We start from the raw sequence: 113,495 nt of genomic DNA, 5'->3' as shown, positions 1-113,495 counted from the left end.
AGGACTTTCAGCCAGGGCCGAAAAAATAGCGCGCGACTCTAGCACAGCCTTCATGGGCTTCTAGCCAGGGCGGTCGATCTCGGCGACGGAGTGCAAGGCGGTGTCGCATCTCGATAAGCTTGCACTGCTTGAAATATTGAACATGCGATGCGTATTTTGTACGTCTCGCCGCCCCTCGGGCGGTATTCGCGTCATTCAAGGACAATAAAGATGAGCACTGCCAACTGCCGCCCACTGGAAACCCTTCTGCAGGGGATCGATGAGATCGACTGCGTCACCCCCGACCTCAACGGGGTACCGCGCGGCAAGGTGATGACCGTCAGTGGCTTCCTCGAAGGCCGTCGCCTGCAGCTCGCTCGCGGCGTGTTGCTGCAGTGCATCATGGGCGGCTACCCGGCGGCGCGCTTCTACGGCAGCGATGACGGCGACCTGCTGCTCAATGCCGAGCCGAGCCAGATCCACCGCCTGCCCTGGAGCGAGCCGCCGCGCGCGTTGGCGATCTGCGACGCGGACGAGCTGGACGGGCGCAGTTCCGGGCTGTCCACCCGTGGCCTGCTCAAGCGCGTGCTGGCGCGCTATGCCGAGCAGGGCTGGCAACCCGTCGTGGCCACCGAACTGGAGTTCTTCGTCTTCGCTGGCAACCCCGATCCGCAGCAGCCATTCCAGCCGCCGCTGGGGCTCGATGGCCGCCGTGAGGATGGTGGCGCGGCGTTCAGCGTCAGTTCCAGCAATGGCCTGCGGCCGTTCTTCGCCGATGTCTACCGCTGCATGGAGGCGCTCGGCCTGCCGCGCGATACCTTCATGCACGAGATGGGCGTGAGCCAGTTCGAGATCAACCTGCTGCACGGCGATGCGCTGCAGCTGGCCGACCAGACCTTCCTGTTCAAGCATCTGCTCAAGGAGGTCGGCTTCAAGCACGGCTTGTCCGTGGTGTGCATGGCCAAGCCCCTGGCGCACACCCCCGGCAGCTCCATGCACATCCACCAGAGCGTGGTGGAGCAGGGCAGTGACCGCAACATCTTCAGCGCCGACAATGGCGAGGCGACAGCGGCCTTCTATCACTTCATCGCTGGCCAGCAGGCCGCGTTGGCGGATTTCACCCTGCTGTTCGCGCCGCATGTGAACTCCTATCAGCGCCTGTGCCACCCCTATGCCTCACCGAACAATGCCTGCTGGTCGGCGGACAACCGCGCGGCGGGGCTGCGCATTCCCGCCAGTGCGCCGGTGGCGCGACGGGTGGAGAATCGCCTGCCTGGCGCCGATGCCAACCCTTATCTGGCCCTCGCTGCCAGCCTTGCCGCCGGCTTGCATGGCCTGGAGCGCGAGCTGCAGCCGAGCCCGGCGATTCAGGGGGAGTTCGAGGTGTCAGAAGAATTGACGCTACCCTGTACCATGCATGCCGCCATCGAGCGTCTGAAACGAAGCGAGCTGGCAATCGAACTGTTCGGTGCGGAATTCATCGAAGGCTACATCGCCAGCAAGACCATGGAGCTGACCAGCTTCTACGATGAAATAACGCCCTGGGAGCGTCGTGTTCTGGCTGGCCAGGCCTGACGCTGTTTTTGCCTACCCGCGTACAAGGAGCTTTATCCGTCAATGCGACTGATCTGGAAGTCATTCCGTTCGCTGTACTTCGCCACGCTGCTGATGCTGCTGGGTTCCGGTCTGCTCAGTACCTACCTGGCCCTGCGCCTGGCCGACACGGTGGATGGTCTGTGGGTCGGGGCGTTGATGGCGGCCAACTATTTCGGCCTGGTGCTGGGGGGCAAGCTCGGCCACCGACTGATCGGCCGGGTCGGGCACATTCGGGCCTACGTGGCCTGCGCCGGGGTGGTCACCGCGGCGGTGCTGGGGCATGGCCTGGTGGAGTGGCTGCCGTTCTGGCTGTTCCTGCGCATGCTGGTGGGCCTGGGCATGATGTGCCAGTACATGGTGATCGAGAGCTGGCTGAACGAGCAGGCCGATGCCAAGCAGCGCGGCCTGGTGTTCAGCGGCTACATGGCGGCCTCCTACATGGGGCTGATTCTCGGGCAGCTGACGCTGGTGGTGCATCCGACGCTGGGGCTGGAGCTGCTTATGCTGGTCGCTCTCTGCTTCGCTCTGTGCCTGGTGCCGGTTGCGCTGACCCGGCGCCTGCACCCGGCGCCGCTGCATCCGGCACCGCTGGAGCTGCGCTTCTTCCTGGACCGGGTGCCGTTGTCGCTGACGACCATTTCGGTGGCCGGGCTGCTGATCGGCTCCTTCTATGGCCTCGCGCCGCTGTATGCCACGCGCATGGGGCTCTCCACCGAGCAGGTGGGTCTGTTCATGGGCAGCTGCATTCTGGCCGGGCTGCTGGTGCAGTGGCCGCTGGGCTGGTTGTCCGACCGGCGTGACCGGGTGCGCCTGATTCGAGGCTGTGCGGTGTTTCTGCTGCTGGCCGCGCTGCCACTGGCGGCGTTGCCGCAGGTGTTCCTCGGCTTGCTGATCGGCGTTGGTTTTCTGGTCAGCCTGATGCAGTTCAGCCTGTATCCGTTGGCGGTGGCGCTGGCCAACGACCACGTGGAACCGGAGCGCCGGGTCTCGCTGACCGCGATGCTGCTGGTCACCTTCGGCGTCGGCGCCTGCATCGGACCACTGCTGGCGGGCGTGCTGATGCGTTTCTACGGGGCCAACATGCTCTACGTGTTCGTCTGCTTCTGCGCGCTGATCCTGATCTGGCGCATTCGTCCCGAGGTGGTCACCCATCTGCACCAGGTCGACGATGCGCCGCTGCAGCACATGGCCATGCCGGGCAACGTCACCAGCTCACCGCTGGTTGCCGCGCTCGATCCGCGCGTCGACGAGCAGACGGTGCAGGAACAGATGCAGCAGGAGCCGGCTCCTGAGGCGCCAGGCGAGAACGAGGAGAAAGGCGAGCGTGCCGGGCAGTAGCCTGCGTCCCGGCAGCGGCTCTCGCGGGATTCAGAAGGGGCCGTCGCCTTCGGTGCGACGCGCCTCGCGCTGCAACTGATAGACGAAGCGCTCGACCTGACGTTGCTCCAGGCCGCTCATGCGGTAGAAGCGCGTGCCGACGAAAGTCATGTCGAGCTTTTCGTCGTACTGCACATGGCGCAATTCCACTGCGCAGGTCATCGAGCCGAACGGCAGCTGCGCGGTCAGGCGCTCATGCACCTGGCCATTACTCAGTTGCTCGCTCAGGTTACCTGCGAAACGCAGCTTGCAGCCTGTAGCGGAGATGTCCAGCAGGTGGCCGGGCAACGCATCGCGCAGCTTGTCGCCGGTCAGCACGATCTTGACCTGGTCGCTCTGCTTCAGCTGGGCGCGGAAAGCGCTGCGGCGCTGGTGATAGATGACTTCCAGCGGCAGCGGCGCCCAGTAGCACGGCGCACCTTCGAGTTCGCCCAGCTGCACGTCATGCTCGCAGCTCCAGGCTACGCGCACGCCATCGCGAAAGGCTTCGACGTTGAAGGATTCGCCCTGCTTGAGGAAGCGCTCGCCGTCGGTCGGGATGATTTCGTCCAGGGCCACGCGCGCGCGGTCGCGGTCGACCTCGACGAGATAGCTCTGGAAACGCTGGCCACGTCCTTTGAACTGGATGACCAGAGGATCATGGTTCTGCTGCAATTGACGTAAGGTGGCAATGATCTCTGCGGATGTCTTGAGCACCTTGGGCGGCTGGGGGCCGCTCTCGTCGTGGAACGCGCTGGACACAGTTCGGAACTCTCCGAGTCATGGACTACAACGGCACTAGCATACTGGCGAAGTGCCTGCATGTCCCTGTGCTTTTATTGTTGGCGTGATTCGCTCAAGCCTGGCTGAGCGGTCTCTGCTGCGCGATTTTAGCGGCACTGCCTCGGCTGTCATAGAGCCCGGGCGTTTCCCCGCCACGCAGAATGCCGAGGATGTTGCCGACCGACGCCTGGTTGGCGCGGATCAGTCGGCCGTTGCGCGTGTTGCCATCCTGGCAGCGTTGCAGCAGCTTGGACAGCTCTTCGCTGCGCGCCAGCAACTGATCACCAACGGCGGACTGGGCGGCCAGCGTGGCGAGCCCCTGGCGGTCCGCGCTCAGGTTGGCGCTCAGCAGCAGGCGACTGCGCTCGTTGCCGTGCTGCTGGAGGAGTGCGAGAAGCGGTTGCTTGTCACCGAGCAGGTGGTCGAGGCGGGTGAGATCGCGGTCGGTCAGGGCCTGGAATTCGTTATCGATCAGCTCAAGCAACTGCTCGGCCGTGCCGATATCGTGGGAGAACAGGTCTAGCAGGGCGGTGTCTTGCATGGCGGGCTCTTGGGGGTCGGGCGTCCAACACCCCCAGCGCAGCCCTGGGACTAGCGCTGGGATTCGAAGTCGAGCAGTTTCTGGGCGACGCGTTTGCTGTCGACCTGATAGCTGCCGTCAGCGATGGCCTGTTTCAGCTGGGCCACGCGCTCCTTGTTGACGATGGGCTGATCGCGCAGCTTCTCGCCGATTGCTTGCAGCTGCTGAGCCTCGCGACTCAGTTGCACGGGTTCGCCGCTCTTGGCGTCGGTTTGTCCATCGCTACCGGTGACAGGCGCTTTGCTCGGCTGTGCCGATTCACTGCGATTGCCAGCCTGAGTCGCGCCGGTACGTCCCGTGGTAGCGGACGTATTGGCATTATTCAGCCGGTTGAAATCGATGACCATGATGCAGAACCTCGGACGATATGGTGGACGCTTGCCATGCTTTTCGGCCACTGCCGAGAAAACTTTAGGACTAATTTCATCGCGTCGTCGAACAGTGTAGGGAATCGCCTGACCTTTACGCTACAAGAAACGTGCCTACATGGCGACCTCGACCTGGCCCGGACCCACGACCCGGGCCCGGATGACCCGCTGCGAGCGCAGGTTGCGGATGTTGATCTGTTCGCCAGGAGCCCCGTCCGTCAGGGCCTCGCCGGGCATGCGCACGCTGAAATTGGCGCCGACGGCGTTGATCACGACCTGGTCGCCGCGACGAATCACTTCCGCCGCCTCCAGGTGGCTGGGCGCAATGACCTGATTGGCATTGAGCTGGCGCGTCAATTTCTTGCCGACGACCTGTGCCGGGTCCGTCAGGTAGCCCTGCGAAAGCTGGCCGATATCGCGCTCGGCCATGCTCAGGTCGGAAGCCTTGACTATGCTTAGGCGCTTGAGGGGGCGGGTGAGTACGGCGACATGGCGGTACAGACGCACTTCGGCGGGAACGAATACGGTCCAGGGAGCGCTGCCGTCGCAGCGCACACGGGTGGTGACCCGGCCCAGAGGCTGTGCCGGGCTCTCGAGCGTGGTCGTCAGCGGGACGTCGCACAGTGCCAGGCGCAGGCGAGGATCGAGGCGATTCACACGAATCTCATGGCGGCCGTGGATTTCGCTACGCTGTAGATAATTGGTGACCGCTTCCTCAAGAAAGGTCTCGGTGGCGCCGATAAGTTGTTCAGCACTGGTAAAGCTGGCCGCCGCCGTAGCGCTATAGCCGAGCATCGGCAAAGCGAGTACAACAGGCAAAAGAGTAAGGCACTTTGCCAGTAGCTGACGGAATGATGACGTTGTCTGCTTCATGAGCAATGCAAAGCAAGCCCCGTGCCGCCTGCTAGGCTCAACGGGGAGAGCGTTACTAGACGAGAAGGAGTCCGGGCATGGCCGGGTTGATGGATTCGGTTAACCAGCGAACTCAGTTGGTGGGACAGAACCGCTTGGAGTTGTTGCTTTTTCGCCTGGAAGGCCCGCAGCTATACGGTATCAACGTATTCAAGGTGAAAGAGGTCCTGCAGTGTCCGAACCTCACCATCATGCCCAAGTCCAGCCCGGTGGTGCGCGGGGTGGCCAACATTCGTGGCGGCACCATCCCGATTCTCGATCTGTCGATCGCCACCGGCCGGGCGCCGCTGAGTGATCTGAAAACCAGTTTCGTGATCATCACCGAGTACAACACCAAGGTTCAGGGCTTTCTGGTGCGTTCGGTCGAGCGCATCGTCAACATGAACTGGGAAGAGATCCATCCACCACCCAAGGGCACTGGCCGCGACCATTACCTGACGGCGGTCACGCGGATGGATCAGCAGTTGGTGGAAATCATCGACGTCGAGAAGATCCTCGCCGAGGTCGCGCCCACGTCGGAAGCGATTTCCGCGGGCGTCATCGACGAACAGGTGCAGAGCCAGGCGGTGACCAAGCACGTCCTGATCGTCGATGACTCCTCCGTGGCGCGCAAGCAGGTTTCCCGCTGCCTGCAGACCGTGGGTGTCGAGGTCACTGCGCTGAACGATGGCCGTGAGGCACTCGACTACCTCAAGAAAATGGTGGACGAAGGCCGCAATCCCGATAAGGAACTGCTGATGCTGATTTCCGATATCGAGATGCCGGAAATGGACGGCTATACACTGACCACGGAGATTCGCAGCGACCCGCGCATGCAGAAGTTGCATATCCTCCTGCATACTTCGCTCTCGGGCGTGTTCAATCAGGCAATGGTGAAGAAGGTCGGCGCTGACGATTTCCTCGCCAAGTTCAAGCCGGATGATCTGGCGGCGCGCGTGGTCGATCGCATTCGTGTGTCGGATGAGGGCTAAGAGAACGTCTCTTGGCAAACATTATGGTTGGTGAGGCTGCATTAGTGTCTTCGGGTAATTTGGATTTCGAGCAGTTCCGGACTTTCCTGGAAAAGGCCTGCGGTATCCTGCTTGGCAGCAACAAGCAGTACCTGGTCTCCAGCCGTCTGAACAAGCTGATGGAACAGAACGGCATCAAGACCCTGGGTGAACTGGTGCAGCGCATGCAGAGCCAGCCCCGGGGCGGATTGCGTGAGCAGGTGGTCGATGCCATGACCACCAACGAAACCCTGTGGTTTCGTGACACCTATCCGTTCGAGGTGCTCAAGAGCCGGGTACTGCCTGAGCTGATCAAGGCCTACCCGTCGCAGCGGCTGCGCATCTGGTCGGCGGCCTGTTCGTCCGGCCAGGAGCCGTATTCGCTGTCGATGTCCATCGACGAGTTCGAGCGGACCAACCTGGGGCAACTCAAGGCCGGTGTGCAGATCGTGGCCACGGACCTGTCCCCGTCGATGCTGAGCAACTGCAAGTCCGGCGAGTACGACAGTCTGGCCATGGGCCGAGGGTTGTCGCAGGAACGCCTGCAGCGCTTCTTCGACCCCAGGGGGCCTGGACGCTGGCAGGTCAAGGCGCCGATCAAGAACCGGGTCGAGTTCCGTCCGCTCAACCTGCTGGACAGCTACGCCGCGCTGGGCAAGTTCGACATCGTGTTCTGCCGCAACGTGCTGATCTACTTCTCGGCGGAGGTGAAGAAGGACATCCTCACGCGCATCCATGCGACCCTGAAGCCCGGTGGCTACCTGTTCCTCGGGGCGTCCGAGGCGCTCAACGGCCTGCCGGACAAGTACCAGATGGTGCAGTGCAGCCCGGGGATCATCTACAAGGCCAAGTAGCCGCGACGCCGGTCGGGTATGTCAGCAACGGGAGGCCATGTGCCTCCCGTTGGCGTTTTCGGCACCCGCGCAGCGGCAATGTGCAGCGGCAACGCATGCCCGCATGGCATTGCCGCCTGGTTGCCCGTAGGCGGTAAAGCTTTGCCGCTTTGCCGCTTTCCTTTCCCTGATATTTGAATAACTCATTGATTTACAAGGGTTAAGCAAGTTGGCACAAGCTTTGCTGAATAGCTCGCAACGGTAACCAGATCGCCCCAGTGGCAAAGGTTCAGAGCATGAGCATCAATTTCGGCAAGGCACTCGGTATCCACGAACAGGCGCTCGCGTTCCGCGCTCAGCGCGCCGAGGTGCTGTCCAACAACATCGCCAACGCCGACACGCCGAACTACAAGGCGCGCGACCTGGACTTCGCCAGCGTGCTCGCCGAGCAGAATGCCAAGCAGCAGCGCGGCAATGTCAGCCTGGCGCGCACCGATGGCCGTCATATCGCGGCTGACGGCGTGGCCACCGGCGAGGCCGAGCCGCCTTACCGCACGCCGTTCCATGCCTCTCTGGACCAGAACACCGTCGACCTGCAGATCGAGCAATCGAACTACGCGGAAAACTCGGTGCAGTTTCAGGCCAGCTTCACCTTCCTCAACAGCAAGTTCAAAGGGCTGACCGCGGCCCTGCGCGGCGAATAAGGAGCGCGACCATGTCTCTTGCCAGTGTCTTCAATATCGCCGGAACCGGTATGAGCGCCCAGAGCACTCGCCTGAACACCATTTCCAGCAACATCGCCAACGCCGAGACCGTCTCCTCGAGCATCGATCAGACCTATCGGGCCCGCCATCCGGTATTCGCCACGGTGTTCCAGCAGGCGCAGGACGGGGATCGCGGCTCGCTGTTCGCCGAACAGGACGACGCTGGCCGTGGTGTTCAGGTGCTCGGTGTGATCGAGGACCAGAGCAGCCTGATGCCGCGTTACGAGCCGGACCATCCGATGGCCAATGCCGATGGTTACGTCTACTACCCGAACGTCAATGTGGTCGAGGAGATGGCTGACATGATTTCCGCCAGTCGCGCCTTCCAGACCAACGTGGAAATGATGAATACCGCCAAGCAGATGCTGCAGCGTGTGCTGACCCTCGGTCAGTAACGTATTTGAAGGGGACTAGGGATGAGCACAGTAAGCGGCACGAGTTCGGTACTCGACCAGTATCAGATCAAGCAGGACACCACGCAGAACAAGGAGCTCGGCAAGAACGAGTTCCTCAACCTGCTGGTGGCCCAGTTGAACAACCAGAACCCGCTGGAGCCGCAGGGCAACGGCGAGTTCATCGCCCAGCTGGCGCAGTTCAGCCAGGTGGAAGGTATCGAGAAGCTCAACACCAGCATGGAGTCGCTGCTCTCCGGCTACCAGTCGTCGCAGGCGCTGCAGGCCTCCTCGCTGGTCGGGCGCAAGGTGATCGTCCCCAGCGAGAAGGCGGTCGTCGATACCAGCGAGAGCTTCAAGGCGACCACCGTTCTGCCGGTCAGCAGCAGCAACGTCTACGTCAACGTCTACGACAACGCCGGTTCACTGGTGTCACGCGTCAACCTCGGCGAGCAGGCTGCCGGCAACGTCAGCTTTATCTGGGATGGGAAGAATGCCGACGGCGAAACGATGCCGCCAGGTACCTACAAGTTCGAGGCTCAGGCTACTTATGGCGACGAGACCAAAGGGCTTTACACCATGCTGCCGGCCAACGTTGACAGCGTCACCTTGGGCGGTGGCGAGCTGATGTTGAATCTGGCCGGTCTGGGCAGCGTTCCGCTTTCGCAAGTGCAGGTCATCGGCCAGTAATTATTGCCGCCGGCAGTTCCGGCAAAGGAGTCTTCCATGTCTTTCAATATCGGTCTCAGCGGTCTGCGGGCGGCAACCAGCGACCTCAACGTCACGGGCAACAACATCGCCAACGCCGGCACCGCGGGTTTCAAGCAGTCTCGCGCGGAGTTCGCCGATCTCTACGCCTCGTCGGTGCTCGGCACCGGCAAGAACCCGCAGGGCAGCGGTGTGCTGCTGGCCGACGTGGCGCAGTTGTTCAACCAGGGCAACATCAACTACACGCAGAACGCGCTGGACATGGCCATCAGCGGTAACGGCTTCTTCGTCACCAGCAACAACGGCGACATCAGCTATACCCGTGCGGGATACTTCGGTACGGACCGTGACGGCTACATCGTCAACAACTTCGGTTACCGCCTGCAGGGCTATGGCGCGGACGAGAACGGCAACATCCTGCCGGTGCGCACCGACCTGCGCGTCAACGCCGGGCAGCAGGAGCCGAAGGCGACCACCTCGGTCACCCAGACGATCAACCTGAACTCCAACGCCGTGCGTCCGGTCAACGCCGGGACCATGGCGGCGCCGACCTTCGACCCGAGCGATTCGCAGTCCTTCAACTGGTCGACCTCCACCAACATCTACGACGCCCAGGGCAACGCCCACGTCATGAGCCAGTACTTCGTCAAGAACGAGGCGCCGGCCAACAATGGCTGGGTCATGCACGTGCTGATCGACGGTGTGAACCCGCGCGACCCGAGCAGCACCCAGCCCTTCAGCTATGCGGTGAACTACGATGCCGCCGGGCAGCTGATGACCCCGGCATTGACACCGCTGGCCGGCACACCGGCGAATCCGGCCCTGGATGCGCCGGCGATTCCGGCGGGCACGCCGAACGGCATCTTCGCCCTGGCCGATACCGACTGGACGCCGGCGGAAGAGGACCCGGCCAACCCGGGCACGATGGTCGCCAACGGGGCCGACAGCGAGGCGTTTACCTTCGACATGCGTGGTTCGACCCAGTACGCCGCGTCGTTCGGGGTCAATGCCGTCAGCCAGGATGGCTATACCACGGGTCAGCTCGCCGGGCTCGAAGTCGACGATACCGGCGTGATCTTCGCCCGCTACACCAACGGTCAGTCGAAGGTGCAGGGGCAGGTGCTGCTGGCCAACTTCGCCAACGTCCAGGGGCTGACGCCGGTGGGCAAGACGGCCTGGGTGCAGTCCTTCGAGTCGGGCGAGCCGGTGATCGGTACTCCGCGCAGCAGTACCCTCGGGGCTCTGGAGGCGGGGGCGCTGGAGGATTCCAACGTCGAGCTGTCGGACCAGCTGGTGAACCTCATCGTGGCGCAGCGCAACTACCAGGCGAACGCCAAGACCATCGAGACCGAGAGCGCCATCACCCAGACCATCATCAACCTGCGTTGATGGCGCTGACCTGAGATGAAGCGGCAAGCCTGGCTTGCCGCTTTGCCGTTCTGGAACCGGCAAAACCTCGCCGCCGCATGTCTTTCGGCGCTCTCTTCTTCTAGATAAATCCTTTTAAATCAGTATCTTGTAGTTGATTTATTCGTTTGGCACGGCGCTTGCTGTAAAGCATGCAAAGAGCCAAGGGCACGTCGCCCACTCGGAGAATCACCATGGACAAGATGCTGTACGTCTCCATGACCGGAGCGCAGAACAACACCCTGGGTCTGCGCGCCCATGCCAACAACCTGGCCAACGTGTCCACCTCGGGTTTCCGTCGTGATTTCGAGCAGGCGCGTTCGATGCCGCTGTTCGGCGACACCTATCCGGCGCGCGTGTTCGCGATGAGCGAGCGCCCGGCGACCGATTTCCGCCCGGGTTCGCTGCAGGAGACCGGGCGCGACCTCGATGTCGCCATCGGTGGCAAGGGTTGGGTCGCCGTGCAGGCCCCGGATGGCAGCGAGGCCTACGTCCGTACCGCCAGTCTGAATATCGATGCCCTCGGTGTGCTGCGCACCGGCAACGGCTTGCCGGTGATGGGCAATGCCGGGCCGATTGCCGTGCCGCCGGAGCAGAAGGTGGAGATCGGCCAGGACGGCACCATCAGCATTCGTGCCCTTGGCGAAAACCCCAACGTGCTGGCCGAGGTCGACCGCATCAAGCTGGTCAATCCCGATCCGAAGAGCCTGGAGAAGGGCACCGACGGTCTGATCCGCGTCAAGGGCCAGCCCGAAGTAGAGGCCGATGCCACGGTGCAGCTCACCTCCGGCTTCCTCGAGGCGAGCAACGTCAATGCCGTCGAAGAAATGACGGCGATCCTGTCCCTGTCCCGTCAGTTCGAGCTGTCGGTGAAGATGATGCGTACCGCCGAAGACAATGCCTCGGCCATGGCGCGGGTTTTGCAGATTAGCTAATTACCAGTACGCGGCGCCGTAAAACCGGCGTCCGAGGAGAAACGATATGCTTCCGGCACTTTGGGTCAGCAAGACCGGTCTGTCCGCCCAGGACATGAACCTGACCACCATTTCCAACAACCTGGCCAACGTCGCGACCACTGGCTTCAAGCGCGATCGGGCCGAGTTCGAGGATCTGCTGTATCAGATTCGTCGTCAGCCGGGTGGCCAGTCCAGCCAGGACAGCGAACTGCCGTCCGGCCTGCAGCTCGGCACTGGTGTGCGGGTGGTCGGTACGCAGAAGATCTTCACCGCCGGTAGCCTGCAGACCACCGAGCAGCCGCTGGACCTGGCCGTGAATGGCCGTGGTTTCTTCCAGATCCTGCAGCCCGATGGCACTGTCTCCTACACCCGCGATGGCAGCTTTCACCTGAACTCCGATGGCCAGATCGTCACTTCTCAGGGCTTTGCCCTGGAGCCGGCCATCGTGCTGCCCAACGAAGTGCGCACCTTCACCGTCGGCGAGGATGGCACCGTGTCGGTCACCACGGCCGGCAATGCGCAGCAGCAGATCATCGGCAACATCCAGTTGGCTGACTTCGTCAACCCGGCGGGTCTCGAAGCCATCGGCAACAACCTGTTCCTGGAGACCGGTTCCAGCGGCGCGCCGCAGGTCGGCAACCCTGGCCTGAACGGTCTGGGCACCACCCTGCAGAACACCCTGGAAAACTCCAACGTCAGCGTGGTGGAAGAGCTGGTGAACATGATCACCACCCAGCGCGCCTACGAAATGAACTCCAAGGTGATTTCCACCGCCGATCAGATGCTGTCCTTCGTGACGCAGAACCTCTGATCAATCCTGATTCTGTTGTGAACGCCGCGAGGTAGTGGTTATGAACCGGCAAATACTCTGTTTCCCCCTGTTGGCTGGCCTGCTGCTCGGCAGCGGCTGCGTGGCGCCGACAGCCAAGCCGGATGATCCCTACTACGCGCCGGTACTGCCGCGCACGCCGTTGCCGGCGGCACAGAACAACGGTTCGATCTACCAGGCAGGATTCGAGAACGGCCTGTATGACGACCGCAAGGCGTTCCGCGTCGGCGACATCATCACCATCACCCTCAACGAGCGGACGCAGGCCAGCAAGAATGCCAACAGCTCGCTGCAGAAGGACAGCAGCGGCACCCTGGGCGTGCCCAATCTGTTCGGCATGGCGGTAGCGCCGAAGAATCCGCTGAGCGGCCTCAGCGCCCTCGGCATGACCAACGACAAGCTGAGCCTGGATTCGAGCTGGGATTCGCAGCGCGCCAACACCGGCTCCGGCCAGGCAGGGCAGAGCAACAGCCTGTCCGGCTCGATCACCGTGACCGTCGCCGAAGTGCTGCCCAACGGCATCCTCGCCGTACGCGGCGAGAAGTGGATGACCCTCAATACCGGTGATGAACTGGTGCGCATCTCCGGTCTGGTTCGCGCCGATGACATCGCCACCGACAACACCGTCGCCTCGACGCGGGTGGCGGATGCGCGCATCACCTATTCCGGCACCGGGGCCTTCGCCGACGCCAGTCAGCCTGGCTGGTTGAGCCGTTTCTTCATGAGCCCGCTGTGGCCGTTCTGACCCTGAGGGCGCGCAAATGAAAACCTGGTTGCCTCATCCTTCGTTCCTGGCGCTGAGCCGCCTGGCCCACTGGTATGCGCGATTCAGCGCTAGCGGTTCTGCGCGCAAGGCCTTCGCGGTCGACGCAGCGCGCAAGCCGGGCGGGCGCGTCCAGCCCAGCAGGGCCTCCAGCCGGCACGAGGCCGTCGCGGGCGGAGCCTGCCGCCGTCAGTTCGCCGTGGCCCATCGCGGCTACCGTCATCGCGGTGCCAACGACTGGCTGCTTCTGGCCACTCTGCTCGGCTGCATGCTGCTGAGCCTGCCGACCCAGGCCGAACGCCTGAAGGACCTGGCCTCGATCCAGGGCGTGCGCAGCAACCAGCTGATCGGCTACGGCCTGGTGGTGGGGCTCAACGGCAGTGGTGACCAGACCACCCAGACCCCGTTCACCGTGCAGACCTTCAACAACATGCTGGCGCAGTTCGGCATCAAGGTGCCGGCCGGCGGCAACGTGCAGCTGAAGAACGTCGCTGCCGTGTCGGTGCATGCCGACCTGCCGCCGTTCGCCAAGCCGGGCCAGGTCATCGACATCACCATCTCGTCGATCGGCAACGCCAAGAGCCTGCGCGGCGGCAGCCTGCTGATGACCCCGCTCAAGGGCATCGACGGCAACGTCTATGCCATCGCTCAGGGCAACCTGGTGGTCGGCGGTTTCGATGCCAGCGGCGCCGATGGCTCGCGCATCACCGTCAACGTGCCGTCCGCCGGCCGCATCCCTGGCGGCGCCACCGTGGAACGCCCGGTGCCGAGCGGTTTCGATCAGGGCAACTACCTGACCCTGAACCTCAATCGCCCCGACTTCACCACGGCGAAGAACATCGTCGACCATGTCAACAACCTGCTGGGCCCGGGAGTGGCACAGGCCATCGACGGCGGCTCGATCCGGGTCAGCGCGCCGCTCGACCCCAATCAGCGCGTCGACTACCTGTCGATTCTGGAGAATCTCGAGGTGGAGGCCGGGCAGGCCATCGCCAAGGTCATCATCAATTCGCGTACCGGCACCATCGTCATTGGTCAGAACGTCAAGGTTCAGCCGGCGGCCGTCACCCACGGCAGCCTGACGGTGACCATCACCGAAGACCCGATCGTCAGTCAGCCGGACGCGCTCTCGGGCGGCCAGACGGCGGTGGTGCCACGCTCGCGCGTGGGCGCCCAAGAGGAGGCCAAGCCGATGTTCAAGTTCGGTCCGGGTACCAGCCTCGACGAGATCGTGCGTGCGGTTAACCAGGTGGGCGCTGCGCCCTCCGATCTGATGGCCATCCTGGAGGCGCTCAAGCAAGCCGGCGCTCTGCAGGCCGACCTGATCGTGATCTGAGGAGGACTGCCGATATGGATTCTCGACTCTCGGCCGGCCTGCTCGGCAACGGCAAAAGCCCGATCGACAGCGGTGCCTTCACCGACCTGAACCGCCTGAACCAGTTCAAGGTCGGTGGCGACAGCGAGCAGAACATCCGCAAGGTCGCGCAGGAATTCGAGTCGCTGTTCATGAACGAAATGCTCAAGGCCATGCGTTCGGCCAACGCCGTGTTCGGCGAGGGCAACTTCATGAACAGCAACGAGAGCAAGACCTATCAGGACATGTACGACCAGCAGCTGGCGGTGACGCTCTCCAAGGAAGGGCGTGGTATCGGCCTGGCCGACGTGCTGGTACGGCAGATGTCGAAGATCAAGCAGCCGTCGAGCCGCCCCAATCCGTTCGCCCAGGTCGAACAGCCGGTGGCGGCGACGACTGACAAAGCGGCAGACAAGGTGGCCAGCGCCGAAGGTTTCCGTGATGACGTGGCGCTGCTCAATCGCCGTCGCCTGGCCGTGCCCGGAAAACTGGCGGACCGCCTGCTGGCAGGCATCGTGCCGTCTGCCGCGGAGGGGGAGGGCAAGACCCTGTCCGGCAACGACTGGATTCCGGCGCAGAGCAGCGCCGCGCCCCGGGACAAGGCCCTGAGCCTGGGCAACAGCGACGCCCTGACCGGCCGCCGTATTGCCCAGCCCCCGCTGGCGCCGGGCAAGGCGGCATTCAGTTCGCCGCAGGAGTTCGTCGCCACCATGCTGCCGATGGCCGAGGCCGCCGCCGAGAAGATCGGCGTGGACCCGCGCTACCTGGTGGCGCAGGCCGCGCTGGAAACCGGCTGGGGCAAATCCATCATTCGTACCGGCGATGGTCAGAGCAGCCACAACCTGTTCGGCATCAAGACCCACAACAGCTGGGATGGCGAGTCGGCGCGCGTGCTGACCACCGAGTATCAGGGCGGCAAGGCCGTGCATGAAACCGCCAACTTCCGTGCCTACGACTCCTATGCGCAGAGCTTCGACGACTACGTCAGCTTCCTGCAGAACAACGGGCGCTACGAGAAGGCCCTGAGCAGCACCGACAACCCGGAGCGCTTCGTCAAGGAACTGCAGCAGGCCGGTTATGCCACGGATCCGCAGTACGCCCGCAAGATCTCCCAGATCGCGCGCAAGATGCAGACCTATCAGGCAATCGCCGCTGCCGACAGCGCCACCACAAGGACCTGAGGTTGACTCATGGCTGACCTACTCAACATAGGCCTGTCCGGGCTGGCAGCGAACAAGACGTCGCTGTCGGTGACGGGGCACAACATCGTCAACGTCAACACGCCCGGTTTCTCCCGCCAGGAAACCGTGCAGGCCACCCGCACGCCGCAGTTCAGCGGGGCGGGGTACATCGGCTCGGGCACTACGCTGGTCGATGTGCGGCGCATCTACAACGAGTTCCTCAATACGCAGGTGCGCAGCAGCACGGCGTTGAACAGCGACACCCAGGCGTACCTGAGTCAGATCAACCAGCTCGACTCGTTGCTCGCAGGTAGCACCACCGGTGTCACGCCGGGCCTGCAGAAGCTGTTCGCCGCGTTGCAGACGGCCGCCGAGGACCCTGCCAACATTCCGGCGCGGCAGCTGGTGCTGTCCGAAGCCGAAGGCCTGGCCAAGCGCTTCAACACGATCTATGACCGGCTGAACGAGCAGAACGCCTTCATCAACAAACAGCTGTCCGCCGTGACCGATCAGGTCAATCAGCTGGCGACCTCGATCGCCGGTTACAACGACGCCATCGCCGTGGCGGCGTCCAACGGGCAGGCCCCGAATGACCTGCTCGACGCTCGTGAAGAAGCGGTGCGCAAGCTCTCCGAGTTCGTCGGCGTGACGGTGGTGCCGCAGGACGACAACACCTACAACCTGTTCATCGGCTCCGGCCAGCCGCTGGTGGTGGGCAGCAATGCCGCACGCCTGGAGGTGACGCCGGGGCAGAGCGACCCGTTGCGCAGTGAAATCCAGTTCGTCAGCGGCAACTCGCGGCAGAACGTCACCTCGCTGATCACCGGTGGCGAGATGGGCGGCCTGCTGCGCTATCGCCAGGATGTGCTGGACACCTCGCTGAACGCGGTCGGCCGCCTGGCGCTGTCGGTCACCGACCAGATCAACCGCCAGCTGGGCCAGGGCCTGGACCTCAACGGCGAGTTTGGCAACGAGCTGTTCAGGCCGCTCAACGATCCGCTGCTGCTGGCCCAGCGCAGCCTGGCCCGCGTCGGCAACAGCGACCCGACGGCCAATCTCAACGTCACCATCACCGATACCACGCAGCTGACCACCAGTGACTACGAGGTGCAGTTCACCAGCGCGACCGAGTACGTGGTGCGGCGTGTCTCCGATGGCACCCTGTTCCCGCCGACGCCGGCGACGTTCGATATCACCACCGTCCCGGCCCCGGAGGTCGATGGCTTCTCGCTCGGCGTGGCGGCGGGCACCTTCGCCGCGGGGGATCGCTTCTCCATCATGCCGACCCGCAATGCCGGCAGCCACATGCGTGCCGACATGAAGAACGCCGAAGAGCTGGCGTTCGCCTCGCCGCTCAAGGCCGAGACCAGCCCGGCCAACATCGGCACCGGCAAGATCACCCAGCCGAGCCTGCTCACCGAGATCGACATCTACGATCCGGTCGCACAGGCCGACCTGGAGACCAGTCTGCGCAATGCGCCGCCCCTGCGCATCGTGATGGGGGCGGGCGGTGGTGCGACCCAGAGCTACGATGTGGTCGACATCAACGGCAACGTGATCGACACCGGCAGCATCGTGCCGGGACAGAACAACACGGTCACCATCACCGTACCGGCCAACCCGCCGAACGTGCCCAGCACCTTCGATTACGAAGTCACCATCAGTGGCCGTCCCGAGGGCGGCGACAACTTCTCGGTGTCGTTCAACACCAATGGCGTGTCCGACAACCGCAACGCCCTGAAACTGACCGACCTGCAGAACAAGGCGGTGATCGGCATCAACCCGGCGGCGCCCGGCACGACCGGTGCAAGTTTCACCGACTCCTACGGTGACCTCGTCGAGCGTGTCGGTACCCTGACCAGCCAGGCGCGGGTCGACGGAGAGGCGACCGGTGCGATCCTCAAGCAGGCCACCGACAACCGCGATTCGGTCTCCGGGGTGAACCTCGACGAGGAGGCCGCCAAGCTGATCCAGTTCGAGCAGTACTACCAGGCGTCGGCGCAGATCATTCAAGTTGCGCGTAGCCTGTTCGATACCCTGATCAATACATTCTGATAGTCACCCTCCCGGCATCGAGAGGGTGTAGCCTGTTCAACTGACAGGCGTTGCAAGAGGCAAGCCCCATGGTCATGCGCATTTCATCCATCCAGGCGTTCAACAACGGCGTTTCCGGTCTGGGGCGCAACTATTCCAATGTGATCCGGACCCAGGAACAGATCAGCAGCGGCAACCGCATCCTCACGCCAGCGGACGATCCGGTGGCCTCGGTGCGCCTGCTGCAGCTGGAGCAGCAGCAGGCCGTGCTCAAGCAGTACAACGACAACCTGACGGCAGCGGAAAACAGCCTGGTGCAGGAAGAGACCACGCTCAACTCGGTCAACACCGTCATGCAGCGGGTGCGCGAACTGGCCGTGCGTGCCGGCGGCGGAAGCCTGTCGGCAGAGGATCGCCAGTCGATCGCCAAGGAGCTGGAGGAGCGCGAGGCCGAGTTGCTCAACCTGATGAACAGCCGCAACGCCCGTGGCGAATACCTGTTCAGCGGCAACCTGGGCAAGACCGAGCCGTTCGTCCGCAACCCGGACGGCACCTACTCCTACTTCGGTGACGAAGGCCAGCGCAGCCTGCAGGTCGCCAGCTCGACCAACGTGGCGATCAACGACAACGGCAAGCGTCTGTTCGAGAGCGTCACCAATGCCAACCGGGTGGCCAACACCGACGGTGTCAACAACCCGGCATTGCCGACGCCGCCGCTGCCGGCCACCAGCATTCCGGCGGTCCCCGCCGACGAGCAGCGCGTGTTCATCTCGCCGGGCCTGGTCGAGGACGACCGCGCTTTCAACTCCACCTTCCGCAGTGGCGAGCCCTATTCGCTGGCGTTCGTCAGCGGCAACGAATTCCGCATCTACGACGCTTCCGGGGCCGATGTCACGTCCGAGATTCCGGGCGGCGGCAAGATCGACCCGCTGGCCAACAGTGGCAACACGATCAACTTCCGTGGCATGCGCTTTCAGCTCGACGTGGTGCTGAAGGACGGCGACAACTCCATGGACCTGGACAACCTGCTGGCGGACATTCAGCCGCCGGCAACGGCGGGTACGCCGGGCATCGGTACCCACAGCTTCACCCTGCAGTCGGCCGAGACCGAGTTCGCCGTGACCCGTTCCTCGACCAACGCCTCGGGTGCGGTGGTCTCGGGCGGCACCATCGTCAATCAGGCGACCTTCGACGCGCAGTTTCCCACGGCCGGGGTGGTGGTGCGCTTCACCGATGCGACCAACTACGAGGTCTACGCCCAGCCGCTCGGGCCTGGCAGCCCGGTGCTGAGCACGGGTACCGCAGCGGGCCCCTATCCGTCGACCTTCAACGTCTATGGGGTCGACTTCAGCATTTCCGCCCCGGCCAACGCGGCGGGCGGCGATGAGTTCGGCGTGCAGCCGCAGTTCCAGGAGCAGCGCAGCATCCTCGACACCATTGCGCGCCTGCGCCAGACCCTGGAGTCCTCGCCGACCTCGCCGGCCGGCAACCTGGCGATCCGTGACGAGGTGGCCATTGCCCTGAAGAACCTCGACAACGGCATGGGCAACGTCGATGAGGTCCGCACCGAGATCGGTGCCCGGCGCAACCTGATCGAGACCACGCAGATCGACAACGAGGATGTCACCCTGGTGAACAAGTCCGTGCAGGCCGACCTGCGAGAGCTGGATTACGCCGAGGCGCTGTCGCGCCTGTCATTCCAGACCATCGTGCTCGAAGCCGCGCAGCAGAGCTACGTGAAGATTGCCGGTCTGAACCTGTTCAATCAGTTGCGTTAACTAGCCGCCTCCTCCCCAGTGCTGCTACGCTCCCGCCCCCTTTGGGCGGGACGGCCGTGGCGGTTCGCTTCACGTTTCCCCGTCATGTCTTGCTCTCCCCGTATCCTTCTGCAGTGCGGCATGCATTTTGCTCGAATGGTTCGTGGGAGTGGGGTAAGGTCAATGAATTGTCGGTCTGAGCGGACGACCTGGGCGAGTCTATGAAAACAGTCATTCTGGCCGGTGGGCTGGGCACGCGTATCAGCGAAGAGTCTCACCTGCGGCCCAAGCCGATGATCGAGATAGGCGGCAAGCCGATCATCTGGCACATCATGAAGATCTACTCCCACTACGGCATCAACGATTTCGTGATCTGTCTGGGCTACAAGGGTTACGTCATCAAGGAGTATTTCGCCAACTACTTCCTGCACATGTCGGACGTGACCTTCGACATGGCAGAGAACCAGATGCACATCCACAACCGGCATGCCGAGCCGTGGCGTGTGACCCTGGTCGACACCGGCGAGAGCACCGCCACGGGCGGTCGCCTGAAGCGTGTGCGTGACTACCTGGGCGATGAGACCTTCTGCCTGACCTACGGCGATGGCGTCGCCAACATCGACATTCCGCAACTGATCGATTTTCACCGTGGCCACGGCAAGCTCGCCACGGTGACGGCCGTACAGCCACCTGGCCGTTATGGTGCTCTGGATGTCCAGGGACAGCAGGTGCGGGGCTTCCAGGAAAAGCCTCAGGGCGATGGCGGCTGGATCAATGGTGGCTTCTTCGTACTCGAGCCGGGCGTGTTCGATTACATCGACGGCGACGACACCACTTGGGAGTACGAGCCGATGCGTCAGCTGTCCGAACAGGGGCAGTTGATGAGCCATCTGCATCGCGGCTTCTGGCAGCCGATGGATACGCTGCGCGATCGTGTGCTGCTCGAAGAGCGCTGGAAGAGCGGCCAGGCGGAGTGGCGTCTATGGTCGTGAATACGGCGTTCTGGGCAGGCCGCCGGGTCCTGTTGACCGGGCACACCGGTTTCAAGGGCGGCTGGTTGGCGCTGTGGCTGCGGGAGCTGGGGGCAGAGGTCTGCGGTTATGCATTGCCGGCTCCCGACGGGCCTTCTCTGTGGCAGGTTGCGCAACTGCACGAGCAGGTGCCGGGGACCCTGGCCGACATCCGTGATACCCAGCGCGTGAGCGAGGCCGTAGCGACGTTTCGCCCGGAAATCGTCCTGCACCTGGCGGCTCAGCCGCTGGTGCGTGAATCCTACCGTGCGCCTGTCGAGACCTACGCGACCAATGTCATGGGTACGGTCAACCTGCTGGAGGCGGTGCGCCATTGCGACAGTGTGCGTGCGATGTTGGTGGTGACCAGCGACAAGTGCTACGAGAACCGTGAATGGCTCTGGCCGTACCGCGAGAGTGATGGCCTCGGTGGACATGACCCTTACAGCAGCAGCAAGGCCTGCGTGGAGTTGTTGTGCGCGTCCTGGCGCGAGTCGTTCCTGCGCGAGTCCGGTATTGCGCTCGCCACGGCGCGGGCCGGCAATGTGATCGGCGGTGGCGATTGGTCGGCTGACCGTCTGCTGCCCGATATCCTGCGTGCCTGGCAGGCCGGGCAGTCACTGACGCTGCGCTACCCGCAGGCCGTGCGCCCCTGGCAGCACGTGCTCGAACCGCTGCACGGCTATCTGCGCCTGGCGCAGGCGCTGGTCGAGCAGGGCGAGGCCGTGGCGGAGGCCTGGAACTTCGGCCCCGACAACGAGGGGCTGGTCAGCGTCGGCGAACTGGTCGAGCGGCTGGCCCGGCGCTGGCCTGATGAGGCGCGCTGGTCGGTCGAGGCGAGTGAGCAGCCGCACGAGGCTGGCCTGCTCGCGCTGGACTCCAGCCAGGCGCGTACCCGACTGGATTGGCGCCCGCGCTGGACCTTGCAGCAGTCCATCGAACGAACCCTCGACTGGCACCAGGCCTGGCAGGCCGGCGAGGACATGCAGACATTCAGCCGTGCGCAGATCGCGGCCTATCAAGGCGAAACCCATGAGTGAACAGACGGCGCAGGCGCTGCGGCAGCAGATTGCCGAGCTGGTGGAGCGCTATGCCGAACTGCAATTGGCTCCTGCTGCCTTCGAAGCCGGCCGCGATGCCGTGCCGCCGTCCGGCAAGGTGATCGGCGCGGGCGAGTTGAAAAACATGACCGAGGCCGTGCTGGATGGCTGGTTGACCACCGGGCGCTTCAACCAGGCCTTCGAGAAGCGCCTGGCCCGTTATCTGGGGCGGCGTGGTGTGCTGACCACCAACTCCGGCTCTTCGGCCAATTTGCTGGCGTTCTCCGCGTTGACCTCGCCACGTCTGGGCGACCGAGCGATCCGCAAGGGCGACGAAGTGATTGGCGTGGCCGCCGGTTTTCCCACCACGGTCAATCCCATCCTGCAGTTTGGTGCGGTGCCGGTATTCGTCGATATCGAACTGGGCACCTACAACATCGATCCGGCTTTGATCGAAGCCGCCATCGGGCCACGTACCAAGGCCATCATGCTTGCCCATACGCTGGGCAACCCGTTCAACCTCAAAGTCGTCCGCGAATTGTGCGACCGTTATGGCCTGTGGTTGATCGAAGATTGCTGCGATGCCCTCGGCGCAACCTACGAAGGGCGTCAGGTAGGCAGCTTCGGCGACCTGGGCACGCTGAGTTTCTATCCGGCCCACCACATCACCATGGGCGAGGGCGGGGCAGTGTTCACCGACTCGCCGCTGCTCAAGCGCATCGTCGAGTCGTTCCGCGACTGGGGACGTGACTGCTATTGCGCGCCAGGCGAGGACAACACCTGTGGCAAACGCTTCTGCTGGCAGCTGGGCGATTTGCCGGAAGGTTACGACCACAAGTACACCTACTCGCACCTGGGCTACAACCTGAAGATCACCGACATGCAGGCCGCCTGTGCCCTGGCGCAGATGGATCGCCTCGATGATTTCATTGCCGCACGCAAGCGCAACTTCGCCTGGCTCAGCGAGCGTCTGGCCGGCTGTGCCGAGCAACTGATCCTGCCGCACGCGACGCCAGGCAGCGAACCGTCATGGTTCGGCTTCCCGCTGACCCTGCGCGATGGTTGCGGCATCGAGCGGGTCGGGCTGCTGCGCCATCTGGATGAGCAACGTGTAGGCACGCGGCTGCTGTTCGCTGGCAACCTGACGCGCCAGCCCTACATGCAAGGCCAGCAATACCGTGTGAGCGGTGAGCTGACAGTGACCGACAAGGTGATGCGTGACACCTTCTGGATCGGTCTCTGGCCGGGGCTCACCGAGGATCATCTGGAGCATGCCGCGTGCAGCCTGGAAACCTACGTGCGGAGGCTGCGCTGATGCGTGCCTATGTGCTCTGCGGTGGTTTCGGCACGCGCCTGCGCAGCGTGACCGATGCGCAGAAAGCGCTGGTGCCGGTACACGGCGAACCGTTCCTGGCACGCGTGCTGCGTCAGCTGGCGCGCGCCGGTATCAGCGAGGCGGTGCTCTGCGCCCATTATCGAGCCGAGCAGGTGGCCGAGCAGCTCGCTGGCCTGGCACGTGACGCAGGGCTGCCACTGACGCTGGTGGTCGAGTCCAGCCCGATGGGCACGGGGGGCGCGCTGCTCAACGCGTTGCGTGAGCAGCCTGCGCAGGGCCGCTACCTGGTGCTCAACGCCGATACCTTCGTCGATGTCGATGGCTACAGGCTGATGATGCAGGGGCCCGGCAATGCGCTGCTGGGAGCACGTGTGGACGATCGCAGTCGTTACGGCAGCCTAGAAATCGACGCCGCTGGCCAGCTGCAGGCGTTGCTGGAGAAAGGTCGCGGAGGAGCGGGCCTGATCAACGCGGGCGTCTACGCTTTCACCTGCGATACCTTCGTCAGCGCTGCCGTGCGTGCGTGCTCGATGGAGCAGGAACTGCTGCCCGAGTTGCTGGCCCGAGAGGCCGTGAGTGTCATCGAGTACAGCGGTCGCTTCATCGATATCGGCACGCCGGAGTCGCTCGATCGCTACGCCAATGACTTTCGGATGGAGTCCTGATCATGAGCCTGCTCGCGCAAACCCTCAGCATCCGCGAACGGCAGAGCATTCTCGACGCCATCGAATGCATCGAGGCTGGCGCTCTGCAGATATCCTTCGTGGTCGCTGATGACATGCGCTTGCTCGGCGTGGTGACCAACGGTGACGTACGCCGCCACCTGCTGCAAGGGGGCAGAACGGACGAGCAGGTGACCGCCTGCATGAACGAGGAATTCCGCTCGGTGCAGATTGGCGTGCCGCGGGAGGACCTGCTCAAGGCCTTCGACCTGGGTCACAACGCGCTGCCGGGGCTGGATGAGCATGGTCGCCTGGTGGAGGTGTATACCCGGCAGATGGCCGCCAGCGCCGAGGTGCCCGTGCTGGCGCGTGCTCGCGCGCCCGTGCGCATGAGCTTCTGTGGCGGCGGCGCGGACCTCACCTATTTCTTCATCGACCACTCGGCGGCGGTGCTCAGTTGCACCGTGGGGTTGTACGCCCATGCCACGCTGATCCCGCGCGACGATGGCCGGATCAGCATCTTCGCTGAAGACCTGAAGCGCGAAGAACACTACAGCTCCCTGGCCGAACTGCTGGCCGCAGGGGAGAAGAGCCTGCTGGCCACCATCATCGCAGTGATCAAACCCAAGTACGGATTCGACCTGTACCTGCGTTCGGATTTTCCAGTGGGGTCGGGGCTTGGCGGCTCTTCAGCGGCCACCACGGCAACCATCGCGGTGTTCAACGAGCTGCGCCAGGACCGCTGGAACACCTACGAGATTGCCGAGCTGGCGTTCCAGGCCGAGCGCCTGTGCTTTGGCATCGCCGGTGGCTGGCAGGATCAGTACGCCTCCGCCTTTGGTGGGTTCAACCTGATCGAGTTCGAGAATCAGCGCAACCTCGTCCATCCCATTCGGCTGGAGGACGCCATCCGCAACGAGCTGGAGTCCTGCCTGGTGCTGTGCGATACCGGCATCTCCCATGACTCCGGGCGCCTGCATCAGCTGCAGCGTGAGGAGATCGAAGCCGAGCTGTCGCAAACCGAGCTGCTCAGTGCCAGCGTCACCCTGTGTCGGCGCATGCACCACTTTCTCATTCGCGGCGAGCTCAGGGCGTTCGGCACCTGCCTGGACGAAGCCTGGCAGTTGAAAAAGCGTTTCTCCTCGGCCATCAGCGATGGCCGGCTCGATGATATCTACGCAGCCGCTCTGGCCGCAGGGGCCTGTGGCGGCAAGCTGCTGGGTGCCGGCGGTGGCGGCTTCTTCCTGTTCTATGTGCAGCCCCAGCACCGCCAGCGCGTGGTCGACGCGGTAGGCGCGTTGGGCTGTCAGACCCAGAACTTCCGCTTCGAATCGAGCGGTGTGACCTCATGGCGAACGAAAATCCAATGACCTCATTTCTGATCGACGGCTTCCCGCTGGGGGGCGATCGCGTCTACGTCATCGCCGAAGTCGGCAACAATCACAACGGCTCTTTGGAGCTGGCGCGGCGCCTCGTCGATGCCGCCATCGAGGCCGGTGCCGACTGCGTCAAGTTCCAGCTGCGCAACCGCGACGCCTTGTACCGCCGCAAGGCCGATGGTTCGCGCGCCGAGGACCTGGGCGTCGAGTACATCCAGGACCTGCTGGACAAGGTGGAGCTCAGCCTCGATGAACACCGCGAGGTGCGCGCCTATTGCGCGCAGAAGGGCATTACCTACCTGTGCACGCCCTGGGACGAGCCCAGTGTCGACGCGCTGGCGGGTTTCGACGTGGCGGCGCTGAAGATCGCTTCGGCAGATCTGTGCAATCCCTACCTGATTGCCAAGGCCGCCAGCCTGGGCAAACCCTTGATCCTGTCCACGGGCATGTCCTTCGAGCATGAGATCGTGCGGGCCATCGAGCAGCTCAAGGCGCTCGGTACGCCGTTCGCCTTGTTGCATTGCAACAGCGCCTATCCGGCTCCGGAGGCCGATATCCAGCTTGGCTATCTGCGGCGCCTGCAGGAATTGCACGGCCTGATTGGCTATTCCGGTCATGAGCGCGGCATTGCCATCACCCTGGGCGCAGTGGCGCTGGGCGCCAAGCTGGTGGAACGGCACATCACCCTGGATCGGGGCATGGAAGGCCCGGACCATCTGGCCAGCCTGGAGCCGGGAGAATTCCGCCAGCTTGTCGACGGCATTCGTCAACTGGAGCTGGCATTGCCCTGGCAGGGCCCGGGGCGCCATGCCAGTCAGGGGGAACTGCTGAACCGCGAGAATCTCGGCAAGAGTGTGATCGCGGCACGCGACATTACCCGTGGCACCGTCATGGACGCTTCGATGCTGCGTATTGCCAGCCCTGGCCAGGGCTTGCCGCCGTATCGTTTACCGGAACTGCTGGGCAAACCGGCCGGGCGTGATATCGCCCAGGGCGATTTCCTCTTCGACAGTGACCTGAGCGAGCAGGCCCAGGAGCAACGCCTGGCGTTCGACCTGCCGATCCGCTGGGGCGTGCCGGTGCGCTACCACGACTTCCTCGACTACCGGCGGCGAATCAGTCCGGACCTGTTCGAATTCCACCTGTCCTACCGCGACCTCAGCCTCAAGCCGCAGCCGTTTCTCGCCGCAGTGGAGTGCTCACGGCTGGTGGTGCATGCCCCGGAACTGTTCGAGAACAGCGAGTTGCTGGACCTGGCTGCGGACGATCCGGCCTATCGCCAGCGCTCCATCGACAATTTGCAGCGGGTGGTGGATGCGACCCTGGAGATCGGCGAGTTCTTCCCTGAAGCCGATGCGCGCCTGATCGTCGCCAATATCGGTGGTTTCTCCGCCGATGAGCCGCGTCCGCTGGCGATGCGTGCCGAGCTCTATGACCGTTTCCATGAGGCCTGCCGTCAGGTCGACTTCGCCGGTACCGAGCTGATCCCGCAGAACATGGCGCCTTTCCCCTGGCATTTCGGTGGCCAGCGTCACCAGAACATCTTCATGATGCCTGAAGAGCTGACCGCGCAGGCTCGCGAGCATGACCTGCGCCTGTGCCTGGACCTGTCGCACCTGCAGATGACCTGCTTCCACTTCGGCCTCGACTTCCAGCAGGCGCTGGCGTTGCTGCTGCCGCACTCGGCGCATCTGCACGTGGCCGATGCCAAGGGCATCAACGGCGAAGGCGTACTGATGGGCACCGGCGACATCGACTGGCCGGCCGCCTGGGCGCAGATCAAACGCCATCCCCATGTCAGCTTCATCCCCGAAGTCTGGCAGGGACACAAGGACCATGGCGCCGGCTTCTGGTCGGCCCTGCAATTTCTGACCCGGCTCGCTTGAGCGCCGGACTCGAGAGGTATCGAACGTGACTCAGACTGTCCGTGTAGCGGATTACATCATGGAGCGCCTGGCGCGCTTGAAGGTGGGGCAGGTCTACTTCTTGCCGGGTGGTGGTGCCATGCACCTCAACGATGCCCTGGGGCGTCATCCTGAGCTGGAACCCGTGCTTTGCCTACATGAGCAGGCAGCCGCCATCTCCGCCGAGGCGGCGGGCAAGCTTACCGGTGGTCCCGCTGCCTGCATGACGACCTGCGGCCCTGGGGCGACCAATACCGTGACCGCGGTACTTGGAGCCTGGCTGGATTCCACACCGGTGTTCTTCGTGTCCGGTCAGGTCAAGAGCGCCGATCTCAAAGCAGGCACCGGGCTGCGGATGCTGGGTGTGCAGGAGGCCGATATCGTTTCGATCGTCGAGCCGATCACCAAGGCGGCCGTCACGCTGACCGACCCTGAAGCGGTAGCCGAGGTATTCGACCAACTCGAGCACGCTGCGCTCAGCGGGCGCCGTGGCCCGGTGTGGCTGGACGTACCGCTGGATGTGCAGGCGGCGCAGGTCAACCCCTCCACCTTGCGCCGGGCGCAAGCACCTGTGGCGGTCGAGCAACCCGACATCAGCAGTGCTGTGGCGCAGACCGTGGCACTGCTGCGCGAGGCCAAGCGTCCGGGCATCATTGCCGGCAGCGGCATCCGTATGGCCGGGGCGGTCGAGGCGTTCAATCAACTGATCGACGCGGCGGGCGTACCGATCATGCCGACCTGGCTGGCCATGGATATCATCGAGGACGAGCACCCGTTGTACGGCGGCCGTCCCGGCTCAATCGCCCCGCGCTGGGCCAATTTCGCCCTGCAGAACTGCGACCTGCTCATCGTCCTCGGCTCGCGTCTGGACATGGCGCTGACTGCATACAACCACGCACATTTCGCCCCGTACGCGAAGAAGGTGGTGGTGGATATCGACGCGGCGGAAATTGCCAAGCTGCAGATGCCCATCGAGGTGGCGGTGGTCTCCGACGTCAAGCCCTTCATCGAGGCACTGACGGCCAAGGTTTCCCGTGATCGACTGCCGTCCTACGCTGACTGGTTGGCGCGCATCGCTGGGTGGCGCAAGCAATATCCGCTGCTGCAAGCCGAGCATGCCGACGACAGTCAGGGCGTGAGCATGTACTACTTCACCGATCAGTTGTCCTTGCTGCTCAACGAAGGGGACGTGATCGCTCCGGGCAGTTCAGGCTTCGCGTCGGAGTTGTTCCTGCTCAACCTGCGCCTGAAGAAGGGCCAGCGCTGCTTCCATAACCGTGGTACCGGGTCGATGGGCTTTGGTATCCCGTCGGCGATTGGCGCCTGCCTGGCCTCCGGTCGCCAGCCGACTGTGTGTGTCGAAGGTGACGGCGGCTTGCAACTGAACGTTCAGGAGCTGGCGACCCTTGCCGCGCAGAAACTGCCGATCAAGTGCTTCGTCATCAATAACCAGGGCTATGCCTCGATTCGCACGTCGCAGAACATGCATTTCAAACTGCTGGTCGGCGCCGACTCCAGCAGTGGCCTGCAGTTGCCGGACCTGGCGCAACTGGCCAGCGCCTATGGTGTGGGTTATGCACGCATCGAGTCGCATGCTGATCTGCAGACCCACCTGCAGGCCGTGCTGGATCGCGATGGTCCGGTGATCTGCGAGGTGCTGGTGCAGGTCGAGGAGCCGCGTGTGCCTCGGGTGATGACGCGCATCGACGAGAATGGCAAGCCGGTATCGGGCGCCCTGGAGGACCTGTATCCCTTCCTTGGCCGCGAGGAACTGGCGCAACAGATGGCTGTATCGCTGGAACCTCCTGCATGAAGGCGTGGCTCAAGCGTCGTCTGACTGGCCTGTGCTATGGCTACCTGCGTGGCCAGCCTGACTGGGCTCATGAAAAATCACCAGAAGTGCGCCATGCGCGTGTTCTGCCCATGGCCAGCCACGCGCCATGGGTCAATGACGCCGCGTTTCGCGAGGTGTACGAGGCCGTGCGCGATCACACCCTGGTCGACATGATGCGCTTGTATGAATTGTGGACGCTGGTTCGCCAGCTAGGCGGTGTCGACGGTGATTTCCTGGAAGTCGGCGTGTGGCGCGGTGGCTCGGGATGTTTGATGGCGATGGCCGATCCGCGCGAGGGACGCAGGGTGTTCCTGGCTGACACCTTCAGTGGTGTGGTCAAGGCCGGCTCGCATGACACCAGTTACCATGGCGGTGAGCATGCTGACACCGGGGTCGATCTGGTCGTCGGGTTGGCTGAGCGTTGCCAGGTGGCGGAGCGGGTTCGCGTACTGGTCGGCATGTTTCCGGAACACAACGCGGAACTGGTCAGCGACAGGCTGGCACTGGTGCATATCGATGTGGATGTCTTCGACTCCGCTCGCGATGTATTGCTCTGGGCGGCGCCCCGGCTCGTGAAAGGCGGCGTGGTCGTTTTCGACGATTACGGGTTCTATGGCTGCGAAGGGGTCACGCGCATGGTCAATGAGTTCGCGATGCAGCACCAGGGCTATCGCTTCATGCATAACCTCAATGGACACGCAGTTCTGATCAAGGTGGCGGACCATGGCGAATGAGTTCGGCCTGGATCATTTGTTGATATACGGAGCAAGGCTTGCGGGAAGGCGGGTACGTGATTATCTGACGGCTCGCGGTCAGTCCGTGGACGCTTTTCTTGATCGGGATGAAAGCCTGAAAGAAGTCGATGGCCTGCCTGTCTATAGCGCCCAGCGTTGGGCGGCCAGTCAGGATCCGAGCACAGCCTGTGTGTTGATCGGCGTGTTCAACGCCCATGTGGATACCCAGGTCATTTTCGACGACCTCGAGGCCCTGGGTTACGCCCGCATTGTCAGCATGGTGGAGTTCGTTCGCCTCTACCCCGAGGACCAGCCGTTTCGTTATTGGCTGGTCGAGCCGCAGTTCTACGAGCGGCACGCCTCTCGTGTCGATTCGCTGCGCGCAGCGCTGGCCGATGAAGCCAGCAAGACGCTGCTGGACGCGATCGTGGGGTATCGCACCCAGGGTGACCCTCGCTGCCTGCCTCCGATTTCTGCTCAGCAATACTTTCCCAGCGACCTGCCTCGCCTGCCCGAACCGCTGCGTTTCATCGACTGTGGCGCCTACACCGGAGATACCGTCCAGGCGTTTCTGGGCGCGGGCGTTCGTTTCGCCAGCCTGGCGACGTTCGAGCCGGATCTGGATAACTATCGATACCTGACAGCGCAGCTCGGCTCGGTTCCCGGAGCGATCCATTTCCCCTGTGGCGTGTCGGACAGCAACCGAGTGAGTGGTTATGATCCCGCGTTGGGGGCGGGCGGTCACCTCATCGAGTCGGGCGGCAATCCCGTGTGCTGCGTTCGTCTGGATGACGCGTTGCCGGGTTTTGCTCCCAACTTCATCAAGATGGATGTCGAGGGGGAAGAACCTGCAGCGCTACGCGGTGCGGAGAATCTTTTGCGCACACATCGCCCCCGTCTGGCCATCAGTATCTATCACCGCGCCGAGCATCTCTGGGAGATAGCTGAGCAACTGCAGGATTACGACCTGGGTTATCGACTTTACCTGCGCTGTCATTCGCCAAGTACCTTCGATGTGGTGCTTTACGCTGTACCAGGACGCTCATGATCCGCATGGCTTCCCGGAAACCCTGGCAGTCAAACAGGCGCCGGTCGCTTTACAAGGAAATTTCAGGTGCGATCAATGAACGAACTTTCTTCGATGGCTGAGTCTGTCGTCGTTTACGGCGGCGGTCAGATAGGCGTCGGGTTCTGTCGGCGTTTGCTGCAGCACGGCGTGAGTGTGCGCGCCATCATCGATCGCAAGCCGGAAGGTGTCGCGGATTCGCCAGTGCCGGTAATGAGCGTCGAGGCATGCCTGCAGCAGCACGGTAACGTGCCGGTCTTCGTGGCGATAGGTAATGGCCTCGCTCATCCCGAGATCGCGCGTGTTCTGCGTGGTGTTGGCTATACGACGATTCTTCACCTGCCGGTTTATCTCCGCGGAGAGAAGGCCGCTGCCATGACGCGTGCGTGGAATGCCTTCTATTCCGGAGATTACGCTACGCCCTGCGCAAGCTTTGACGATCTGTATACCGTTCGAGCCACAGACTACATTCTGAGTACGTTGTCAGACTATGTGACATCCATTGTGCACAAGGACTACGTGTATACCGTGCGGCGCTCTTACGATGGCATCGATCACGACTACGCCGACTACTTCAAGTGGCAAGGCCAGTCGCAGGACCTCATCGACAAGGCGACGAACGTGCGTCTGGATGATCCGGTCGTCAAAACACTGCTTCCGTTCGATGAGCTCTTTACCCGGGAACAGGCTGAGTTCTACCGCTCCAAGACCTTCTTCGACTTGAGCGACTACTACCGCGAGGCTGCGTCCGTCGCCGTGTTCGACGAGGCGTTGCATCGTTTCAATATCCTCGATGGCTCCCATCGCGCGTTCTATCTTGAACGTCAGGGTTTCGATGGCATTCCGCTCAAGATGAAGAAGGATGAGTGGGAGGCGTATTTCCGCGAGCGGCAGGCGCAGGCTCTGATGGATCATTGCCGCACTCTGCACACGTTGCCTGTCGTCGTGAAGCATCCTGCGTTCATGTCGTTTCCGGTTCGTGAGCGTGAGCCGGACGCCGAGTTCATGCGCCTGCTCAAGGACCTTTGCCCGCTATGATGTGGACAGTGCACACGCCAGTCATTCTCTACGGTGCGGCCCATCGCGGCACCATGGTTTCGCGCTACCTGCGCAGTGGCTGCAACATCACCGGCTTCATCGATAAGCGTGCGGCCGAGATAGGCGTTCACGAGGGCATACCGGTCACGAGCTCTGCCGCAGCTGACAGGCAGGCTCTGGTGATTGTCTGCGTGAACAACATCTTCGAGCATGAAAGCATTGCGTTGAGCCTGGCTGCAGAAGGGTTCGGACATGTCATCTTCTGCCCCGTGGACGGCTCCAACATGTCGTGGCGGTCTGACCAGGATCGCGCCGTGATGGCAAGGATCTACAACGACATCATTGGCGAGCGATTGAGCCTGCCCACTGTGGTTCCCGAGTTGGACGGCCTGTTTCGCCCTGCCTACAAGGACGATGCGCTCATCGAAGTCGCGGCGGATGAGGTGCTGGCGTGGGTACCGGCATTGCTTGCGTTTGCACGCCGCGACGGCAACGGACTGTTCAAGGACAGTCCGGTGCTCACGCTGTTTCCCTACCTTGAACTGTTCAAGTGGTTCGATGGTGAGGCCGATGCGACTCCGGATCACTATATCGATCTGTATTGCCGTAACGCCGCCGAACAATTTGGCATCGCACAGACGGCTGCATGGATAGACAACGTGTTGAAAAGTCGCAGGCAGGTGTATGAACGCATGCGGCAGACCGAGTCCGTCGATCCTCTGTTTTTCCTGAATCATGCGGTCAACGCTGACTGGAATGCGGATGAGGGCCACTTCAACATGGACAGCGGCAAGCATCGCGCCGCTTTCCTGATCCATCGCAAGCGCTCGCTGGTTCCACTTCGGCTGTCGGCCCGCGACTATGAGACCTACCTCAATCGACCGGCTTTGCTGTCGCTGATCGAGCACATGATGCAAACGAATATCACCGAACTGCCCTATCCGGTGATGCATCCGTACTTTCTCAAGACGCCGTACCAGGCGGAAAGTGCCTATTACGAAACACTGCTGAAATTGTGCCGCTCGTTCGTGCTGGCGAACTTCAGCAATACTGGCCGGGTCAGTCTCAACGGCGTAATCCTGCGGGTCGAGCGCGCTGATCTAGAGCCACTGGCACAGGCGTTTGCGCTGCTGGGTTGTTCGATCTGCTACGCGTATCAGGAGAGCGAGCTCGATCGACGAGTCAGGTGTCTTTATCGGATTACCGATCGTTTTACCCGGCAGGACAGTGCGCCGGAGAAGTATGATTTCCTGTTGGATGGGCAGGGGGCTCAGTGATGCGCGTACAGCTGATCGACAGGTGCGCGAATCCTGATCTGCAGGAGCAGGTCGACGCTGCCATCGAGCAGATGGAGAAGCACTGTTCAGTACGCATACTGGGCTACGCGCCCATGGGCTCAATTCCGCTCGGAATGGGTAATGCGTCGTCTGATCATGATTTGCTGGCGCTCTACGAGCCGCACGGCACGCTCTCGCTCGAGCAGTATGACGTGCTCAACAACAAGACGCCGCTGTCGGGGGCCTTGCACATTGCCGGGCAGGTGAATCTACTGCTGGCAGACATCGAACTGTGCTCGCGCAGGTTCGCCGACATGCCCGAGGCGGCGTTTTTTCGGTCCTGCCCCCATCACCTCAACTCGCTGACCGTGCATGATCCTGCATTCGATATCGGTGTGATCCCCGGTGACAACTCACCCAAGGTAGCTTCGCTTTTTTCCGACATGTTCTATTACGGAGAGGGGGTTGTTACCGATCGCTTTGGCAGCATTCATGCCCGTTTTTCAGAGATGAAGGAACTGCTGCGCATCTATGACTTCTGCAAGCGCCGCTTCGTGACGACCTGGGGGCGACTTCAGCATTACCTGACAGAACCGGGCAATGTCAGGTTGCGCACCTACCTGCAGAGCCTCAACGACATACTGGCCATCGAATATGCACTCGACCATCTAGAGGTGCCGCCGGCGGACGTGTCGATCATGCTCAGCCATCTCGATGACGTTGAGGTGCTGGAGATCGCAAGGCGTTATGTCGAAATCAACAGCGAGGCCACACGCGCGAAGGAAAAACTGCTGATAGACCCGAACGAAGTGTTGAATCGATGGATCTCGAATCGCCTGGCGAGTATCAGGGCGCGCCTGCTGGCGCTGTATTCGCAGAACAGGGACTTGTCGTTTGATGTCGCTCTGGATTGAAGGCAGCTCCCCCGGGGGAGGACGGCCTCGTCGGGTTCATATATTGCTGGGCGCTGCTTGTTTGTCGCGGCCCTCGTCGCTAAGGCGTTAGACATGAAAACTACCCGTTTGCCCGAGTTCTATCCTGCTGCTGATGAGATGCAGGCGGGCCGCATCTACTCGCTTGCGCTTGCTGATGGCAAGGTTGTGCCGGTGAGCAGGTCCGAGGCGTTCCTGTGCGATGTTCATGATCACATACAGCTCAGGCACCCAGCGAAGTTGGCGGTTCTATCCCGTTTGCAGGACTACCCGAACATCAGTGCTCTGCTGGATGCCAGTGCCGTACTTGCGGAACTGGCAGGGCGCAGGCAGCGAATCAGGGAGTGGCTCGGAGAGGGCTTTCATATCTTTGGCGCCTTCAAGGTCGGTTTGCGGCTGGCTCGCCATGCGCGGGCTCTGGGGCTCGACGTCAAAGGTTTTCTGGATAACGACCCTGCCAAGCAGGGCCAGTTGCTGGAAGGGCTTGCGATTGATCTTCCCACCAGCACCATGCTGGAAAACTCGGTCGTCGTGGTCGCCAGCGGCCGGCACGGCAATGCGATTTCCAGGCAGCTGCGGCAGGTGGCAGGTATTCGCCTGGTCAACATGCATGAGTTCCTGTACGCGTTGGATGGCCCGGGCCCTGGCTTGGGGAACGAGAAGTTTTCGTCGTTCGTGGAGGCGCCGTTGTTGGAACCCTGGCGTTTCATCTCCGCGTTTCTGCGCCTGGATGATGAGGCATCGCGCAAGGTTTACGATGCGCTGATCGGTATGAGAACGCGTCTTTCCATCACCTCTGCGCAGCAGGTCATGTCGCCCTGGAGCGAAGAGTACTTCGACAGGGCATTCGTGCAGCCTGGGCACGCTGCACGTTTTGTCGATGCAGGCGCGGCATCCGGCGATACCCTGCACCGGCTGGAAGCGAATTTTGGCCCGGTCGAGCAGGCGTGGCTGTTCGAACCGGAACTACCGGCCTATTACGAGGCCCTCAGGAGTGTCTCTGACAGGCCCAACGTCTGGGTGTTCAACATGGGACTGGACGAAGCGCCGAGTCGGACGACCTATCAGCCCGAGCTGTCTTATGACATTGCGGGCGAGTTGAGCAGCCATGTCCCCGCAAGCATCACTTCCTACATCCAGGGGGTGCCTCTGGATGCCGTGGTGCAAGGCAAGGTCGGTCTTTTCAAGCTCGACATCGAGGGTATGGAGGCAGCGGCCCTGCGCGGTGCGCGCGCTGTCATCAGTCGTGACAGACCCACTCTGGCGGTCTGTGCCTATCATCGCTCGGACGATTTTTGGCGGTTGATGGACGAAGTATCGGCTATCCGCTCCGACTACAGAATCGGCATTCGCTTGTATGCGGATATTCTGGAAGACATTACCTTGTACTTTTATTGAAGTGAGAACGTGGATGCCCTCTTCGTCGATGCTCTGTCAGGGCCTTAACACTGATGCCTGATTTCTCCCCACATTCGCCGATCATCCAGCGAGCGTTGCAAGGTATCCCCGTTACGTTGGGGCTGCCTGACGAGTTGGCCGGGCAACATGTACTGCTGACTGGTGGTACGGGCTTCTTTGGACAGTGGCTGCTGGCGCTGCTCTATCAGTTGAACCTGCAAGGGGCAGGGGTGGAGGTCAGCGTGCTGTCTCGCACGCCGGCGCGCTTTCTCGACTCGCAACCACGCTACCGCGATTGCTCCTGGTTGCACTGGCTGAGCGGTGACGTTCGCGATCTCCGCGTGTTACCGGGACGTCCGGTGACGTTGATCCTCCATGCGGCTGCCGATACTTCCGCAGCTGCTCACGGCAGGCCTCTGGAACTCTTCGACACCATTGTCATGGGGGCGCGCCGAGTGCTTGAGTTGGCTGTGCAGCATGGTGCGCGCGTGCTGTTGACGGGATCCGGTGCGCAATACGGTGCTTTACCGGGCGCTTCTGACGAGGATGCTGGTGTCGTTGAAACATTTGCGGGCGCATGCCTCAGCACCAGTGCGAACAGTGCTTACGGCGAAGCGAAGCGAGCACAGGAAACGCTTGCCGCCATTTATGCGCAACAGCATGGTCTGCCTGTTGTGATGACGCGCTGTTTCGCTTTTTCCGGGCCTGGGTTGCCACTTGATGCGCATTTTGCGATCGGTAACTTCGTGCGCGATGCGCTGTGCGCGGATGAGATCGTGCTCCATTCCAGCGGGCAGGCGGTGCGCAGCTACCTGCATGGTGCCGATCTGGCAGGCTGGTTGCTGACGTTGCTGGCCAGGGGGCAGCCCGGCGAGGTCTACAACATAGGCTCCGACGAGGCTATCAGCGTGGCTGCGCTTGCGCAGCGGGTGATGGAGCGTGTTTCTCCAGGGAAACCCTTGCGGATGCTGGGTCAGCCTGATGACTCCAGCCGATCCTTCTACGTGCCTGACATCTCCAGAGCGCGCCATCTGGGGTTGGATGTATGGACGGCACTGGATCAGTCGATCGAGAGCATGGCTGCCTGGGCCAGACTCCAGGGCTACGGCAATTGAAATTCAACAAGGCAGCGTGCGAGCGAGGCCGTGACAGGGGGTAACGTGATGGATTGGGCCTCGATTGCAGGCGGTCGTTGTCAGGGTAAGCCCTGGCGGGTTGGGATCGCTGGAATTCATCCGGGAGTGGAGGGTGAGGCTTTCCTCTTGAGTGACGAGCAGTGGACACGGCTGCTGTCGTTGCTTCCGCTGGAGCCTTTGCAGGTCTATGGCGAGGCCAACGGTCTGCGTTTCGAGCGTTTGACCGCATCGACCATGCAAGATAGCCACGACGCTGTTCTTTTTGTAGAACAGGACCTCCCGGGGCAGGGGGCGTTAACTGTCCCTGCCGACGTGCGCCGCTACCTGATGCGGTTGGAGCATGTGGATGGGTCGCAAGGCACGTACGACCTTTTTGATCGGGTGTTTCTGCCTGCTCGCGAGGCTTTTCAAGGGCAGCACCTGATTCGGTTGAATCAACCGCTGGATGTGCCGCTCGCGGATTTGCCGCCGCGTCTGCCTTTCAACAACAGAGCCCACTTGTTCGGACGTGACGGGGTGAAACTCGAGCACGCTCATTTTGTCGTGTGCGATGCACATGCCGAGCTGGCGGGTTGGTTGTCGCCCCAGTGGCAGGAGTGCCTGCTTTGCGGTGCAGTACCAGTGCACAACGCCGTCACGCCCGTTCCCGAGTGGTTTCCGGCCGATTGCTATGTGGATGGTACGGCGTTTGGTGGTGACGCCGAACTGCATGCCTTTCTCGATGCCATGGCCTGGAACGACTATCAGGCCCTGGCGGCGCGCCTGCGCTCGTTCCTCATGCAGGGCAGTGCGCGTCCGGACGAGCGAATCTATCCCTATACCATCGACTTCTGGATCAACGCACTGACGTCCGGTATTGCGCTCGATGCCTCGCAGGTGCGCGGTGACGAGCTGTTGCTCAGTGTGGTGATTCCAGCCTTCAACTATGCCCGCTACCTGGAACAGGCGGTACGTTCTCTGCTCAGCCAGGGTGTCGACTCCATAGAGGTTCTCGTCCTGGATAATGCCTCGACGGATGATACCCAAGGTGTGATGGCGGGCTTTGCAGCGGATCCCCGGGTGCGCTATATGCGCAATCGGAGAAACTTCGGTGCTGGTAACAACAGTCACAACGGTTTCTGGGCAGCCAAGGGCAAGTACCTGATTCTGTTCATGGCGGATGATTTCATGAATCCAGGGCATGTCTCCCGGATTCTCCCCGCAATGGAGCTCGATGCCCGGATTGCCGTTGGCTATAGCCCGATCAGTTGGGTCAACGAGCAGGGCAAGCCCCTCGTCGGGCCTCGCCATCCCGGCCACCGCGAGGCCGACTACATCGGTGGGCGCAATGAGGTCGCGGATCTGCTGGTGTACGACAACTACATCACGCCCTCTGCGGCGATCATACGGCGGGAGGCATTCTTCGAAGCCTGGCAGCGTGACACCCGAATTCGTGGAGCTGGTGACTGGCATCTGATGGTTCAGCTCGGTGAGCGTTATCCCGACTTCGTCTTCACCACCTCACCGGGCGTGAGCTACCGTGTTCACGGTGCGCAGCATTCCAATGAGTACTACGGCACGTCCTCACCGTTGCAAGGACACCTGTGCATCCTCGAAGGTGTTTTCGAGCGTGGCAGAGAGGCGCTTCTCAGAGGCCGTGCGCGGGAGGTGGCCGAGCACCTGCGGCGGCGCCTGGAGCAACATCCGAGTGAGCTTGAGAGCGAGCTGGGCGTACGGGCCAGGAACCTTTGTGAACGTCTGGACAGTCTTGCTCGAGAGGACGAGCGCGCGCTGTTCTCCATCATCCTCACCACCTATAACCGCGCCGATCTGCTCAAGGATGCCCTGGCCAGCGTCGGCAGCCAGACGCTGCGCGATTTCGAAGTCATCCTGGTCAACGACAACGGCGAGCCGGTCGAGCAGCTGCTGGCGGCCTGCGACTTTCCCGTCACCTATATCCGCCAGGGGCGCAACCAGGGGCTGTCGGCGGCACGCAACGCGGGGCTTGCGCTGGCGCGCGGGCGTTACATCGTCTATCTCGACGACGACGACATCTACCTGCCCAACCACCTGGCCGTGCTGGCCGAGGCCTTCGAGCAGCATCCGGGGAGCGTCATCTATACCGGGGTCGAGTACGTCAACGAGAAGCTGGAGGACGGGCAGCGCATCGAGCTGGAGCGCGGCCAGCCGTTCAAGCACGAGACGTTCGACCGCGACCGGCTGTTCGTGCAGAACTACATTCCGGTGAACACCTGGGCGCATCCGCGCGAGATGCTCGCCACGGTCGGTGAGTTCGACACCGATCTCGCCGCATTCGAAGACTGGGACATGCTGCTGCGCCTGGCCACGCGCTACCCGTTCGTGCATGTCCCCACCGTTACCAGTGAAGTGCATACACGGGCGCCTGGCGCCGGTGGCGACCATATGCTGGGACGTGAGCGCAAGAACTTCCCGGCACTCTACCGAGAGCTCTATGGACGTTATGTCGGCTCCTGCAGTGACGGCTTGCAGCGTGATCGCGAGAAGATGCTGCGCAGCCTCGGCGAACCGGTCAGGAGCGACCTGGCGCAGTGGCTGGCCGAACGCCTGCCGACGGTCAGCGAGAACCGCCAGATCGGCGAGTACCTGCAGCATCATCAGGGCGGGCCGCTGATCGGCGTGGTGGTGGTCGATGCGCAGGGGCAGTCCGAAGCGTTGATGGTGACGCTCAAGAGCCTGATCGGCGAGCACTGCCTGTATGCGACGTTGCGCATTCTGGTGATCACCCCTGCGGACGTGCCGGCCACCTCGGCGACGGACAAGCTGCATTTCCTGCGCATGACCGACGAGCCCCTGGCTGCGCAGGTCAATCGCGCGGTCGAGGCGAGTGACTGCCAGTGGTTCATGCTGGCGAGCGCGGGCGACGAGTTCACCCAGAGCGGGTTGATGGTGGCGGGGCTGGAACTGGCCCGCAATACGGACTGCCGTGCGGTTTACGGCGACCAGTTGCAGCGCCTGCCGGACGGCAGCCTGGGTGGGGCTTTCCTGCCGGGGTTCAATCTCGATCTGCTGCTCAGCTTCCCCATGGTGATGGCGCGCCACTGGTTGTATCGCCGCGATCTGTTCCTGGCCTGTGGCGGCTTCGACGCGGCGTTCCCCGAGGCCTTCGAGTTCGAGTTGCTGACCCGGTTCATCGAGCAGGAGGGCCTGGCCGGGCTGGGCCATATCGATGAGCCCTTGCTGATCACTCATGCCCCGGCGTTGCGTGACAACCCGGACGAGCGCAGGGTGATCGAGCGCCATCTGGGCAATCGCGGATATGAGGCCAAGGTACTGCCGGGTCTGCCGGGCCGCTATCGGGTTCACTACGGCCATGCGGCCACGCCGCTGGTGTCTATCATCCTCGGCACGGACGTGCCGCTGGCCGCCCTGCAGCGTTGTATCGAGAGCCTGCTGGAGAAGACCGCATACGCCCGCTATGAAGTGCTGCTGGCCGATGCCGGCAGTCACCCGGATGTCAGTGCCTGGCTGAGTGAAGTGGCGGCGCTTGGCGATGACAAGGTCCGGGTGATCGCAGGAGGCAGCGGGTTGGCGCAGAATCGGGCGGCGGAGCAGGCGAGGGGAGAGTACCTGCTGCTGCTTTGCGGTGACGCCGCCATCGTCAACGCCGATTGGCTCGACGAATTGCTCAACCATGCCCAGCGTCCCGAAGTCGGGGTGGTGGGCGGCAAGCTGCTGACGCCTGGCGGGCGTATCGCCCAGGCCGGCCTGCTGCTCGGGCTCAATGGTCCGGCAACGCCTGCCTTCGCGGGCGAGTCCATGGAGGCTGCGGGGTACCTGCATCGTCTCCAGGTCGATCAGAACTACAGCGCCGTTGGCGAAGCCTGCCTGATGGTTCGCGCGGAGCTCTTCCAGCAACTGGGTGGCCTCGATGCACAGCTAGCCGCCTTCCGCGATGTGGACCTGTGCCTGCGGGTTCGTGCGGCAGGCTACCTGACGGTGTGGGCCGCGAATGCGATCGTGCTGCATGAGGCCGAGCAGGTGCGAGTAGGTGCCGCTGCGGAGGATCAGCTGTACGAGCGTTACCTGCCGCAGCTGGCCAACGATCCGGCCTACAACCGCAACCTGGCGTTGAGCGGGCGTGGTTTCGATCTGGAGAGCGACGTGTCGCTCACCTGGCGCCCCTTGAGCTGGCGGCCCTCGCCCGTGGTGCTGGCGCATCCGGCCGATCCCTGGGGGTGTGGCCACTACCGGGTGATCCAGCCGTTGGCGGCGCTCAAGGCGCAAGGTCTGGCCGATGGCACCCTGTCCATGGGGCTGCTCTCGGTGACCGACTTCGAGCGCTACGACCCCGACGTCGTGGTGCTGCAGCGGCAGATCGGCGACGAGCGCCTGGAGGCCATGCGTCGCATCCAGCGGTTCTCGCGTGCATTCAAGATCTACGAGCTGGACGACTACCTGCCTAACCTGCCACTCAAGAGCGTGCACCGCGCGCACATGCCGCGTGACATCCTCAAGTCGCTGCGTCGCGGGCTGGAGTTCGTCGATCGCTTCGTGGTCTCCACGGCGCCGTTGGCCGAGGCATTCGCCGGGCTGCATGGCGATATCCGGGTGATCGAGAATCGTCTGCCGGTGAAATGGTGGAAGGGCTTGGAGAGCCAGCGCCGGCGTGGACGCAAGCCGCGTGTCGGCTGGGCGGGCGGGGTCAGCCATACCGGTGACCTGGACCTGATCGTCGATGTCGTGCGCGAACTGGCGGGCGAGGTCGAGTGGGTGTTCATGGGCATGTGCCCGGACGTGATCCGGCCGTTCGTTAATGAAATCCATGCGGGTGTCGATATCGAGTCTTACCCGGCTGCTCTGGCTGGTCTGGATCTGGACCTGGCCCTGGCGCCCGTGGAGCAGAACCTGTTCAACGAGTGCAAGAGCAATCTGCGTCTCCTCGAATATGGCGCCTGCGGTTTCCCGGTGGTGTGCAGCGACCTGGTGTGCTACCGCGGCGACCTGCCGGTGACCCGGGTGAAGAATCGCTTCCGTGACTGGGTCGACGCCATCCGCATGCACATCAACGATCTCGATGCGGCAGAGGTTGCGGGAGATCGTTTGCGTGACGCGGTCTACCGCGATTGGATGCTAGATGGAGAGAATCTGCAGCGTTGGCGCCAGGCCTGGACGCCTGATTGATGCGCAAATGGGCCGTCGGACCCCTCGCTTGGTCCGACGGTTTTCAGTCAACACCGGCCTTTGGCTATCAAGGATCGGTTAAGTGACTGAGTAGAAAGAATAAAAAAAAGCTGAAAATTGTCTCTAAAGCTCCTTAGGCAAGCGCCGATAAAGAGATCGAATGCGAACTCTCTGGGCGTCTGAGCATGCAGGCCCGAGCTCGCAAGCTCAGACAAACGGTTCTACGGTCATCTGGAGGCAATACCATGGCCCTTACAGTCAACACCAACGTTGCGTCCCTCAACACTCAACGTAACCTGAACAGCTCGTCCAAAGGCCTGGATACTTCCCTCCAGCGCCTGTCCACCGGCTATCGCATCAACAGCGCCAAAGACGACGCTGCCGGTCTGCAGATCGCCAACCGCCTGACCAGCCAGATCACCGGCCTGGGCGTCGCGACCCGTAACGCCAACGACGGTATCTCCCTGGCGCAGACCGCTGAAGGTGCTCTGCAGCAGTCCACCGGCATCCTGCAGCGTATGCGTGACCTGGCGCTGCAATCCGCCAACGGCTCCAACGGCGCCGTCGAGCGTTCTGCACTGCAGGGCGAAGTCGCCCAGCTGCAACAGGAACTGAACCGTATCGCCGACACCACCAGCTTCGGTGGCCGCAAGATCCTCGACGGCAGCTTCGGTTCGCAGAGCTTCCAGGTAGGCTCCAACGCCTACGAAACCATCAGTGTTTCCATCGGCTCGGCCGCTACCGATCGCATCGGTATCAACCGCTTCACCACCGATGGTGGTGCCGCTCAGGCCATCGCTTCCGGTGCCGCTTTCAGCGCCACCTCGGGCAGCGCCTACGGCAGCTCCTCGTTCAACATCAACTCCAAGCTGTCCGACGGCAACGTCGCCATCTCGGGCGCGGCCAGCGGTGCCGCCAGCGAAGTGGCTCGCGCTGTCAACGCGAAGAGCGATGAAACCGGCGTGACCGCCAACGCACGTACCGTTGCCGAACTGGGTGGTATCACCGTTTCGGGTACCGTGTCCTTCGACCTCACCGGCCTGACCAGCAAATCGCTGTCCACCGATGCTGTCAGCATCTCGGCAGTGGTGACTGACCTGACCGACCTGTCTTCCCTGGCGGATGCGATCAACCGTGAAACTGGCAAAACCGGTATCTCGGCTGTATCCAAGGGCGACACCATCGAACTGGTCAGCTCTCGCGGTGATGCGATCCAGGTCTCCAACTACGCGGGCTCTGGTGGCGCGACTCTGCAGGCCAAGAGCTTCGACGGCGAAGACGATGTCGGCACTGCGGCCACCATCGCTGTTGGCGGCGGTGCGCGGGCTGATGGCCAGGTGCAGCTGGAAGCAGCCGACGCCTTCCAGGTTAGCGGTCTGACCGGTGGTCTGGGTGCCGACGGCTTCAGTGAGCTCGATGCGGTGAACACGATCGATATCAGTACCGCGACGGGGGCTCAGGATGCACTGGGTATCATCAACGGTGCGATCTCCAACATCGACAGCCAGCGTGCTCAGCTCGGTGCCGTGCAGAACCGCTTCGAGAACACCATCTCGAACCTGCAGAACATCGCTGAGAACTCCTCCGCTGCTCGTAGCCGGATTCGTGACACCGACTTCGCTGCCGAAACTTCGGAACTGACCAAGAATCAGATCCTGCAGCAGGCCGGTACCGCGATCCTGGCTCAGGCCAACCAGTTGCCGCAGGCAGTACTCAGCCTGCTGGGTTAAGGCCAAAAGCGCTAGACTACGGGGGGAAGGGCCAGGCTCTTTCCCCCGTTACCTCATTGTGAGGAGAAATTTATGGACGTCAGCTCAATCAAGCCTCAGGCCAGCTCCACGGTTGTCCGCGAAGGTGGCGTCTCCAACGCTGCTGATTCACGCCCGAAACAGGGTCTCGCCGGTGTCGCTGCGGTCAGCGTGACTGACGAACAGTCAACCGCTCGCCCCGTACCACCCGCTCAGGATGTCAGTCGTGAGCAGGTCGAGGACGCGGTGGCGACCATCCAGGAATTCGTCCAGTCGGTCCGTCGCAATATCAACTTCGCGGTGGACGATGGTTCCGGACGAGTCGTGGTCAAGGTGACGGATTCGGGGTCCGGTGATGTCATCCGGCAGATTCCGTCCGAGGAAGCGCTCAAACTGGCAGAGAATCTGTCGGAGGTGCGCAGTCTGTTATTCAAGGCCGAGGCGTAGTCATAGCCCTGGCATGAATTTTGACTGAACTCTAGCTATCGGTAGCGTTCAGTCGGATTTTTGACGAGGTGCAAGATCATGGTGGGTATCACTGGGCTCGGTTCGGGCATCAAAATCGACGAGATCGTCACGGCACTGGTCAATGCGGAGCGCGCTCCGAAGACCAATCAGCTGGATAATCTCGAGAAGCAGACCACCACGCGCATCTCGGCATTGGGCACGCTCACCGGGGCGCTGAACACGTTCAAGACGGCGATCGATGCGCTCAACAAGCCTGCCTTGTTCGAGTCGCGCACGGCCAGCTCGTCGAGCAGCAGTGTGCTCAAGGCAACCGCCACCACCACGGCCTCGGCGGGCACCTACAGTGTTCAGGTCCAGCAGCTGGCGGCCAGCAGCAAGGTCGCGCTGCAGTCAGTGTCTGCGTCCGGCAGCACGCCGGCCACGTTCAATAGCGGCACGCTGGAAATCTCGGCGGGCACCAGCAGTATCAGCGTCGACATTACCGAGGCCAACAACACCTTGGCCGGTATGCGCGATGCCATCAATGAAGCGGGCAAGGATAGCGGCATCAGCGCGGCCATCATCACCGATGACTCGGGCTCGCGCCTGGTGCTCAGCTCGACCAAGACCGGCGCGGGCAACGATATCCAGGTGGCGGTCACCGAGGATGGCGTTACCACCGGCAGTAATGCGCTGACCAGCCAGGCCTTCACGCCGACGGTCGATCCCGACAACGCCGATGCGTTTATCAAGCCCAGTTCCGATACCGGTGCAGGTGGTGTGATCACTCAGGCCAAGTCCGCCAAGCTGACCATTGACGGTCTGCAACTGGTGCGCGACAGCAACAAGATCGAGGATGCGCTTGAGGGCGTGACGATCGACCTGGTTTCGGCTCAGAGCGCTACCGACCTGACCGATGGCAAGACCATCAGCCTCACGGTGGGGGTCGACAAGGCCAGCGTCAAAAGCAATCTGCAGAAATTCGTCGACGCCTACAACGCCCTGATTTCGTCGTCTGCGCAGTTGACCGCTGTCGTCGAGGTCAAGGGCTCCGCCCCTGTGGCCGGGCCGCTGGTGGGGGATTCCACGGTGCGTAGCGTGATGTCCGGGCTGCGTAACGAAATCGTGAAAATGACCGGTGGCAGCGAGGACAGCGTCAAGGCGCTGGCCAATCTCGGCATCACCACCGACGAAGATGGCAAGCTGTCCATCGACGACACCGAGCTGACGGCCGCGCTCGACAGCAATTTCGATCAGGTCGGCAGCTATCTCACGGGTGAAGACGGCCTGATGGGGCGTCTGTCTGGCTTCGTTTCGGGCTACGTGGCGACCGATGGCGTGCTGAATCAGCGTGACAGCGCCCTGCGTGGCACCTTGCAGAACATCGACAAGCAGCGCGAGTCGCTGGACAAGCGTGTGGAGAGCCTGCAAACGCGCCTCTACGCTCAATACAACGCCATGGATTCCCTGGTGGGGCAGCTCTCGCGAACCAGTGAAAGCCTGGGCAGCATGCTGGCCAACCTGCCTGGTTTCGTGAAGAAGGACAGCTAAACGATGAGCAAGAATCCGATTGATGCCTACAAGCAGGTCAAGACCAGCCAGGAGGTATCGCCTTACCGCACGGTGCAGCTGTTGCTCGAAGGCGCGCTGCAGCGCGTGATGCTGGCCAAGCAGGCCCTGGCCGAAGGCGATACCGAGATCCGCGGCATGGCCGTGGGCAGCACCATCACCATCCTGGGCGTGCTGCAGGCTGCGCTGGACAAGGAGCTGGGCGGGGAAATCGCCGAGAACCTGGATGCGCTCTATGACTACATGACGCGCCGTCTGGCAGGTGTCGCCCTGGATGACACACCGCGTACCCTCGATGAAGTTCAGGCGCTGCTGGGTGACATCAAGGGGGCCTGGGATGCCATCGGCCCGGAAGTCGAGCCCGTCCCGGCAAATTGAGATTGCGGCTAAAGCTTTTCTCGCCAGCGCCGATACCTTAGGTATCAGCCCATCGGTAGAGCGAGAGCAACTATGAACGCAATGGCGGCCCTCAGGCAGTATCAGACCGTCAACAACCAGGCCCAGGCTGCGGAAGCCAGCCCTCATCGTCTGATCCAGATGTTGATGGAAGGTGGCCTGTCTCGTATTGCCCAGGCGCGCGGCGCCATGGAGCGTGGCCAGACCTCCCTGAAGGGCGAGCTGATCGGCAAGAGCATTGCCATCATCTCGGGGCTGCGCGAAAGTCTCGATCATCAACAGGGTGGCGAGCTGGCGGGTAATCTCGACAACCTGTACGAGTACATGATTTCCCGTTTGACCGAGGCCAACGTCAGCAATGAGCCCGAGCTCCTCGAAGAGGTGTCGGGATTGCTGCGCAACGTCAAACAGGGTTGGGATGCCATCGCCCAGTAGTGGCCGGCATCGGAGGAGAAGCGAATGAGTTCATCCGTTCAGCGTTTGCAGGCGACCGGCTCGGCCATGCGTGATGCCCTGGCCAAGCAGGACTGGGCCGCCATCGGCGAGCTCGACCTGCAATGCCGCATGGCGGTCGATGCGGCGATGATCGACAGCCGCGACGAAGAGGAGCTGCGTGTCAGCATGGAAAACCTGCTCGGCCTGTACCGTGAGCTGGTTGCCGTCTGTCAGGCGGAGCAGCGCCGTCTCGCGGGTGAGCTGGTGCAGCTCAATCAGTCCCACCAGGGCGCCAAGGTCTATCAGCTTTTCGGTTGATTTCCCGGTGTTACCGAGTTTAACCAGCAGGTTCGACTCGGTTCGCCTCTTTCCGCTTTTCCTGCCCCTCTCTGTTTCATCGGTTGCCACTACCCGGCTTCGCCGGCAAGTGCTTAGCTAGAGCCAGGCGCGAGTGAAAAAAGTTACGTCATAAAATTGACTAGCTTCAATTTTTTGACTTTACTAGTGGCCAATTGCCGGATCGCGCCGGGCATCTGGCGCGTCGTTCCCTACACTCTTCGGGTCAGACAAACACAAGATGTGGCGTGAAACCAAAATCCTGTTGATCGATGACAACGCTGCGCGTCGTCATGAGTTGGCGATCATCCTGAATTTCCTCGGTGAAGAGCACCTGGCCTGTACGAGCCTGGATTGGCGCAGCGCCGTTGCGGACCTCGACTCCAGTCGTGAGGTGCTCAGCGTGTTGCTGGGTGACGTCGAGGCCAAGGGCGGCGCGCTCGAGCTGACCAAGCAGATCGTCGGCTGGGACGAGTTCCTGCCGTTGCTGACGGTCGGGGAATCGTCGATCGGCGAGTGGCCGGAGGACCTGCGCAGGCGCGTGCTGGCCAGCCTGGAAACCCCGTTGAGCTACAACAAGCTGCTCGACTCCCTGCATCGCGCCCAGGTCTACCGGGAAATGTACGATCAGGCCCGTGATCGCGGGCGTCAGCGCGAACCCAATCTGTTCCGCAGCCTGGTCGGCACCAGTCGCGCCATTCAGCAGGTGCGGCAGATGATGCAGCAGGTCGCCGATACCGAAGCGAGCGTGCTGATTCTGGGCGAATCGGGTACCGGCAAGGAGGTGGTGGCGCGCAACCTGCACTACCACTCCAAGCGCCGTGAGGCTCCTTTCGTGCCGGTCAACTGCGGGGCCATTCCGGCCGAGTTGCTGGAGAGCGAGCTGTTCGGCCATGAGAAGGGGGCGTTCACCGGCGCGATCACCAGCCGGGCAGGGCGCTTCGAACTGGCCAACGGCGGGACCCTGTTCCTCGACGAAATCGGCGACATGCCGCTGCCGATGCAGGTCAAGCTGCTGCGTGTGCTGCAGGAGCGCACCTTCGAGCGTGTGGGCAGCAACAAGACCCAGACTGCCGATGTACGCATCATCGCGGCCACGCACAAGAACCTGGAGAAGATGATCGAGGACGGCAGTTTCCGTGAGGATCTGTACTACCGCCTCAACGTCTTCCCCATCGAGATGGCACCGCTGCGCGAGCGCATCGAAGACATCCCGCTGCTGATGAACGAGCTGATCTCGCGCATGGAGCACGAGAAGCGTGGCTCCATCCGCTTCAACTCGGCGGCCATCATGTCGCTGTGTCGCCATGACTGGGCGGGCAACGTGCGCGAGCTGGCCAACCTGGTCGAGCGCATGGCGATCATGCATCCCTATGGCGTGATCGGCGTCGGTGAGCTGCCGAAGAAGTTCCGTCACGTGGATGACGAGGACGAGCAACTGGCCGCCACCCTGCGCGATGAAATGGAAGAGCGCGCCGCGATCATGGCCGGGTTGCCGGGGCTCGACACGCCGGCCATGCTGCCGCCCGAGGGCCTGGACCTGAAGGACTACCTCGGCAACCTGGAGCAGGGGTTGATCCAGCAGGCGCTGGATGATGCCGGCGGCGTCGTCGCGCGGGCGGCCGAGCGCCTGCGCATTCGTCGTACCACGCTGGTGGAGAAGATGCGCAAGTACGGCATGAGTCGTCGTGAAGAGGAAGGTCAGGACGACGACTGAGGCGTCATCGATACGTCCATTGATGCGGACGTTTCATCCAATAAAGCCGGGGCTTTGACACAGCACCCGGCTTTATTTTTCAAGTTATTGAAAAATAAGAACAAAAAAATAGGCACAGGGATTGCTAGGTCTCCTGCATCTGACCGTCTTCTGACGGTGCGTCATGCGAGAGAAGCAGATGGAAGCCAGCCGCCGTCCCACCGAATCCACCGATCCCAGCCTGTCGGCGCCGCTCGAGCAGGCCAGTCGTGCCGGTCTGGAGCAGGCCTTTGCCCTGTTCAACCAGATGTCCAGCCAGCTCAGCGAGTCGTACAGCCTGCTCGAGGCGCGGGTCAACGAGCTCAAGGGCCAGCTGGCATTGGTCAGCGCCCAGCGCATGCAGGAGCTGGCGGAGAAAGAGCGCCTGGCGCATCGCCTGCAGAGCCTGCTCGACCTGCTGCCGGGTGGCGTGATCGTGATCGATGGGCAGGGCGTGGTGCGCGAGGCCAACCCCGTGGCCCGGGCACTGCTGGGACAGCCCCTGGTCGGCATGCTCTGGCGCCAGGTGATCGCGCGCAACTTCGCCCCGCGTGAAGACGATGGTCACGAGATTTCCATGCGCGATGGCCGACGCCTGTCGATCGCCACGCGGTCGTTGCACGGCGAGCCCGGTCAGCTGGTGCTGCTGACCGACCTGACGGAAACCCGTCGCCTGCAGGATCAGCTTTCCCGTCACGAGCGACTCTCCGCGCTGGGGCGCATGGTGGCCTCGCTGGCGCATCAGATTCGCACGCCGCTGTCCGCGGCGCTGCTGTACGCCAGTCACCTGAACGAGCAGGTCTTGCCCGCCGAGCAGCAGCAACGCTTCGCCGGGCGTCTCAAGGAGCGTCTGCACGAGCTGGAGAACCAGGTGCGCGACATGCTGATCTTCGCCCGCGGTGAGTTGCCGCTGCCGGATCGTCTGTCGCCTGCCGAGCTGTTCGCTGCCCTGCGCGCGGCCGCCGAGGCCCACGTCGGCGACATGGCGGTCCGCTGGCAGTGCGACGTCCGCGAGGGCGAGCTACTGTGCAATCGCGACACCCTGGTCGGCACGGTGCTCAACCTGATCGACAACGCCATCCAGGCCGGCGGGCGCGATGCTCGTCTGAAGATCCATCTGTATCGTCGTGATGGCCAGCTGCGCCTGTGCGTCAGCGACAACGGCCCGGGCATGTCACGCGAAACTCTGGCGCGCCTGGGCGAGCCCTTCTTTACCACCAAGACCACCGGAACCGGCCTGGGGCTGGCGGTGGTCAAGGCCGTGGCGCGTGCCCACCAGGGCCAGCTGCTGCTGCAATCGCGTGCGGGTCGTGGAACCTGCGCCATCGTTTCCCTGCCGCTGCTCAACGCGGCACCTCATTCGAAACAGGAGTAACCCATGGCTGCCAAAGTCCTGCTGGTTGAAGACGATCGCGCCCTGCGCGAAGCCCTGGCCGATACCCTGTGCCTGGGCGGGCACGACTATCGTGCGGTCGATTGCGCCGAGGCGGCGCTGGTCGCACTGACCGAGGAGCCGTTCGGCCTGGTGGTCAGCGACGTCAACATGCCGGGGATGGACGGGCATCAGTTGCTGGCGCAGATCCGCACTCGCCACCCGCAGCTGCCGGTGCTGCTGATGACCGCGTTCGGCGCGGTGGAACGTGCGGTCGATGCGATCCGCCAGGGTGCCGCCGATTACCTGGTCAAGCCCTTCGAACCGCGCACCCTGCTGGAGCTGGTCGCCAAGCATGCGCTGGGCAAGCTGCCGGCCGGCGATCGTGACGGCCCGGTGGCGCTGGAGCCGGCCAGCGTGCAGTTGCTCGAGCTGGCGGCCCGCGTCGCGCAGAGCGATTCGACGGTGATGATCACCGGCGAGTCCGGCACCGGCAAGGAGGTGCTGGCGCGCTACATCCATCAGCAGTCGCCGCGCGGCAATGGTCCGTTCATCGCGATCAACTGCGCGGCGATTCCCGACAATATGCTTGAGGCCACGCTGTTCGGTCACGAGAAGGGTGCCTTCACCGGCGCCGTCACGGCCCAGCCAGGCAAGTTCGAGCTGGCGGATGGCGGCACCATCTTGCTCGACGAGATTTCCGAGATGCCGCTGGGGCTGCAGGCGAAGCTGCTGCGCGTGCTGCAGGAGCGCGAAGTGGAGCGGGTCGGGGCGCGCAAGCCCGTCAGCCTGGATATTCGCGTGCTGGCGACCAGCAACCGCGATCTGGCCGGCGAAGTGGCGGCGGGGCGTTTCCGTGAGGACCTCTACTATCGCCTGTCGGTGTTCCCGCTGGCCTGGCGTCCGCTGCGCGAGCGACCTGCCGACATCCTGCCGCTCGCCGAGCGGTTGCTGGCCAAGCACGTCAAAAAAATGAATCAGTCTCCGGTGCGTCTCTCCGAGTCGGCGGCGCAGAGCCTGGTGCAGCATCAATGGCCCGGCAACGTGCGGGAACTGGACAACGCCATCCAGCGCGCCCTGATCCTGCAGCAAGGTGGGGTGATTCAGGCGCAGGACCTGTGCCTGAACGCCTCCATCGGCCAGTCCGTGCAGAGCGCTGCGCCGCGTCTGGCCGTGGTGCCCAGTGCGTCGGCGGCCGTGCTCCCGGCGGACGAAGCGCTGGGCAGCGGTGACGGCGGCGCGCTGGGGGAAGACCTGCGGCGTCGCGAATTCCAGGTCATCATCGACACCCTGCGTGCCGAGCGTGGCCGCCGCAAGGAGGCCGCCGAGCGTCTGGGCATCAGCCCGCGCACGCTGCGCTACAAGCTGGCGCAGATGCGTGATGCCGGCATGGATGTCGAGGCCTATCTCTACGCCAGTTGATCCCAGGTACCACCGCGTTCGCCATCGCCTGGCTCTTCATGCAGGAGCCCGTTCATTCGCGATTCCGGCGGGCGCGGTGTTGTCCCTTTTCGCGGATAGATCCGCTCCTGCCGGCCGTACCTCCCCGTCGCCCACTCTTGCTCTTGCTCTTGCTTGAAGCTTGAAGCTTGAAGCTTGAAGCTGCTCTCTTGGCACCCTTGTTGCACATACCCCTGCAAAGCACCGCTAGCGTCAAAAAGCGGGCAGTGGAGGATGTCATGAGCCAGGGTGTTGAATTCAATCGCTTGATGCTGGAAATGCGTGCCATGCAGGCCGAGGCCATGGCCCGGCAGAAGCCTGCTGTCAGCGAGCCAGTGGCCGGGGCGCCGAGCTTCTCGGAAATGCTTGGCCAGGCGGTGAACAAGGTCAACGAAACCCAGCAGGCTTCCAACAAGCTGGCTACCGCTTTCGAGATGGGCCAGAGCGGGGTCGACCTGACCGACGTGATGATCGCCTCGCAGAAAGCCAGCGTATCCTTCCAGGCCATGACCCAGGTGCGTAACAAGCTGGTCCAGGCTTATCAAGACATCATGCAGATGCCGGTCTGAGGGTTGATTCATGGCTGAAGCAGCAGTAGCAAACGTCCCGGCCAAGGCTGACGCAGGCGAGCCCAAGAAGCCGCTGCTGGGTCTTAGCTTCCTGGAAAACCTCGCGGAAATGTCGGTGCTGCGCCAGCTCGGCCTGCTGGTCGGCCTGGCCGCCAGCGTGGCGATCGGCTTTGCCGTGGTGCTCTGGTCGCAGCAACCGGACTATCGTCCGCTGTACGGCAGTCTGAACGGGATGGACGCCACCCAGGTGGTCGACACACTGGCGGCGTCCGGCATCGACTACACCATCGAACCCAATTCCGGCGCCCTGCTGGTCAAGGCCGACGATCTGGCGCGTGCGCGCATGCGCCTTGCCGCCGCCGGAGTGGCGCCGACCGACACCAGCGTCGGCTTCGAGATTCTCGACCGTGAGCAGGGCCTGGGCACCAGCCAGTTCATGGAAGCGACCCGTTACCGCCGTGGCCTCGAGGGCGAACTGGCGCGCACCGTGGCCAGCCTCAACAACGTCAAGGCTGCGCGCGTGCACCTGGCCATGCCCAAGGCCTCGGTGTTCGTGCGTGACGAGCGCAAGCCTTCAGCCTCGGTGCTGGTGGAGCTGTACCCGGGCCGCGCGCTGGAGCCCAGCCAGGTCATGGCTATCGTCAACCTGGTCGCCACCAGCGTGCCGGAACTGGACAAGGGCCAGGTCACCGTGGTCGACCAGAAGGGCAATCTGCTCTCCGACCAGCAGGAGCTGTCCGAGCTGACCATGGCGGGCAAGCAGTTCGACTACACCCGTCGCATGGAAACGCTGTTCACCCAGCGCGTGCACAACATCCTGCAGCCGGTGCTGGGCACCGGGCGCTACAAGGCCGAAGTGTCTGCCGACGTGGATTTCAGTGCGGTCGAGTCCACCTCCGAGATGTTCAACCCGGACCAGCCAGCCCTGCGCAGCGAACAGCAGGTCAACGAACAGCGCCAGAGCAGCCTGCCGCCGCAGGGCGTGCCGGGCGCACTGTCCAATCAGCCGCCGGGTCCGGCTGCCGCGCCGCAGCAGGCCGCTGCCGCCGCGGCACCTGCCGGGCCGGTAGCCGCCGGGCAGCCGCTGGTGGATGCCAATGGCCAGCAGATCACCGATCCGGCCACCGGCCAGCCGATGCTGGCGCCTTACCCGGCGGACAAGCGCGAGCAGTCCACGCGCAATTTCGAGCTGGATCGTTCGGTCAGCTACACCAAGCAGCAGCAGGGGCGCCTGCGTCGCCTGTCGGTCGCGGTGGTGGTGGATGACCAGGTGCGTGTCGACCCGGCGACGGGCGAGACCACCCGCGTTCCGTGGAGTGCCGACGACCTGGCGCGTTTCACCCGTCTCGTGCAGGACTCGGTCGGCTTCGATGCCAGCCGCGGGGACAGCGTCAGCGTGATCAACACCGCGTTCACCGCGTCCATCGGCGAAGAGATTCCGGATATCCCGTTCTACACCCAGCCCTGGTTCTGGGACATCGTCAAGCAGGTGCTCGGCGTACTGTTCATCCTGGTCCTGGTATTCGGCGTGCTGCGCCCGGTGCTGAACAACATCACCGGCGGCGGCAAGGGCGGCGAGCAGGGCAAGGGCGGCGACGTGGAACTGGGCGAGATGGCCGGGCTGGATGGCGAGCTGTCCGACGACCGCGTCAGCCTGGGCGGGCCGCAGAGCATAATGCTCCCCAGTCCCAGTGAGGGGTATGATGCACAACTGAACGCCATCAAGAGCCTGGTGGCGGAAGATCCGGGCCGCGTTGCCCAGGTAGTGAAAGAGTGGATCAACGCCGATGAGTGACAATCGTACCGCTACCAAGCTGACCAAGGTCGACAAGGCCGCGATCCTGCTGCTGTCGCTGGGTGAAACCGATGCCGCGCAGGTGCTGCGCCATCTCGGGCCCAAGGAAGTGCAGCGCGTCGGCGTGGCCATGGCCGGCATGCGCAACATCCACCGCGAGCAGGTCGAGCAGGTGATGGGCGAGTTCGTCGAGATCGTCGGCGACCAGACCAGCCTGGGCGTCGGTTCCGACGGCTACATCCGCAAGATGCTCACCGCGGCACTGGGCGAGGACAAGGCCGGCAACCTGATCGACCGCATCCTGCTCGGCGGCAGCACCAGTGGCCTGGACAGCCTCAAGTGGATGGAGCCGCGTGCGGTGGCGGACGTGATCCGCTACGAGCACCCGCAGATCCAGGCCATCGTCGTCGCCTACCTCGATCCGGACCAGGCCGGCGAAGTGCTCAGCCACTTCGATCACAAGGTGCGCCTGGACATCATCCTGCGCGTGTCCTCGCTCAACACCGTGCAGCCCTCGGCGCTCAAGGAACTCAACCAGATTCTCGAGAAGCAGTTCTCCGGCAGCGCCAACACCTCGCGCGCCACCATGGGTGGGGTCAAGCGTGCGGCGGACATCATGAACTTCCTCGACAGCTCGGTGGAAGGCCAGCTGATGGACTCGATCCGCGAGGTGGACGAAGACCTGTCGACGCAGATCGAGGACCTCATGTTCGTGTTCGACAACCTGGCGGACGTCGACGACCGCGGCATCCAGGCGCTGATGCGCGAGGTGTCGTCCGAGGTGCTGGTACTGGCGCTCAAGGGCGCCGACGATGCGATCAAGGAAAAGGTCTTCAAGAACATGTCCAAGCGTGCCGCGGAACTGCTGCGCGACGACCTGGAGGCCAAGGGGCCGGTGCGCGTCAGCGACGTCGAAGCGGCGCAGAAGGAAATCCTCACCATCGCTCGCCGTATGGCCGAAGCCGGCGAGATCGTGCTCGGCGGCAAGGGCGGCGAGGAAATGGTCTAAGCCATGTCGGTGACCAAGGAGCCGGAGAGCGAGCTGATTCGTGCCAAGGATCTTGGCACGTTCGACCGTTGGGCATTGCCCAGTTTCGACCCGCCCGGAGACGCGCAGGCCGAAGCCGAGCCAACCGTCGAAGAGCCGGCGCCGGCTGCCGAAGCGGAGGTGGACGAGGCGGCGCAGGTCGAAGAGGTGGCGCTCGAGGATGTCAAACCCCTGACGCTCGACGAGGTGGAGGCGATCCGCCAGGACGCCTACAACGAAGGGTTCGCCACCGGCGAGAAGGACGGTTTTCATGCCGGCCAGCTCAAGGCCAAGCAGGAGGCCGACGCCGCCCTGGCGCTCAAGCTCGACGGCCTCGAGAAACTCATGCAACAGTTGCTGGAGCCGATCGCCGAGCAGGACCAGCAGGTCGAGGTCGCCCTGGTGCGCCTGGTCAGCCACATGGTGCGCGAGGTGATCCAGCGCGAGCTGAACACCGATTCCAGCCAGATTCGCCAGGTTTTGCGCGAGGCGCTCAAGCTGCTGCCGATGGGCGCGGACAACATCCGTATCCAGATCAACCCGCAGGACTTCGAGACGATCAAGGCCCTGCGCGAGCGCCATGAAGAAGACTGGCGCATTCTCGAGGACGATGGCCTGCTGCCTGGCGGCTGCCGCATCGAGTCCGAGCACAGCCAGATCGACGCCAGCGTCGAAACGCGCATGGCACAGGCGCTCAAGCAGCTGTTCGAGCAACAGCGTGCACAGGCGACCCAGCCGCCCGAGGCGGACATCAACCTGGACCTGGACAACTCCGATGCGCCTTGACCGGGTGAGCTTCGCGCGGCGCCTGGAGGGCTACAGCGACGCCATCAACCTGCCCAGCCAGCCGATCCTCGAAGGCCGCCTGCTGCGCATGGTCGGCCTGACGCTGGAGGCCGAGGGGCTGCGCTCGGCAATCGGCAGCCGCTGCCTGGTGATCAACGATGACAGCTACCACCCGGTGCAGGTCGAGGCCGAGGTCATGGGCTTCTCCGGCGGCAAGATCTACCTGATGCCGGTCGGCAGTCTGGCCGGCATCGCGCCGGGCGCACGTGTCGTGCCGCTGCCGGATGCGGGCCGCCTGCCGATGGGCATGTCGATGCTCGGCCGGGTGCTCGATGGCGCCGGCAGGGCCCTGGACGGCAAGGGCGGCATGAAGGCCGAGGACTGGGTGCCGATGGATGGCCCCATGATCAACCCGCTCAACCGTGACCCCATCAGCCAGCCACTGGATGTCGGCATCCGCACCATCAACGGCCTGCTGACCGTCGGGCGCGGCCAGCGTCTGGGCCTGTTCGCCGGTACCGGCGTGGGCAAGTCGGTGTTGCTCGGGATGATGACCCGCTTCACCGAAGCCGAGATCATCGTCGTCGGCCTGATCGGCGAGCGTGGGCGCGAGGTGAAGGAATTCATCGACGAAATCCTCGGCGAGGAGGGGCTCAAGCGTTCCGTCGTGGTCGCCTCGCCTGCCGACGATGCGCCGCTGATGCGCCTGCGTGCGGCGCAGTACTGCACGCGTATCGCCGAGTACTTTCGCGACAAGGGCAAGAACGTGCTGCTGCTGATGGATTCGCTGACTCGCTATGCCCAGGCCCAGCGGGAGATCGCCCTGGCCATCGGCGAGCCGCCCGCGACCAAGGGCTATCCGCCGTCGGTGTTCGCCAAGCTGCCCAAGCTGGTCGAGCGTGCCGGCAATGCCGAGGCCGGCGGTGGTTCGATCACCGCGTTCTACACCGTGCTGAGCGAAGGCGATGACCAGCAGGACCCCATCGCCGATGCGGCGCGCGGTGTGCTCGACGGGCACTTCGTCCTGTCCCGCCGGCTGGCCGAGGAGGGGCATTATCCGGCCATCGACATCGAGTCCTCCATCAGCCGGGTCATGCCGCAGGTGGTGCCCGCCGAGCAGCTCAAGCAGGCGCAGCGCTTCAAACAGCTGTGGTCGCGCTTCCAGCAGAGCCGCGACCTGATCAGCGTCGGTGCCTACGTCCCTGGTGGCGACGCCGATACCGACCTGGCCATCGCGCGGCAGCCGCAGATGGCCCAGTACCTGCGTCAGGGGCTCGGCGAGAGCGTCGGCATGGCGCAGAGTCGCGAACAACTGGCCGGTGTGCTGGGGCAGTGACGGGGCAAGACATGGTTCCTGAGCCGACGCTGCGCCGCCTGGACGCTGCCGCAGGGGGCGCTGCGGCATGAGCCTGAGTCGGGCCAAACGCCTGCAGCCGGTGGTCGACATGGCGGAGAAGGCCGAGCGCGAGGCCGCCCGCCAGCTGGGACACTGCCGGGGCCTGGTCGGCCAGGCCGAAGCCAAGCTGGGCGAGCTGGAGCGCTTTCGTGGCGATTACCAGCAGCAGTGGATCAGCGAAGGCAGCAAGGGCGTCTCCGGGCAGTGGCTGATGAACTATCAGCGCTTTCTCTCGCAGCTGGAGACGGCCGTCGGGCAGCAGCAGCAGAGTCTCGAATGGCACCGCGCCAACATGGAGAAGGCTCGGGCGCTCTGGCAGCAGCGCTACGCGCGGCTGGAAGGGCTGCGCAAGCTGGTCCAGCGCTACATCGATGAGGCGCGTCTGGCCGAGGATCGACGCGAGCAGAAGCTGCTCGATGAGCTGGCGCAGCGCCTGATCGATCGCGGCGAACCCTGAACGGAGTTGTTTCGGCGCCGGGCAGGTGCTACACCTTGAGACGTGAACCACCTTATCTGGCAGAGTCTCGACAAAGGAGTAGACATGGCCATTACCTCGCAACCGTCCGCGGACGGGCAAGAGCTGACCATCGTGATTCGAGGACGCTTCGACTTCGCCTCCCACCAGGAATTCCGTGACGCCTACGAGCGCGTCAACATCACGCCCAAGCGCTATCAGGTCGACCTGCGCGACACCAGCTACCTGGACAGCTCGGCGCTGGGCATGCTCCTGCTGCTGCGCGACCATGCCGGTGGCGATGCTGCGGAGATCCGCCTGCTCAACTGCAGTAGCGATGTTCGCAAGATCCTCGCTATTTCCAACTTCGAGCAGTTGTTCCAGATCACCTGAGCATGCCTGATCGTCTGTCGATCCTGATTGCCGAGGACAACGCGGCCGATCGCATGCTGCTGTCGACCATCGTCAGTCGCCAGGGGCATCGCGTGACGACCGCCAGCAATGGCCTCGAGGCGGTCGCCCTGTTCGAGCTGGAACGTCCGCACCTGGTGCTGATGGACGCGCTGATGCCGGTGATGGATGGCTTCGAGGCGGCCCGGCGGATCAAGCAGAAGACCGGCGAGGCGCTGGTTCCGATCATCTTTCTCACCTCGCTGACCGAGGGCGAGGCGCTGGTTCGCTGCCTGGAGGCCGGTGGCGACGATTTTCTCGCCAAGCCCTACAACCGGGTGATCCTGGAGGCCAAGATCGGCGCCATGGATCGCCTGCGCCGCCTGCACGACACGGTGTTGCAGCAGCGCGACCTGATCGCCCGGCACAACGAGCACCTGCTGCGCGAGCAGCACGTGGCCAAGGCGGTGTTCGACAAGGTGGCGCACTCCGGCTGCCTGGCCGCGCCGAACATACGCTACCTGCAATCGCCCTACGCGCTGTTCAACGGTGACCTGCTGCTGGCGGCCTACAAGCCGTCGGGCGGCATGCACGTGATGCTTGGCGATTTCACCGGCCACGGATTGCCGGCGGCCATCGGTGCGATGCCGCTGGCCGAGGTGTTCTATGGCATGACCGCCAAGGGCCATGCGCTCGCCGAGATCCTTCGCGAGATCAACGCCAAGCTCAAGCGCATCCTGCCGGTGGGGGTGTTCTGTTGCGCCACCATGCTCAACATCAGCAGCAAGCGCGGTCTGCTGGAGGTGTGGAACGGCGGCTTGCCCGACGGCTACCTGCTGCATGCCGATGGCCGGCCGCGGCAGCCCCTGGTATCGCGCCACCTGCCGCTGGGCATTCTCGACCCTGCCGCGTTCAGCGATCGTTGCGAGGTCTATCCGCTGGAGCTGGGCGATCGGGTCTTCCTGCTCAGCGACGGCGTGCTGGAGGCCTGCGATCAGCAGGGCGAGCTGTTCGGCGAGCAGCGCCTGCTCGAGCTGCTGGACGCCAATCGCCAGCCACCGGCGTTGTTCGAGGAAATCCAGCGGGCGCTGGTGGCGTTTCGTGGCGAGCAGCAGGACGACGTCAGCATGGTTCAGGTCGGGATGCCCGAGGATGACGGGCGTCCCCGGCCGCTGGCGTTCGCCGACAGTGGCTTGAGCAGTGCGCAGGACTGGTCCGCGACTTTCGAGTTTCGGGCGCACAGCCTGCGGCATTTCAATCCCTTGCCGTACCTGCTGCAGCTGCTGCTCGACGTGCAGGCGCTGAGGCCGCGCGGTGGCGAGCTGTACACCGTGCTTGCCGAGCTCTACTCCAATGCGCTGGAGCATGGCGTGATGGGCCTGGATTCCTCGTTGAAGCGCGATGCCAGCGGTTTTGCCGAGTATTACCGCGAGCGCCGCCTGCGCCTGGGCGCGCTGCAGGATGGCTACGTGCGCTTTCACCTGCAGATGCTGCCCGAAGGGGCCGGTGGTCGGCTGATCATCCGGGTCGAGGACAGCGGGCCGGGATTCGACCCGGACGAGGTCGATGCGGCCGGTGATGAAGCCCTGTGCGGGCGCGGTCTGGGCCTGGTTCGCCAGCTCAGTGATGGTTTTGGCCTTTGCGCGGATGGCCGGGGCGTCAGCGTGGAGTTTTGCTGGTCTGCTGAGGCATAATGCCAAGCCTGTCGTTCAGGGAGTGACCCGTTGTCCGATATCCATCTCGACGATGCCGTCCTGGCAGCCCTGCAGGACGTTATGGAAGCCGAATATCCGGCGTTGCTCGATACCTTCGTGGCTGACTCCGAGGAGCGCGTGCGCCTGCTGCGCGAGGCCGAGGCGCAGGGCGACCCGCAGGGGCTGCGTCTGGCTGCGCACAGCTTCAAGGGCAGTTGCAGCAACATGGGCGCGGTGATGCTGTCCGACTTGTGCAAGGAGCTCGAAGACGCCGGGTGGAGCGAGGCGATGGAGCTGGCACCGGCCTTGATCGAGCAGATCGAGCGCGAGTTTGCCATCGTCCGCATCCTGCTCAAATCCGAGCGCCAGCGTTATCGCGTCTAGGCGATTGCACGAGTTGGCCCGTCCTTTGCTCTGATACCGTCACGACCCATTAGACGGAGAGCGTCCATGTCCGCGTTGCCCGATCTGCGCCTGCAGGCCACGCCTGAGGTTAAGAGCAAAGCGAAGCAGCCGGCTAAAGCGCCGGAGCCCAGCAAGAACGGTGCTTCCAGCTTTGCCGAGGTATATGCCAAGGAGCGCCAGGCCAAGCCTGGCGAGCATGCTGGCAATGTCGAGAAGCCCAAGCCAGAGCAGGGCAGCGGCCCGGCTACGGCCGAGGCCGACGCTGCCACGGCTGCCGCTGAGCAGCCGGAGGTTGCCGCCTCCGGCAATTCCTTGCCGAGTGAGGACATCGGGGAGGAGGAGCTCGACCCGTTGCTGGCGATGGCCCTGGGTGGCGTGCAGCCGCAAACCGAGGAGGCCGCGCTCCCCGATGAGGAACTGGACCCTGTGGCGCTGGTGATTACCGGCACCGCTAATGCCAGCCCTGCCGCTGGCGAAGAGACCGGGCCGGTGACCGAGGAAGAGGGGCTCGACCCGCTGGCGATGCTCGATTCGCCGCCGGAGGAGTTGGCGGTCAAGCCTACGCCGGTGCAGGAGGCTGTCAGCAAGAGCACCAAGACCGTGGCCAGTGCCGATTTCGCCGCCGCCATGGCCGCCATGGGCAAGGGCGAGGAGTCGACCACGACGACTGACGAGTCCACCCTGGACCTGCCGCTGGAGAGCCTGGCCAAGGATGTCCAGGACAGCCTGAAGGACAGCGTCCAGCCCAATCGTCCGGATCAGTTCGTCAGCAAGCTCAGTGCACTGACCCAGGCCCTCAACCAGCAGACCAATGTTGCGCAGCGTCTGCCGCTGGTGCCCGGCCAGCCGGTAGCCATGCAGCAGGCCGGCTGGAGCGAGGCGGTGGTCGATCGGGTCATGTGGCTGTCCAGCCAGAACCTCAAGTCTGCCGAGATCCAGCTCGACCCGGCGGACCTGGGGCGCCTCGAGGTGCGGGTGCACATGACTCAGGACCAGGCCCAGGTCACCTTCGCCAGCCCCAACGCCGGTGTGCGTGATGCGCTGGAAGGGCAGATGCATCGCTTGCGCGAGATGTTCGCGCAACAGGGCATGAACCTGGCCGATGCCAACGTTTCCGACCAGTCGCTGAACCGTGGCTGGCAGGGGCAAGGCCAGGGCGAGGGCGGGCGCGGCGGTTCCGGCGCGCGCGATGGCCTGTTTGGCGGTGACGAGGGGCAGGCCGTCGGTCATCAGGAAATCCGCAGCGATCGCCTGAGCAGTGGTCGGGGGCTCGTCGACTACTACGCGTGATACGTAGCCGAAACGCTGCGGTCCTGGCCCGCTGCGCGGCATCGGCGGCCGCCTGGCGCGAGCGAAACGAGCGCCACGCCACAGGCCGCCGGCTCCGATGTTCGGCGTGACTCCGCTAGACTTGCAATCGCCTGGGTAGCCATTCAGGCAACCCGGGCGATTGCATTTGAGGTGACAGCAAGAGGCTGGCGCTGTTAAATCCGCAGCCCGGAGTTAGACAAGCCTGCTCATATGCTGGCATAACACTTGCTCTTAACCCTTTGAAAGCGGACAAAACTCCGACAAGTGACGGATTATTGGCATGGCTAAGAAAGAAGCGGCACCTGCGGCCGAGGGACAACCCGCCGGCAAGAGCAAGCTCAAACTCATCATTCTCATCGTGGTGGGCCTGTTGCTGGCTGTCGGCCTGTCCGTTGGCGGTACCTGGTTCATTCTCAGCAAGGGCGACAAGTCCGAGGAGCATGCGGCCAGCGAAGCCGAGGCACCTGCCGCCCCGGGGCACCAGCCGGCGCTGTATCAGGACCTGATGCCGGCCTTCGTCGTCAACTTCAACTACCAGGGGCGCACCCGCTACCTGCAGCTCAGCATGGCGCTGATGGGGCGCGACGCTGCCGGGATGGAGAAGCTCAAGGTGCACATGCCGGTGTTGCGCAACCAGTTGGTGATGCTGCTCGCCGGTCAGGATTTCGCCGCGCTGCAGACGCCGCTGGGCAAGGAGATGCTCCTGCAGCAGGCGCTGGCCAGCGTGCAGGAGCTGGCCCAGAAGGAAACCGGCAGCACTGTGGTCGAGCAGGTGCTGTTCACCAATTTCGTGTTGCAGTAGCGGGAGCCGAACATGGCCGTGCAAGACCTGCTTTCCCAGGACGAGATCGATGCGCTGCTGCATGGCGTCGACGACGGGTTGGTCGAGACCGAAGACGCCGCCGATCCGACGAGCGTCAAGCAGTATGACCTGACCAGTCAGGACCGTATCGTCCGTGGGCGCATGCCGACCCTGGAGATGATCAACGAGCGCTTCGCCCGTTACACCCGCATCAGCATGTTCAACCTGCTGCGGCGCTCCGCCGACGTCGCCGTGGGTGGCGTGCAGGTGATGAAGTTCGGTGAGTACGTGCATTCGCTGTACGTGCCGACCAGCCTCAACCTGGTGAAGATGAAGCCGCTGCGTGGCACCGGGTTGTTCATCCTCGATGCCAAGCTGGTGTTCAAGCTGGTGGACAACTTCTTCGGCGGCGACGGTCGCCACGCCAAGATCGAAGGACGCGAGTTCACCCCGACCGAACTGCGCGTAGTGCGCATGGTGCTGGATCAGGCCTTCGTCGATCTGCGCGAAGCCTGGCACGCGGTGATGGATATCAACTTCGAGTACGTCAACTCGGAGGTCAACCCGGCGCTGGCCAACATCGTCAGCCCCAGCGAGGTGGTGGTGGTCTCCACCTTCCACATCGAGCTGGATGGCGGTGGCGGCGACCTGCACATCACCATGCCGTATTCGATGATCGAGCCGATCCGCGAGATGCTCGACGCCGGCTTCCAGTCCGATGTCGACGATCAGGACGAGCGCTGGATCAAGGCCCTGCGCGAAGACATCCTCGATGTCAGCGTGCCCCTGTCCGCGACGGTGGCGCGTCGTCAGCTGAAGCTGCGCGACATCCTGCACATGCAGCCGGGAGACGTGATCCCGGTGGAGCTGCCGGACAACGTGATCATGCGCGCCAATGGCGTGCCGACCTTCAAGGTCAAGCTGGGGGCCCACAAGGGCAACCTGGCCTTGCAGGTGCTGGACCCGATCGAACGCCAGCGCTGAAGCGCCGGCAACCCTGTGGGCCGGTTGGCCCGATGCGAACGAATAGCTGAAGCCAGGCGAGGAAAGACGATGGCAGACGAAGAAAACACTTCCCCCGAGGAACAGGCACTGGCCGACGAGTGGGCCGCTGCGCTGGCCGAGGCCGGTGAAGACGCCGGGCAGGATGACATCGATGCCATGCTGGCCGGGCAGGAGGCCGCACAACCTGCGCAGCCCGCCGCGCCGCGTGCGCCGATGGAGGAGTTCGGCAGCGCACCGCCGTCGCCCAACCTGCCGGTCAACCTGGAAGGGCCCAACCTGGATGTGATCCTGGATATTCCGGTGTCCATCTCCATGGAGGTCGGCAACACCGACATCACCATCCGCAACCTGCTGCAGCTCAACCAGGGTTCGGTGATCGAGCTCGATCGCCTGGCCGGCGAGCCGCTGGACGTGCTGGTCAACGGTACGCTGATCGCCCATGGCGAAGTGGTCGTGGTCAACGAGAAGTTCGGCATCCGCCTGACCGACGTGATCAGCCCCAGCGAACGCATCAAGAAGCTGCGCTGACATGAGCCGAATCCTTGCGTTGCTGTTGGCGCTGCCTGGCGTCGTTGTTGCCGCCGAGCCTGCCGGCAAGGCCGCGACGCCGATGGCCAGCAGCGATGTGGCCGGTCAGCTCGGTCAGTTGCTGCTGGGGCTGTTGCTGGTCATCGGCCTGATCTTCCTGCTGGCCTGGCTGCTGCGCCGTGTGCAGCAGCTGGCACCGCGTGGTGGCCAGGTGATCAAGCTGCTGGCGACCCAGCCGCTCGGGCCGCGCGATCGCCTGGTGCTGGTGCAGGTGGGCAACGAGCAGATCCTCCTGGGCCTGTCCGCCGGGCGCATCGCGCCGCTGCATGTGCTCAAGGAGCCGGTGCACCTGGGCGATGCCGAGCCCGCCACCCCCGAGTTCGCCCAGCGCCTGATGGAGCTGCTGGGCAAGGATCAGAAGGATAAATCCTGATGCTGCGTCTGTTGCTGGTGCTGGTGCTTAGCCTGGCCACTTCGCTGGCGTTCGCCGAGGATCCGCCCACGGGCAATAGCCTGATCCAGCAGGGCAGCAGCCCGCTGTCGATCCCGGCCATCACCCTGTCCACGGACGCGGACGGCCAGCAGGAGTACTCGGTCAGCCTGCAGATCCTGCTGATCATGACTGCGCTGAGCTTCATCCCGGCGTTCGTCATGCTGATGACCAGCTTCACCCGGATCATCATCGTGTTCTCCATCCTGCGGCAGGCGCTCGGCCTGCAGCAGACACCCTCGAACCAGATTCTGGTGGGGTTGGCGCTGTTTCTCACGATGTTCATCATGGCGCCGGTGTTCGACCGCATCAACAGCGACGCCCTGCAGCCCTATCTCAACGAGGAGATCGTCGCCCAGGAGGCGCTGACGCGTGCCGAGGGGCCGATCCGCGACTTCATGCTGGCGCAGACCCGCGAGAGCGATCTGGAGCTGTTCGTGCGCCTGTCCAAGCGTACCGACCTGGCCGGTGTCGAGGACGTGCCGCTGACCATCCTGGTGCCGGCCTTCGTGACGTCCGAGCTGAAGACGGCCTTCCAGATCGGCTTCATGATCTTCATCCCGTTCCTGATCATCGACATGGTGGTCGCCAGTATCCTCATGGCCATGGGCATGATGATGCTGTCGCCGCTGATCATCTCGCTGCCGTTCAAGATCATGCTGTTCGTGCTGGTCGATGGCTGGGCGCTGATCATGGGCACCCTGGCCGCCAGCTTCGGCACCTTATAGCGAGGCGCACATGACCCCCGAGATTGCGGTTGACCTGTTTCGCGAAGCGCTCTGGCTGATCGTCCTGATCGTCGGCCTGGCGGTGGTGCCGAGCCTGGTGGTCGGCCTGATCGTGGCGATGTTCCAGGCCGCCACGCAGATCAACGAACAGACCCTGAGTTTCCTGCCGCGCCTGATGGTGATGCTGATCACCCTGATCTGGGCCGGTCCCTGGTTGGTGAGTCAGCTGATGGAGTACACCCAGACGCTGATTCAGAACATTCCCTACCTGATCGGTTGAGGGCAGGGGGCGATGCTGGAGTTGAGCAATGCGCAGATCAGCGGCTGGGTCGGCCAGTTCCTGCTGCCGTTGTTCCGTATCGCGGCGATGCTGATGGTGATGCCGATCATCGGTACGCAGCTGGTGCCGACCCGCGTGCGCCTGTACCTGGCGCTGGCCATCAGCGTGGTGCTGGTGCCGACCCTGCCGCCGATGCCGCAGGTGGACGCATTGAGCCTGCGCAGCCTGCTGCTGATCGTCGAGCAGGTGCTGATCGGTGCCATGCTGGGCTTCGTCCTGCAGCTGTTCTTCCACCTCTTCATCGTCGCGGGGCAGATCATCGCCATGCAGATGGGCCTGGGTTTCGCCTCGATGGTCGACCCAACCAACGGCGTCTCGGTGCCGGTGCTCGGGCAGTTCATGCTGATGCTGGTGACCCTGCTGTTCCTGGCGATCAACGGGCACCTGGTGGCGCTGGAAGTGCTGGCCGAGAGCTTCGTCACCTTGCCTTACGGGCAGGGGCTGATGGTCGATCACTACTGGACCCTGGCGGGCAAGCTCGGCTGGGTCATCGGTGCGGGGCTGCTGCTGACGCTGCCGGCGGTCACCGCCCTGCTGGTGATCAACCTGGCCTTTGGCGTGATGACCCGCGCCGCGCCGCAGCTGAACATCTTCTCCATCGGTTTCCCGTTGACCCTGGCCATGGGCCTGGTGATCTTCTGGGTCAGCCTTTCCGATTTTGGCAGCCTGTTCCAGGCGCTGGCCAGCGACGCCCTGCAGCAGCTGGGCGAATTCGCCGAAACGCGATGAGGAGTCCGCATGGCTGAAAGTGAAAGCGGCGCCGACAAGAGCGAGGAACCCACAGGCAAGCGGCTCGAGGAGTCGCGAAAAAAAGGCCAGATCGCTCGCTCCAAGGAGCTCAACACGCTGGCGGTGACGCTCACCGGCACCGTGGCGCTGATCAGCTTCGGCGCCTACATGGGCAACACCCTGATAGGGGTGATGCGCGGCAACTTCAGCCTGCCGCGCGACGTGCTGATGAACGAAGGCAGCATGGCCCTGCACCTGCTGGCCTCCGGCAAGGCCGCCCTGGTGGCGGTGCAGCCGTTCTTCATCGCCTTGCTGATCGCCTCGGTGGTCGGCCCGATCGCGCTGGGCGGCTGGCTGTTCTCTGCCGAGGCCCTGCAGCCCAAGGCCAGCCGGATGAATCCGCTGGCGGGGCTCAAGCGCATGTTCTCCGTGCAGGCGCTGGTCGAGCTGCTCAAGGCGCTGGCGAAGTTCCTGGTGATCCTGGCCGTGGCGCTGCTGGTGTTGTCGGTCGACCAGGACGACCTGCTGTCGATTGCCAACGAGCCGCTCGAGCCGGCGATCCTGCACAGCCTCAAGGTCGTCGGCTGGAGCGCTTTCTGGCTGTCCTGCGGGCTGATCCTGATCGCGGCGGTGGATGTGCCGTTCCAGCTCTGGAGTCACAAGCAGAAGCTGATGATGACCAAGCAGGAAGTGCGTGACGAGTACAAGGACACCGAAGGCAAGCCCGAGGTCAAGGGCCGCATCCGCCAGTTGCAGCGGGAAATGGCCGAGCGGCGGATGATGCAGTCGGTGCCGCAGGCCGACGTGGTGATCACCAACCCGACCCACTTCGCGGTGGCGCTGAAGTACGACCCGGAAAAGGGTGGGGCGCCGATGTTGCTGGCCAAGGGTGGCGACTTCCTGGCGCTGAAGATTCGTGAAATCGCCCAGGAGCACCAGGTGATGGTGCTGGAGTCGCCGGCACTGGCGCGGGCGGTGTACTACTCCACCGAGCTGGACCAGGAGATTCCTGCCGGTCTGTACCTGGCGGTGGCCCAGGTGCTGGCCTACGTCTACCAGCTGCGTCAGTACCGCGCCGGCAAGGGCAAGCGCCCCGGACCGCTGCCGGATCTGCCCATCCCGCCGGACCTGCGTCGCGACACGTAAGCGGCGTCGTACGCGGCTTCGGCATTTGTGGAACGCTTCTTGCCATTACCCCTCTAGGGCGCAGTCTCGCGTCAAAAGATTGAATGGTTGGGGTAGGGCACGTGGCAGTAGATCGAGCACAGTTAATCGGTGAAGTGCGCAGCAACCTGGCAGGCTTGCGCCATGGCAACCTGGGCATTCCGCTGTTGCTGCTGGTCATGCTCGGCATGGTCATGCTGCCGATCCCGGCGTTCCTGCTCGATGTGCTGTTCACCTTCAGCATCGCCCTGTCGATCGTCGTCCTGCTGGTCAGCATCTACGCCCTGCGACCGCTGGATTTCGCCGTGTTCCCCACCATCCTGCTGGCGGCGACGCTGCTGCGCCTGGCGCTGAACGTGGCGTCCACGCGCGTGGTGCTGCTCAACGGTCACGAGGGGCATGGCGCGGCGGGGCAGGTGATCCAGGCCTTCGGCGAGGTGGTGATCGGCGGCAACTACGTGGTCGGTATCGTGGTGTTCGCCATCCTCATGATCATCAACTTCGTGGTGGTCACCAAGGGTGCCGGGCGTATCTCCGAAGTGAGCGCGCGTTTCACCCTGGATGCCATGCCCGGCAAGCAGATGGCCATCGACGCCGACCTCAACGCCGGCCTCATCGACCAGGTCGAGGCCAAGAAGCGCCGCAGCGAAGTGGCGCAGGAGGCCGACTTCTACGGTTCCATGGACGGTGCCAGCAAGTTCGTCCGCGGTGACGCCATCGCCGGTTTGCTGATCCTGTTCATCAACCTCATCGGCGGTATCGCCATCGGCGTGCTGCAGCACAGCCTGGCCTTCTCCGACGCCGGCAAGGTCTACACCCTGCTGACCATCGGTGACGGCCTGGTGGCGCAGATTCCTTCCCTGTTGCTGTCCACGGCAGCGGCGGTGATGGTGACCCGCGTGTCCACCTCCGAGGACATGGGCGCGCAGGTCAACCGGCAGATGTTCGCCTCGCCGCGTGCGCTGGCCGTGGCCGCAGCGATCATGATCGCCATGGGCCTGGTGCCGGGCATGCCGCACTTTTCCTTCATCGGTCTGGGCCTGATCGCCGCCGGTGGCGCGTACTGGATCGCCCATCGCCAGCGCAAGGCCAAGGAAGAGGAGGTCAAGGAGGTCCAGCGTCAGCAGGAGCTGCTGCCGGCGCAGAAGGCCCAGGAGGTCAAGGAACTGGGCTGGGATGACGTCACCCCGGTGGACATGGTCGGCCTGGAGGTGGGCTATCGCCTGATTCCGCTGGTCGATCGCAACCAGGGCGGCCAACTGCTGGCGCGGATCAAGGGCGTGCGCAAGAAGCTCTCGCAGGAAATGGGCTTTCTCATGCCCTCGGTGCACATCCGCGATAACCTCGACCTGGCGCCCAACGCCTATCGCCTGACGCTGATGGGCGTCAGCGTCGCCGAGGCGGAGGTCTATCCCGACCGGGAACTGGCGATCAACCCCGGCCAGGTGTTCGGCCCGCTCAATGGGATCGCCGCCAAGGATCCGGCGTTCGGCCTGGAGGCGGTATGGATCGACCCCAGCCAGCGTGATCAGGCGCAATCGCTCGGCTACACCGTGGTCGACGCCAGTACGGTGGTCGCGACTCACCTCAACCAGATCCTGCACAAGCACGCCCACGAGTTGCTCGGTCACGAGGAAGTGCAACAGCTCATGCAGTTGCTGGCCAAGAGCTCGCCCAAGCTGGCCGAGGAGCTGGTGCCGGGGCTGGTGTCGCTGTCGACCCTGCTCAAGGTGTTGCAGGCACTGCTGCAGGAGCAGGTGCCGGTACGCGATATCCGCACCATCGCCGAGGCGATCGCCAACGTCGCGCCGAAGAGTCAAGATCCCGCCGCGATGGTCGCCGCAGTCCGCGTGTCGCTGGCCCGCGCAATCGTGCAAAGCATTGTGGGACTAGAGCCGGAGCTGCCTGTGATCACCCTGGAGCCAAGGTTGGAACAGATATTGCTGAACAGTCTGCAGAAGGCCGGTCAGGGCAGCGAGGATGGCATCCTCCTCGAGCCCGGCATGGCTGAAAAGCTGCAGCGTTCCCTGGTGGATGCGGCGCAGCGCCAGGAAATGCTCGGCAAACCGGTGATCCTGCTGGTGGCCGGTCCGATCCGGGCGATGCTCTCGCGCTTCGCGCGGCTGGCGGTACCCAGCATGCACGTGCTGGCGTACCAGGAAATTCCGGACAACAAGCAGGTCACCATAGTCGCTACGGTTGGCCAGAACTGAGGTAAAGGGTCATGCAGGTCAAACGCTTCTTCGCCGCCGATATGCGGACCGCCATGAAACTGGTGCGTGACGAATTGGGCGCCGATGCCTCGATCATCGGCAACCGCCGCGTGGCTGGCGGTGTGGAGCTGACGGCTGCGCTGGATTACCAGGCGCCGGCCCCGGCACGCCCGAACCCGGCGCTGGAAGCCGAATTGCGCAAGACCCAGGCGCGCATCGCCAGCGCCCAGGCCGAGCTGACCACCCGTGCCGAACAGGATGCCGGCAAGGATCGCCAGTTGTTCGCCAACGAGTCGCTGCTGGCGCCCGAGCTGCCGGCGACGCCGGTCAAGCCGCAACGCCCGCTCGAGGCGCCTGTCGCCGCTGCACCGGCGGTCGATCCCCGGGCCCTGGACGCGATGCGCTTCGAGCTGCATGGCCTGCGTGAGCTGATCGAAGTCCAGCTGGGGTCCATCGCCTGGGGGCAGTTGCAGAATCGTCGTCCGCAGCAGGCCAACCTCTGGCGCCGCCTGCAGCGCATGGGCCTGTCGGCCGAGCTGTCGCAAGCCCTGCTGAGCAAGGTGGCCGGTGTGGCCGAGCCGCGTCAGGCCTGGCGCATGCTGCTGGCCCACCTGGCTCACGCGATCAGGACGCCCAAGGTCGAGCCGCTGGAAGAGGGTGGGGTGATCGCCCTGGTCGGTCCGGCCGGCATGGGCAAGACCACCACGCTGGCCAAGCTGGCTGCGCGCTACGTGCTTAAGTACGGCGCGCAGCAGGTCGCTCTGGTGAGCATGGACAGCTATCGTATTGGCGCACAGGAGCAACTGAAGACGCTTGGGCGTATCCTTGGCGTATCGGTGACCCAGGTCGATCCCGGTCAGTCTCTGCTGCAGGCTCTGACGCCGCTGGCCAAGAAACGCGTGGTGCTGGTCGACACCGCAGGCCTGCCGGGTAACGATCCGGCACTGCGCCTGCAGCTGGAGAGCCTGGCGTCGCCACGCATCAAGTCGAAGAATTATCTGGTTTTGGCGGCAACGAGTCAGAACCAAGTGCTCAAGGCGGCCTACCATAGTTACAAGCGCTGCGGACTTTCTGGTTGCATACTGACCAAGCTGGACGAGGCTGCGAGCCTGGGCGAGGTATTGGGTCTGGCTATAGGCCAGCATCTGCCGGTAGCCTATGTGACAGACGGGCCGCGCATTCCGGATGACCTGCAGGTGCCGCGCAGCCACCAGCTGGTCAGCCGCGCAGTGGGCCTGCAGTCTGCGGAGGAGCCGAGTGAGGACGCCATGGCGCAGTTGTTCGCCGGGCTCTATCACCAGCCCGCGCAGCGCGCCGGCTGAACGGCGACGATGTTGCACCCTCTCGCGCATGAGCGCGGGAGTGAACGGCCTGATGGTCAAGTCGAAGTTAGACAAGGTGTAGAAAGAACATGGGTATGCATCCCGTACAGGTGATTGCGGTGACCGGCGGCAAGGGTGGCGTCGGCAAGACCAATGTGTCGGTGAATCTGTCCATGGCCCTGGCCGACCTCGGTCGGCGGGTGATGCTGATGGACGCCGACCTGGGGCTGGCCAACGTCGACGTGCTGCTGGGGCTCACACCCAAGCGCACCCTGGCCGATGTGATCGCCGGCGAGTGCGATCTGCGTGACGTGCTGCTGCAGGGGCCGGGCGGCATTCGCATCGTGCCGGCCGCGTCGGGCACGCAGAGCATGGTCAGCCTCACGCCGATGCAGCATGCCGGGCTGATCCAGGCATTCAGCGACATCAGCGAAAACCTCGATGTCCTGGTGATCGACACCGCCGCCGGTATCGGCGACGCGGTGGTCAGCTTCGTCCGGGCGGCGCAGGAAATCCTCGTGGTGGTGTGCGACGAACCGACCTCCATCACCGATGCCTACGCCCTGATCAAGCTGCTCAACCGTGACCATGGCATCAGCCGTTTCCGCGTCCTGGCCAACATGGCTCACAGTCCGCAGGAAGGGCGCAATCTCTTTGCTAAGCTGACCAAGGTGACGGATCGTTTTCTTGATGTCGCCCTGCAGTATGTCGGCGCCGTGCCCTACGACGAGTGCGTGCGCAAGGCCGTGCAGAAGCAGCGTGCCGTCTATGAGGCGTTCCCACGATCCAAGTGCGCCCTGGCGTTCAAGGCGATTGCTCAGAAGGTCGACACCTGGCCGTTGCCGGCCAACCCCCGCGGCCATCTGGAGTTCTTCGTCGAGCGTCTGGTGCAGCAACCGACGGCTGACAGTGCCGTATGACAGCAGCTTCTGGACTTCGTATGTACAACAAGGCGCAGGCGCAGGACTCCCAGCACCAGTTGATCGAGCGCTATGCCTCCCTGGTCAAGCGCATCGCCTACCACCTGCTGGCACGCCTGCCAGCCAGCGTGCAGGTCGATGATCTGATCCAGGCGGGGATGATCGGGCTGCTCGAGGCCTCGCGCAAATACGACTCCAGCAAGGGTGCCAGTTTCGAAACCTTCGCCGGCATCCGCATTCGCGGTGCCATGCTCGACGAGGTACGCAAGGGCGATTGGGCGCCGCGTTCCGTGCACCGTAACAGCCGTATGGTCAGCGATGCGATTCGTGCAGTCGAAGCCCGAACCGGGCGCGACGCTAAAGATCACGAGGTTGCTGCCGAACTCCAATTGAGTCTGGAGGATTACTACGGCATTCTTGGCGACACTTTGGGCAGCCGCCTGTTCAGCTTCGACGACCTCTTGCAGGATGGCGAGCACGGCGGGTTGCACGAAGACGCCGGGCACACCCACCTCGAACCTTCGCGGGACCTCGAAGACGAACGCTTTCAGGCGGCTTTGGCCGAGGCCATCGCCGGTTTGCCCGAGCGTGAACGTCTCGTGCTGGCGCTGTATTACGATGAAGAACTGAACTTGAAAGAAATCGGTGAAGTGCTGGGGGTTAGCGAGTCACGTGTGAGCCAACTGCACAGTCAGTGCGCGGCACGCCTGCGCTCGCGACTGAGTGAATGGCGCGCAGGCTGAACAGCGGCGTACTCGCAGGCGGAAGCGGTTTCTCGATTAAAGGACGTAGTTGCAAGCGCAATACGTTTGGGACTGTACGGAGGTCGACTTGGACAAGAACATGAAAATCCTCATCGTTGACGATTTCTCGACGATGCGACGGATCATCAAGAACCTCTTGCGGGACTTGGGTTTCACCAACACCGCAGAAGCCGATGACGGCACGTCGGCGCTGCCGATGCTGCAGAGCGGCAGCTTCGACTTTCTGGTGACCGACTGGAACATGCCCGGCATGACCGGTATCGACTTGCTGCGCGCCGTTCGCGCCGACGAGCGTCTCAAGCACCTGCCGGTGCTGATGGTGACCGCCGAAGCCAAGCGCGACCAGATCATCGAGGCGGCTCAGGCCGGCGTGAATGGCTACGTGGTCAAACCCTTCACCGCCCAGGTGCTGAAGGAAAAGATCGAGAAGATCTTCGAGCGAGTCAACGGCTGATGTCGGCCGCGAGGGTGCTATGGAACATGATGACTCCACGATGGGTGACCTCGAGTCGACCCTGAAAAACAACGCCCGTGACCTGGTCGATAGCCTCGAACAAGGCAATTTCGGCGCCGCGGTGCAACTGATCAACGAACTCAACAAGGTCCGTGATCGCGGGCTCTATCACGAGGTCGGCAAGCTGACCCGTGAGTTGCACAACGCCATCGTCAACTTTCAGATCGACCCGCGCATGCCGCATGCGCAGGAGCTGTCGCAGATCGCCGATGCGACCGAACGCCTGAACTACGTCGTTACCCAGACCGAGAGGGCGGCCAACCGCACCATGGACCTGGTGGAGCAGAGCGCTCCGCTGGTCAATGACCTGAGCGATGAGGCGCAGAGCCTGAGCGCCGAATGGGGCCGTTTCATGCGTCGCGAGATGGGCGCCGAAGGGTTCCGCGAGCTGGCCAAGCGCGTCGAGCTGTTCCTCGCGCGCAGCGAGCGTGACGGCGCCAAACTGTCCAATCACCTCAACGACATTCTGCTGGCGCAGGACTATCAGGACCTCACCGGGCAGGTGATCAAGCGGGTCACCCAGCTGGTGACCGAGGTGGAAGGCAACCTGCTCAAGCTGATGCTGATGGCCAGCCAGGTCGACCGTTTTGCCGGCATTCAGCATGACCACGAAGCGTTGCGTGCCGAACAGGAAAAAATAAAAGAGCCATCGCGGGGTGAAGGTCCGCAGATTCATGCCGATAAGCGTGATGACGTTGCCTCCAGTCAGGACGATGTCGACGACCTGCTGTCCAGCCTAGGGTTCTAAGGAGCACACAATATGAGCTTCGGCGCCGATGAAGAGATCCTCCAGGACTTCCTGGTAGAGGCCGGCGAGATTCTCGAACAGTTGTCCGAGCAGTTGGTCGAGCTGGAAAGCCGGCCGGACGACATGAACCTGCTCAACGCCATCTTTCGCGGTTTCCATACCGTCAAGGGCGGAGCGGGCTTCCTCCAGCTCAACGAGCTGGTGGAGTGCTGCCACATAGCCGAGAACGTGTTCGACATCCTGCGCAAGGGTGAGCGTCGCGTCGACTCGGAGCTGATGGACGTGGTGCTCGAGGCTCTTGATGCAGTCAACGGCATGTTCGGCGAGGTGCGCGAGCGCCGCGAGCCGACGCCTGCCACGCCGGAACTGCTGGCCGCGCTGGCGCGCCTGGCTGAACCGGCTGGTGCCGAGCCGGCGCCTGCGCCGGTCGTGACAGCCGCGCCGGAACCCGAGCCCGAGCCTGAGCCGGTTGCGGCTGCTGCGGCGTCCGGCGACATCACCGACAGCGAGTTCGAACAGCTGCTCGACGCCCTGGGCGATGCCCCGGCCGTGGAAGCGGCGGCGCCTGCCAGTGACGACATCACCGACGACGAGTTCGAGTCGCTGCTCGACCAGTTGCATGGCAAGGGGCAGTTCAGTGGCCCGGTCGAGACGCCTGCCAGCACCGCCGGTGCTGCCGCACCTGCGGCGGCGCCTGCCAGTGACGACATCACCGACGATGAATTCGAGGCGCTGCTCGACCAGCTGCACGGCAAGGGGCAGTTCTCCGGCCCGGCCGAAACCGCCGCGCCAGCCGTCGCTGCCAGCGAACCGCCGGCGCCTGCCGGTGATGACATCACCGACGACGAGTTCGAGTCGCTGCTCGATCAGTTGCACGGCAAGGGCAAGTTCGTACCACCGAGTGAGCCGGCTGCTCCCGCTCCGGCAGCGAAACCGGCTGCACCTGCGGCCAAGCCCGCCGCAGCGGCCAAGGCTGCTGCGCCTGCTGCGCCCGCCAAGCCGGCCGCTCCGGCCAAGGCCGAGCCCGCTGCTGGCCGCGCCGCAGCCGCGCCGGCACCTGCTGGCGACAAGGCACCGGCGGCGAGCGAAGCGGAAACCACCGTACGCGTCGACACCGCGCGCCTCGACGAGATCATGAACATGGTCGGCGAGCTGGTGCTGGTGCGTAACCGCCTGGTGCGCCTGGGTCTCAACAGCGGCGACGAGGCGATGTCCAAGGCGGTGTCGAACCTCGACGTGGTCACTGCGGACCTGCAGACCTCGGTGATGAAGACCCGCATGCAGCCGATCAAGAAGGTGTTCGGGCGCTTCCCGCGTCTGGTCCGCGATCTGGCGCGCAACCTGAAGAAAGAGATCAACCTCGAGCTGGTGGGCGAAGAGACCGACCTCGACAAGAACCTCGTCGAGGCCCTGGCCGACCCGCTGGTGCACTTGGTGCGCAACGCCGTCGACCATGGCGTGGAAACGCCGGAGGAGCGCGAGAAGGCGGGCAAGGCCCGTGCCGGTCGCGTGGTGCTGTCCGCCGAGCAGGAAGGGGATCACATCCTGCTGTCGATCACCGACGACGGCAAGGGCATGGATGCCGACGTGCTGCGCGCCAAGGCCGTGGAAAAGGGCCTGCTGGACAAGGACGCGGCGGATCGCCTGAACGAGTTCGAATGCTACAACCTGATCTTCGCCCCGGGCTTCTCGACCAAGACCGAGATTTCCGACGTGTCCGGCCGTGGTGTCGGCATGGATGTGGTCAAGACCAAGATCACCCAGCTCAACGGCACGGTGAACGTGTTCTCGCAGAAGGGCCAGGGCTCGAAGATCATCATCAAGGTGCCGCTGACCCTGGCGATCATGCCCACGCTGATGGTGATGCTGGAAAACCAGGCATTCGCCTTCCCGCTGGTCAACGTCAACGAGATCTTCCACCTCGACCTGTCGCGTACCAACGTGGTCGATGGCCAGGAAGTGGTGATCGTGCGTGACAAGGCGCTGCCACTGTTCTATCTCAAGCGTTGGCTGGTACCGCAGGCCTTCCAGGAGGAACAGCGCGAAGGTCACGTGGTGATCCTCACCGTGGGCAGCCAGCGCATCGGTTTTGTCGTCGATCAATTGGTGGGTCAGGAAGAAGTGGTAATCAAGCCACTGGGCAAGATGCTGCAGGGCACTCCGGGTATGTCCGGGGCGACCATCACCGGCGACGGTCGCATCGCGCTGATTCTCGACGTACCGAGCATGCTCAAACGCTACGCTCGGCGTTTCTGATGGTTTTGCGGCACGGGCCGAAGCCCGTGCCGTCTAGGAGTGTTTATGACTGTCAAGGTCTTGGTGGTGGACGATTCCGGCTTCTTCCGCCGGCGTGTTTCGGAAATTCTGTCTGCCGATTCCAGTATTCAGGTGGTAGGGACGGCCACCAACGGACGTGAAGCCATCGATCAGGCATTGGCGCTCAAGCCCGATGTGATCACCATGGATTACGAGATGCCGATGATGGACGGCATCACCGCGGTGAGGAACATCATGCAGCGCTGCCCGACGCCGGTGCTGATGTTCTCCTCGCTCACCCACGAGGGCGCCCGTGTCACGCTCGACGCGCTGGACGCCGGTGCCGTGGACTTCCTGCCAAAGAACTTCGAGGACATCTCGCGCAACCCCGAGAAGGTCAAGCAGATGCTGTGCGAGAAGGTGCACAGCATTGCGCGCAGTAACCGCCGTTTCAGTTCGGCCGCGGTGGCTCCGGCGCCGACAGCGGCCAGTCCGACGGCAGCGCCGGTTAGTCGCCCGGCCGCACCGGCCCGGCCCGCTGTGGCCAGCCCGGCTGCGCGCAGCGCAGCGCCGTCCAGCAGTGCCTCGGCAGCGCCCAAGCGCAAGGCCTACAAGTTGGTGGCCATCGGCACCTCGACCGGCGGTCCGGTGGCCCTGCAGCGGGTCCTGACCCAGTTGCCAGGCAATTTCCCGGCGCCTCTGGTGCTGATCCAGCACATGCCGGCGGCGTTCACCAAGGCCTTTGCCGAGCGTCTGGACAAGCTGTGCCGGATCCAGGTCAAGGAAGCCGAGGATGGCGACGTGCTGCGCCCCGGGCTGGCGCTGCTGGCGCCGGGCGGCAAGCAGATGATGGTCGATTCGCGCGGCGTGGTGAAAATCCTCCCGGGTGACGAGCGTCTGAACTACAAGCCCTGTGTCGACATCACCTTCGGCTCCGCCGCCAAGTCCTATGGCGACAAGGTGCTAGCGGTGGTGCTGACCGGCATGGGCGCGGACGGCCGTGAGGGCGCGCGTCTGCTCAAGCAGGGCGGCAGCCAGGTGTGGGCACAGGACGAGGCCAGCTGCGTGATCTATGGCATGCCCATGGCCGTGGTGAAGGCCAATCTGGCCGATGCCGTCTATGGCCTGGATGACATCGGTCGTCACCTGACCGAGGCCTGCCAGTGACCAACGCTAATGCGGATGCCTGCCAATGGATGTACTGAGCCTCATCGGCGTCATTCTGGCGTTCGTGGCGATACTCGGCGGCAACTACCTCGAGGGTGGCAATGCCGGCGCGCTGCTCAACGGGCCGGCTGCATTGATCGTGCTGGGTGGCACCGTGGGCGCTGCTTTTCTGCAGACGCCGGTGACCGTGTTCAAGCGTTCGATGGTCGTCGTGCGCTGGATCTTCTTTCCGCCGCGTATCGACCTGGTTGGCGGCATCAACCGGGTCGTCGGCTGGAGCATGGTGGCGCGCAAGGAGGGCCTGCTGGGGCTGGAGGCTGTCGCCGACGCCGAGCCTGACCCGTACGCGCGCAAGGGCCTGCAGCTGCTGGTCGATGGCGCCGAGCCGGAGTCGATCCGCAGCATCCTCGAGGTCGACCTCTACACCCAGGAAGCACGTGACATCCAGGCTGCCAAGGTGTTCGAGAGCATGGGCGGCTACGCGCCGACCATCGGCATCATCGGCGCGGTGATGGGGCTGATCCACGTGATGGGCAACCTGGCCGACCCGAGCATGCTCGGCAGCGGCATTGCCGTGGCGTTCGTCGCCACCATCTACGGCGTGGGTTTTGCCAACCTGCTGCTGTTGCCGGCCGGCAACAAGCTCAAATCCATCGCGCTGCGTCAGTCGCGTTACCGCGAGATGCTGCTCGAGGGCATCCTGTCCATCGCCGAGGGTGAGAATCCACGTTCCATCGAGCTGAAGCTGCAAGGCTTCATGGACTGATGGAGGGATGGCAGCATGGCGCGCAGGCGGCACCAGGAAGAACACGAGAATCATGAGCGTTGGCTGGTCTCCTACGCCGACTTCATCACCCTGCTGTTCGCCTTTTTCGTGGTGATGTATTCGATTTCGTCGATCAACGAAGGCAAGTACAAGATTCTCTCCGAGTCGCTGACGGGAGTGTTCAATCAGCCGGATCGTTCGATCAAGCCGATCCCGGTGGGTGAAGAAAGGCCGCGTACCAGCGAGCCTGACGACACCACACACGACGATCCCAGCTCCGATTCCACCCTGCAGAGCATCGCCTCGAGCGTGCGCGAAGTGTTCGGCGAGCTGATCCAGAGCGATCAGCTGACGGTGCGGGGCAACGAGATGTGGATCGAGATCGAACTCAGTTCCAGTCTGCTGTTCCCAAGTGGAGACGCCATCCCGAACAACCAGGCGTTTTCCATCATCGAGAAGGTCGCCAAGATTTTGGCGCCCTATCAGAACCCGGTCAAGGTGGAGGGCTTCACCGACAACCTGCCGATCCAGACCGCTCAGTACCCGACCAACTGGGAGTTGTCGTCGGCGCGGGCGTCGAGCATCGTGCGTATGCTGGCCATGGATGGTGTCGACCCTTCGCGCCTGGCGGCGGTAGGCTACGGCGAGTTTCAGCCGATAGCGGACAACGCCTCGGCGGAGGGCAGGGCGCGCAATCGCCGGGTGGTGCTGGTGATTTCGCGCAATCTCGATACCCGTCGCGGTGCAGGCAGTACCTCGACTCGACAGTCCGGCGCTGGCACGCAACCTGCACCGGCGTCTGCGTCGGGGGTTCCGCAATCGTGACCTGTCAAATCCCAGTCGCCTGCCGCGTGCAGGTGACAGCCATTCTCGGCCTGAGCGCTGCGTGCCGGGAGGATGAGAGAAAATGAAAGTCTGGGCAGTAGCCAATCAGAAAGGTGGTGTCGGCAAGACCACTACGTCCATCGCCCTGGCAGGCCTCCTGGCCGATGCAGGCAAACGTGTGGTGGTGGTCGACCTCGACCCGCATGGGTCGATGACCAGTTATTTCGGGCATGACCCGGATACCCTGGAGCACAGCTGCTTCGACCTGTTCCTGCATCAGGGCAACGTGCCCCAGGGCCTGCCGAAGCAACTGCTGCATGGCACCAGCCACGAGAACATCTCGCTGCTGCCGTCGAGCACCGCACTGGCCACCCTGGAGCGCCAGTCTCCGGGGCAGAGCGGCCTGGGCCTGGTGATCGCCAAGAGCCTGGCGCAGCTGTGGGAGGATTTCGACCACGCCATCATCGACAGCCCGCCACTGCTTGGCGTGCTGATGGTCAACGCCCTGGCGGCCAGCCAGCAGCTGGTGATCCCGGTGCAGACCGAGTTCCTCGCGGTCAAGGGGCTCGAGCGGATGATCGGCACGCTGACCATGATCAACCGTTCGCGCAAGCAGGCGTTGCCTTACACCATCGTGCCGACCCTGTTCGATCGCCGTACCCAGGCGTCGATGAGCACGTTGCGCGTTCTGCGCAATACTTATCCCGAGCACCTCTGGCCAGCCTACATTCCGGTCGACACGCGCCTGCGCGATGCCAGCCGGGCCGGGCGCACCCCGTCGCAGTTCGACGCGGGCAGCCGTGGCGTGATTGCCTACCGTGCCCTGCTCAAGCATCTGCTCAGCCACCAGCCAGCGGCGCAGGTGGCCTGAGATGAACGCTTGTGTTGAACTGCGCCACTCAAGTCGGAGCAGGCTGCAGCCGATAGACTGTAAAGATATCGTTTCGGGTTCCAGTCATGAGTCGTAACCTCGCCACCGCCACGCGTTCCCAGTTGGCCCTGCAGTCCTATCTCGACGGGCTGTTGCAGGAGGCTGTTGCCGAGCTGGAGGAGTCCGTCAGCCTCGACGAATTCGAGGCCGCGGTGCTCGAGGAACAGGTGCGTGATGCGCGTCTGCTCGAACCCGTGAGCGTGGTTGCCGTGGCCGAGGCGCCCGCGCCTGCTCCGGTGCAGGCAGCGGTGCTGGTGGAAGCGCCGCCCGTGGAGTTGCGGGTGCCGGCGCCAGTCATCGATGAGGCGCCTCCCGCCCTCGACCTCGATCTGGAGGTCGCGGCGCAACCGGCCGGGCTGCTGGCAGATGGTCGTCCGGCCTGGGCAGAAGAGCCGTTCGAGTGCCTGCTGTTCGACGTCGCCGGGCTGACGCTCGCCGTGCCGCTGATCTGCCTGGGCTCCATCTACCCGCTGGAGGGGCAGGAGCTGACGCCGTTGTTCGGTCAGCCGGACTGGTTTCTCGGTATCCTGCCGAGCCAGGCCGGTAACCTGAAGGTGCTGGACACCGCGCGCTGGGTGATGCCGGACCGCTACCGCGAGGACTTCCGTGAGGGCCTGCAGTACGTGATTTCGGTGCAGGGCTACGAGTGGGGGCTTGCCGTTCACCAGGTCAGCCGCTCGATTCGCCTGGACCCGAGCGAGGTCAAATGGCGCAGCCAGCGTACCCAGCGGCCATGGCTGGCCGGTACGGTGATCGAGCATATGTGCGCGCTGCTGGACGTCGCCGCACTGGCCGAATTGATCGCCAGCGGTGGCGCCAAACGGCTGAACGGTGGAAAACTGCATTGATAATTGGTGAGTTCGTGGTCACGGGCTCTATAGTTGAATGACAAGCGGGCTGACCCGCGAACGCCGCACTGGGCGGTTTCTGACGAGGCTAGGGACATGAAGAAAAGTTCTGCACAAGGTGCCGAAGATCCGATTCTGCAGTGGGTGACCTTTCGCCTGGACAACGAGACCTATGGCATCAACGTGATGCAGGTGCAGGAAGTCCTGCGCTACACCGAGATCGCTCCGGTCCCGGGTGCACCGAGTTACGTGCTGGGCATCATCAACCTGCGCGGCAACGTGGTGACCGTGATCGATACCCGCCAGCGCTTCGGCCTGGGGTCGGCGCCGGTGACCGACAACACCCGTATCGTCATCATCGAGGCGGACAAGCAGGTCGTCGGCATTCTCGTCGACAGCGTGGCCGAAGTGGTCTACCTGCGTCAGTCCGAGATCGAGACCGCGCCGAACGTCGGTAACGATGAATCGGCCAAGTTCATCCAGGGCGTCTGCAACAAGAACGGCGAGCTGCTGATCCTGGTCGAGCTGGACAAGCTGATGTCCGAGGAAGAGTGGTCGGAGCTGGAGAGCATCTGAGCCATGTCCGAGTTTGCCATGCTCGCTGCGGCCCTGGCCTTCCTGGCGCTGGTCTGCGTGGCACTGGGCATCGTCTGCAACGGCCTGCATCGCAACCAGCAGCGCCTGCTCGCCGAGCAGGCCAAGCACGATGCACTGCGTGATGCGCGGATCAAGGAGCTGGGCAAGCGGCTCGATGCCTACCTGACCGGCAGCATTCGCATGGGCGAAGAGCTGCACGAGCTGCGCCGCGTGGTGGCGCCGCTGCCGGACAAGGTCAGTCAGATCGAGCAGCGCGACCCCAGCAGCCTGTCCTTCACCCAGGCTGCACGCCTGGTCGGCATGGGTGCCAGCGTCGACGACCTGACCCAGTCCTGCGGGCTGAGCAAGGCGGAAGCCGAGCTGATCAGCCGCCTGCACAAGCCCAGGGCGGGGCAGCCGCAATAGCTGTCACTGATAGTCGGCAGCGTTCTTAGCAGGTCCACGGGCCTGCCCAATCAGTCCTAGCGCCTGTTTCATCCCATCTAAGCTGAAAGAAGGTTCTCGTGCGGCATTCGGAGGGGGATGATCATGCGTCGTCTGCTCGTTCTGTTCGCCAGCTGCTTGCTCTGCCAGCCGCTGATGGCCCAGGAAGCGCCTTTGCAGGTGTCCGGCGCCATCACCGTCAACGTCATGCAGGCCAAGCACCTGCATGACCATGGCGCGCTGTTCATCGATGTACGCCCGGCGCGCGAGTGGGGCTGGGGGCATGTGCAGGGCGCCGTGCACCTGGACCTGCACGGTCGTTTTCCCGGCCTCGCCGAGGCATCCCTGCCGCGCGAGACGCCCCTGGTGATCTACTGCGACAGCGAGGTATGCGCGCAGAGCGCCGTGGCCGTCGAGCAGGCGGTGCGCTGGGGCTACACCCGGGTGTTCTATTTCCGTGGTGGCTACTTCGTCTGGCAGCTGTTCGACCTGCCCAGCAGCAAGGAGGCCGCCGACCAGCGCCTGGCGGTCAGTTCGCCGGCCCCTTGAGCAGGGGCAGCGGTGGCGTGACGTCGCGTTCGGCATCCGGGTCGAAGCCTGCGGGTGTCTTGCCCTGCAGGTACCAGGCGAAGGCGATGATCTCGGCGATGCAGCGATACAGCGTCTCGGGAATGGCGTCCCCCAGCTCCAGGCGCGCGAGCAGGCGCACCAGTTCGGCATTCTCGTAGATCGGCACTTCGTATTCGCGGGCGATGGCGAGTATGGCTTCGGCCAGCTCGTCGTCGCCTTTGGCGCTGAGCACGGGGGCGCTCTGTCCGTCGTAGTTGAGGGCGATCGCCTGGCGCGGCTCGGGCTGTGTCTTGCGGCTCATGCGGTTTCATCCACCCAGCGTTGTTCCAGCGAGGTTTTCGGGCCTTGTGGCGGCATGCCCTGGCTGCAGGCCAGTTCGCCGACCTCCAGGCCGGCGGCCTGCAGGCGCTCACGCAGATGACCAAGTTCGGCGTTGATCAGCTGGGTGGTGTCGGCGCGTTCGGCCCACAGCTGGCTGGACAGGCTGCCGCGCAGCAACTGTGCACGTACCTGCAGCGGGCCGAGGTGGTCCAGCTCGAACGCCAGCTCGACCTTCCACAGGGTGTCCTTCTGCTCGGCTTTCTCCGCCTTGCCGCTGTCCTCGCGCTGCAACTTGACCTGCAACGGGATCACCTCCTGCTGGTGGCGCATGGGCAGCTCCAGCTGCCAGGTGGTGACCAGGTTGCCGTTGGCGTCCACCTGGGTCTGCGCCAGGCTCGACAGCTGGTGCGTCTGCAGCCGCGATACGGCGGCAGCGGCGAGCTTCAACAGGGTTTCCAGATCGGCCTCGCCGTCCATGTTCTGCAGCAGGCGCGAGGGCAGGGGGAAGGTCAGCGCCTGCTGGCGTGCGGAGCCGCCGGTGGCGTTCACGCCAAGCAGCTGTCGGGCCAACGTGGGCAGGTTCTGGTTGAGGGCGTTCTGCAGGCCGGCCAGCGCGCCTGCGCCGCCTGGCAGCTGCGGCATGAGCTGGGCGATCAGGCGCAGCAGGTTGGCCTTGAGATCCTGGGGCAGGGCGGCGGTCTGGCCTTGCAGCAGCTTGGCTTCAAGCAGTACGCCGCTGCTTTCCAGTGCCTGTGCCAGGCCCTTGGCGGTGCTCAGCTGACTGCTGTCGGGGAGGGCGCCGAGCAGTTTGTCGATGCTGCCACGCAAGGCGTCGTCCCCGGCGCTGAGGTTCTGCAGGCCTTTGAACAGGCCTTCCAGGGACGCCTGACGGTTCTGCTGCGCGGCCAGCTGCTGGCCCAGTACCAGCTGGTCCAGGCGGCCGCTCAGTGGCAGGAAGGCCAGGTTCTGGCTGCCCTGTACCTGGGCGCTGAGCAGGCTGCCGAGGGGCAGCTCCAGCGGGCTGTCCAGGGCCAGCTGGCTGCCAGCCAGCGGTGTGTTGAGCAGGTTCACCAGCAGGCGATAGACCGGCTGGGCGTTCTGCGTCGGCAGCGCATCGCGGCTGACGACCTTGCCCTGCACCAGCGTGCCCAGGGGCAGCTGCTGCAGGTCCAGGCTGGTCAGCGGTTTGTCGCCGCCGGCCTGCAGCGCCAGGGCCAGGCGGGTGTCCGACAGCGCCGTCACCAGCAGCGCGCTGCCCTGCGCCAGTGGCCGCGGGCTTTCCGCCTGCAGGGTGGTCTGCTTGCCGCCATCGAGCGTCAGCTTGAGCAGCAGCTGGAAGCTCTGCGCCTGCTCACGGATGGCGACCACCTCGGCCTTGGCGCTTTCGCCTGCGGCCAGCATGCCCTCCAGCGGTTGCAGCAGGCGCACGGCCAGGTCAGCGGCCGTCACCGTGCTGCGAATCACCGGTGGCGAGGAGGGAAGCGGACGTGGGCTGCTGATTTCGCTCATCTGGGCTCTTGGTCGAAAGTCTGTTAACAACCTGTCGAAAATGCTGACTGCGGGGACAGTGATGCGACATGTATAATGCCGCCCCGTTCCGCACCGTACTTCCGGCTCGCGTCAGTATAGCGGCCTGGACTCTGCCTACTTTAACCCTGCCAGGTATCGATGACCCGTACCGTTCCCTTCCTCGAAGCCGTAGCGCTCAGCTGTGAGCGGGATTGGCGCATGTTGTTCGAGCATCTGGATTTCGCCCTGCAGGCCGGGGACATGCTGCAGATCAGCGGCCCCAACGGCAGCGGCAAGACCAGCCTGCTGCGCCTGCTGGCTGGCCTGCGGCAGCCGACGGCGGGCGACATCCTGTTGCAGGGGCGGGCGCTGGCGCAGCAGCGCAGCGAACTGGCGCATGACCTGCTGTGGATCGGCCACGCGGCCGGTATCAAGGGCCTGCTGACTGCCGAGGAGAACCTGGCCTGGCTGTGCGCCCTGCATCGTGCGGCCGACCGCGAGGCGATCTGGCAGGCGCTGGAGGCGGTAGGCCTGCGTGGTTTCGAGGACGTGCCCTGCCACACCCTGTCCGCCGGGCAGCAGCGCCGCGTGGCCCTGGCCCGGCTGTATCTGCCCGACACGCCACCGCTGTGGGTGCTCGACGAGCCGTTCACCGCCCTGGACAAGCATGGCGTGGCGCAACTGGAGGCGCATCTGGCGCGCCACTGCGAGCAGGGTGGCGTGGTGGTGCTGACTACCCACCACAGCCTCGCGCACAAGCCGGCCACCTACCGCGAACTCGATCTGGGGCAACACGCCGCATGAGCAACGTCTTCACGCAACTGCTCAGCCGCGAGATGCGCCTGCTGGCCCGTCGCCCATCCGACCTGGCCAACCCACTGGTGTTCTTCGCCATCGTCATCGCCCTGTTCCCCCTGGCGGTCGGGCCGGAGACGCAATTGTTGCAAACCCTTTCTCCCGGCCTGCTCTGGGTAGCGGCGCTACTGGCCGTGCTGCTCTCGCTGGACGGGCTGTTCCGCAGTGATTTCGAGGACGGCTCGCTGGAGCAGTGGGTCCTTTCGTCGCACCCCCTGCCTCTTCTGGTGTTGGCCAAGGTGCTGGCACACTGGCTGTTTAGCGGCCTGGCGCTGGTGTTGCTGGCGCCCCTGCTGGCCCTGATGCTCGGTTTGCCCGGGCGCTGCCTGCCGGTCCTGCTGCTGTCGTTGTTGCTCGGCACGCCGGTGCTGAGCCTGCTCGGCGCGGTGGGCGCAGCCCTCACCGTAGGTCTCAAGCGCGGCGGGTTGTTGCTGGCGCTGCTGATTCTGCCGCTGTACATCCCGGTGCTGATTCTCGGTAGCGGGGCTCTGCAGGCGGCCTTGCAAGGATTGCCGGCTGGCGGCCACCTGTTGTGGCTGGCCAGCCTCACTGCCCTGGCGGTGACGCTGACACCTTTTGCAATTGCCGCTGGCCTGACCATCAGCGTCGGCGAATAAGAACGAACCGTGATGCGTAGCCCGGATACAGTCCGGGCCACGTTACAGATGATGAGTCGACTGAATGAACTGGACGTGGTTTCACAAGTGGGGTTCGCCCAAGTGGTTCTATGAGATGAGCGGCCGCTGGCTGCCCTGGCTGAGCGTCGCGGCGCTGCTGCTGATCGCCGTCGGCCTGGTCTGGGGCCTGGCCTTCGCGCCGCCGGACTACCAGCAGGGCAACAGCTTCCGCATCATCTACATCCACGTTCCTGCGGCCTTCCTGGCCCAGTCCATCTACGTCATGCTGGCCGTCGCCGGCCTGGTCGGGCTGGTCTGGAAGATGAAGCTGGCCGATGTCGCCCTGCAACAGGCCGCGCCGGTCGGCGCCTGGATGACGGCCGTCGCGCTGGTCACCGGTGCCATCTGGGGCAAGCCGACCTGGGGCACCTACTGGGTCTGGGACGCGCGCCTGACGTCGATGCTGATCCTGCTGTTCCTCTACTTCGGCGTCATCGCCCTGGGCAACGCCATCAGCAACCGCGACAGCGCCGCCAAGGCCTGCGCCGTGCTGGCCATCGTCGGCGTGGTCAACATTCCGATCATCAAGTATTCGGTCGAGTGGTGGAACTCGCTGCACCAGAGCGCGACCTTCAAGATCACCGAGAAACCGGCGATGCCAGTCGAGATGTGGCTGCCGCTGCTGCTCGCGGTGCTGGGTTTCTACTGTTTCTTCGGCGCCGTGCTGCTCTATCGCATGCGCCTGGAAGTGCTCAAACGCGAGGCCCGCAGCAGCTGGGTCAAGGCTGAAGTGCAGGCGCTGGTGGAGGGCAAGGCATGAGTTTCGCGTCGTTCTCCGAGTTTCTCGCCATGGGCCCCCATGGCGCCTACGTCTGGAGCGCCTATGGCATCAGCCTGGTCGTCCTGGCGTTGAATGTGGTGCTGCCGATCCTGGCACGCCGCCGTTACCTGCAAGACGAGGCGCGCCGTTTGCGCCGGGAGAAGTCGAAGTGAATCCGGTTCGCAAGAAACGCCTGTACATCGTCCTGGCCATTCTCTGTGGCGTCAGCATCGCCGTTGCCCTGGCACTGAGCGCACTGCAGCAGAACATCAACCTGTTCTACACGCCGACGCAGATCGCGGCCGGCGAGGCGCCGGTCGATACCCGCATCCGCGCCGGTGGTCTGGTGGAAGAGGGCTCGGTGAAGCGTTCGGCGGATTCGCTGCAAGTGGACTTCGTCGTCACCGACGGCGCTCACGGCGTGACCATCCGCTACCACGGCATCCTGCCGGACCTGTTCCGTGAAGGGCAGGGCATCGTCGCCCTGGGTCGGGTCAACGAAGACGGCGTGCTGGTGGCTGACGAGGTGCTGGCCAAGCACGACGAGAACTACATGCCGCCTGAAGTCATGCAGGCGCTGGAAAAGAGCGGGATGATGCAGAAACACGATGAGGCCAAGGCCGCCAAACAGGGCTATCAGCAGGAGCGTGCGCAATGATCCCCGAGCTCGGCCATCTGGCGATGATCCTGGCGCTGTGCCTGTGCCTGGTGCAGGCGACGCTGCCGCTGATCGGCGCCTGGCGCGGTGACCACCAGTGGATGAGCCTGGCGCAGCCGGCTGCCTGGGGTCAGTTCGCCTTCCTGTTGTTCTCCTTCCTGTGCCTGACCTACGCCTTCATGGTCGACGACTTCTCCGTCGCCTACGTCGCCAGCAACTCCAACACCGCGCTGCCCTGGTACTACAAGTTCAGTGCCGTATGGGGCGCTCACGAGGGTTCCCTGCTGCTGTGGGCGCTGATCCTCGCTGGCTGGACCTTCGCCGTATCGATCTTCTCGCGGCATCTGCCGGAGGAGATGCTCGCCCGCGTGCTGGCCGTGATGGGCATGATCAGCGTCGGCTTCCTGCTGTTCCTGATCATCACCTCCAACCCCTTCGAGCGCCTGCTGCCGAATGCGCCGATCGACGGCCGCGACCTCAACCCGTTGTTGCAGGACTTCGGCCTGATCGTGCATCCGCCGATGCTGTACATGGGCTACGTCGGTTTCTCGGTGGCCTTCTCCTTCGCCATCGCCGCGCTGCTCGGCGGCAAGCTGGACGCGGCCTGGGCACGCTGGTCGCGGCCCTGGACCATCGTTGCCTGGGCCTTCCTCGGCATCGGTATCGCTCTGGGCAGCTGGTGGGCCTACTACGAACTGGGCTGGGGCGGCTGGTGGTTCTGGGACCCGGTGGAAAACGCCTCCTTCATGCCCTGGCTGGTGGGCACCGCACTGATCCACTCGCTGGCGGTGACCGAGAAACGTGGCGTGTTCAAGAGCTGGACGGTGCTGCTGGCCATCGCGGCCTTCTCCCTGAGCCTGCTGGGGACCTTCCTGGTGCGCTCCGGTGTACTGACCTCGGTGCACGCCTTCGCCACCGACCCGGAGCGGGGCGTGTTCATCCTCGCCTTCCTGCTGGTGGTGGTCGGCGGATCGCTGGCGCTGTTCGCCGTGCGTGCGCCGGTGGTCAAGAGCCAGGTCGGCTTCGGCCTGTGGTCGCGCGAGACGCTGCTGCTGGTCAACAACATCGTGCTGGTGGTGTCCGCCGCGATGATCCTGCTCGGTACGCTGTACCCGCTGGTGCTCGATGCCCTGACCGGCGCCAAGCTGTCGGTTGGCCCGCCGTATTTCAACGCGCTGTTCCTGCCGCTGATGGCGCTGCTGATGGCGGTGATCAGCGTCGGCGTGCTGGTGCGCTGGAAGGACACGCCGCTGAAGTGGCTGGGCAGCATGCTGACCCCGGTGCTGGTGGCCAGCGTGGTGCTGGCGGCCATTGCCACCTTCGTCCACGGCGATTTCCACTGGGCGGTGCTGGCTGTGTGCGTGCTGGCCTTCTGGGTGATCCTCGCGGGGGGGCGCGACATCCTCGACAAGACCCGCCACAAGGGCCTGTTCAAGGGCCTGCCGAGCCTGGGCCGCAGCTACTGGGGCATGCAGATGGCGCATTTCGGTTTCGCCGTATGCGCCCTCGGTGTGGTGCTGACCAGCCTGGGCAGCTACGAGCGTGACCTGCGCATGGCGCCGGGTGACTCGGTGGAGCTGGCCGGCTACCGCTTCCAGTTCGACGGTGCCGTGCATCATGAGGGCCCGAACTTCATCTCCGACAAGGGCACGGTGCGGGTCTTCGACGGCGAGCGCGAGGTCAAGGTGCTGTATCCCGAGAAGCGTCTGTACACCGTGCAGCAGGCGACCATGACCGAGGCGGGCATCGATGCCGGGTTCACCCGTGACCTCTTCGTCGCCCTCGGCGAGCCGCTGGAGCAGGGCGCCTGGGCCGTTCGCGTGCACATCAAGCCGTTCGTGCGCTGGATCTGGCTGGGCGGCCTGCTGATGGCCTTCGGTGGCTTCCTGGCTGCCGCGGACAAACGCTACCGGATCAAGGTGCGCACCCGCGTGCGCGAGGTACTGGGTCTGCAGGAGGCCAGCGCATGAAACGTCTACTGATGCTGTTGCCGCTGCTGGCGTTCCTGGCGATTGCCGTGTTCCTCTATCGTGGCCTGTTCCTCGATCCGTCGGAATTGCCCTCGGCGCTGATCGGCAAGCCGTTCCCGGCCTTCAGCCTGCCGTCGCTGGAGGACCCTGAACGCTCCATCAGCGAGGCCGACATCAAGGGCAAGCCGGCCCTGGTCAACGTCTGGGCCACCTGGTGTCCGTCGTGCCGCCACGAGCATCCGGTGCTGAACAAGCTGGCCGAGGCCGGTGTGGTGATCCACGGGGTGAACTACAAGGACCAGCGCGAGCCCGCACAGAAGTGGCTGCGCGAACTGCACAACCCCTACCAGCTCAACATCGAGGATGCCAAGGGCAGCCTGGGCTTCGACCTGGGCGTGTACGGCGCGCCGGAAACCTTCTTCGTCGATGCCAAGGGCATCATTCGCCACAAGTACGTCGGCACCATCGACGAGCGCGTGTGGCGCGAGCAACTGGCACCGATCTACCAGCAACTCGTCGATGAGGCCCGGCCATGAAGCGTCTGTTGCTTGCTGCCGGCCTGGCATTGGGCCTGGTGGCCGTGGCCCATGCGGCCATCGATACCTACGAGTTCGCCAGCGAGGCGGAGCGTCAGCGCTACCGCACTCTGGTGGAAGAGCTGCGTTGTCCGAAGTGCCAGAACCAGAATATCGCCGACTCCAACGCGCCGATTGCCATGGACCTGCGCGACGAGGTCTATCAGATGGTCGAGGCGGGCAAGACGGACGCACAGATCATCGACTTCCTGGTCGCCCGCTATGGTGACTTCGTGCTCTACAACCCCCCCGTGACCAGCCGCACCTTGCTGCTCTGGTACGGCCCGGCCGGGTTGCTGCTGATCGGCTTCGTGGTGCTCGGCGTGATCGTGCTGCGCCGCCGTGGCCAGCAGAAGGATCGTGCCGACGCAGGCCTCTCCGTTGATGAGCAGGCGCGACTCGCCGCGCTGCTCGACCAAGCTTCTCAGGACAAGAAAGACCGATGATCGATTTCTGGTTGCCCGCCGGGCTGCTGTTGCTGACTGCCCTGGCGTTTCTGCTCATTCCTGTGCTGCGCATCCGCAAGCTGCAGGCCGAAGAAGACCGCACCGCGCTCAACGTCACCCTGTACCAGGAGCGCCTGCAGGAGCTGGAATCCCAGCGCCAGGCAGGCGTGCTCGACGACGCGCAGCTCGAGGCCGGCCGTGCCGAAGCTGCCCGCGAACTGCTGGACGACACCGAGGGCGTGCAGCGCCGCAGCAGCGTGCTGGGCGGCAAGATTCCGCTGTTCGCCGCCTTGCTGGTGCCCGTGCTGGGTGTCGGCCTGTACCTGCACTGGGGCGCCATCGACGAGCTCGAGCAGACGCGGCTGCTGGCGGCCCAGCAGCCGCAGAGCATCGAGGAAATGACCGCGCGCCTGGAGCAGGCGGTCCAGGAGCAGCCGCAGTCCGCCGAGGCCTGGTACTTCCTCGGACGTACCTACATGGCGCAGGAGCGTGCAGGCGACGCCGCCAAGGCGTTCGAACAGGCGGTGAACCTGGCCGGGCGTGCGCCGGAGCTGCTGGGTCAGTGGGCGCAGGCGCTGTACTTCGCCGAAGGCAAGCAATGGAGCGAGCGTCTGCAGGCGCTCACCGACGAGGCGCTCAAGGGCGATCCGCAGGAGGTGACCAGCCTGGGTCTGCTGGGCATCGCGGCCTACGAAAGCCAGCGCTATGCGGATGCCGTACGCTACTGGGAGCGCCTGGTCGCGGTGCTGCCGGAGCAGGACCCGTCGCGTGCCGCCATCGTCGGTGGTATCGAGCGGGCTCGCGAGCAGATGGGCGACGCCGGGCAGGCCAGTGCTGCCGCCGAACCGGGTGCCAAGGTGCATGCGCTGGAGGTCAGCGTGTCGTTGTCGCCCGAGGTGCAGAAGAGCGTGCAGCCGGATGATGCCGTGTTCGTCTTCGCCCGCGCCCTCAGCGGCCCGCCGATGCCGCTGGCGGTCAAACGCCTGAAGGTCTCCGACCTGCCGGCCCGGATCAGCCTTTCGGATGTCGACGCGATGATGCCGGAACTGAAGATCTCCCGATTCGATCAGGTACAGCTGGTGGCTCGCGTGTCCCGCGCCGGCAACGCCACCCAGGGCGAGTGGACGGGCCAGGTCGGCCCGGTGGCCAACACCGCACGTGAGACCCAGACGCTGTTGATCGACAGCCGCGAAGGGCAGGTGCAATGAAGCGCCTGGTGCTGGCGGCATTGTTTGGATTCGGTCTGAGCGGCTGCGTGCTGCAGCAGCCGAACACACCGATCGACGATCTGCCGCCGGTCCAGCAGCCCTCGCATCCGCGTTATGCGCCGCCGCCCGGGGTCAAAAGCCACTGGAGCCCGGCGCTGGGGGTCTACGTGGTCGAAGGCGCGCGGGACCTGTACTACCGTGAGCGCGTCTTCTATCGCTTCGACGGTGGCTGGAGCTGGTCGCCCCGCGTGGCCGGTCCCTGGCAGGCGACCGACAGCAGTGGCATTCCGCCCGGGCTGTTCCGCCACTATCAGAACCGCTGATCAGGCGGTCCCCGCACATGAAAACGGCGCCCGCAGGCGCCGTTTTTCGTTTGTGCGAGCCGGGATCAGTGCGCCCAGATCAGCCCTACCAGCAGGTAGCAGATCAGCGTCACCAGCACCACGCCGAACAGATTGAGGGCGAAGCCCGCCTTGATCATCGACTGGATCTTCATGTGCCCGGTGCCGAACACGATGGCGTTGGGTGGCGTCGCCACCGGCATCATGAAGGCGCAGCTGGCGGCGATGGCGGCGGGAATCGCCAGCAGTTCCGCCGGCATGCCCTGGGACACGGCGAGGGCGCCGAGCAGCGGCAGGAAGGCGGCGGCGGTCGCGGTGTTGGAGGTCACCTCGGTGAGGAAGATGATCACCAGGACCACCACGCCGATCATCGCGATCACCGGCAGGGCGCCCAGCGCCCCCAGGCTCTGCGCGATCCACTCGGCCAGGCCGGTGCTGCGAATCACGCTGGCCAGCGACAGGCCGCCGCCGAACAGCAGCAGCACGCCCCAGGGCAGCTTGCTGGCGCTTTCCCAGTTCATCAGGAACACGCGCTTGCGGGTGTCCACCGGGATGATGAACAGGGCCATGGCGGCTGCGATGGCGATGCTGGTGTCGTTGACGCCGGGTAACTTGTCGGCGATCAGCGGCTGGAATACCCAGGCCAGGGCGGTGAGCACGAACACCAGGGCCACCAGCTTCTCGCCACGACTCAGTGGGCCGAGTTCGGCCAGCTCGCTGCGGATCAGCTGCGAGCTGTCGTGGCCGGCCAGCTTGAAGCCACCACGGGTCAGCCACCACCAGGTGAGCACCAGCATCACGAACGCCACGGGCAGGCCCAGCAGCATCCATTGGCCGAAGCCGATCTGCACGTCGTAGTTCTCGGCCAGGAAGGCCGCCAGCAACGCGTTCGGCGGCGTGCCGATCAGCGTGGCGATACCGCCGATGCTGGCGGCGTAGGCGATGGCCAGCAGCAGTGCGGTGGCGAAGCGCTCGCGCTCGGCGCCACCGGAGTCCCGTTCGCCGGCAAGCATGGCCACCACCGAAAGGCCGATGGGCAGCATCATGATGGTCGTGGCGGTGTTGCTCACCCACATGCTGAGGAAGGCGGTGGCCAGCATGAAGCCGGCGATCTGCCGGCTCGGCTTGCTGCCCACGGCCAGCAGCGTCATCAGCGCGATGCGCTTGTGCAGGTTCCAGCGTTCCATGGCCAGGCCGAGGATGAAACCGCCGAGGAACAGGTAGATGGTCGGGTTGGCGTAGGGCGCGCTGGCGGCGTTGAGGCTGTCGATGCCCAGCGCCGGGATCAGCAGGATCGGCAGCAGCGACGTGGCCGGGATCGGGATGGCCTCGGTGGACCACCAGGTCGCCATCAGCAGGGTCAGGCCGATGGTGGCCCAGGCGGCACTGGAGAGTCCGGCAGGCGGTTCCGTGAACAGGCAGGCGAGCAGCAGCAGTGGCCCGAGAATCAGGCCAATCCACGCCGCCTTGGCAGGCGCCGTGGTTTCATTGGTGGTAACGGCCATGGCGCTTCCTTCAGCGTAAAAAAGGCGGCTTTATAGCCCAGCGGGCGACTCTATGACCACGCGCTGGCCCATCGGTTTTGCTTCAGTCTGTTTCACGCCTGTCGCGAGGCGCTGAAGAGGCGGCATCGCAGCGCGTGAACAGCGGTCCGCCGCAGCGGTTGCAGAACGCCGCGCTGTGCTCGTGGCGGGGTTTGCGGCAGTGCGGGCAGTCGTGCTCCATCTGGCCATCCTGGCGCATGGCATTGGCCAGTTCCGCAGTGAAGATGCCGGTCGGCACGGCGATGATCGAGTAGCCGGTGATCATTACCATCGTCGCCAGCATCTGCCCCAGCGGCGTCTTCGGCGTGATGTCGCCGAAGCCCACGGTGGTCAGCGTCACCACTGCCCAGTAGATGCTGGTGGGGATGCTGGTGAAACCGTGGGCCGGGCCTTCGACCACGTACATCAGCGCGCCGAACACCGTGACCAGGGTAGAGACGCTGACCAGGAAGACGATGATCTTCTGCTTGCTGCCACGTAGCGCCACCAGCAGGAAATTGGCCTGAGTCAGGTAGTGGCGCAGCTTGAGCACGCGGAAGATGCGCACCATGCGGATCGCGCGGACGATCATCAGGTACTGCGCGTCGGCGAACATCAGTGCCAGGATGGCCGGCAGCACGGCCAGCAGGTCGACCAGGCCGAAGAAGCTGAAGGCATAGCGCAGAGGCTTGGGCGAGCAGTACAGGCGCAAGGCGTATTCGACCGCGAACAGTGCGGTGAAGAACCACTCCAGCGCACTGAACAGCCCGGCGTACTGGTTGTGGAAGCGTTCGATGCTGTCGAGCATCACCACCACCAGGCTGGCGAGGATGGCCACCAGCAGCCAGTTGTCGAAGCGCTGCGCTGCCGGCGTGCTGGTCTCGAAGATGATGATGTACAGGCGCTGACGCCAGCTCTGCCGATTGTCCATGGCAATGTCCGAAATCTGAAAAGGGGCACAGCCTAGGCAGGAAGGGGGGAGAGGGCAAGGGACGATCGCCTCCTGCGCGCCTGCCCAGGCTACTCGCCTTCCAGCGACGACTCCTCCCGTGGGTCGGCCAGGATGAAGCTGTCACCGGTCACTGCGGTGATGCGTGCCGTGCCCAGGTTGAGCAACTGCCACTGCCATTCCCCGTAGCGCGTGCGCAAGGTGCCGTGCGCCTGGCAGGGGCCGTAGAGGTACCAGTCGTGTTCCTGGCGCGGTGTGATGAGGATGGCGTGGCGCAGGAAGTCGGCGACCATCGCCGCGCTGACGGTGAACGTCTGGCAGCCCTCCTGCTGCGGGCCGCTGCGATCCTCGCTGACGAGGATATCGCTGACCGGGCCGATCAGGCTGGGGCTGGTTTCTGCGCTGGCCGTGGCTGCAGCCAGCAGCAGGCCGAGGCCGAGGCCGAGTGTGCGTCTGTCCATGATCCTGGGGTTCCCTGAGCGGCTCATGGCGCGATATTAACCTGTCGGCGTGCTGTCCTTCACTGCGCGCTGCCAGCTTTGTGCGCCGGCTCTGATCAGCCAGCAGGTCAGGATGAACGGCATGGTCAGGGCCGGCAGCCCGACGGCGCTGAAACCCGGCTGCAGGATCAGGGCGAGGAGGATGCCCGCTGCCGGTGCCAGCGGACTGTGGTGCACCTGGGCCAGGGCGATGGCCGCGAGGCTGGCGTTGTAACCAAACAGGCCGGCCAGTGCCCCCTCGTCGGGCCAGCCCTGGGTGATTGCCAGGGCGAGCCCGCCACTCGAGCCGAGCAGCGCCCAGAAGGCCGCACGGCCATCGGCCAGACGCAGGCCGAGCAGCAGACACAGTCCGGCCAGTGGCGAGTCGAGGAAGATGACCTGGCCGAGGCCGCGCAGCACGGCCAGCAGCAGCTGCAGCGCGTTCAGCTCAGGTATGCCGGGGGGCGCTGGTGGTGTGTCGGTCGGCCATTGCAGCTGGGCCGTCAGCGCCAGGAGCAACCAGCCCAGCAGCACGAAGGGGAAGGTGAAGGCCGGTAGCCAGCCCTGTTGGCGCATGCGCTGCATCCAGGGGGCCAGCAACAGGCTGGAAAGGCCGGCGCTGGTGACGATCAGCACGGGCAACAGTGGTGTCCAGGACAGTTTCAGACTGAGCAGCAGGCCGAGCAGGATGCCGTTGTAGCCGTACAGGCCGATGGCGATGTCCGCAGGTGGGTAACCGCGGCGCTGCGCGACCAGGGTCGAGGTCAGGCCGCCGAGCAGGGCGCCGGCGAGCAGTTCCGGCGCGCCGACGAGGATGGCCAGCAGCACCAGCAGGCCACAGCCCGGGTGCTGCTGGAGGAATATCTGGGCGAAGCCGCTGAGCAGGGCGCGCAGGCTCTGCAGGGCGGGGAAGGCGGTTATCAGTGGAAGCATGATCGATATACCAAGAGAGCTGTCTCCCCCAGCCCCTCTCCCGTACGCGGGAGAGGGGCGCCGTCCGGGCGGCTCGACGGCTCTGTGCAGGGCCGCCGGCTCAGTGAGTAGCCCGGCTGGAATCCCGGACGGGAGGCTGGGGCATTCCCGGATTTCATCCGGGCTACGCCTCAATGCAGCGTTTCGATCCTCAGGCTGTTGGTGCTGCCTGGCTGGCCGAAGGGTTCGCCGGCGGTGATCACCACCGTCTCGCCGCGCTTGGCCATGCCCTGGGCCTGGGCGATCTCCAGGGCCGTGCTGGTGACTTCCTCGACTTTGCGCAGACGTTCGTTGACCACCGAGTAGATGCCCCAGGCCACGGTCAGGCGGCGGGCGGTGGTCAGGCTCGGCGTCAGGCTCAGAATCGGGGCTTTCGGCCGTTCCCGCGAGGCGCGCAGGCTGCTGGCGCCGGACTCGCTGTAGTTGACCAGCGCGGCCACCGGCAGGATCGAGCTGATGCGGCGAATGGCGCAGCTGATGGCATCGCTGGCCGTGGCTTCGGCCTGCGGCCGGCCGACGTCGAGCTGGCTCTGGTAGTCCGGGCCGCTCTCCACCTGGCGGATGATCTTGCTCATCATCTGCACGGTTTCCAGCGGATAGTCGCCGGAGGCGGTTTCTGCCGACAGCATCACCGCATCGGCGCCTTCGGCCACGGCGTTGGCCACGTCGGTGACTTCGGCCCGGGTCGGCGCCGGGGAGAAGCGCATCGACTCGAGCATCTGCGTGGCCACCACCACCGGACGGCCGAGCTGACGGCAGGTGCGCACGATGTCTTTCTGGATGCGTGGCACGTTCTCCGCCGGCACTTCCACGCCCAGATCACCGCGCGCGACCATGATGGCGTCGCACAGCCTGGCGATGTCTTCCAGGTGGGTGACGGCCGAGGGTTTCTCGATCTTGGCCATGAGGAAGGCCTTGCCACCGATCAGTTCGCGGGCTTCGACGATGTCCTCGGGGCGCTGCACGAACGACAGCGCCACCCAGTCCACGCCCAGCTCCAGACCGAAGGCCAGGTCGCGGCGGTCCTTCTCGGTCAGCGGCGACAGCTGCAGCACGGCCTCGGGCACGTTGACGCCCTTGCGGTCGGACAGCTCGCCACCGGCCACCACGCAGGTGTCCACGGCGTCGCGCTGCTTGCCGGTCACCTTCAGGCGCAGGCGGCCGTCGTCCAGCAGCAGGCTCATGCCCGGCTGCAGGGCCTCGATGATTTCCGGGTGAGGCAGGTTGACCCGGCTGGCGTCACCGGGCGTGGCGTCCAGATCCAGGCGCAGGCTCTGGCCGTTGACCAGTTGCACCTTGCCTTCGGCAAAGCGGCCGACGCGCAGTTTCGGCCCCTGCAGGTCCATGAGGATGCCGATGGGCTGATTCAGCTCGCGCTCCACGTCGCGTACCCACTGGTAGCGCTGGGCATGATCGGCATGTTCGCCGTGGCTGAAGTTGAGACGGAACAGGTTGACGCCGGCCTCCACCAACTGGCGGATATGGGCGGCGTCGCGAATCGCCGGGCCGAGGGTGGCGAGGATCTTCACTTTCTTGTCAGCGTTCATTGGGTTGGGGCCTCGAGAATCAGGAGAGCGCGGAAATCGTTGACGTTGGTACGGGTCGGCCCGGTGACGATCAGTTCGTCGAGGGCGGCGAAGTAGCCGTAGCCGTTGTTGTTGTCCAGTTCGTCGCGGGCCGACAGGCCCTTGATGCCGGCACGGGCATAGCTGTAGGGCGTCATGATGGCGCCGGCGTTGTCTTCGGAGCCGTCGATGCCGTCGGTGTCGCCGGCCAGCGCATAGACACCGGGCAGGCCCTTGAGGCTGTCGGTGAGGCTGAGAAGGAACTCGGCGTTGCGCCCGCCGCGCCCGTTGCCGCGTACGGTCACGGTGGTTTCGCCACCGGAGAGGATCACGCACGGCGGCTTGATCGGCTGGCCGTGCAGCTGCACCTGGCGGGCGATACCAGCGTGCACCTTGGCCACGTCGCGCGATTCGCCTTCCAGGTCGCCGAGGATCAGCACCGGCAGGCCAGCCGCCTCGGCCCTGGCGGCAGCGGCGTCGAGTGACTGCTGCGGGGTGGCGATCAGCTGGAAGTGGCTGCGGGCGAGTACCGGATCACCCGGCTTGACCGTTTCCGAGCGCGGGTCCTGCAGCCAGCTGCGCACGTTGCTCGGGATGTCTATGGCGTAGCGCGCGAGGATCGCCAGGGCCTCGGCCGAGGTGGTCGGGTCGCCCACGGTGGGGCCGGACGCGATCACCGTGGCTTCGTCGCCGGGCACGTCGGAGATGGCGTAGGTGTAGACGGTGGCCGGCCAGCAGGCCTTGGCCAGACGGCCGCCCTTGATCGCCGAGAGATGCTTGCGCACGCAGTTCATCTCGCCGATGGTGGCGCCGGATTTCAGCAGCGCCTTGTTGATCGCCTGCTTGTCGGTCAGCGAGATGCCCGCCGCCGGCAGGGCCAGCAGCGAGGAGCCGCCGCCGGAGAGGAGGAAGATCACCCGGTCGTCTTCCGAGAGGTTGGACACCAGCTCCAGCACGCGACGGGCGACGCGCTCGCCGGCGTCGTCCGGCACCGGGTGGGCGGCTTCCACCACTTCGATCTTCTTGCACTCGGCGCCGTGTTCGTAGCGGGTCACCACCAGGCCGCTCACCTCGCCTTGCCACTCCTGTTCGATGACCTCGGCCATGGCTGCAGCCGCCTTGCCGGCACCGATGACGATGACGCGGCCGCTGCGGTCGGCGGGCAGGTGGTCGGCCAGCACCTGGCGCGGATGCGCGGCGGCGATGGCGGTGGCGAACAGGTCGCGCAGCAGGCGTTGCGGATCGAAGGTCATGGCGGTGTTCTCTTGGTCTTGGCTTGAGAGTCGCGCAGCGACGCCTTTCTTCATGGCCTTCTCCTGGCGGGAGCAGGTGGCGCGAGGCGCCGGATGAGGGAGGCGGGCAGGCCGCGTAGGAGTCGATGAGCCGGGGTGCCTGCGCGGCATGTCCGTCAGGGTGATGCTGGATCGATTCCATTCCCCAGGCGCCGCCTGGCAGCACCTGGGGAATGGAATCGACCAACCTGGCAATCGGGCCGTGACACCTCCTGCCAGGAAGGTCGAAAGGGTGGGCGAACAGCAAAGCCCCTCTCCCTGACCCTCTCCCACAAGTGGGAGAGGGGACTTGTTTGGCGTACGCCGAAAATCCGTGCAACGCCAAGCTGCTTGTCTCCCCTCTCACGTTTACGGGAGAGGGGGCGGGGGAGAGGGCGCTGTGTTACTCGCCGCGGATATTGAAGTTGGCCATGTGCTCCAGACCCTTGATCAGGGCGGAGTGATCCCAGCCGCTGCCGCCGAGGGCCGCGCAGGTGCTGAACACCTGCTGGGCATTGGCGGTGTTGGGCAGGTTCAGGCCCAGCTCGCGGGCACCGGACAGCGCCAGGTTGAGGTCCTTCTGGTGCAGGCTGATGCGGAAGCCCGGGTCGAAGGTGCCCTTGATCATGCGCTCGCCGTGCACTTCGAGGATCTTCGAGCCGGCGAAGCCGCCGGACAGCGCTTCACGCACCTTGGCCGGATCGGCGCCGTTGCGGGCGGCGAACAGCAGGGCTTCGGCCACGGCCTGGATGTTCAGGGCGACGATGATCTGGTTGGCCACCTTGGCAGTCTGGCCGTCGCCGTTGCCGCCGACGCGGGTGATGTTCTTGCCCATGGACTGGAACAGCGGCAGGGCGCGTTCGAAGGCGTTCGGGCAGCCACCGACCATGATCGACAGGGTCGCGGCCTTGGCACCGACTTCGCCGCCGGATACCGGGGCGTCCAGGTAGGCGGCACCGGTGGCCTTGATCTTCTCGGCGAAGGCCTTGGTGGCGGTGGGGGAGATCGAACTCATGTCGATCACCACCTTGCCGGCGCCGACGCCGCTCGCCACGCCGTTGTCGCGGAACAGCACGTCTTCGACCTGCGGGGTGTCCGGCACCATGACGATGATGAACTCGGCTTCCTGCGCGACTTCCTGCGGGTTGGCCAGGGCAATGGCGCCGGCGGCCAGGAGGTCGGCAGGGGCCGGGTCGTGGTGCTCCGAGAGGAACAGGGTGTGGCCGGCTTTCTGCAGGTTCTGCGCCATGGGTTTGCCCATGATGCCGGTGCCGATGAATCCGATTTTAGCCATGAGAGATAACCTCGTTGTAGGTGATGAACCGAGCCTGTAGGAGCGGGTTTACCCGCGAAGCGGACACCGCGGTGAGTGGCACCGGCTTCGCCGGTGGTCGCGGATGAATCCGCTCCTACAGGTGCAGCTTTCAGATTGCGTTGTGCGCTTTCATCCAGCCGAGGCCGGCAGCGGTGGTGGTTGCCGGCTTGTATTCACAGCCGACCCAGCCCTGGTAGCCGATGCGGTCCAGGTGCTCGAAGAGGAAGCGGTAGTTGATCTCGCCGGTACCCGGCTCGTTGCGGCCCGGGTTGTCGGCCAGTTGCACGTGGTTGATGGCGGCCAGGTTGGTCTCGACAGTACGGGCGAGGTCACCTTCCATGATCTGCATGTGGTAGATGTCGTACTGCAGGTACAGGTTGGTGCTGCCGACCTTGTCGCGAATCTCCAGGGCCTGGCGGGTGTTGTTCAGGTAGAAGCCGGGGATGTCGCGGGTGTTGATGGCTTCCATGACTAGGCGGATGCCGGCCGCTTCGAGCTTGCCTGCCGCGTAGCGCAGGTTGTCGACGAAGGTCTTCTCCACGGTGGCGCAGTCCACGCCCTGCGGGCGGATGCCGGCCAGGCAGTTGATCTGCTTGTTGCCCAGTACCTGGGCGTAGGCGATGGCCTGGTCGACGCCCGCGCGGAACTCCTCGACGCGATCCGGGTGGCAGGCGATGCCGCGCTCGCCCTTGCCCCAGTCACCGGCTGGCAGGTTGAACAGCACCTGGCTCAGGGCGTTGGCGTCCAGGCGGGCCTTGATCTCTTCTGCCGCGAAGTCATAGGGGAAGAGGTATTCCACACCGCTGAAGCCGGCTTCGGCGGCGGCGGCGAAACGGTCCAGGAAGTCCACCTCGGTGAACAGCATGGACAGGTTGGCAGCAAAACGGGGCATGGTGTCGCTCCTTTCGTGTGTCTCCCCCCGCCCGCAGGCGGGAGAGGGGATGGGTTGCGTCAATCTAGCAGCGTGATGGCGGTCGGGGCGTCTACGCCGCGCTCGGCCAGTTCCTCGAACTCGTTGATGGCATTGATTTCGGTGCCCATGGAGATGTTGGTGACCCGCTCCAGGATCACCTCGACCACCACCGGTACGCGGTGCTCGGCCATCAGGCGCTTGGCTTCGGCGAAGGCGTTCTGCAGCTCGTTCGGGTCGAACACGCGGATCGCCTTGCAGCCGAGGCCTTCGACGACCGCGACGTGGTCGACGCCGTAGCCGTTGATTTCCGGCGCGTTGATGTTCTCGAACGCCAGCTGCACGCAGTAGTCAATGTCGAAGCCGCGCTGCGCCTGGCGGATCAGGCCCAGGTAGGAGTTGTTCACCAGCACGTGGATGTACGGCAGGTTGAACTGCGCCCCTGCAGCCAGTTCTTCGATCATGAACTGGAAGTCATAGTCGCCGGACAGCGCCACGACCTGGCGTGCCGGGTCGGCCTTGACCACGCCGAGGGCCGCCGGAATGGTCCAGCCCAGCGGGCCGGCCTGGCCGCAGTTGATCCAGTGACGCGGCTTGTACACGTGCAGGAACTGCGCGCCGGCGATCTGCGACAGGCCGATGGTGCTGACGTAGCAGGTGTCCTTGCCGAAGGCTTCGTTCATCTCCTCGTACACGCGCTGCGGCTTGGCCGGCACGTTGTCGAAGTGGGTCTTGCGTTGCAGCGTGCGCTTGCGCTCGCGGCAGCTGTCGACCCAGGCGCTGCGGTCCTTCAGCTTGCCAGCGGCCTTCCATTCGCGAGCGACCTCGAGGAAGGCATCCAGCGCCTTGCCGGCGTCGGAAACGATGCCCAGGTCCGGGTTGAACACGCGGCCGATCTGCGTCGGTTCGATGTCGACGTGGATGAACTTGCGGCCTTCGGTGTACACCTCGACCGAACCGGTGTGGCGGTTGGCCCAGCGGTTGCCGATGCCGAACACCAGGTCGGAGGCGAGCAGGGTGGCGTTGCCGTAGCGGTGCGAGGTCTGCAGGCCGACCATGCCGACCATCAGCCGGTGATCGTCGGGAATCGCGCCCCAGCCCATCAGGGTCGGCACCACCGGCACGCCGGTGAGTTCGGCGAACTCGACCAGCTTGTCCGCCGCGTCGGCGTTGAAGATGCCGCCGCCAGCGACCAGCAGCGGGCGCTCGGCCTCGTTGAGCATGGCAATGGCTTTCTCGGCCTGAACGCGGGTGGTGCTCGGCTTGGCCACCGGCAGCGGCTCGTAGGCGTCGATGTCGAACTCGATCTCGGCCATCTGCACGTCGAACGGCAGGTCGATCAGCACCGGGCCCGGTCGGCCACTGCGCATCTCCTGGAAGGCACGCTGGAAGGCGCGCGGCACCTGGCCCGGCTCCATCACGGTGGTCGCCCACTTGGTGACCGGCCCGACGATGCTGGTGATGTCGACGGCCTGGAAGTCTTCCTTGTGCATGCGTGCACGCGGTGCCTGGCCGGTGATGCACAGGATCGGGATGGAGTCGGCGCTGGCCGAGTACAGGCCGGTGACCATGTCGGTGCCAGCCGGGCCGGAGGTGCCGATGCACACGCCGATGTTGCCGGCGTTGGTGCGGGTGTAACCCTCGGCCATGTGCGAGGCGCCTTCGACGTGACGAGCCAGGACGTGATCGATTCCGCCGAGTTTCTTCAGTGCAGCGTAGAGCGGGTTGATGGCGGCACCGGGGACACCGAATGCGGTGTCGACACCTTCGCGACGCATCACCAGTACGGCTGCCTCGATTGCTCTCATTCTGGCCATGACCATTGTTCTCCGAGTCGGTGGTTTTTCTTCTTGGGAGCAAGGATGACGGCTGTACCGGAACGACGGAATTGTTGGATACTTCAGTTCTGTCGATATCTGGAGTATCGAATGGACCGCCATACCCTTATCCGTAGTTTCGTGTTGGTTGCCGACAACGGCAGCTTTGCCGCCGCCGCGCTCAGCGAAGGCGTGACCCCCGTGGTGATGGGGCGGCGCCTGGATGCCCTGGAGCGCCATCTCGGCGTCAAGCTGATGCATCGCTCCACGCGCGGTCTGCAGCTGACCGACCTCGGCGAGCAGTACCTCGACCGTGCACGCAGCCTGCTGAAGGACTTCGATGAAGCCGATGCCAGCGTGGCCCGCGGCGGCAAGTCGGTGCGCGGGCACCTGGTGGTGTCCGCCCCGGCGGCGTTCGGCAGGCGGCACATTGCGCCGCATGCGGCGGCCTTCCTGCTGCGCTATCCGGACCTGAAGCTGTCCTTCAACTTCACCGACAGCCTGGTCGACCTGGTGCGCCAGGGCTACGACATGGGCATCCGCATCGGCGAGGTCACCGACCCCAACTACGTCGCGGTGAAGCTGTTCCCCAATCGCCGCGTGGTCTGCGGTGCTCCCGGCTACTTCGAGCTGCATGGCGTGCCGCGCACCCTCGAGGATCTGGCGCGGCACAACTGCCTGGCGTTCAACCTGCAGGGCGGTCAGCAGCGTGGCTGGACCTTCCTGCGCGAAGGGCGTCAGGTGGCGGTGAAGGTGGCGGGCAACCTCGACTGCAATGACGGCGAGCTGCTCTACAACTGGGTCAAGCAGGGGCTGGGCATCGGCTGGCGTTCGACCTGGGAGATCCAGGCGGAGCTCAAGGCTGGCGAGCTGGTGACGGTGCTGGACGATTACGAGATCCCGGCCTACGACATCCAGGCGGTCTATCCGCAGCAGCGTTATCTGCCGGCCAAGGTGCGTTTCTTCATCGACTATCTCAAGGACATCTACAACACGCCGGGGTACTGGGAAAACAGGGCGGACTAGCCCGTATGCTCGATACTTTGATTGTGATTTTCAGATAAAAATATTGTGTACATATTTTATTGATTTTGTGTTTTGTTGTTGCAACGAACCTTCTCTTCAGCTATTGCATAAGGCGCTTATCCATGCCGCACACGTTCAGGGCACCTCTAAAAACGTAGGCGAGGCAGTCAGCGCAAGGCAAAACCAGGCGAAGAAGCGCAGTTTACGTGCTGTAAATGAGCATTCTGAGCCTGCTTTTAACGCCGCGATGGCAGCGCAGGTCGTTTATAGAGGTGCCCTTCACCGGTCTGTGCGGCGAATGCCCATTCGCTTTTCTGGAGAACCTGCATGACCACGATCACTCTTTCCACAGCGGTGAACATCACCCGCAATGCCCTGGCCGTCGGGCGTGACCTCAGCGCCGCGCCGCTGACGGTGGCGGTGCTGGATGCCGGCGGCCACCTGATCAGCCTGCAGCGCGAGGACGGCGCCAGCCTGCTGCGCCCGCAGATCGCCATCGGCAAGGCCTGGGGTGCGCTGGCGCTCGGCAAGGGCTCGCGGGCGATCGCCAACGACGCGCAGCAGCGTCCGGCCTTCATCGGCGCGGTGAACACCCTGGCCGAGGGCAGCCTGGTGCCGGCACCGGGCGGCGTGCTGATTCGCGACGAGCACGGCGCGGTGATTGGCGCCGTCGGCATTACCGGCGACACCTCGGACATCGACGAGCAATGCGCGCTCGGCGCGCTGGAGTCGCTTGGCCTGAAGGCGGATCCCGGGGTCTAGGTGTGATCTCTCAGTAGGTTGTTCATCCGGGGCATTCCCGGAATTCTGGAAGCGCGACCAACACAGCCTTCCAGGAGCCCCGGATGAACCTGCATAAACATGCCCGTCTTACCCCGCGAGGTCGAGCCCTTCTCGTGCAGCGCATGCTCAACGGTCTGCGAGTCGAAGATGCGGCACAAGCCGCTGGCGTCAGTGTGCGTACAGCCTACAAGTGGCTCAAACGCTTTCGTGAGGAAGGTGAGATTGGCCTGATGGATCGTTCATCACGTCCGCACTCATGCCCCCATGCCACGGCAATCGCTCTGGTCGAGCAACTGATCGAGCTACGTCGCTCTCGCAAGACTTACCGGCAGATCGCCCAGATACTCGGCCTGGCCGTCAGTACCGTGGCCCGCCGCCTCAAGCAGGCCGGCTTTCATCGGCTGGCTGAGCTGGAACCTGCTCCTGTGGTGGTGCGTTATGAATACGCCAATCCCGGCGATCTCCTGCACCTGGACATCAAGAAGCTTGGCCGCTTCTGGAAACCCGGACATCGAGTCACTGGCGACCGTCAGCAGTGCTCCGACGGCGCCGGCTGGGAGTTCATGCACGTGGCTATCGACGATGCGTCCCGACTGGCGTTCACCAGCCTGCATCCAGATGAGCGCGGCAGCAGCGCCTGCCGGGCCTTGCTGCAAGCACTGCGCTACTACCGCGGGCTGAACATCTGCTTTCGGCGCGTCATGACAGACAACGGCGCCTGTTATCGGTCCCGGGCGTTTCAACGGTTGTGTGCTCGACTCAGGCTGAAACACATCCGTACCAAGCCCTATACGCCACGCACCAACGGTAAGGCCGAGCGCTTCATCCAAACGAGCCTGCGTGAATGGGCCTATGCCCGTAGCTACGACACTTCACAGCAGCGAGCAGCGCACCTGCTGCCCTGGCTGCATCACTACAACTGGCACCGACTGCACGCCAGCCTCGGATACCTGCCCCCGATCAGCAGAGCACCGCTTCCACTGAACAACGTACTGGGTTTACACATCTAGGGACCAGGCAGCCGCCCCGGATTTCCTGCGGGCGGCGACCAGGGCGGTGGATCGGCACGGCGCGATCCACCCCCTGACGCGGAACAGAACCCTACGTAGGGTGGATGTCGCTTTTCACATCCACCAGAACGCTGGAGCGGTAACCCGCGATTCTGCGAGGACCGGATGCGTACGACACCCCCGCGAAGTGCCATGTACGGAGGTGCTACGTAGGGTGGATGTCGCTTTTTACATCCACCAGAACGATGCAGCGGTAACCCGTGGTCTTCCCGACGCCGGGTCGGGTGCACGCAGCGTTCCTGCAGAGTCGACGAATGATCCTGCGCCGATCTAGGCGCTGGTCACCAGCTCGGAGGCGCTCGATGGCAGCGGGTCGACGTCGCAGCCCTTGAGCACCAGGCGGATGATGGTCTGTGCGGCGGCTTCGTAGTCGGCATCGTCCAGGCTGGCCTTGCCGGTGACGATGGAGATCTGCCAGTCGAAGTCGGCATAGGTCTGGGTCGCGGCCCAGATGCTGAACAGCAGGTGGTGCGGATCGACCGGGGCCATCAGCCCCTGGTCCACCCAGCGCTGGATGCAGGCGATATTGTGCTTGGCCTGGGCGTTGAGCTGTTCGGTCTGCTCCGGCGACAGGTGCGGTGCGCCATGCATGATCTCGCTGGCGAATACCTTGGAGGCGTGCGGCAGTTCGCGGGAGATGCGGATCTTCGAGCGGATGTAGGCCGTCAGCACTTCACTCGGGTGGCCCGGCTGGTTGAAGGGGGCCGAGGCGGCCAGCAGGGGGTCGACGATACTTTCCAGGACCTCGCGGTAGAGGTTTTCCTTGGATTTGAAGTAGTAGTAGACGTTGGGCTTGGGCAGGCCGGCCTTGGCCGCAATGTCACTGGTCTTGGTGGCGGCGAAGCCCTTGTCGGCGAACTCCTCGCTGGCTGCGCGCAGGATGAGCTCTTTGTTACGCTCGCGAATGCTGGTCATAGGCCCTGTGTTTTCCTTTTCCGCCGGGCGGCGGTCGGGCATGGTAGCACCGGCTCCGCGCGGGGCTCAAGGCAACGGCTGCGGGCTGCCTGGCGCTTATCTGACCCTTGGGTCAAATTGTTGTATACAAGAAAACGCTTTTCTGTTTTTATCCCGCGCAGCAATATCCATGACAAGAAAGTCTCGGCGCGTGACGCTGCAGGAGACCCACCGTGCACATCCATCAACTGGTCGATCCGTTCGGTCGTCGCATCACCTATCTGCGTCTGTCGGTGACCGATCGCTGCGACTTTCGCTGCACCTACTGCATGAGCGAAGACATGCAGTTCGCGCCGCGCCAGCAGATCCTCAGCCTGGAAGAGGCCTATGCCGTGGCCGACGCCTTCATCGCGCTGGGCGTGCGGCGCATCCGCATCACGGGCGGCGAGCCGCTGGTGCGCAAGAACGTCCTGAGCCTGCTGCAGCGCCTGGGCGCGCGGGACGAACTCGAGGACCTGGCGATCACCACCAACGGTTCGCAGCTTGGCGAGCTGGCGGCGCCGTTGCGTGCAGCGGGTGTGCGTCGCCTGAACATCAGCCTGGACTCCCTGCAGCGCGAGCGCTTTGCCGCCTTTACCCGGCGCGACAAGCTGGAGCAGGTGCTGGCGGGCATCGAGGCGGCGCGTGCTGCCGGGTTCGAGCGGATCAAGCTCAACAGCGTGGTGCAGAGCGGGCGCAACGACGACGAGGTGCTCGATCTGGTCGAGTTCGCCATCGCCCGTGGTCTGGATATCAGTTTCATCGAGGAAATGCCGCTGGGCAGCGTGGTCAGCCACAGCCGTGAGCAGACCTTCTGCTCCAGTGACGAGGTGCGCCGGCGCATCGAGCAGCGCCATGCGCTGGTGCGCAGCAATAAGGTCACCGGCGGGCCGTCGCGCTACTGGCAGGTGGTCGGCACGCAGACCCAGGTCGGTTTCATTTCCCCGCACAGCCACAACTTCTGCGGTGACTGCAATCGCGTGCGGGTCACTGCCGAAGGCAAGCTGGTGCTGTGCCTCGGGCATGACGATGCACTGGACCTCAAGCGCCTGTTGCGCGCGCATCCGGGCGACGGCGAGCGCCTGCGCCAGGCGCTGGTCGAGGCGCTGCGCCTGAAGCCCGAGCGGCACCACTTCGCCAGCGACGAGCAGGTGCAGGTGGTGCGCTTCATGAGCATGACCGGCGGCTGAGACGGCCTGATCGGAATCCCACAACAAAAACAAGGAGGCTCGCAATGAAGCCCGTACGACCCTGTCTGCTGTTTGCCGTTCTGCTGTCACCCGCTGCCTGGGCGCAGACCTATGTGGTGGGGGTGGAGGACCTGCCGTTCGCTCCGCATTACAGCCTCGATGCCGGAGGCAAGTACCAGGGATTCGCCCGTGAGGTGCTGGACGCCTTCGCCGCCGACAGCGGCATCGACCTGACCTACAGGGCACTGCCGGTCGAGCAGTTGCTGCCGGCCCTGCAGCGCGGCGAGATCGACTTCAAGTACCCGGACAGCCCGCTCTGGGCCGGCGCGCAGAAGGCCGGCATGACGCTGCACTACAGCGCGGCGGTGGTCGATTACGTCGATGGCGTGCTGGTGGCGCCGCAACGCCAGGGGCAGGCGCTGGACAGCATTCATCGCCTGGCCATGGTGCAAGGCTGGACGCCGCGAGGCTACGAGCAGCGCATCGACGACGGGCAGATTCAGCTGAGCTACAGCGACGACCTGCGGCAGATGATTCGCCAGGCGCTGAAGCAGGACACCGATGGCGCCTATTTCAACGTGGTGGTGGCGACCCACTACCTCGACAACATCCGGGCGCGCCCCGGTGCTCTGGTGTTCGACCCCAAGCTGCCGCATACCCGTGGCAGCTTCCACCTGTCGAGCGTGCGTCAGCCGCAGCTGATCGCCCGTTTCGACCGCTTCCTCGGCGAACGCTCGGCCGATGTGGCGGCGCTCAAGGCGAAGTACCGGGTCGAGGCCAACCTGGGCAGCGAGTACATGGGGCTCGAGCAGTGGAAGGTCGACTTTCTCGAACGCCAGAAAGCCAAAGCCGGCGCACAGGCGCCGGCTTCGTCCCTGCGTTGATGGTTCAGGCGCTGGCGTTGGCGCGTTTCAGCGCCTGCGCCTGGCCGTGCATCAGGCCATAGTGCAGCACCGCGCCGAGCAGGGCGCCGAGCAGCCAGGCGTAGCCCGACAGCTGGCTCAGACCGGGAACCCAGACCGAGGCCACCGAGAACAGCGAAGCAACGACGAACGCGACCAGCGCCTTGCGGTTCCAGCCGCCGTCGAAGTAGTAGGCCGAGCCGACCTCGGCGCTGAACAGCTGCTGCAGGTCGAGCTTGCGCCGGCGTACCAGGTAGTAGTCGGCGACGATGATGCCGTACAGCGGCGCCAGTACCGCGCCCAGGGTATCGACGAAGGCGGCGATGCCGACGTTGCTGATGAAGGCCACCCACAGGGCACCGATGAAGAAGGCGATGGCCGCGGTGATGAAGCCGCCGGTGCGCGCACTGATGTGCGCGGGGGCGAGGTTGGCCAGGTCGTAGGCCGGCGGGATGAAGTTGGCCACCAGGTTGATGCCCACGGTGGCGGCGAAGAAGGTCAGCGCGGCGATGATGGTCAGGGTCAGGTTGTCGACCCGGGCGACGATGTCGGTCGGATTGGTCAGCGTCTCGCCGAACACCACCACGGTACCGGCGGTAATCACCAGGGCGATCAGCGAGAAGAACGCCAGGCTCACCGGCAGGCCGAGGAAGTTGCCGATGGTCATCTGCCTTTCGCTTTTGACAAAGCGGGCGAAGTCACCGTAGTTGATCACCACGGCGGCGAAGTAGGCGACCATGGTGCCGACCACGGCGAAGAAGGCGGCCACCGGCCCGGCGGCATAGTCGCCGCTGCCACGGAAGATGTTGCCCAGCTCGCCCAGCAGGCTCGGCCCGGCCTGGTACCAGATCATGATCATCAGGGCGATCATCACCACATAGACCAGCGGGCCGGCCCAGTTGAGGAAGCGGGTGATCCAGCTCATGCCGCAGATGAACAGGCCGACCTGGAACAGGCAGACGATCACGTAGGACAGCCAGCCGATGGCGGTCAGGCCGAGGTACAGGGCGGGTTCCTGCGGTTGCAGCAGCGAGTTGAGCAGCAACGCCACGGCGGTGGAGGCGAAGTAGGTCTGCACGCCGTACCAGAAGATGGCGACGATGCCGCGTACCAGTGCAGGGAAGTTGGCGCCGCGCACACCCATGCTGGCGCGGGCGAACACCGGGAAGGGGATGCCGTACTTGACGCTGGGCTTGCCGGTTAGCTGGACCAGGCCCATGACAATGAAGCCGGCCAGCACGATGCCGGCCAGCACCGCCCAGCCATTGAGCCCGTAGGAGATGAACAGTGTCGCGGCGAGGGTGTAGCCGAACAGGCTCTGGATGTCGTTGGACCACACGTTGAATATCTCGAACCAGCCCCAGGTGCGCTTCTCCGGCGCCAGTGGAGCGAGGTCCTCGTTATGCAGCGTGGGGTCGATCTGCTTGATGCGAAAGTCGTCAGTGTCGGACATGAACCGCTCCCAGTATTGTTCTTGCGCACGGTGGCGTATGAGGAGGTTTGCCTGCAGGTTTCATTCCGCTTTTGTATGCGCTTCGTGACTGGGTTTGTGTATACAGCCACTTCGACAGTGTTTCGGATGGAACCTGAGTGTCTTGTACACATAAAAAACCTTGATGAACATGGTTTTCTTGAAGATTGAACACAAAAATCATAGATATTGTGATCAAAAACTTGACCGCATGATCAGTTTCATGCATGGAAAGAGGCATGCCTCAAGGTGGCAGCAGGGTTGCGGATCTGCACCGATACGGTGCCGGGGTGACATGCGCGGGTCGCAATGGTGCGCTGCGGATCGGCACGCGGTTGCGCGCTGCAGCCGAGGCAGGTGTGTCCGGGACGCCAGGGGGCTCGCCCGAAACGAAGAGAAGGGGGAAGGGCGCGAACGCCGATCCCCCCTTTACCCGGCCGCTGTCCCTACCCGACACCGGCCAAGTGCGTTGCGGCAGTGCTCAGAAGTGGTACTTGACCAGTGCCTGCACGGCGGTCTGGTCGAAGCGGTCACCCGATCCGTCTACCGGTTTCACGCCGTACTTGGCGCGCCACATGTTCACTTCGGTGCCAACGTAGAGCTGGCGCTCCTTGCCGAACAGCGCCTTGCCCGCATCCCACTTGATCTGGATCGAGGAGCCTACCGAGGTCTGGGTGCCGGCATCGCGGGACGGTGAGCGCCAGTCGACGAAGCCATCCACCAGGAAGTCCTGTTCGCCCAGGCTGAACGGATAGGCCGCGCTGACCGTCAGCTGGGTCGCATAGCCGTTGCTGTTGCGGTCGGCGAAGAAGGTGTGGTTGTTGATCTTCACCTGGTACAGGTTGGTCTTGAAGAAGTTGAAACCCGGTACGTCCCAGTCCAGACCGATGCCGTACAGGTAGTTCTCCGGCCCAGGGCCGCCTTCGCCTTTCTCGTAGGTGAAGGCGGCATAGACGTCCTTGATCGGGCCGACGGCCAGCTCCTGCCCGGTCAGCCAGCTCAGGCTCACGCGCGGGGAGAACTCCATGTAGTAGAAGGAGTTGCGCTCGTGCTGGCGGAAGCTGCCGTTGTCGAAGCTGCCGCGCGTCTGCACGTTGTCGGTACGGATGTAGTCGAGGAAGTAGAAGATGTCGCCCCAGGCCCAGCCACTGGCATGCTCGAAGGTGAAGGTGGTCTGGGTGCGCTGCTCTTCGCCGTTGAAGTTCATGCGCTGGAAGTTCTCGCCGTACAGGTAGGACAGGCTGTTGTCCTGCCAGTGCAGCAGGTCGCCGGCAAGCGCCTGCTGACCGGAGAACAGTCCGGCAGAGAGGGCGAAGCAGTGAGGCAGATGCTTGAGTTTCATGGGTTTTCCTTGTTCTTTTGACGTGCAGACGGGTACCCCCGGCAGCGTGCTGCCGGGAGTGGACGGGTGGGGCGTGATCAGCTGGTGCGCGCGTCCGGGGTCAGGTCGCGGCCGAGGCTCTTGAGGCTGCTGTCGTCGACGCTATCGTCCTGGCGGTTCTGCAGCACGGTGTGCAGGTGCGCCTCCGGGTCGTAGTCGTCTTCTTCCACTTCCTGCTGTTCGTCGGGCAGGAAGATGTTCAGCGCAATGGCACTGAAGGCTCCGATGGTGATCGGCGAGCCGAAGATGTTCTTCAGCACGTCCGGCATGTGCGACAGCACCTCCGGTACGCCGGCGACTCCCAGGCCGAGGCCCAGGGAGATGGCCACGATCAGCACGTTGCGACGGTGCAGACCGGCTTCGCTGAGAATCTTGATGCCGGCGACCGCCACGGTGCCGAACATGATCAGGGTGGCGCCGCCGAGCACCGGCTTGGGCATCAGTTGCAGCACCGCACCGACCGCCGGGAACAGGCCCAGCAGGATGAGGATGGCGGCGATGTAGAAGGCCACGTGGCGGCTGGCGACGCCGGTGAGCTGGATCACCCCGTTGTTCTGGCTGAACGTGGTCATCGGCAGGCTGTTGAACATGGCGGCGACTGCCGAGTTGCAGCCGTCGGCCAGCACCCCGGACTTGATCCGGCGCATGTACAGCGGGCCCTTGACCGGCTGCTTGGAGATGATCGAGTTGGCCGTCAGGTCGCCAGCGGTTTCCAGCGGGGTGATCAGGAAGATCACGGCGATGGGCACGAAGGCGATCCAGTCGAAACTGAAACCGTACTTGAACGGTTGCGGCACGCTGAGCAGCGGCACCTCGGCCATGTTGGCGAAATCCACCCGACCGTTGAACCAGGCCACGGCGAAGCCGAGGGTCAGGCCGATGATCACGGCCGACAGGCGCAGCACCTGTGATGGCGCACGGTTGAGCAGGACGATGGTGCCCAGCACCAGGCCGCCGAGCGCCAGGTGGTGCAGGGCGCCGAGATCGGCAGCGCCGTAGCCGCCGGCGAGGTCGGTCATGCCCACCTTGATCAGCGACAGGCCCATCAGGCAGATGATGGTGCCGGTCACCACCGGGGTGATCACCTTGCGCAGCTTGTTGATGAACTGGCTGAAGGTGATTTCGACGAAGGCCGCGCAGAAGCAGATGCCGAACAGCGTGGCGAGAATTTCCTCCTCGCTGGCGCCGCGGCCCTTGACGATGAAGCCGGCGCTGAGGATCACGCTGAGGAAGCCGAAGCTGGTGCCCTGCAGGCACAGCAGGCCGGAACCGATCGGGCCGATGCGCTTGGCCTGGACGAAGGTGCCGAGGCCCGAGACGAACAGGGCCATGCTCACCAGGTAGGGCACGTGGGCGCCGAGGCCCAGGGCACTGCCGACGATCAGGGTGGGGGTGATGATGCCGACGAAGCTGGCCAGCACATGCTGCAGCGCCGCGAACAGGGCGGGGGCGAAAGCGGGGGTGTCATCCAACTGGTAGATCAGGTCGCTGTTGCCGGTAGGCGCAGCTGGGGTGGGGGCGTTGCTGTTTGTGGTCATGTCATAGCCTGCCATTTGTTTTTATACGGTCATGGGCTTACACGAGGCTTCACGGCACCTCTTTCCTGTTTGCTAGAAAGTTGTCTAGGTGGTCAGGATGTGGCGACTATAGCAACATGTGGACATGGTTAAAAACAATTTATTTATAGATTGTGCACAAAAAACAACCGCCGGTCAGCTCGCGCTGCCGGCGGTTCCGGGGCGTAAAAAGATGCCGCGCCCAGTCACGGGCACGGCACGTGTGGCAATCAGTTGGTCGGTGCGCCCTTGGCGATCCAGTTGCCGATCAGGTCGCGCTCGTCCTGGGTCATCTGGGTGATGTTGCCCAGCGGCATGATCTGCGAGGCAACGCTCTGGGCGTGGATCTTCGCGGCCTGAGCCTGCATCTGCTCGGGCGTGTCGAGCATCAGGCCGGCTGGCGCCGCGCTGAACATCGGGCTGCTCGGGGTGGCCGAATGGCAGACGGTGCAGCGTTCATGGATCACGCTCTCGACCTTGCCGAAGTCGGCAGCCGTCGCCGCTCCACCTGTTGCCGGGGCCGGATTGTCCTGGGCGTCTGGCTGGCTGCTGACAACTTCTTCCACCTTGCTCAGGGTCTCGCTGGCTGCCGGCTGTTCCACGGCTGCCACCGGGGCGGCGGCGGGGGCGCGGTTCGCCGGAGAGGTGACGTAGGCCAGGCAGATCATGCCCAGGGCCGCGGCCGGCAGGGTCCAGACATACTTGCTGCTGTCGTGGCGGGTGTTGAAGTAGTGGCGTACCAGCACGGCCAGGATCGCGATGCCCGCCAGGATCAGCCAGTTGTACTGGCTGCCGTAGGTGCTCGGGAAGTGGTTGCTGATCATGATGAACAGCACCGGCAGAGTGAAGTAGTTGTTGTGACGCGAGCGCAGCAGGCCCTTGGCCGGCAGTAGCGGGTCGGGGGTGGTGTTGGTCTCGATGGCCTTAACCAGCGCGCGCTGGGCCGGCATGATGGTGAAGAACACGTTGCCGACCATGATGGTGCCGATGATGGCGCCGACATGGATGTACGCGGCACGACCGCTGAAGATCTGGCTGAAGCCATAGGCCGCGGCGATGATCAGCACGAACAGCACGGCGCCGAGCAGGGCCGGGCGCTTGCCCAGCGGCGAGTCGCAGAGCACGTGATAGATCAGGTAGCTGGCGGCCATGGAGCCGAGGCCGATGGCGATGGCGGCGGCTGGCGCCAGATCGACACCCGGCTTGACCAGGTACAGGCTCGGGTTGAGGTAGTAGACCACCAGCAGCAGGGCGACGCCTGACAGCCAGGTGAAGTAGGCCTCCCATTTGAACCAGTGCAGGTTCTCCGGCATTTTCGGGGGGGCCAGCTTGTATTTTTCCAGGTGGTAGATACCGCCGCCGTGGATCGCCCAGAGGTCGCCCGAGAGGCCCTCGCGTGGGTTGCTACGGTTGAGGTTGTTCTCCAGCCAGACGAAATAGAAGGATGCGCCGATCCAGGCGATGCCGGTGATCATATGGATCCAGCGGACGCCCAGGTTTAGCCATTCGGTGAAATGTGCTTCCACGATCTGTACCTCTTTCCCGGGGGAGACACGCCAGCCCCGGGCTTCTCTTATTGGTGGGGGTTGAGGAGAAGAAGCTCGTCCTCATTGAAGAAATGCTCATCGCAGTTGTTGCCGGAACCACTGCGATCAACCACCAGGAAGTCATCCCGCTT

At 64.1% G+C, this 113,495-nt stretch carries 108 protein-coding genes (1 of these 108 only partly in view); 87 read left to right on the top strand and 21 right to left on the bottom strand.

The features are described 5' to 3' along the window. Window positions 1-210 precede the first annotated feature (210 nt). Together JLK41_RS16385 and JLK41_RS16380 are read left to right on the top strand one after the other, a co-directional pair. Window positions 211-1,554 (top strand): glutamine synthetase family protein, encoded by a 1,344-nt coding sequence (locus JLK41_RS16385; RefSeq protein ID WP_425321826.1) that lies wholly within the window; start codon window positions 211-213, stop codon window positions 1,552-1,554. 42 nt (window positions 1,555-1,596) lie between these two features. Further along, window positions 1,597-2,913, top strand: coding sequence for an MFS transporter (locus JLK41_RS16380; protein ID WP_037050330.1), 1,317 nt, complete (start codon window positions 1,597-1,599; stop codon window positions 2,911-2,913). A 30-nt stretch (window positions 2,914-2,943) separates the two neighbouring features. Here JLK41_RS16380 and JLK41_RS16375 read toward each other — a convergent pair whose 3' ends face one another. The 4 genes from JLK41_RS16375 to flgA form a co-directional block, all read right to left on the bottom strand. Beyond that, window positions 2,944-3,693 (bottom strand): flagellar brake protein, encoded by a 750-nt coding sequence (locus JLK41_RS16375; RefSeq protein WP_037050332.1) that lies wholly within the window; start codon window positions 3,691-3,693, stop codon window positions 2,944-2,946. A 94-nt stretch (window positions 3,694-3,787) separates the two neighbouring features. Then, the gene (locus JLK41_RS16370) at window positions 3,788-4,255 is read right to left on the bottom strand and encodes a flagella synthesis protein FlgN (protein ID WP_210389372.1); all 468 of its coding nucleotides are present in this window, start codon (window positions 4,253-4,255) and stop codon (window positions 3,788-3,790) included. 50 nt (window positions 4,256-4,305) lie between these two features. Next, on the bottom strand, window positions 4,306-4,641 hold the full coding sequence (gene flgM, locus JLK41_RS16365; RefSeq protein WP_037050337.1) for a flagellar biosynthesis anti-sigma factor FlgM: 336 nt from the start codon (window positions 4,639-4,641) through the stop codon (window positions 4,306-4,308). A gap of 135 nt (window positions 4,642-4,776) precedes the next feature. Beyond that, window positions 4,777-5,535, bottom strand: coding sequence for a flagellar basal body P-ring formation chaperone FlgA (gene flgA, locus JLK41_RS16360; RefSeq protein ID WP_150605695.1), 759 nt, complete (start codon window positions 5,533-5,535; stop codon window positions 4,777-4,779). Between the two features lie 77 nt (window positions 5,536-5,612). Here flgA and JLK41_RS16355 point away from each other — a divergent pair, with 77 nt between their 5' ends. The 70 genes from JLK41_RS16355 (at window position 5,613) to JLK41_RS16010 (ending at window position 81,363) form a co-directional block, all read left to right on the top strand. Beyond that, window positions 5,613-6,545: a chemotaxis protein CheV gene (locus JLK41_RS16355; RefSeq protein WP_037050343.1), complete on the top strand. Its 933-nt coding sequence runs from the start codon at window positions 5,613-5,615 to the stop codon at window positions 6,543-6,545. A gap of 44 nt (window positions 6,546-6,589) precedes the next feature. Then, window positions 6,590-7,417, top strand: coding sequence for a protein-glutamate O-methyltransferase CheR (gene cheR, locus JLK41_RS16350; RefSeq protein WP_037050345.1), 828 nt, complete (start codon window positions 6,590-6,592; stop codon window positions 7,415-7,417). 275 nt (window positions 7,418-7,692) lie between these two features. Then, entirely contained in the window at window positions 7,693-8,100 is a 408-nt protein-coding gene (flgB, locus tag JLK41_RS16345) for a flagellar basal body rod protein FlgB (protein ID WP_210389371.1), read from the top strand. 11 nt (window positions 8,101-8,111) lie between these two features. Further along, window positions 8,112-8,555 (top strand): flagellar basal body rod protein FlgC, encoded by a 444-nt coding sequence (gene flgC / locus JLK41_RS16340; RefSeq protein WP_037050350.1) that lies wholly within the window; start codon window positions 8,112-8,114, stop codon window positions 8,553-8,555. A gap of 21 nt (window positions 8,556-8,576) precedes the next feature. Beyond that, window positions 8,577-9,242 (top strand): flagellar hook assembly protein FlgD, encoded by a 666-nt coding sequence (gene flgD / locus JLK41_RS16335; protein ID WP_047590607.1) that lies wholly within the window; start codon window positions 8,577-8,579, stop codon window positions 9,240-9,242. 36 nt (window positions 9,243-9,278) lie between these two features. Next, window positions 9,279-10,649, top strand: a complete 1,371-nt coding sequence (flgE, locus tag JLK41_RS16330; protein WP_047590604.1) for a flagellar hook protein FlgE — start codon at window positions 9,279-9,281, stop codon at window positions 10,647-10,649. Window positions 10,650-10,861: 212 nt separating this feature from the next. After that, window positions 10,862-11,602, top strand: coding sequence for a flagellar basal body rod protein FlgF (locus JLK41_RS16325; RefSeq protein WP_037050356.1), 741 nt, complete (start codon window positions 10,862-10,864; stop codon window positions 11,600-11,602). A 46-nt stretch (window positions 11,603-11,648) separates the two neighbouring features. After that, a complete protein-coding gene (gene flgG / locus JLK41_RS16320; RefSeq protein ID WP_047590601.1) occupies window positions 11,649-12,434 on the top strand; it encodes a flagellar basal-body rod protein FlgG in 786 nt (261 codons plus the stop codon). Between the two features lie 40 nt (window positions 12,435-12,474). Continuing rightward, window positions 12,475-13,197, top strand: coding sequence for a flagellar basal body L-ring protein FlgH (gene flgH, locus JLK41_RS16315; RefSeq protein ID WP_037050361.1), 723 nt, complete (start codon window positions 12,475-12,477; stop codon window positions 13,195-13,197). A 286-nt stretch (window positions 13,198-13,483) separates the two neighbouring features. Continuing rightward, window positions 13,484-14,551 carry a flagellar basal body P-ring protein FlgI gene (locus JLK41_RS16310; RefSeq protein WP_244976526.1) on the top strand — a complete coding sequence of 356 codons (1,068 nt, stop codon included), beginning with the start codon at window positions 13,484-13,486 and terminating at the stop codon, window positions 14,549-14,551. 14 nt (window positions 14,552-14,565) lie between these two features. Then, window positions 14,566-15,750 carry a flagellar assembly peptidoglycan hydrolase FlgJ gene (flgJ, locus tag JLK41_RS16305; RefSeq protein ID WP_210389369.1) on the top strand — a complete coding sequence of 395 codons (1,185 nt, stop codon included), beginning with the start codon at window positions 14,566-14,568 and terminating at the stop codon, window positions 15,748-15,750. 9 nt (window positions 15,751-15,759) lie between these two features. Then, window positions 15,760-17,805 carry a flagellar hook-associated protein FlgK gene (flgK, locus tag JLK41_RS16300; RefSeq protein WP_037050366.1) on the top strand — a complete coding sequence of 682 codons (2,046 nt, stop codon included), beginning with the start codon at window positions 15,760-15,762 and terminating at the stop codon, window positions 17,803-17,805. Between the two features lie 68 nt (window positions 17,806-17,873). Beyond that, window positions 17,874-19,562, top strand: coding sequence for a flagellar hook-associated protein 3 (locus JLK41_RS16295; RefSeq protein ID WP_037050368.1), 1,689 nt, complete (start codon window positions 17,874-17,876; stop codon window positions 19,560-19,562). Between the two features lie 200 nt (window positions 19,563-19,762). Then, window positions 19,763-20,533: a glucose-1-phosphate cytidylyltransferase gene (gene rfbF, locus JLK41_RS16290; RefSeq protein WP_152489117.1), complete on the top strand. Its 771-nt coding sequence runs from the start codon at window positions 19,763-19,765 to the stop codon at window positions 20,531-20,533. After that, the gene (gene rfbG / locus JLK41_RS16285) at window positions 20,524-21,591 is read left to right on the top strand and encodes a CDP-glucose 4,6-dehydratase (RefSeq protein WP_210389368.1); all 1,068 of its coding nucleotides are present in this window, start codon (window positions 20,524-20,526) and stop codon (window positions 21,589-21,591) included. Before rfbF ends, rfbG begins: the two co-directional genes overlap by 10 nt. Then, entirely contained in the window at window positions 21,584-22,906 is a 1,323-nt protein-coding gene (gene rfbH, locus JLK41_RS16280; protein ID WP_210389367.1) for a lipopolysaccharide biosynthesis protein RfbH, read from the top strand. Before rfbG ends, rfbH begins: the two co-directional genes overlap by 8 nt. Then, window positions 22,906-23,592 carry a sugar phosphate nucleotidyltransferase gene (locus JLK41_RS16275; protein ID WP_175253847.1) on the top strand — a complete coding sequence of 229 codons (687 nt, stop codon included), beginning with the start codon at window positions 22,906-22,908 and terminating at the stop codon, window positions 23,590-23,592. The genes rfbH and JLK41_RS16275 overlap by 1 nt, the downstream gene beginning before the upstream one ends. A gap of 2 nt (window positions 23,593-23,594) precedes the next feature. Next, window positions 23,595-24,959, top strand: coding sequence for a GHMP family kinase ATP-binding protein (locus JLK41_RS16270; protein WP_175253846.1), 1,365 nt, complete (start codon window positions 23,595-23,597; stop codon window positions 24,957-24,959). Next, window positions 24,956-26,854, top strand: coding sequence for an N-acetylneuraminate synthase family protein (locus JLK41_RS16265; protein ID WP_210389366.1), 1,899 nt, complete (start codon window positions 24,956-24,958; stop codon window positions 26,852-26,854). The genes JLK41_RS16270 and JLK41_RS16265 overlap by 4 nt, the downstream gene beginning before the upstream one ends. Window positions 26,855-26,879: 25 nt before the next feature. Continuing rightward, window positions 26,880-28,685, top strand: a complete 1,806-nt coding sequence (locus tag JLK41_RS16260; RefSeq protein ID WP_244976434.1) for a thiamine pyrophosphate-binding protein — start codon at window positions 26,880-26,882, stop codon at window positions 28,683-28,685. Continuing rightward, window positions 28,682-29,440, top strand: a complete 759-nt coding sequence (locus JLK41_RS16255; protein ID WP_210389365.1) for a TylF/MycF/NovP-related O-methyltransferase — start codon at window positions 28,682-28,684, stop codon at window positions 29,438-29,440. The genes JLK41_RS16260 and JLK41_RS16255 overlap by 4 nt, the downstream gene beginning before the upstream one ends. After that, entirely contained in the window at window positions 29,430-30,488 is a 1,059-nt protein-coding gene (locus JLK41_RS16250) for an FkbM family methyltransferase (protein WP_210389364.1), read from the top strand. The genes JLK41_RS16255 and JLK41_RS16250 overlap by 11 nt, the downstream gene beginning before the upstream one ends. A 75-nt stretch (window positions 30,489-30,563) precedes the next feature. After that, window positions 30,564-31,544 carry a hypothetical protein gene (locus JLK41_RS16245; protein WP_210389363.1) on the top strand — a complete coding sequence of 327 codons (981 nt, stop codon included), beginning with the start codon at window positions 30,564-30,566 and terminating at the stop codon, window positions 31,542-31,544. Next, window positions 31,544-32,821 (top strand): hypothetical protein, encoded by a 1,278-nt coding sequence (locus JLK41_RS16240; RefSeq protein ID WP_244976525.1) that lies wholly within the window; start codon window positions 31,544-31,546, stop codon window positions 32,819-32,821. Before JLK41_RS16245 ends, JLK41_RS16240 begins: the two co-directional genes overlap by 1 nt. Continuing rightward, on the top strand, window positions 32,821-33,735 hold the full coding sequence (locus tag JLK41_RS16235) for a hypothetical protein (protein WP_206596252.1): 915 nt from the start codon (window positions 32,821-32,823) through the stop codon (window positions 33,733-33,735). The genes JLK41_RS16240 and JLK41_RS16235 overlap by 1 nt, the downstream gene beginning before the upstream one ends. Before the next feature lie 93 nt (window positions 33,736-33,828). Beyond that, window positions 33,829-35,151 (top strand): FkbM family methyltransferase, encoded by a 1,323-nt coding sequence (locus tag JLK41_RS16230; protein WP_210389361.1) that lies wholly within the window; start codon window positions 33,829-33,831, stop codon window positions 35,149-35,151. 53 nt (window positions 35,152-35,204) lie between these two features. Beyond that, on the top strand, window positions 35,205-36,266 hold the full coding sequence (locus JLK41_RS16225) for an NAD-dependent epimerase/dehydratase family protein (protein WP_210389360.1): 1,062 nt from the start codon (window positions 35,205-35,207) through the stop codon (window positions 36,264-36,266). A gap of 147 nt (window positions 36,267-36,413) precedes the next feature. Then, window positions 36,414-41,429, top strand: a complete 5,016-nt coding sequence (locus tag JLK41_RS16220) for a glycosyltransferase (RefSeq protein WP_244976433.1) — start codon at window positions 36,414-36,416, stop codon at window positions 41,427-41,429. A 245-nt stretch (window positions 41,430-41,674) separates the two neighbouring features. Beyond that, window positions 41,675-43,159, top strand: coding sequence for a flagellin (locus JLK41_RS16215; RefSeq protein WP_210389358.1), 1,485 nt, complete (start codon window positions 41,675-41,677; stop codon window positions 43,157-43,159). 72 nt (window positions 43,160-43,231) lie between these two features. Then, complete coding sequence (locus JLK41_RS16210) at window positions 43,232-43,624, top strand: flagellar protein FlaG (RefSeq protein WP_210389357.1); 393 nt, start codon at window positions 43,232-43,234, stop codon at window positions 43,622-43,624. Between the two features lie 78 nt (window positions 43,625-43,702). After that, entirely contained in the window at window positions 43,703-45,175 is a 1,473-nt protein-coding gene (gene fliD / locus JLK41_RS16205) for a flagellar filament capping protein FliD (protein ID WP_210389356.1), read from the top strand. 3 nt (window positions 45,176-45,178) lie between these two features. Further along, window positions 45,179-45,571 (top strand): flagellar export chaperone FliS, encoded by a 393-nt coding sequence (gene fliS / locus JLK41_RS16200; protein WP_037050402.1) that lies wholly within the window; start codon window positions 45,179-45,181, stop codon window positions 45,569-45,571. Between the two features lie 72 nt (window positions 45,572-45,643). Then, entirely contained in the window at window positions 45,644-46,024 is a 381-nt protein-coding gene (fliS, locus tag JLK41_RS16195; RefSeq protein WP_037050404.1) for a flagellar export chaperone FliS, read from the top strand. A gap of 24 nt (window positions 46,025-46,048) precedes the next feature. Continuing rightward, window positions 46,049-46,342, top strand: a complete 294-nt coding sequence (gene fliT, locus JLK41_RS16190; protein WP_134675528.1) for a flagellar protein FliT — start codon at window positions 46,049-46,051, stop codon at window positions 46,340-46,342. Between the two features lie 259 nt (window positions 46,343-46,601). Further along, on the top strand, window positions 46,602-48,077 hold the full coding sequence (locus tag JLK41_RS16185; protein ID WP_037050409.1) for a sigma-54 dependent transcriptional regulator: 1,476 nt from the start codon (window positions 46,602-46,604) through the stop codon (window positions 48,075-48,077). Window positions 48,078-48,255: 178 nt separating this feature from the next. After that, window positions 48,256-49,470 (top strand): sensor histidine kinase, encoded by a 1,215-nt coding sequence (locus tag JLK41_RS16180; RefSeq protein ID WP_244976432.1) that lies wholly within the window; start codon window positions 48,256-48,258, stop codon window positions 49,468-49,470. 3 nt (window positions 49,471-49,473) lie between these two features. Beyond that, window positions 49,474-50,889 carry a sigma-54-dependent response regulator transcription factor FleR gene (gene fleR, locus JLK41_RS16175; RefSeq protein WP_047586151.1) on the top strand — a complete coding sequence of 472 codons (1,416 nt, stop codon included), beginning with the start codon at window positions 49,474-49,476 and terminating at the stop codon, window positions 50,887-50,889. A 257-nt stretch (window positions 50,890-51,146) separates the two neighbouring features. After that, window positions 51,147-51,476, top strand: a complete 330-nt coding sequence (gene fliE, locus JLK41_RS16170) for a flagellar hook-basal body complex protein FliE (protein WP_037050415.1) — start codon at window positions 51,147-51,149, stop codon at window positions 51,474-51,476. A 10-nt stretch (window positions 51,477-51,486) separates the two neighbouring features. After that, the gene (gene fliF, locus JLK41_RS16165; RefSeq protein WP_037050418.1) at window positions 51,487-53,271 is read left to right on the top strand and encodes a flagellar basal-body MS-ring/collar protein FliF; all 1,785 of its coding nucleotides are present in this window, start codon (window positions 51,487-51,489) and stop codon (window positions 53,269-53,271) included. Then, window positions 53,264-54,280, top strand: coding sequence for a flagellar motor switch protein FliG (fliG, locus tag JLK41_RS16160; RefSeq protein WP_037050420.1), 1,017 nt, complete (start codon window positions 53,264-53,266; stop codon window positions 54,278-54,280). The genes fliF and fliG overlap by 8 nt, the downstream gene beginning before the upstream one ends. Window positions 54,281-54,283: 3 nt before the next feature. After that, window positions 54,284-55,084, top strand: a complete 801-nt coding sequence (gene fliH / locus JLK41_RS16155) for a flagellar assembly protein FliH (RefSeq protein WP_210389355.1) — start codon at window positions 54,284-54,286, stop codon at window positions 55,082-55,084. Then, window positions 55,074-56,420, top strand: a complete 1,347-nt coding sequence (gene fliI, locus JLK41_RS16150; RefSeq protein ID WP_134675532.1) for a flagellar protein export ATPase FliI — start codon at window positions 55,074-55,076, stop codon at window positions 56,418-56,420. The genes fliH and fliI overlap by 11 nt, the downstream gene beginning before the upstream one ends. Window positions 56,421-56,487: 67 nt before the next feature. Next, entirely contained in the window at window positions 56,488-56,937 is a 450-nt protein-coding gene (gene fliJ / locus JLK41_RS16145) for a flagellar export protein FliJ (RefSeq protein ID WP_037050425.1), read from the top strand. Between the two features lie 84 nt (window positions 56,938-57,021). Next, window positions 57,022-57,327, top strand: a complete 306-nt coding sequence (locus JLK41_RS16140; protein WP_037050427.1) for an STAS domain-containing protein — start codon at window positions 57,022-57,024, stop codon at window positions 57,325-57,327. A 2-nt stretch (window positions 57,328-57,329) separates the two neighbouring features. Next, a complete protein-coding gene (locus tag JLK41_RS16135; protein WP_037050430.1) occupies window positions 57,330-59,018 on the top strand; it encodes an ATP-binding SpoIIE family protein phosphatase in 1,689 nt (562 codons plus the stop codon). A gap of 30 nt (window positions 59,019-59,048) precedes the next feature. Further along, window positions 59,049-59,402, top strand: coding sequence for an Hpt domain-containing protein (locus JLK41_RS16130; protein WP_210389354.1), 354 nt, complete (start codon window positions 59,049-59,051; stop codon window positions 59,400-59,402). A 66-nt stretch (window positions 59,403-59,468) separates the two neighbouring features. After that, on the top strand, window positions 59,469-60,713 hold the full coding sequence (locus tag JLK41_RS16125) for a flagellar hook-length control protein FliK (protein ID WP_210389353.1): 1,245 nt from the start codon (window positions 59,469-59,471) through the stop codon (window positions 60,711-60,713). A gap of 301 nt (window positions 60,714-61,014) precedes the next feature. After that, window positions 61,015-61,536 carry a flagellar basal body-associated protein FliL gene (gene fliL, locus JLK41_RS16120; RefSeq protein WP_037050438.1) on the top strand — a complete coding sequence of 174 codons (522 nt, stop codon included), beginning with the start codon at window positions 61,015-61,017 and terminating at the stop codon, window positions 61,534-61,536. A 12-nt stretch (window positions 61,537-61,548) separates the two neighbouring features. Then, window positions 61,549-62,520, top strand: coding sequence for a flagellar motor switch protein FliM (fliM, locus tag JLK41_RS16115; RefSeq protein ID WP_047592168.1), 972 nt, complete (start codon window positions 61,549-61,551; stop codon window positions 62,518-62,520). A gap of 69 nt (window positions 62,521-62,589) precedes the next feature. Further along, a complete protein-coding gene (gene fliN, locus JLK41_RS16110) occupies window positions 62,590-63,069 on the top strand; it encodes a flagellar motor switch protein FliN (RefSeq protein WP_037050443.1) in 480 nt (159 codons plus the stop codon). A gap of 1 nt (window position 63,070) precedes the next feature. Next, window positions 63,071-63,502: a flagellar biosynthetic protein FliO gene (gene fliO / locus JLK41_RS16105; protein ID WP_037050445.1), complete on the top strand. Its 432-nt coding sequence runs from the start codon at window positions 63,071-63,073 to the stop codon at window positions 63,500-63,502. After that, window positions 63,502-64,287 carry a flagellar type III secretion system pore protein FliP gene (fliP, locus tag JLK41_RS16100; protein ID WP_037050447.1) on the top strand — a complete coding sequence of 262 codons (786 nt, stop codon included), beginning with the start codon at window positions 63,502-63,504 and terminating at the stop codon, window positions 64,285-64,287. The genes fliO and fliP overlap by 1 nt, the downstream gene beginning before the upstream one ends. A 10-nt stretch (window positions 64,288-64,297) precedes the next feature. Next, window positions 64,298-64,567: a flagellar biosynthesis protein FliQ gene (gene fliQ / locus JLK41_RS16095; protein WP_037050449.1), complete on the top strand. Its 270-nt coding sequence runs from the start codon at window positions 64,298-64,300 to the stop codon at window positions 64,565-64,567. Between the two features lie 12 nt (window positions 64,568-64,579). Continuing rightward, window positions 64,580-65,356, top strand: a complete 777-nt coding sequence (gene fliR / locus JLK41_RS16090) for a flagellar biosynthetic protein FliR (protein ID WP_037050451.1) — start codon at window positions 64,580-64,582, stop codon at window positions 65,354-65,356. Window positions 65,357-65,365: 9 nt separating this feature from the next. Next, entirely contained in the window at window positions 65,366-66,502 is a 1,137-nt protein-coding gene (gene flhB, locus JLK41_RS16085) for a flagellar biosynthesis protein FlhB (protein WP_037050454.1), read from the top strand. 101 nt (window positions 66,503-66,603) lie between these two features. After that, complete coding sequence (gene flhA / locus JLK41_RS16080; protein WP_371923174.1) at window positions 66,604-68,733, top strand: flagellar biosynthesis protein FlhA; 2,130 nt, start codon at window positions 66,604-66,606, stop codon at window positions 68,731-68,733. A gap of 11 nt (window positions 68,734-68,744) precedes the next feature. Then, complete coding sequence (flhF, locus tag JLK41_RS16075) at window positions 68,745-70,055, top strand: flagellar biosynthesis GTPase FlhF (RefSeq protein WP_134675534.1); 1,311 nt, start codon at window positions 68,745-68,747, stop codon at window positions 70,053-70,055. 89 nt (window positions 70,056-70,144) lie between these two features. Next, window positions 70,145-70,975 carry a flagellar synthesis regulator FleN gene (gene fleN, locus JLK41_RS16070; RefSeq protein ID WP_167494315.1) on the top strand — a complete coding sequence of 277 codons (831 nt, stop codon included), beginning with the start codon at window positions 70,145-70,147 and terminating at the stop codon, window positions 70,973-70,975. Continuing rightward, window positions 70,972-71,718, top strand: coding sequence for an RNA polymerase sigma factor FliA (gene fliA / locus JLK41_RS16065; protein WP_037050464.1), 747 nt, complete (start codon window positions 70,972-70,974; stop codon window positions 71,716-71,718). Before fleN ends, fliA begins: the two co-directional genes overlap by 4 nt. Window positions 71,719-71,818: 100 nt before the next feature. After that, a complete protein-coding gene (locus JLK41_RS16060; RefSeq protein WP_169968482.1) occupies window positions 71,819-72,193 on the top strand; it encodes a chemotaxis response regulator CheY in 375 nt (124 codons plus the stop codon). A 19-nt stretch (window positions 72,194-72,212) separates the two neighbouring features. Beyond that, window positions 72,213-73,001, top strand: a complete 789-nt coding sequence (locus tag JLK41_RS16055) for a protein phosphatase CheZ (protein ID WP_037050467.1) — start codon at window positions 72,213-72,215, stop codon at window positions 72,999-73,001. Between the two features lie 12 nt (window positions 73,002-73,013). Next, on the top strand, window positions 73,014-75,257 hold the full coding sequence (locus JLK41_RS16050) for a chemotaxis protein CheA (RefSeq protein ID WP_210389352.1): 2,244 nt from the start codon (window positions 73,014-73,016) through the stop codon (window positions 75,255-75,257). Between the two features lie 45 nt (window positions 75,258-75,302). Then, the gene (locus tag JLK41_RS16045; RefSeq protein ID WP_037050471.1) at window positions 75,303-76,424 is read left to right on the top strand and encodes a protein-glutamate methylesterase/protein-glutamine glutaminase; all 1,122 of its coding nucleotides are present in this window, start codon (window positions 75,303-75,305) and stop codon (window positions 76,422-76,424) included. Window positions 76,425-76,449: 25 nt separating this feature from the next. Next, window positions 76,450-77,190 (top strand): flagellar motor protein, encoded by a 741-nt coding sequence (locus tag JLK41_RS16040; RefSeq protein ID WP_037050473.1) that lies wholly within the window; start codon window positions 76,450-76,452, stop codon window positions 77,188-77,190. Between the two features lie 15 nt (window positions 77,191-77,205). Then, window positions 77,206-78,015 (top strand): flagellar motor protein MotD, encoded by an 810-nt coding sequence (gene motD / locus JLK41_RS16035; protein WP_037050475.1) that lies wholly within the window; start codon window positions 77,206-77,208, stop codon window positions 78,013-78,015. An 82-nt stretch (window positions 78,016-78,097) separates the two neighbouring features. Continuing rightward, a complete protein-coding gene (locus JLK41_RS16030) occupies window positions 78,098-78,886 on the top strand; it encodes a ParA family protein (protein WP_210389351.1) in 789 nt (262 codons plus the stop codon). An 86-nt stretch (window positions 78,887-78,972) separates the two neighbouring features. After that, complete coding sequence (locus JLK41_RS16025) at window positions 78,973-79,794, top strand: CheW domain-containing protein (RefSeq protein ID WP_210389350.1); 822 nt, start codon at window positions 78,973-78,975, stop codon at window positions 79,792-79,794. Between the two features lie 96 nt (window positions 79,795-79,890). Next, complete coding sequence (locus tag JLK41_RS16020; RefSeq protein WP_037050483.1) at window positions 79,891-80,370, top strand: chemotaxis protein CheW; 480 nt, start codon at window positions 79,891-79,893, stop codon at window positions 80,368-80,370. A gap of 3 nt (window positions 80,371-80,373) precedes the next feature. Next, on the top strand, window positions 80,374-80,796 hold the full coding sequence (locus JLK41_RS16015) for a DUF2802 domain-containing protein (RefSeq protein ID WP_134675538.1): 423 nt from the start codon (window positions 80,374-80,376) through the stop codon (window positions 80,794-80,796). Between the two features lie 123 nt (window positions 80,797-80,919). Continuing rightward, on the top strand, window positions 80,920-81,363 hold the full coding sequence (locus JLK41_RS16010; RefSeq protein WP_134675539.1) for a rhodanese-like domain-containing protein: 444 nt from the start codon (window positions 80,920-80,922) through the stop codon (window positions 81,361-81,363). On the opposite strand, the gene JLK41_RS16005 is transcribed toward JLK41_RS16010, so the two are convergent. Then, entirely contained in the window at window positions 81,344-81,685 is a 342-nt protein-coding gene (locus JLK41_RS16005; RefSeq protein ID WP_037050489.1) for an EscU/YscU/HrcU family type III secretion system export apparatus switch protein, read from the bottom strand. The genes JLK41_RS16010 and JLK41_RS16005 overlap by 20 nt on opposite strands. Then, window positions 81,682-83,214, bottom strand: coding sequence for a flagellar hook-length control protein FliK (gene fliK / locus JLK41_RS16000; protein WP_037050490.1), 1,533 nt, complete (start codon window positions 83,212-83,214; stop codon window positions 81,682-81,684). Before fliK ends, JLK41_RS16005 begins: the two co-directional genes overlap by 4 nt. Before the next feature lie 159 nt (window positions 83,215-83,373). On the opposite strand from fliK, the gene ccmA reads away from it, so the two are divergent. From ccmA to JLK41_RS15950, 10 genes are all read left to right on the top strand, one after another. Further along, the gene (gene ccmA / locus JLK41_RS15995; protein WP_134675541.1) at window positions 83,374-84,018 is read left to right on the top strand and encodes a cytochrome c biogenesis heme-transporting ATPase CcmA; all 645 of its coding nucleotides are present in this window, start codon (window positions 83,374-83,376) and stop codon (window positions 84,016-84,018) included. Next, on the top strand, window positions 84,015-84,686 hold the full coding sequence (ccmB, locus tag JLK41_RS15990) for a heme exporter protein CcmB (protein ID WP_037050495.1): 672 nt from the start codon (window positions 84,015-84,017) through the stop codon (window positions 84,684-84,686). Before ccmA ends, ccmB begins: the two co-directional genes overlap by 4 nt. 64 nt (window positions 84,687-84,750) lie before the next feature. Further along, window positions 84,751-85,506, top strand: coding sequence for a heme ABC transporter permease (locus JLK41_RS15985; RefSeq protein ID WP_150605680.1), 756 nt, complete (start codon window positions 84,751-84,753; stop codon window positions 85,504-85,506). Further along, on the top strand, window positions 85,503-85,679 hold the full coding sequence (gene ccmD / locus JLK41_RS15980; protein WP_210389349.1) for a heme exporter protein CcmD: 177 nt from the start codon (window positions 85,503-85,505) through the stop codon (window positions 85,677-85,679). The genes JLK41_RS15985 and ccmD overlap by 4 nt, the downstream gene beginning before the upstream one ends. Beyond that, window positions 85,676-86,164, top strand: a complete 489-nt coding sequence (gene ccmE / locus JLK41_RS15975; RefSeq protein ID WP_037050501.1) for a cytochrome c maturation protein CcmE — start codon at window positions 85,676-85,678, stop codon at window positions 86,162-86,164. Before ccmD ends, ccmE begins: the two co-directional genes overlap by 4 nt. Continuing rightward, window positions 86,161-88,134, top strand: a complete 1,974-nt coding sequence (locus tag JLK41_RS15970; RefSeq protein WP_210389348.1) for a heme lyase CcmF/NrfE family subunit — start codon at window positions 86,161-86,163, stop codon at window positions 88,132-88,134. Before ccmE ends, JLK41_RS15970 begins: the two co-directional genes overlap by 4 nt. Further along, window positions 88,131-88,670 carry a DsbE family thiol:disulfide interchange protein gene (locus JLK41_RS15965; protein WP_210389347.1) on the top strand — a complete coding sequence of 180 codons (540 nt, stop codon included), beginning with the start codon at window positions 88,131-88,133 and terminating at the stop codon, window positions 88,668-88,670. The genes JLK41_RS15970 and JLK41_RS15965 overlap by 4 nt, the downstream gene beginning before the upstream one ends. After that, window positions 88,667-89,155 (top strand): cytochrome c-type biogenesis protein, encoded by a 489-nt coding sequence (locus tag JLK41_RS15960; protein WP_037050507.1) that lies wholly within the window; start codon window positions 88,667-88,669, stop codon window positions 89,153-89,155. Before JLK41_RS15965 ends, JLK41_RS15960 begins: the two co-directional genes overlap by 4 nt. Next, entirely contained in the window at window positions 89,152-90,363 is a 1,212-nt protein-coding gene (ccmI, locus tag JLK41_RS15955; protein ID WP_210389346.1) for a c-type cytochrome biogenesis protein CcmI, read from the top strand. The genes JLK41_RS15960 and ccmI overlap by 4 nt, the downstream gene beginning before the upstream one ends. Further along, window positions 90,360-90,686: a glycoside hydrolase family protein gene (locus JLK41_RS15950; protein WP_037050511.1), complete on the top strand. Its 327-nt coding sequence runs from the start codon at window positions 90,360-90,362 to the stop codon at window positions 90,684-90,686. The genes ccmI and JLK41_RS15950 overlap by 4 nt, the downstream gene beginning before the upstream one ends. 65 nt (window positions 90,687-90,751) lie before the next feature. Here JLK41_RS15950 and JLK41_RS15945 read toward each other — a convergent pair whose 3' ends face one another. From JLK41_RS15945 to gcl, 9 genes are all read right to left on the bottom strand, one after another. After that, window positions 90,752-92,209 carry an SLC13 family permease gene (locus JLK41_RS15945; protein ID WP_210389345.1) on the bottom strand — a complete coding sequence of 486 codons (1,458 nt, stop codon included), beginning with the start codon at window positions 92,207-92,209 and terminating at the stop codon, window positions 90,752-90,754. 82 nt (window positions 92,210-92,291) lie between these two features. Next, on the bottom strand, window positions 92,292-93,158 hold the full coding sequence (locus tag JLK41_RS15940) for an ion transporter (RefSeq protein WP_210389344.1): 867 nt from the start codon (window positions 93,156-93,158) through the stop codon (window positions 92,292-92,294). Window positions 93,159-93,247: 89 nt separating this feature from the next. Next, on the bottom strand, window positions 93,248-93,637 hold the full coding sequence (locus JLK41_RS15935) for a hypothetical protein (protein WP_210389343.1): 390 nt from the start codon (window positions 93,635-93,637) through the stop codon (window positions 93,248-93,250). 36 nt (window positions 93,638-93,673) lie between these two features. Beyond that, a complete protein-coding gene (locus tag JLK41_RS15930) occupies window positions 93,674-94,588 on the bottom strand; it encodes an urea transporter (protein WP_210389342.1) in 915 nt (304 codons plus the stop codon). 170 nt (window positions 94,589-94,758) lie between these two features. Next, the gene (gene pyk / locus JLK41_RS15925) at window positions 94,759-96,174 is read right to left on the bottom strand and encodes a pyruvate kinase (protein ID WP_037050523.1); all 1,416 of its coding nucleotides are present in this window, start codon (window positions 96,172-96,174) and stop codon (window positions 94,759-94,761) included. Next, window positions 96,171-97,445, bottom strand: a complete 1,275-nt coding sequence (locus JLK41_RS15920) for a glycerate kinase type-2 family protein (RefSeq protein WP_037050595.1) — start codon at window positions 97,443-97,445, stop codon at window positions 96,171-96,173. The genes pyk and JLK41_RS15920 overlap by 4 nt, the downstream gene beginning before the upstream one ends. 421 nt (window positions 97,446-97,866) lie before the next feature. After that, the gene (locus JLK41_RS15915) at window positions 97,867-98,757 is read right to left on the bottom strand and encodes a 2-hydroxy-3-oxopropionate reductase (RefSeq protein WP_037050525.1); all 891 of its coding nucleotides are present in this window, start codon (window positions 98,755-98,757) and stop codon (window positions 97,867-97,869) included. A gap of 130 nt (window positions 98,758-98,887) precedes the next feature. Continuing rightward, on the bottom strand, window positions 98,888-99,670 hold the full coding sequence (hyi, locus tag JLK41_RS15910; protein WP_037050527.1) for a hydroxypyruvate isomerase: 783 nt from the start codon (window positions 99,668-99,670) through the stop codon (window positions 98,888-98,890). A gap of 59 nt (window positions 99,671-99,729) precedes the next feature. Then, window positions 99,730-101,505 (bottom strand): glyoxylate carboligase, encoded by a 1,776-nt coding sequence (gene gcl, locus JLK41_RS15905; protein WP_175253821.1) that lies wholly within the window; start codon window positions 101,503-101,505, stop codon window positions 99,730-99,732. A 111-nt stretch (window positions 101,506-101,616) separates the two neighbouring features. Between gcl and JLK41_RS15900 the strand changes: the two genes are divergently transcribed. The 3 genes from JLK41_RS15900 (at window position 101,617) to JLK41_RS15890 (ending at window position 104,324) form a co-directional block, all read left to right on the top strand. Continuing rightward, a complete protein-coding gene (locus JLK41_RS15900) occupies window positions 101,617-102,531 on the top strand; it encodes a LysR family transcriptional regulator (protein WP_037050530.1) in 915 nt (304 codons plus the stop codon). Between the two features lie 327 nt (window positions 102,532-102,858). Then, window positions 102,859-103,293: a GlcG/HbpS family heme-binding protein gene (locus tag JLK41_RS15895; RefSeq protein WP_037050531.1), complete on the top strand. Its 435-nt coding sequence runs from the start codon at window positions 102,859-102,861 to the stop codon at window positions 103,291-103,293. An 83-nt stretch (window positions 103,294-103,376) separates the two neighbouring features. Then, entirely contained in the window at window positions 103,377-104,324 is a 948-nt protein-coding gene (locus JLK41_RS15890; RefSeq protein ID WP_210389341.1) for an IS481 family transposase, read from the top strand. A gap of 330 nt (window positions 104,325-104,654) precedes the next feature. On the opposite strand, the gene JLK41_RS15885 is transcribed toward JLK41_RS15890, so the two are convergent. After that, window positions 104,655-105,299 (bottom strand): TetR/AcrR family transcriptional regulator, encoded by a 645-nt coding sequence (locus JLK41_RS15885; RefSeq protein ID WP_047588626.1) that lies wholly within the window; start codon window positions 105,297-105,299, stop codon window positions 104,655-104,657. A gap of 212 nt (window positions 105,300-105,511) precedes the next feature. Between JLK41_RS15885 and moaA the strand changes: the two genes are divergently transcribed. Together moaA and JLK41_RS15875 are read left to right on the top strand one after the other, a co-directional pair. Then, window positions 105,512-106,507 carry a GTP 3',8-cyclase MoaA gene (gene moaA, locus JLK41_RS15880; RefSeq protein WP_210389340.1) on the top strand — a complete coding sequence of 332 codons (996 nt, stop codon included), beginning with the start codon at window positions 105,512-105,514 and terminating at the stop codon, window positions 106,505-106,507. A gap of 44 nt (window positions 106,508-106,551) precedes the next feature. Then, a complete protein-coding gene (locus JLK41_RS15875) occupies window positions 106,552-107,391 on the top strand; it encodes a transporter substrate-binding domain-containing protein (RefSeq protein WP_210389339.1) in 840 nt (279 codons plus the stop codon). Between the two features lie 4 nt (window positions 107,392-107,395). On the opposite strand, the gene JLK41_RS15870 is transcribed toward JLK41_RS15875, so the two are convergent. The 5 genes from JLK41_RS15870 to JLK41_RS15850 form a co-directional block, all read right to left on the bottom strand. Next, entirely contained in the window at window positions 107,396-108,862 is a 1,467-nt protein-coding gene (locus tag JLK41_RS15870; protein WP_037050540.1) for an NCS1 family nucleobase:cation symporter-1, read from the bottom strand. A 499-nt stretch (window positions 108,863-109,361) separates the two neighbouring features. Beyond that, entirely contained in the window at window positions 109,362-110,222 is an 861-nt protein-coding gene (locus tag JLK41_RS15865; RefSeq protein ID WP_152489075.1) for an outer membrane protein OmpK, read from the bottom strand. Window positions 110,223-110,299: 77 nt separating this feature from the next. Then, entirely contained in the window at window positions 110,300-111,814 is a 1,515-nt protein-coding gene (locus tag JLK41_RS15860) for a nucleobase:cation symporter-2 family protein (protein ID WP_037050546.1), read from the bottom strand. Window positions 111,815-112,047: 233 nt separating this feature from the next. Next, the gene (locus JLK41_RS15855; protein ID WP_210389338.1) at window positions 112,048-113,343 is read right to left on the bottom strand and encodes a urate hydroxylase PuuD; all 1,296 of its coding nucleotides are present in this window, start codon (window positions 113,341-113,343) and stop codon (window positions 112,048-112,050) included. Window positions 113,344-113,390: 47 nt separating this feature from the next. After that, window positions 113,391-113,495, bottom strand: partial view of an ureidoglycolate lyase gene (locus JLK41_RS15850; RefSeq protein WP_037050551.1) — the 3' end only. 399 nt of this gene lie beyond the right edge of the window; only the last 105 of its 504 coding nucleotides appear in the window; the start codon falls outside the window, past its right edge; it ends in the stop codon at window positions 113,391-113,393.

Origin of the sequence: Ectopseudomonas khazarica (genome assembly GCF_017915135.1) — a bacterium.
Lineage (GTDB): Bacteria > Pseudomonadota > Gammaproteobacteria > Pseudomonadales > Pseudomonadaceae > Aquipseudomonas > Aquipseudomonas khazarica.
Note: the sequence above shows the minus strand (reverse complement) of the source record. Positions and strands in the feature narration are given on the sequence as shown.

Bases quoted from the DNA above. Each gene is read 5' to 3' on its own strand.
- JLK41_RS15970 (WP_210389348.1), top strand. From the start codon at position 86,161: ATGATCCCCGAGCTCGGCCATCTGGCGATGATCCTGGCGCTGTGCCTG.
- JLK41_RS15860 (WP_037050546.1), bottom strand. From the start codon at position 111,814: ATGGCAGGCTATGACATGACCACAAACAGCAACGCCCCCACCCCAGCT.
- JLK41_RS16295 (WP_037050368.1), top strand. From the start codon at position 17,874: ATGGTCATGCGCATTTCATCCATCCAGGCGTTCAACAACGGCGTTTCC.
- JLK41_RS15945 (WP_210389345.1), bottom strand. From the start codon at position 92,209: ATGGCCGTTACCACCAATGAAACCACGGCGCCTGCCAAGGCGGCGTGG.
- fliQ (WP_037050449.1), top strand. From the start codon at position 64,298: ATGACCCCCGAGATTGCGGTTGACCTGTTTCGCGAAGCGCTCTGGCTG.
- flgE (WP_047590604.1), top strand. From the start codon at position 9,279: ATGTCTTTCAATATCGGTCTCAGCGGTCTGCGGGCGGCAACCAGCGAC.
- flgA (WP_150605695.1), bottom strand. From the start codon at position 5,535: ATGAAGCAGACAACGTCATCATTCCGTCAGCTACTGGCAAAGTGCCTT.
- JLK41_RS15890 (WP_210389341.1), top strand. From the start codon at position 103,377: ATGAACCTGCATAAACATGCCCGTCTTACCCCGCGAGGTCGAGCCCTT.
- JLK41_RS16385 (WP_425321826.1), top strand. From the start codon at position 211: ATGAGCACTGCCAACTGCCGCCCACTGGAAACCCTTCTGCAGGGGATC.
- fliI (WP_134675532.1), top strand. From the start codon at position 55,074: ATGCGCCTTGACCGGGTGAGCTTCGCGCGGCGCCTGGAGGGCTACAGC.
- JLK41_RS16310 (WP_244976526.1), top strand. From the start codon at position 13,484: ATGCTGCTGAGCCTGCCGACCCAGGCCGAACGCCTGAAGGACCTGGCC.
- JLK41_RS16225 (WP_210389360.1), top strand. From the start codon at position 35,205: ATGCCTGATTTCTCCCCACATTCGCCGATCATCCAGCGAGCGTTGCAA.
- JLK41_RS16185 (WP_037050409.1), top strand. From the start codon at position 46,602: ATGTGGCGTGAAACCAAAATCCTGTTGATCGATGACAACGCTGCGCGT.
- JLK41_RS16230 (WP_210389361.1), top strand. From the start codon at position 33,829: ATGAAAACTACCCGTTTGCCCGAGTTCTATCCTGCTGCTGATGAGATG.
- JLK41_RS16060 (WP_169968482.1), top strand. From the start codon at position 71,819: ATGAAAATCCTCATCGTTGACGATTTCTCGACGATGCGACGGATCATC.
- JLK41_RS16020 (WP_037050483.1), top strand. From the start codon at position 79,891: ATGAAGAAAAGTTCTGCACAAGGTGCCGAAGATCCGATTCTGCAGTGG.
- gcl (WP_175253821.1), bottom strand. From the start codon at position 101,505: ATGGCCAGAATGAGAGCAATCGAGGCAGCCGTACTGGTGATGCGTCGC.
- flgD (WP_047590607.1), top strand. From the start codon at position 8,577: ATGAGCACAGTAAGCGGCACGAGTTCGGTACTCGACCAGTATCAGATC.
- JLK41_RS16245 (WP_210389363.1), top strand. From the start codon at position 30,564: ATGAACGAACTTTCTTCGATGGCTGAGTCTGTCGTCGTTTACGGCGGC.
- JLK41_RS15915 (WP_037050525.1), bottom strand. From the start codon at position 98,757: ATGGCTAAAATCGGATTCATCGGCACCGGCATCATGGGCAAACCCATG.
- JLK41_RS15960 (WP_037050507.1), top strand. From the start codon at position 88,667: ATGAAGCGTCTGTTGCTTGCTGCCGGCCTGGCATTGGGCCTGGTGGCC.
- JLK41_RS16370 (WP_210389372.1), bottom strand. From the start codon at position 4,255: ATGCAAGACACCGCCCTGCTAGACCTGTTCTCCCACGATATCGGCACG.
- fleR (WP_047586151.1), top strand. From the start codon at position 49,474: ATGGCTGCCAAAGTCCTGCTGGTTGAAGACGATCGCGCCCTGCGCGAA.
- JLK41_RS16355 (WP_037050343.1), top strand. From the start codon at position 5,613: ATGGCCGGGTTGATGGATTCGGTTAACCAGCGAACTCAGTTGGTGGGA.
- JLK41_RS15965 (WP_210389347.1), top strand. From the start codon at position 88,131: ATGAAACGTCTACTGATGCTGTTGCCGCTGCTGGCGTTCCTGGCGATT.
- JLK41_RS16030 (WP_210389351.1), top strand. From the start codon at position 78,098: ATGAAAGTCTGGGCAGTAGCCAATCAGAAAGGTGGTGTCGGCAAGACC.
- JLK41_RS15865 (WP_152489075.1), bottom strand. From the start codon at position 110,222: ATGAAACTCAAGCATCTGCCTCACTGCTTCGCCCTCTCTGCCGGACTG.
- fliS (WP_037050404.1), top strand. From the start codon at position 45,644: ATGAACGCAATGGCGGCCCTCAGGCAGTATCAGACCGTCAACAACCAG.
- fliA (WP_037050464.1), top strand. From the start codon at position 70,972: ATGACAGCAGCTTCTGGACTTCGTATGTACAACAAGGCGCAGGCGCAG.
- JLK41_RS15900 (WP_037050530.1), top strand. From the start codon at position 101,617: ATGGACCGCCATACCCTTATCCGTAGTTTCGTGTTGGTTGCCGACAAC.
- ccmD (WP_210389349.1), top strand. From the start codon at position 85,503: ATGAGTTTCGCGTCGTTCTCCGAGTTTCTCGCCATGGGCCCCCATGGC.
- JLK41_RS16050 (WP_210389352.1), top strand. From the start codon at position 73,014: ATGAGCTTCGGCGCCGATGAAGAGATCCTCCAGGACTTCCTGGTAGAG.
- flgB (WP_210389371.1), top strand. From the start codon at position 7,693: ATGAGCATCAATTTCGGCAAGGCACTCGGTATCCACGAACAGGCGCTC.
- fliS (WP_037050402.1), top strand. From the start codon at position 45,179: ATGAGCAAGAATCCGATTGATGCCTACAAGCAGGTCAAGACCAGCCAG.
- ccmB (WP_037050495.1), top strand. From the start codon at position 84,015: ATGAGCAACGTCTTCACGCAACTGCTCAGCCGCGAGATGCGCCTGCTG.
- JLK41_RS16250 (WP_210389364.1), top strand. From the start codon at position 29,430: ATGGCGAATGAGTTCGGCCTGGATCATTTGTTGATATACGGAGCAAGG.
- fliM (WP_047592168.1), top strand. From the start codon at position 61,549: ATGGCCGTGCAAGACCTGCTTTCCCAGGACGAGATCGATGCGCTGCTG.
- fliJ (WP_037050425.1), top strand. From the start codon at position 56,488: ATGAGCCTGAGTCGGGCCAAACGCCTGCAGCCGGTGGTCGACATGGCG.
- JLK41_RS15985 (WP_150605680.1), top strand. From the start codon at position 84,751: ATGAACTGGACGTGGTTTCACAAGTGGGGTTCGCCCAAGTGGTTCTAT.
- fliK (WP_037050490.1), bottom strand. From the start codon at position 83,214: ATGAGCGAAATCAGCAGCCCACGTCCGCTTCCCTCCTCGCCACCGGTG.
- JLK41_RS16010 (WP_134675539.1), top strand. From the start codon at position 80,920: ATGCGTCGTCTGCTCGTTCTGTTCGCCAGCTGCTTGCTCTGCCAGCCG.
- fliT (WP_134675528.1), top strand. From the start codon at position 46,049: ATGAGTTCATCCGTTCAGCGTTTGCAGGCGACCGGCTCGGCCATGCGT.
- rfbG (WP_210389368.1), top strand. From the start codon at position 20,524: ATGGTCGTGAATACGGCGTTCTGGGCAGGCCGCCGGGTCCTGTTGACC.
- JLK41_RS16015 (WP_134675538.1), top strand. From the start codon at position 80,374: ATGTCCGAGTTTGCCATGCTCGCTGCGGCCCTGGCCTTCCTGGCGCTG.
- JLK41_RS16045 (WP_037050471.1), top strand. From the start codon at position 75,303: ATGACTGTCAAGGTCTTGGTGGTGGACGATTCCGGCTTCTTCCGCCGG.
- JLK41_RS15870 (WP_037050540.1), bottom strand. From the start codon at position 108,862: ATGTCCGACACTGACGACTTTCGCATCAAGCAGATCGACCCCACGCTG.
- JLK41_RS16135 (WP_037050430.1), top strand. From the start codon at position 57,330: ATGCCTGATCGTCTGTCGATCCTGATTGCCGAGGACAACGCGGCCGAT.
- flhF (WP_134675534.1), top strand. From the start codon at position 68,745: ATGCAGGTCAAACGCTTCTTCGCCGCCGATATGCGGACCGCCATGAAA.
- JLK41_RS15875 (WP_210389339.1), top strand. From the start codon at position 106,552: ATGAAGCCCGTACGACCCTGTCTGCTGTTTGCCGTTCTGCTGTCACCC.
- JLK41_RS16240 (WP_244976525.1), top strand. From the start codon at position 31,544: ATGTGGACAGTGCACACGCCAGTCATTCTCTACGGTGCGGCCCATCGC.
- JLK41_RS16040 (WP_037050473.1), top strand. From the start codon at position 76,450: ATGGATGTACTGAGCCTCATCGGCGTCATTCTGGCGTTCGTGGCGATA.
- pyk (WP_037050523.1), bottom strand. From the start codon at position 96,174: ATGAACGCTGACAAGAAAGTGAAGATCCTCGCCACCCTCGGCCCGGCG.
- fliP (WP_037050447.1), top strand. From the start codon at position 63,502: ATGCTGCGTCTGTTGCTGGTGCTGGTGCTTAGCCTGGCCACTTCGCTG.
- JLK41_RS16140 (WP_037050427.1), top strand. From the start codon at position 57,022: ATGGCCATTACCTCGCAACCGTCCGCGGACGGGCAAGAGCTGACCATC.
- ccmA (WP_134675541.1), top strand. From the start codon at position 83,374: ATGACCCGTACCGTTCCCTTCCTCGAAGCCGTAGCGCTCAGCTGTGAG.
- JLK41_RS16210 (WP_210389357.1), top strand. From the start codon at position 43,232: ATGGACGTCAGCTCAATCAAGCCTCAGGCCAGCTCCACGGTTGTCCGC.
- JLK41_RS15940 (WP_210389344.1), bottom strand. From the start codon at position 93,158: ATGGACAATCGGCAGAGCTGGCGTCAGCGCCTGTACATCATCATCTTC.
- fliF (WP_037050418.1), top strand. From the start codon at position 51,487: ATGGCTGAAGCAGCAGTAGCAAACGTCCCGGCCAAGGCTGACGCAGGC.
- JLK41_RS16125 (WP_210389353.1), top strand. From the start codon at position 59,469: ATGTCCGCGTTGCCCGATCTGCGCCTGCAGGCCACGCCTGAGGTTAAG.
- rfbF (WP_152489117.1), top strand. From the start codon at position 19,763: ATGAAAACAGTCATTCTGGCCGGTGGGCTGGGCACGCGTATCAGCGAA.
- fliH (WP_210389355.1), top strand. From the start codon at position 54,284: ATGTCGGTGACCAAGGAGCCGGAGAGCGAGCTGATTCGTGCCAAGGAT.
- flgC (WP_037050350.1), top strand. From the start codon at position 8,112: ATGTCTCTTGCCAGTGTCTTCAATATCGCCGGAACCGGTATGAGCGCC.
- JLK41_RS16180 (WP_244976432.1), top strand. From the start codon at position 48,256: ATGGAAGCCAGCCGCCGTCCCACCGAATCCACCGATCCCAGCCTGTCG.
- flgK (WP_037050366.1), top strand. From the start codon at position 15,760: ATGGCTGACCTACTCAACATAGGCCTGTCCGGGCTGGCAGCGAACAAG.
- fliL (WP_037050438.1), top strand. From the start codon at position 61,015: ATGGCTAAGAAAGAAGCGGCACCTGCGGCCGAGGGACAACCCGCCGGC.
- JLK41_RS16325 (WP_037050356.1), top strand. From the start codon at position 10,862: ATGGACAAGATGCTGTACGTCTCCATGACCGGAGCGCAGAACAACACC.
- JLK41_RS15920 (WP_037050595.1), bottom strand. From the start codon at position 97,445: ATGACCTTCGATCCGCAACGCCTGCTGCGCGACCTGTTCGCCACCGCC.
- JLK41_RS15885 (WP_047588626.1), bottom strand. From the start codon at position 105,299: ATGACCAGCATTCGCGAGCGTAACAAAGAGCTCATCCTGCGCGCAGCC.
- JLK41_RS15895 (WP_037050531.1), top strand. From the start codon at position 102,859: ATGACCACGATCACTCTTTCCACAGCGGTGAACATCACCCGCAATGCC.
- JLK41_RS16025 (WP_210389350.1), top strand. From the start codon at position 78,973: ATGAGTCGTAACCTCGCCACCGCCACGCGTTCCCAGTTGGCCCTGCAG.
- JLK41_RS15950 (WP_037050511.1), top strand. From the start codon at position 90,360: ATGAAGCGCCTGGTGCTGGCGGCATTGTTTGGATTCGGTCTGAGCGGC.
- fliE (WP_037050415.1), top strand. From the start codon at position 51,147: ATGAGCCAGGGTGTTGAATTCAATCGCTTGATGCTGGAAATGCGTGCC.
- fliO (WP_037050445.1), top strand. From the start codon at position 63,071: ATGAGCCGAATCCTTGCGTTGCTGTTGGCGCTGCCTGGCGTCGTTGTT.
- flhB (WP_037050454.1), top strand. From the start codon at position 65,366: ATGGCTGAAAGTGAAAGCGGCGCCGACAAGAGCGAGGAACCCACAGGC.
- ccmI (WP_210389346.1), top strand. From the start codon at position 89,152: ATGATCGATTTCTGGTTGCCCGCCGGGCTGCTGTTGCTGACTGCCCTG.
- JLK41_RS16380 (WP_037050330.1), top strand. From the start codon at position 1,597: ATGCGACTGATCTGGAAGTCATTCCGTTCGCTGTACTTCGCCACGCTG.
- JLK41_RS16005 (WP_037050489.1), bottom strand. From the start codon at position 81,685: ATGAGCCGCAAGACACAGCCCGAGCCGCGCCAGGCGATCGCCCTCAAC.
- JLK41_RS15935 (WP_210389343.1), bottom strand. From the start codon at position 93,637: ATGGACAGACGCACACTCGGCCTCGGCCTCGGCCTGCTGCTGGCTGCA.
- fliN (WP_037050443.1), top strand. From the start codon at position 62,590: ATGGCAGACGAAGAAAACACTTCCCCCGAGGAACAGGCACTGGCCGAC.
- flgM (WP_037050337.1), bottom strand. From the start codon at position 4,641: ATGGTCATCGATTTCAACCGGCTGAATAATGCCAATACGTCCGCTACC.
- JLK41_RS15930 (WP_210389342.1), bottom strand. From the start codon at position 94,588: ATGCTTCCACTGATAACCGCCTTCCCCGCCCTGCAGAGCCTGCGCGCC.
- JLK41_RS16055 (WP_037050467.1), top strand. From the start codon at position 72,213: ATGGAACATGATGACTCCACGATGGGTGACCTCGAGTCGACCCTGAAA.
- motD (WP_037050475.1), top strand. From the start codon at position 77,206: ATGGCGCGCAGGCGGCACCAGGAAGAACACGAGAATCATGAGCGTTGG.
- JLK41_RS16270 (WP_175253846.1), top strand. From the start codon at position 23,595: ATGAGCCTGCTCGCGCAAACCCTCAGCATCCGCGAACGGCAGAGCATT.
- flgG (WP_047590601.1), top strand. From the start codon at position 11,649: ATGCTTCCGGCACTTTGGGTCAGCAAGACCGGTCTGTCCGCCCAGGAC.
- flgJ (WP_210389369.1), top strand. From the start codon at position 14,566: ATGGATTCTCGACTCTCGGCCGGCCTGCTCGGCAACGGCAAAAGCCCG.
- JLK41_RS16235 (WP_206596252.1), top strand. From the start codon at position 32,821: ATGCGCGTACAGCTGATCGACAGGTGCGCGAATCCTGATCTGCAGGAG.
- fliR (WP_037050451.1), top strand. From the start codon at position 64,580: ATGCTGGAGTTGAGCAATGCGCAGATCAGCGGCTGGGTCGGCCAGTTC.
- JLK41_RS16215 (WP_210389358.1), top strand. From the start codon at position 41,675: ATGGCCCTTACAGTCAACACCAACGTTGCGTCCCTCAACACTCAACGT.
- flgH (WP_037050361.1), top strand. From the start codon at position 12,475: ATGAACCGGCAAATACTCTGTTTCCCCCTGTTGGCTGGCCTGCTGCTC.
- JLK41_RS16265 (WP_210389366.1), top strand. From the start codon at position 24,956: ATGACCTCATTTCTGATCGACGGCTTCCCGCTGGGGGGCGATCGCGTC.
- JLK41_RS16255 (WP_210389365.1), top strand. From the start codon at position 28,682: ATGAAGGCGTGGCTCAAGCGTCGTCTGACTGGCCTGTGCTATGGCTAC.
- fliD (WP_210389356.1), top strand. From the start codon at position 43,703: ATGGTGGGTATCACTGGGCTCGGTTCGGGCATCAAAATCGACGAGATC.
- fleN (WP_167494315.1), top strand. From the start codon at position 70,145: ATGGGTATGCATCCCGTACAGGTGATTGCGGTGACCGGCGGCAAGGGT.
- fliG (WP_037050420.1), top strand. From the start codon at position 53,264: ATGAGTGACAATCGTACCGCTACCAAGCTGACCAAGGTCGACAAGGCC.
- rfbH (WP_210389367.1), top strand. From the start codon at position 21,584: ATGAGTGAACAGACGGCGCAGGCGCTGCGGCAGCAGATTGCCGAGCTG.
- hyi (WP_037050527.1), bottom strand. From the start codon at position 99,670: ATGCCCCGTTTTGCTGCCAACCTGTCCATGCTGTTCACCGAGGTGGAC.
- JLK41_RS16275 (WP_175253847.1), top strand. From the start codon at position 22,906: ATGCGTGCCTATGTGCTCTGCGGTGGTTTCGGCACGCGCCTGCGCAGC.